Consider the following 115,343-nt stretch of genomic DNA (forward strand, 5'->3'; position numbering starts at 1 on the left):
AATTGCAACAATTTCAAACTCCTTATTTATCTCTTCAGTTCCATCCTTTATAGTTATATTAATTTTATTTCCAACCTTAATCCCCATTTCAGCTGCATATCCTGGATTAGTATAAATTAAACCTTTACCACAATTTAAAATTTCATTATTAACTTCACCATCAATTAAGTTTTCTTCTATTTTTTTAATATAATCCTCATCATATGAACCAATGGTAGTATATTGTTTTTCACCTAAAGCCATATATGATCCTTGAATAGTTTCTTCTGTTGTTATTTCTTTAACTCCATCTAATTCTAATAACTCTTTTCTTAATTTTTCTCCTAAAGGATTATCTACTTGTAATTCTGCTAATGTCATTTCTGAATCATCACTTAATTCAAAATTTGTTAAGTTTAATGTAAAATCCTCATCTCCATGTTGCGTTGCCATTGCTCTTGCATCCATACTAGCCATTATTGTAGACATTGTTATATATAATATTCCACTTAAAGAAAGTGATATTAATGTAATTGCTGTTTTCTTTTTATTTCTTGCAATATTAGCAAATGTTAATCTTTTTAAAGTAACCTCTTCATATCCCTCTCTATTGTTTTTACCATTATTCTCTCCATTATATCTCATTGCCTCAACTGGTGAAACTTTTGATGCTATTTTCATAGGCTTTATTAATGATAAAAATACTGTTAAGTAACATAAAATAAATACTGCTATTATAACTGGTAAATTAAGTCCACCTACACCATACTTACTAAATCCAATAAGTTTAACTATAATAAAATCACTTATTAAATAGCCAATTAATATTCCAACTGGAATTGATATAGTTGCTAATACTAAACCTTCTCTTAGTATAAGATTCTTTATTTGTCTTTTAGTAGCTCCAATAGCTCTAAGTTTTCCATACTCTTGTACTTTATTTATTACTGACACATAAAAAATACTGTAAATAACTAATATACTTGAAAGTATAACTATTAATGCAATTACAATTCCCCCAACTATAATTTCTGGTTCTGGATTCATAGCTTCTATATAATCATCATTCATTCTTACATCATATTCTTGTATTCCAATATCTGCTGCAACTTGTTTAACCTTATCTTTTATTTCAGTTGCAGATAACTTACCATCACCAACTACTCTTATATAAGTACTAAAAGTTATATCATCTGAATACTCCATATTTTTTAAAAACTCTTCTGAAATTATTGAAGTATAATTTTTATTTGCTTTATTAAATTCTGAAGTTTCAATTATACCACTTAATATAAAATCGTAACTTTTAGCTTCTTCATCTTTCCTTGATTCATATTTAAGTGTTAATTTTTCTCCAACCTTTGCCTCAATACCTATAGCTTTTAAAAATCCATCTTGAACTGCTATTTCATTTTCCTTTATAGGCATTTTACCTTCTATAAATTTTACATTTCCCATTTCTGCACTATCTTCATCTGTATAAATAATTGATAAAGTATTTTCATTTTCTTCTGCTACGCCTACTGTTCTAAGAACTCCGAACTTTTCTATATCTATATTATTTTTTATTATATCTAACTCTTTTATAGTTATATTTTTATATGTTGAATGATATGAACCTGCTCTTTCAATAGTTATTTCTTTATTAGCTTTTACCCAATTTAAACAAGTTAACCCTACAGAAGTTAAAAGAATTGTTGTTAGCATTATTGTAAAAGCTATTAAAATACTTTTTGACTTATTATTTTTTAAATTACCCTTTGCTAAGCTTGATAATGTACTCATTAGCTCACCACCTTACCATCTTCAATATTTATAACTCTATCTGCCATTTGAGCTATTCCTTCATCATGAGTGATCATTACAATTGTTTGATTATACTTTTTAGCACTCATTTTTAATAAAGTTAATACTTCTTCTTCAGTTTTAGAATCTAAATTACCTGTTGGCTCATCTGCTAATATTATTGCTGGTTTAGATGCTATTGCTCTTGCAATTGCTACTCTTTGTTGTTGTCCACCTGATAATGTATTAGGCATGCTTTTTTTCTTATTATCTAAACCTAAAGTCTTTAATATATCATTTGTAAATTCAACATCAACTTTTCTTCCATCTAGTCCTATTGGTAATACTATATTTTCCCAAACATTAACTGAAGGTATTAAATTATAGTATTGAAATATAAACCCTATTTTTCTTCTTCTAAATACAGCAAGCTGCTCTTCTTTCATATTTGAAATATCATTGTTATCTATTAAAACTTTACCTGAAGTTGGCCTATCTAAAGCTCCAAGCATATGAAGTAATGTACTTTTTCCTGAACCTGATTTACCTACTATTGCAACAAATTCTCCCTCTTTTATTTTTATATTTGTATTATCAATTGCTTTAACTAAGCTCTCACCTTTTCCATAATGCTTATTTAAATTTATTGTTTCTAATATATTTTTCATTTATAAAACCTCCGTAAATTTCTCCTAATTTCTAATCTATAATTAAAGTATAAAGCTTATCTCTTTCAATAATCTTTCAATAAAACTTACAGTTTTGTAAGTCTTTAAAAAAACTGTCTGCAGAGTTAATCTACTATATAGATTAGCCTTGCAGACAGTTTTATTTTAATTATATATACCTTAATTCAGAAAAACTTTTATTTATTAATTAATTCCAATATTTAGCTGCACCTCGGAGGCGCTTACATTATTTGGTTGTTCCTTATTTTTACATGTACTGTAGTTCCTTTATCTTTTCCACTAACAATTTCAATATTTCCATTATGCATTTCAACAATATATTTAGCTATTGATAATCCTAATCCTGATCCTGGTATGTTTTGATTTCTATGTTTTTCACTTCTATAAAACTTACTAAATACTAATTTTAGCTCATCTTGTGCAATTCCTATACCATTATCTCTACATATAATTTCTAATCCATCACTAATTTTACTAAAGCTAATACTGATCACTCCATCATTATCAGTATACTTTATAGAATTACTAACTATATTATTAATAACTTGTGTAATTTTTTCTTCATCTAAGTTAATTAATAAGTTAGGTATATCACCATTTACTTCAAATCTTCTTCCACTAGAAGCTACATCCATGGAAACCTCTTCTAATAATTCTTCAAAAAACTCTTTAGAATAAACCTCTTTTTTATTAATTGTCATTTGATTTATTTCTGCTTTAGAAAGCTCTAATATATCATCCAAAAGCTTATTTAATACTCTAGATTTTTTTAATATTATTCCTATATATCTCTTTATATCCTTTTCTTCTTTAACTACTCCATCTATTATCCCTTCACAATATCCTGAGATATTTGCAATTGGTGTCTTTAAATCATGAGATATACAGGCTAAAAGTTCTTTTTCTGCCCTTTTAATATTTTCCTCTTTTTCTCTGGCAACTACTAATGAATCTCTCATTGCTTCAAAGTCATGAGAAAATTCTCCTATTTCACCATGATAATCATAGTTAACATATTCTAAATAATTTCCCTTTAAAATTTCCCTAGCAGATTTATGCATTTGCTTTATTGGATTTAATACATCTTTGCTAATGATACTATATATCTTATAAAGTATAAAAATAATTGTACCCAAAATACCAAATGATATAAATCCATAAATTGACTTATAATTAATATCATTTCTAATTGCTAATATATCTTCTTTAGGTATTGTAAATATAACTATATTTTCAATTTTTCCATCTATTATTAAGGATGTAGAATACCTAATTTCATTACTATCCTTTATTTCATACCAACTATCAAAGGAAAGGCTATTTAAAGAAATCTCTTTTTCTTTAATATTTTCTGTTGATTTAATTACTTTTCCATCAAGTGAAATAATAGTATATTTATATAGCTCATTATTATCTTCATGACCATTTAAAATATTATTTAGTTGATTTGAAACTAATATTCTACAACTTTTGTTAATATCATTAAAATAATCTTCTATGTATAAGAACTTTAAGCTAATACATAAAACTACTATTAAAAATATAAGTATTGCTAAAAACTTTATTAATTTGTTTCTTATATAATTATTCATTGCAATACTCCCACTTGTAACCTACACCCCATACAGTTTTAATGGAGTTCTTACCAATATCTCCAAGCTTTGAGCGTAATCTCTTTACATATACTGCAATTGTGTTTTCATCCATAAACTCACTACATCCCCAAATTCCATCATATAGTTGTTCCTTAGTAAATACTTGTCCTGAATGTTTACAAAAATAATCTAAGATTTGAAACTCTTTTGTAGTTAAATCAACTTCTTTATTATTCAGCGTAACCTTGTAACTTTTTGAGTATATTTTCAAATTACCATAATCTATAATATCTTCCTCTATTATCTTATTTTCAACTAAACTAGCCCTTCTTATCTGAGCTTTTATCCTTGCTAATAATTCCATTGGTGAAAATGGCTTAGTTATATAATCATCAGCTCCTACTCCTAATGATAATATCTTGTCCATTTCTCCTGATTTTGCAGATAACATAATTATTGGAACATTTGAACTTTCTCTTATCTTCCTACAAACTGTTATTCCATCTAATTCTGGTAACATTATATCTAATACAACTAATTCAACTTTTTCACTAGTTGCTATATTAAGACCTTTAGCTCCATTTTCTGCAATTACTCCTGTATAACCTTCAATTCTTAAATAATCAGTAATAAGATTTGCTAAATCATTATCATCTTCAACTATTAATATTTTTCCCTTTTCCATTCTCTAATTCCCCTAAATAAATTTTAAGCTCAGCAAAATTATATTTACTGAGCTATTAATTACATTTTAACTTTTATAACATAAAATTACAATATTCTACCAAGACTTTTCTTCTAAAAATTCTTGAACCCTTTCTCTTCTTTCTCTAGCATTTTCTTCAGTATACTTTCCTAAATTTAATTCCCCATCAATTCTACCATCTTTAATATAAAGAATTCTATTTGCTCTTAAAGCTGTTTTAATATCATGAGTTACCATTACTATAGATTGACCTTTATCATTAATTTCACTTAGCATATCTAACACTACTTTTCCTGTAGATGAATTTAACGCACCTGTTGGCTCATCTCCAAATATTACTTTAGGATTATTTATAATAGATCTTGCAATTGCAACTCTTTGTTGCATTCCTCCTGAAACTTCTGATGGATACTTATCTTTATGCTCATATAATTCTAAATCCTTTAATAATTTATTTGCTCTTTCTATAATATCTTTTTTATTTTTTCTATTATAAATTGCTGCATAAGTTACATTTTCAAAAATAGTTAGATCTGGTAGTAAATTTATTCCCTGAAATATGAAACTTATATCTTTATTTCTTATTTCTGCTGCCTTTTCTTCATTTATTTTTGAAATATCTCTTCCAAGTAATTCAACTCTGCCTGATGTAGGATTATCCATAGTGCTTAAAGAATATAGTAATGTTGACTTTCCTGAACCTGAACTTCCCATAATTACTGTAAAGTCACCTTTGTATATCTCCATATTTAAATTTTTTAATACATTATTTCCATTTTTCCCTATAATAAAAGATTTACATAAATCCTCTGTTTTTATTATTACATCTCTCATAATTAATTCTCTCCTATTCCCTAATTAACTCTACTGTTGAAATTTTCTTAATTGATCTGTTACAAACATATAATGTTATCATTATTAATACAAATGTTATTAATACTAATCCACTTGTCATTACTAAATTTAATTTAAATACATCAAACCCCATGGCTAATTGAATAACCTTACTTGATGTTGTAATAGCAACTAATATTCCTATTATTGCTCCTAAAATTGCTAAAATCATTATCCTGTAGTTATTTCTTGCTCTAATATATTTTGAAGTAAATCCTAAACTTTTCATTACTCCATAATTTTTTCTATTATCTAAATTGTTTATTAACAATACATTTACTATATTAAATATTCCAAATACTAATACTCCAACTAATAATACTATTGATATTGGTACTGATATCTCTACAACTTGTGAAGCTGCTTCTTTTAATGGTGAATAAATTTTTTCTACTTTTACTCCATCAAACTTTGCTTTTATATCATTCTTTAAAGCTTCATAATCATCTATATTTTTTAAATTAACAAAAGCTACATTTCCAATTGAATTATCACTTATTACATCACTTGTTAATCTCATAGATTGTCCACCACTCATCATAGAAGCAAAACTTCCAACTATTAAAAATTCTTTTTCTTCATCTCCTACTTTTATTTTTATATAGTCACCTAAATCTAAATTATTATTTTTCATTAAATCTACGCTTAAGGATACTTCATTTTTATTTCTTGGATTTATACCTTTTATTATAGAAAAATCCTCTTCATTAAACTTATTGTACATAGTTGCCATTAATGTTCCACCAACAACTTCATATTTTGAAACATCAAGCCCAACTTTACCTTGATCTACAGTATTCCAAATATAATAATCATCAACTCTACTATCTAAATCAATATACTCTTTAACTTCACTTATTGAATTTTCTATATCACTAGGTGCTGATATAATTAAATCTGAATTTGCAGTTCCAAATATCTTATATAAATTATCGTCTAAACTGCTCATTGAATATGCAATGTTTAAAAAGAATATAGATATATAAAATACTAATATAAAAACTATTAAACTTATAAAATTACTTTTCTTATATTTAAAAATATCATTTATAGCCATACAAAAACTTGAACTATTATTTTTAATTAAAGATTTTTTTAACTTTTCTTTTGAAGATGTTACTCCTATATTAATTGCCTCTACCGGCTTTATTTTATTTATACATCTTAATACTGAATACACAGTTATATATACTATTAAATTAAATATTAAAAAAGTCATTAACATTATTCCTACTGAAATTCCATCAAAGCTGTAAGTACCTATATTTTTAAATGCAATATTACAAATATAAGTAATCATTGGAATTGATATTATTATCCCTATTAAAGATGATATTATTGAAACTAGTCCATATCCATATAAATAAATTCTTCTTATTTTCTTTGATGAATATCCCATTGATTTATAAATTCCTATTGATTTATATTCTCTTAATATATTATTTTTTATATTGGATTTTAAAATTAACATTAACATAATTATCAATATAATTCCTGTTATTAAACCAATTCCCCCAATTATACATGATGTCATTGTTGCTGATACTATAAAAAGACTTTTATCAACTATAGCTCCTCCTATTGGTTCATTTATATACTGAACTAATTCATTTGACATTTTACTAGTATCACCATCACAATTAAATGTAACCATATTTGCTTTTGGTAATGATTCTAGCTTCTCTCTATCTGCTTCATTTACATATACAATTAAAATTCCTATAGCAGTTGATGATTGATTTGAATCATTTACTATTGCTGAAATTTTATACTCTAAACTTTTTCCATCTCCATCAATTATTTTAGCTTTATCGCCAACTTTAATATCTCTAGTATTAGCTGTTGTTGATGAAATCCACATTTCCCCACTTTTAGGAGCTTCTGATTTTTTATCTCCTTCTTTAATTTCTATTTTATTGCTTAACTCCTTTTTATTTTCCATTGGTACAACATAGCTCATTAATGTAGTATTATTTTTATTATTAAAAGTTAAGTTAGTTGAAATTGAAAATATATCATATTTATTATAATTTCTTACTTTATCATCTTTATCTTTATAAAAATTATGAATTTTATTTACCACCGATTCATTAGTTGTAATAGTTAAAATATCTGGTGTACTATCTCCTTCATAATATTTTGTTGCAAAGTTTGCTGATACTACAGTAAGTACTGTACTAACACATATCATAGCAATTGATATTGCAAATATTATCCCTAGTAAAAAATTTTGCATTTTTTTCTTTTTTAATTTAGCTAACCACATGTTTTATTCCTCCTATAATTTATTTTTCATATTCTTTATCTTTAATTTCTCTTGTCTATGTTTTTAATTATAGAAAGTGAATCTTTAATGGTTATTTTCTAATTCTTAATAAATTCTTACATCTTTGTATAAAAAAGATAGGTTCAATTCCTATGCCTATCATCTTACTTGCAATAACTATTTTTATATAAAATAATTCATATTTTTAATTATTTTTTATTAAGTTAAACTTTTTTTTCTCTCTTTATATGGTATATTATATTTAGTAATATTTTTGAAAGGAAGTAATTTTATGTTAATAAAGAGAAATTTTGTTATTTTATTCGCCTCCATTGCTTTTATAATTCTTATTTTTATATGTTGTAGCTCTTCATTTAATAGTTCATCTTCATTATCTGCTATAAAATATAATTTTTCACAAGAAAATGATATTAATACTATAACATTCAAAAAACTAAATGGAACTCAAACTATTATTAAAATATCTAATAAAGATGATGTAACATATACATTATCATATTCTATTAATACAACTAAAGGTAAAATTAAACTATATCTTGTTGATTCAAATGATAATATTATTAGTGAATATGATGATAAATCTCAAGAATTATCAATTAATACTAAATCTAATAGTGATATTTTTGTAAAAATTAGTGCTAAGAATGCAAGTGGAAATATTCAATATCAAATTTCACCTAATGATAATACTGTAACTCTTTCTAAAAGTCTTTTTGATTAGAATATTTTAAGTGGGATATTATTATGTCAAAGAAATTATCTAAAAAAAGCTGAAGATACTATAATAATAGAAAAATAGTTTAATTATTTATTAAAAATAACTATTAGAACATTACAAAATGATTTTTTAAATTTTGTAGCGATATACTCTTTGACTTTAAAAAGATTTGTTTCAGGATTAATTTTGAAAATATACTAGAAGCAGAAATTGATGAGTATCTTGGAAGAGATAAGTATCAACATCAAAGTAACATCGAATCACAAAAAGTAAATTATATAAATAGTTATAGTCAAAAGAACCTAATAAGTTTATTTGTAAATGTCTAGCTCGATATACCAAGATATAGAAAGATTCAATTCGAACCTCATATAATAAAAAATATTACTGGAAATTTTGATTTCCAGTAATATTTTTTTATAAGAAACTATATTACACAAAATTATCTACAGTCTCTATTAACCAATTATTTTCCCTACTAAACTCTTTTTTTCTTATCACTAAGTATTCCATAAAATGATAATGCTATTCCTACTATTCCCAATATTAAAGTTAATGCATGTGGCATTATATTAGTTATATTAAACAATGAAGATATTGTCGAAATAACAATTCCTATTCTTAAAAATATATTTAACTCACTTTTCTTCCTCATACTTCTCTCTCCTTTTATTAACTCTCGTAATTTTATATAACTAATTCTTGATTATATAATACTCTAGAATAATCCTCTTAACTATTACTATAAGTCACTATTACAATTACTTAAGTCATTTTTCAATAAATAAAAGGAGAAAGTACATTTTTTTCTTAAGCATTTTTACTACTTATGCATGAGATAATGTAGGAAACATTATGTTTTCATTATTAAAAATACTTTCATTCTTACTCTTAATATATAGAGCATCATTGTCATCATTTAATAATTCTTTATTATATCCTTCAATATTTATAGGGGTAAACCCTAATCTAATAACCTTAGTTTCTTTACTTATTAATGAATTAATAATTATATTCAAGTCTATTTCTTTATCCATAAATACATCTTGAATAAATAATTCTTCCCCATTATACTCACAAATTGCTATTGCATTATAATTTTCAATATAATAAATATTATCCTTCAAGAAATCTAAGCAATAAAACATAATTAAATTTTTATTCTCTTTAACATAAAGCTTTGAAATTTGAATACTATTACTAATTATATTTTCTAAAAACCCCTTGTCATTATTATCATCAATATTTATTTTTCTAACTTTTTCACTATCTTTTTCTTTATTCTTTTTTATAGAGTATTGGTGTTCATAAACTCTTTCAAATCCAAACTTAGGATAAAAATCTAATACAGTATCATTTGCAAAAAGATATATACAATCACATTTATTTTCCCATTCATGTAAAACTTCTTCCATAAGAAATCTTGATAAACCTTGATTTCTATATTCTTCATCAGTCATTACAGTCCCTATTTGGATATAATTTTTTTCTTCTCCTAAAATATTTATTTTCATAATACTTACTGATACATTAGCCACTAATTTGTCATCATCTAATAATGAATATGGAATATATTCTTTTCCCCAGTAACCAGATTCATACCACCTTCTAAAATTAAACCCATAAGTTTTTTCTGTTAAATTATTAAGTCCTTCCCTTAACCTTTCGTTATCTCTATAATCCTTTACATATATATATTCATCACCATCAATTAATACTTTTTCACTCATTTTAAACCCCTCATTTATTTACTCTTTATTTCCTTATCTAAGTTTTTAACTTCTCTCATCGCTTCTTCATATTTCTTCGCTCTTGCATTTGGATTTCTTCGTAATATATTTATAGAATTTATATAAACCTTATTTTCAGTATTATTAATTTTTAATTCATGTGCTTTTAGTCTTGATAAATACTCTGAAAACTCGGCCTTTAATTTACCTGGCTCATCTATAGCTTTTGATGATAGCTCATCAAATTTATCAACATATCTTGATACCTTTTCAACAAACCCCTTCATTGCTTCTTCTTTTAATTCTAAATTTTTTCTAATAATTACTTCAATAGATTGCTTTCTTGTATTCTTCTTAAGTAGCACTTTTTCTTGCTTAATAGCTACTTTTTTAACTAATTTTTCTTGAATAGATTTTATATCTTCGTTAACAAAAGCTTCTACTATCTCTATTCTCTTCTTTACATTAATAAGAGCATCATTTCTTTCAGTAAACTTAATTAAAAGATTCTTTAAGTCCATAGCTTCATTGAATGATTGTACGCCATCAATTGTAATAAAAACAGTTATAATATATGAAATTATTTCTGATATCCTCTCAGGTATGATTATAACTAAGCTTTCTATATTAGGATTAACAAATCTAACTAAAAGTACAGAAAAAACTCCCCAAGCTAAAGACGATATTAAACAAATGTGTCCATTAATATTAAAAGGATCTTTAGTATAATCCCAGTACCTAACATGAAATAATTTCTCCATTACTACCCCAGTTATATATTCTAATATTGTTGCAGAAATCATTCCTATGATAAATACTAATACAAGATTATTCTCAACTTTTAACGTAGAAATTAATACTACTATAGCCCCTGATCCATAAATAGGTAATAATGGCCCTTTTAAAAATCCTCTATTTACCCACTTATGCTTTTTTAAAGATACATAACATGACTCCCATATCCATCCTATAAAACAATAAAGATAAAATAAAAGAAGCCATTGATGTAAGGTATATATGTGCATTCTCTACCCTCATTTCTTAATAATTACTTTATAGTATATTGGTAAATTTTTTTAAAATAAAAATACCTCAAAAAAAAGTTATCTATAATAAGCTTTCTTCTGAGGTCAATTTAGATATATATTAATAATTATATATTTCCTTATATTTCTTATCTAAGTATTCAATAAAATATTTTGCTTGAAGTTCCTCTCCTGTAATTTTCTTTATTAAGTCACTTGGATCATAAAGATTAGCACATTTATGGACATTTTCCCTTAACCATTCATATACTGAAGATAAATTTCCTGTAGCGATTTTATCGTATATACTAGGAACATCTTTAACCATTTTATTTAACATTTGTGCTCCATAAAGATTTCCTAATGCATAACTTGGAAAATATCCAAATGATCCATCTGACCAATGCATATCTTGAAGCACTCCAACCTTATCACTTGTAGGTTCTACCCCTAAATATTCTTTATATTTTTCATTCCAAACTCTTGGCAAATCACTTACTTGAATTTTATCATTTATAAGTAATTTTTCTATTTCATATCTTATAATTACATGAATACTATAAGTTAATTCATCTGCTTCAGTTCTTATTAATGAAGGTTGTACCTTATTTATTGTATTATAAAATTCTTCTTCACTAACGCACTCAAATTGATTAGGAAATTCCTTTTTAGCTTCTTCATATAAATATCCACAAAATGCTTTATTTCTTCCTATTATATTTTCATAAAATCTTGATTGTGATTCATGAATGGCCATAGATGCTGCAACATTTAATCCAGTCCCTTCTAGTGAGTCAGGTATATTTTGTTCATATATTCCATGTCCACCTTCATGTATTGCTGAAAACATTGCTGATGTAAAATCATTTAAGTAGTAATGATTTGTTATTCTAACATCCTTATTACTCATATCTAAAGTATATGGATGTTCAGTTTCATCCATTCTTCCTGATTTAAAATCAAATCCTATAGTCTTTAAAATTTTAATACAAAATCTTTTTTGATTTTCCTTAGGAAATTCTTTTCCCTCAAAGACATTAGAAATTTCTGTTCCACTATTATTTATCTTTTTTAATATAGTAACAATTCCATCTCTTAACTCATCAAAAACCTTATCTAATTTTTCAACAGTAAGTCCCGGCTCATAATCATCTAGTAAGGCATTATACTTGTTACCTTTATAACCTTTATATTTTATCGATTTCTTTGTAAGTTCTACTATTTTTTCTAAAGCAGGTTTAAATATTTCAAAATTATCTTCATTCTTAGCTTTCTCCCAAGCTAATTGTCCTCTAGATGCTGCTAAAGAAAATTCCTTTACAAATTCTTCAGGGAATATTTTTTCCTTTTCATAATTCTTCTTAAGCTCATGTAACATTCTTTTCTGAACAAAATTTAATTTTTCTTCGTTCTTCTCAAAGAATTTAATAAAATCATGAATTTCTTTTGAAACAGATAAATTATGTGCTTGCATTTGCATGAAAGACATAGTTTCTGCTCTTCCCTCTGCCGCATTTTCTGGTATTCCTGTTGTCATGTCCCAATACATGAGACTTCCTACATTTCTATAATGTTCAATAGTTTTTAAATATGTTGAAAGTTCTTTTAACTTCTTCTCTAATTTATCCAAAAATTTGGCCTCCATTCTAATATTTTCTATTCATTTAATTATATACTTTATTTTTAATTAAATGAATAGTCCATTATTACTAGAAAAAAAATGTAATAACCTCCGGTGTCAATCCATATTTTGGATAGACCCCGGAGGTTGATACATTATTTTACAATTCAATACTATTTAACTCTAAACATTATAGCTTCATATGGTCTTAAACTTAATCTCTCAATTAACGTACTAGAATCCTTATAATTACTTAATAAAATATCAGCATGATTGAAATAACCGTCAAAACTAAAAGTAACTTCCTTATCATAGAAATTACAAACTACTAATATCTTATCCCCATTTAACTCTCTAGTATAAGCAAAGATATTTTTATCTTCAGGACATAATAAAGTATAATCACCATAAATTATAGTATCATTATTTTTTCTTATATCTATTAACTTTCTATAATGATGGAAAACTGAATTTTCATCTTCTAAACATTGCTTTGCATTTATCTCATTATAATTTTCATTTACAGCAATCCAAGGAGTTCCTGTTGTAAATCCAGCATTTTCAGAATTATCCCATTGCATTGGAGTTCTTCCATTATCTCTTCCTTTAGCATAAATAGATTCCATTATTTCTTCATGAGTATATCCCTTAGAAAGTCTATCTTTATACATATTTAAAGATTCAATATCTTTATAATCATCTATATCTTCAAATCTTATATTTGTCATTCCAAGTTCTTCACCTTGATAAATATAAGGAGTTCCTTTCATTCCATGAAGAAGCGTTGCAAACATTTTTGCACTTTCTATTCTATATTCCTTATCATTTCCCCATCTTGAAACTATTCTTGGTAAATCATGATTATTCCAGAAAAGACTGTTCCAGCCTTGTCCTTCAAGCTCTGTTTGCCACTTAGATAAAACTTCCTTTAAAGCAAGTAATTCTAATGGCTTAAGGTCCCATTTTTCTTTTCCTTCAATTTGATCTAATCCTATATGTTCAAATTGGAATACCATACTTAATTCTTTTCTTTCTGGATTTGAATAAAGCTTGGCTACCTCTGGAGTTGCTCCCCATGTTTCCCCTACTGTTAATAAGTCATTTCCTTCTAATGCTGCCTTATTCATTTCTTGTAGATATTCATGTAATTTAGGTCCATTTCCTGTTATCATTTCATCTGGAACTTTACCAATAAGGTCAATAACATCCATTCTAAATCCACCAATACCTTTATCTACCCAGAAATTCATCATCTTATAAACTTCATTTCTAACCTTTTCATTTTCCCAATTTAAATCAGGTTGTTTTTTACTAAATAAATGTAAATAGTATTGACCTGTCGTTTCATCATATTGCCATGCACTACCACTAAAGCATGATCCTAAATCATTTGGTTCATGTCCATCTACTGGATCTCTCCATATATAGTAATCTCTATATTCATTATCTTTAGATTTTTTAGCTTCAATAAACCATTTATGTTCATCAGAAGTATGGTTAACAACTAAATCCATAAGAATCTTAATTCCTCTCTCATTAGCTTCCTTTAAAAGATTATCCATATCTTCCATTGTTCCAAATTCATCCATGATATCACAGTAATCACTTATATCATATCCATTATCATCATTTGGAGATTTATAAACTGGGCTAAGCCAAATAACATCTATCCCAAGCTCTTTTAGATAATCTAACTTTTCCCTAATTCCGTTAATATCACCTATTCCATCACCATTACTATCATTAAAGCTTCTTGGGTATATTTGATATACTACTGAGCTATGCCACCATTGTCTTTCCATATTTGTTACCTCCACATTATAAAAACTCAATTTATCTTTTTATTACAATTAATGATTTATAATGTGATTATACATAATATTATCATTACCTTACTTGCAAAATATAGGCTTTTTTTAACACAATAATGCTATTTTTTATTTTATTTTCTTAATAATGTTAATGCCTCCTAGGAATATCCATTATATGGGTGTTCCCCGGAGGCACTGACATTATATGGATTTTATTAATAATAATAATGTTCCAACTACAATTAAAATTAATCCTAATAATGATTTTTTTGATAATTTTTCTTTTAAAAATATATAAGCAAATAATACAGTTACTAAAATACTAAGCTTATCTATTGGAACAACTATGGAAGCTAGTCCATCTTGTAAAGCCTTATAATAGCAAAGCCATGACGCACCGGTTGCTATTCCAGAGAAAATTAAAAATATTAAACTATTCTTATCAATCTTCTTAACATCACCTTGTTTTTTAGTAGCAAAAACTATAACCCAAGCCATTACAAGTACAACTATTGTTCTAATTGCTGTTCCTAAGTTTGATTCAATATTTTCTATACCAACCTTACCTAATATAGATGTCAATGAGGCAAATAGAGCTGATAATAAAGCATATATTAACCATGCTTTTCCCTTAACTACCTTTTCTACTTCTTCTTTCTTTTGAATCATTAAGTATGTTCCAATAGCTATTCCTATAATTCCAATTACCATATTTATAGTTATCTTTTCATTTAAGAAAATAAAAGCTAAAATCATAGTTAATATTGTACTACTTTTATCAATAGGTACTACTTTATTAACATCTCCTAGTTGTAAAGCCTTAAAATAACATAGCCAAGATCCTCCTGTTGATAAACCTGATAAAATTAAGAATAAAAAAGTTTTTCCATCAATATTTACTATTGTACTTTGTGATCCAATTAAAAATACCATTATCCATGAAAAAATTAAGACTATAATAGTTCTTATAGCTGTAGCTAAATGAGAATCAACGTCTTTTATCCCTACCTTAGCTAAAATAGATGTAATCCCCGCAAAAAATGCAGATCCAAAAGCATAAATCAACCACATATACATTCTCCTTTTGTTTTAATAAGTAAAGAGGTTGCCTTATACAACCTCTTTACTTATTTTACATTATTTATATTATTACATTATAACTTTAATAAATTATTTTATATTATTTTCAACTAATTCTATATTCTTAATGTCTTCAACTCTTAATATCTTTATTTGAGTATCGCCTTTTTTATTAGTATTCCGAAATTTTATCCATTCATTATAAAATACTCCCCTAGTTAAAGGCAACTATTTCCTTTCTCTAGGGGAAATTTTTATTATTCTATATTTTCATTTAATATACTTAAGATATCTTTTTTATTGGTTATTACTCTTGGTATCTTAATTTGACTCTTTGAAACTCCTTTAGATATTAAAAACTTCTTTATATTATCAAAAGTATTTTTTCTGATAACAATAACTCCTATACATGCTAACTTATTACTCTTTCTAAATCTTCCATAAGCTAAATTAGCCTTCTGCAATTCTAAATCAAGAGTCTTTTCCAATAATTTTAACCTACTCTTTGGTAACTCATTATTAAACTCAAAATAAAAAATATATCTTCCTGGTGTTATTGAATTATCCTCTAATGTTGTATAATCAACTAAAGATAAATCAAGCTTACTCATAGTATTACTTATTGCTACTTTTAAGTGCTCTTCTGTAGTTTTTTCAGCATACATATTTAAAACCTGATTTTTCCTATATAAAAACTCTACCTCTGGTGAATTATTATAATAATCAACTACTTTAACAACATCACCTAATCTATATCTATAAAATCCAGCATAACTAGTTATTATAATTTCATATTCCTCTCCTACCTTTAATTCATCTATACAATAAGTCTCTGGATTTTTCTTATTACTTTCTTCTATTGGAATAAATTCATAAAATGCAGTATCAGGAATTATAACATATCTTATTTTCTCTGCATATGGATTAATTCCCATCATTGCTTCAGTTGCTGCATAAGCCGGTGAGTATATAGGCAAAGATTCAGTATAATAATTAACCATATCATCATATATAGAAAAATTAGCTCCTGTTACTGATGCAATATAAATTAATTTAGGCCATATTCTTCTACATATTCCTTCAAACCCTTTAGTAAATTCTAATTCTATTTCATCAGCTCGTCCTGCATTAGGCCTTAAATATTTATTTAGCTTTTTTCTTGTATCTTCATCAATATTTAAATTCCTGTTTATGCTACCTCTCCTAATATCTCTTACTAATAAATCTGCATTGTCTTCTAATACTCTTAATGCATCTAAAACATTAGATATAAAAACGCCACTTATATAAGTTAAATTTTTGTCTTCAAGAGCAAATAACAAATGCAAATATAATGCTGTATTTTTATCTTTAATTTTCATTACTTCATATGGTGAAGTATATATCTTAGGCAATATTAATTTTATAGAATCCATTCCCCCGGATGTAGCAGAACATATAGGTACCCCACCTTGGGAATAAGTTGTCATTACAGTATCTGCTAACATCAATCCTCTCCCATAATTCCATTGTTCCTTAAAATTATTATAAGCAAACCTTTCAAGTAATAATGCCATATACTTACTTCCAACTTCTCTAGACTTTTTAGTTACTGGGACTAATTTTTGCTTACCTGTAGTTCCTGAAGTATGTCCAAAGTATTCAACATCTTCAGTAAACAAAATATTTTTTTCTCCTATTAACATTTCTTCTATATACTTTTCATAAGATGCATAATTGGTAATTGGAACCTTACTTTTATATTCATTTATTGATTTTATAGAGTTAAATTTATATTCTTTACCATACTTACATTTCTTATTTTTATTTAATATCTTAAATAAAACCTGTTCATTTACTTTTTTAGAATTTATCGTATATTGATTAAAATATTTTTCTAGCACTCCTCCTGCTATAATCATACTACAATATACTGCTTTACTTATTATGCTCGTTTTAAAGCACTTCCTATATATTTTTGTCACAATATTATATGATATAAAAAAATATGTGTGTATTCTACATTTAGTTGCATCTTGAATACACACATATTATTTATTTATGTTTATGTTGTAGCCTTTCACCTATAGATGTCAATATACTAGCTAATATTATTGAGATAACAGCAGCTATTAATACTGAAATTTTTGATACACTAAGCTCAATTTTCTCACCTGCAAATGCAAGTTCTGATACAAATAGTGACATTGTAAATCCTATTCCTGCTAAAATTGATACTTCTAAAACATCATACCATGATGTATCCTTAGGCCTTTTAGTTATTCCTATCAAGCTTCCTAAATATCCAAAAAGCATAATTCCAAGTGGTTTTCCTATAACTAATCCTAATATTATTCCTATCATTAATGGATAATCTCTTGTTAAATTTAAACTTCCACCTAAGGCTATTCCTGTATTAGCAAAAGCAAACAAAGGAAGTATTACATAATTAGATAATTCAGTATTTGCTAATATTAAAGCTAATACTGTAGTTGCTAATAATAATATTCCTGGAAAGGCCTCTGAATTTAATATACTTTTTTTATTATTGTTTCCCATAACACTCCTCCTGCTATGAAATTAATCATTTCTATAATAGTAGTATTGTGTAAATCTTAAAATTGTATGTGATTTAAAATATAAAAAATAAAGCACTAAAATCTTTTACGATTTTTAGCGCTTTATTTTTTACCTATATATCAACTTATTCTGATACTTTCTTCTTTAATAATGCTAACATTGCCATTCCTACTACAGAACCTATAACAACTGCAGCTAAGAATCCAAATGGATTTCCTATTACAGGTAATACAAATATTCCACCATGAGGAGCTCTTAATTGACAGTTAAATAACATTGTAAGTGCTCCAGCTGTTGCAGAACCTAATACACATGAAGGTATAACTCTTAATGGATCTGCTGCTGCAAAAGGAATTGCTCCTTCTGTTATAAATGATAATCCCATAATGTAATTTGTAAGTGCTGATTGTCTTTCTCTCTTTGTAAACTTATTTTTAAAGAATGTTGATGCTAAAGCTATTGCAAGTGGTGGAACCATACCACCAGCCATTACTGCTGCCATTACTTCATAGTTACCAGATGCAAGTGATGCTGTACCAAATACGTATGCTGCTTTATTGAAAGGACCACCCATATCAATTGACATCATACCCGCAACAACAATTCCTAATAATACCTTACTTGTTCCACCCATTGAGTTAAGGAAATGTGTAATTGCTTCATTTATTCCACCAAAGAATGGATTTACAAATATCATTATTACACCAATTAATCCAATACCAAAGAAAGGATATAATAATGTTGGTTTTAAACCTTCTAATGCTTGTGGTAATTTATCAAATATCTTCTTTAATCCTAATACTAAGTAACCACCTAGGAATCCTGCAAATAATGCTCCTAAGAATCCTCCACTGATAACTGATACTGAAGAATCAAATGCACTTGCATAAGTTGTTCCTAAATTAGCTAACATACCACCAACAAAACCAACAGCAAGACCTGGTCTATCTGCAATACTCATTGAAATATATCCTGCTAATACAGGTAGCATAAATCCAAATGCAGTTTCACCTATAGTTTTTATTAATGCAGCTATTGGCGTATTTTTACCAAAGTTAGCTGGGTTAATACTGTAATTGTCTAATAAGAATGCTAAAGCTATTAATATACCTCCACCAATAACAAATGGTAACATATGAGATACACCATTCATTAAGTGTTTATATATTTGTCTTCCAAAGCTTTCTCCTTCTTCTGATGATGAACCTTCGCTATCACTTCCACCTGCATGATGGTAAACTGGCGCATCTCCACTAGTAGCTCTATTTAATAATTCTTCTGTTTTATGAATTCCATTTGCAACCTTAGTTTGAATAACTCTTTTTCCTTCAAATCTAGCCATCTCAACCTTTTTATCAGCTGCAACTATTATACACTCCGCATTAGCTATTTCTTCATCAGTTAAAACATTTTTAGCTCCTCCTGAACCATTAGTTTCAACCTTTATTGAAATTCCCATATCTTTAGCTTTATTTTCTAAAGCTTCAGCTGCCATAAATGTATGAGCTATACCTGTTGGACATGCAGTAACGGCTAATACTCTATATCCATTAGATTGTGCCTTTTGAGCTTCTTCTTTATCATTTTCTGCTTTTAATTTATCATTTTCCTTAGAATCTATAAGTGATAAGAATTCATCAACACTTTTAGCATTTATTAATTGTTCTTTAAAATCTGGATCCATTAGCATCATTGATAATCTTGCTAATACATCTAAGTGAAGGTTGTTTTCTCCTTCTGGTGCTGCTATCATAAAGAATAATTTTGCTGGTTCACCATCTAATGAATCATAATCAACTCCATTAGTAAGTACCATTGCACTAAGACCTGCTTCTTTTACTGCACTTGTCTTAGCATGTGGAATTGCTATATTATCACCAATTCCTGTTGTACTTAAGCTTTCTCTTTCTAAAACAGCATTTTTATATGCTGCTTTATCTCTTAATCTTCCTGTAGCATCCATTAAATCAACTAATTTATTTATTGCTGCTTCTTTTGAATCTACTTTAGGATTAAGGGCTATACCATTCTTTTTTAATAAATCAGTAATTTTCACTTTTTCTTCCTCCTTAGTTCTCTATCTTACTTGTTCTAATAATTCATAAACATAATCTTTTGTAGCCAATCCTTCTGAAAATGCTGATGCACTTCCTGTTGCTACACCTAACTTAAATCCATCTTCAATTTTTTCTGAATTTAAATATCCAGCTATAAATCCAGCAACCATTGAATCTCCTGCTCCAACTGAGTTTTTTACTACCCCTTTTGGTACATTACTTGTTGTAACTCCACCATTAGAATCTATTAATACTGCTCCATCTCCAGCCATAGATATAATTACATTTTGTGCTCCCATATCTTTAAGCTTCTTTGCATACTCTATAACTTCTTCTTTACTATTAAGCTTTACCCCAAATAATTCTCCAAGTTCATGATGATTTGGCTTTATTAAAAATGGATTATACTTTAATACTTTTAGTAATGATTCACCAGTTGTATCAACTATAAATTTAACATCTTTCTCTTGAAGTCTTTCCATTATTCTTTCATAAATATCTGTTGGCATTGTTTTTGGAATACTACCTGCTAAAACTAATATATCTCCAGTTGTTAATGTATCTAACTTTGCATAAAGTTTCTCTAATGCTTCTGATGATATATCAGGCCCACCACCATTTATCTCACTTTCAACATCAGCCTTTATTTTTACGTTTATTCTAGACATGCCTTCTTTTAACTTTATGAATTCTGTATCACATCCGAATTCCCTAACTCTTCTTTCTATTTCATCACCAGTAAAACCAGCTATAAATCCAAGTGCTTTGCTTTTAACTCCTAAATTATTTAATACGATTGATACATTAATCCCTTTACCACCAGCATAAACAAATTCATTATTACTTCTATTAACATTTCCTAGATTGAATTCATCCATTTTAACAATATAATCTAAAGCTGGATTAAATGTAATTGTATATATCATTAACTTTCTACCTCCAAAATTTCTGTTTGATGTTTATATCTATTATTCTCTAAATTTGTTGTTATTATTTTAGCATCTTTAATATCTGCAAAAGTTATTGAACTTATTTCATCAAACTTAGATTGATCACATAAAACAAACCTTTTTCTACTTCTATGCAATGCCTCTTCCTTTACCATAGCCTCTTTAACATCAGGTGTTGTAAATCCCCTGTCAATATCAACTCCATTTGTTCCAAAAAAGCCCTTTGTAAAATTATACTTTCTTAAACTATTTACTGTTTCAGCTCCAACTATGGCTTCTGTTGTAAGTTTCAGCTCACCACCTAATATATAAGTTGTACAATTTTTTTTAATAAGTTTTCTTGCATGAACGATTCCATTTGTAACAAATACGGCTTTTGTATTGCTTATAAAATTAATCATAAGCTCTGTAGTTGTTCCTGCATCTATATATACTAAATCATTATCTTCTATTAATGATGCAGCATATTCTGCAATTTTTAACTTTTCATCTATATTTAAAGACTGTCTATTCTCAACAATATCATCAGTTGTATTTATACTTATTTCTTTTAATGATGTAGCTCCTCCATGAACCTTCTTTAATAATCCTGCTTTATCAAGAGCAGTTAAATCTCTTCTAATAGTGGATTCTGAAGTGTTTAAATATTTAACTAAATCATTTAAATAAACTACTGATTCTCTTTCTAACTTTTCTAAAATAAGCTTATGTCTCTCTTCTGATAACATTTACACCACTTCCTTGACTTCATAATACTCTTATTTCAATCATAAGTCAATCATTTTTAATCTTTTTCACGCAAAAACTTTCATTTTCGCTCAAAATCGTTCATTTTTATTCCACCTGTAGATTCTTTTGGAAATAATAGATTTTTTTACACAACAAATAGTTGTAACACCAACTTTTAGTTGCATTTGCAACTATTTTCACAGTATAATGTATTAGGCAGTTCAATACTACTTTTTTTGTATTTATAAACCAACCAGTGACTATCACTTATATTTAAGGAAGGATTTGTTAAAATGAACTCTAACAATGAATATTTAAGTAAATATATCTCCCTTATTCACAGACAAGCAAATGTTTTTTTTACAAAAGAATTTAGCAAGTTTGGATTTGGTAGTGGACAATATATGTTCATGATTCATTTATATAAAAATGATGGAATCAGTCAAGAAGCTTTATCTGAATTAGTAAACATTGATAAAGGTACTACTGCTAAAGCAATAAAAAAGTTAGAAGAATTAGATTTTATAACTCGCTCTAAGGACTCAAATGATAAAAGAATTAATCGAATTTATCTAACTTCTAAATCTATTGATATTAAGAGTGACTTTTTTTCTATTTTAACTAAATGGGAAGCTATGCTTACTAATGAATTAAGTTCTGAGGAAATATCTATTTGCTTAAATATATTAAATAAACTTTCAAAAAATATAACAAATAATGCTTAATTATATAGGAGGACAAAAAATATGAGACATCAAAATCAGTTAGGTGAAGAATCTATTGGAAAATTATTATTAAAATATTCTATTCCAGCAATAATCGGTATGATGGTTAATGCTTTATATAATATTGTAGATAGAATGTTTATTGGACGTATACCAGATGTTGGATCTCTTGCTTTAACAGGAGTTGGAATAACTATGCCTATAATGTCTATTCTTTTAGCATTTGGTATGCTTATTGGAATTGGAACAACTGCAAATATTTCATTAAATCTTGGCCGTGGTAAAAGAGATGATGCTGAGAAACTAATTGGTAGTGCGCTAACATTAAGTTTAATAGTCGGTATTACCATTACAATTATAGGACTTCTTTTCTTAGATCCAATATTAAACATCTTTGGAGCAAGCGAAAATACTTTATTTTATGCTAAACAATATATTACTGTAATTTTAAGCGGATGTACTTTTAATATTCTTTCTTTTGCATTAAATAGTACTGTAAGAGCTGACGGTAATCCTAAACTAGCATCAATAACAATGGTTATTGGATGTGGTACTAATATAGTATTAGACTATTTATTTGTTTTTGTATTAAACATAGGAATTAAAGGGGCAGCCTTTGCAACTGTTATTTCTCAAGCTCTTACATTCTTTATAATACTTTATTACTATACTAAGGGAAATTCTAACTTAAAATTTAAATTTGAAAATTTGAAATTAAAGAAAAATTTAGTTCTGATCACATTTGCTATTGGTATTGCTCCTTTTGCAACTCAAATTGCCAATAGTTTAGTACAAGTTGTTGCTAATAACTCTTTAAAGACCTATGGTAATGATTTATCTATAGGAGCTATGACTATAATAGGATCAATTAACATGGTATTCATGATGCCTATCTTTGGTATTAACCAAGGTTGTCAGCCCATTATTGGATTTAACTATGGTGCTAAAAAATATGATAGAGCTAAAAAGACCTTTGCAATTGCTACTATTGCAGCTACAGTTATTTGTACAATCGGTGGAATTCTAATTCAAGCTTTTCCCGAATTTGCAATAAGCTTATTTAATAATGATCCTAATCTTACTGCTGTTGCTGTAAAAGGGGTTAGAATGTATTTATTAATGATGCCTATAGTTGGAATAAATATTGTTTCAACTAGTTACTTCCAATCAATAGGTAAAGCTAAAATGTCTATGTTTGTTAGTTTACTTAGACAAGTTATATTATTAATTCCATTTACTTTAATACTACCTTTATTTATGGGATTAGATGGAGTTTGGGCTGCAGGTGCTTGTGCCGATTTCTTCTCAATAGTAATAACAATAGTATTAATTTTTAAAGAATTTAAGTGCTTAAATACACTACATCAAGCTGAAATTATTGAAAATGCTTTCTAATTATTAAAAATAAGACTCTACTAGATATCTTTTTCTTATCTAGTGGAGCCCTTACTTTAATATATAGTATTTTATTTATAATATATCCTTTAATGTATATTTAGACATTTCACTTACAAATCCATTTAAAGATTTACAAATAATACCCTTAAGCTTACATTTGTCACTAATCAGAGGACATGTTCCTGCTTCATTCATACATTCAACCAAACTTAAATTTTCTTCTGTTAATAGTAAAACTTTTCCTAAATTAATCTCCTCCGGACTTAATCCCAACTTCAAGCCACCATTTCTTCCCTTAGTTGATATTATATATTCTGTCTTTGCTAATTTATTAATTACCTTCTTTAAATGATGTGTTGATATATCTAATTCTTCAGCCAACTTATCTACTATTGCATTCTCATTAGGATTTTTAGCTAAATATATTAATGCTCTAAATGCATAATCAGTAAACTTTGATAACTGCATAAACAATACTTCCTTTCTTCTAATGTAAAGAAATTATACCATAAATTTAAATGTGTATTTTACTTGCACATTTAAATTGTATATGATATATTAATAACATAGATATAAATAATAATTATTAATTAATAACTTTTATACAAAGGAGATAAATTATGTTAGATCAAAAAACAATAGATATAATAAAGAGTACAGTTCCAGTTTTAAAGGAGCACGGATTAGAAATAACTACTACTTTCTATAAGAATATGTTTGCAAATAATCCTGAAGTAAAGCCATTATTTAATATGGATAAACAAGCTTCAGGGGAACAACCAAAGGCATTAGCTATGACTATATTAGCAGCTGCACAAAATATAGATAACCTTCCAGCAATTTTACCTGTAGTAAAAAAAATCGGAGAAGTACATTGTGATCGTCAAATCACTGAAGGACACTATCCAATAGTTGGTTCAAATTTATTAACTTCAATTAAAGAAGTTCTAGGAGATGCAGCAACTGATGAAGTTATTGAAGCTTGGGGTAAAGCTTATGAGGTTATTGCTAAAATATTTATTAATGTTGAAAAGGAAATTTACGAATCAAGAAAATAATAAAAAAGAGTAGATAGATTTGTTTATTACACAAACCTATCATAAAAAAAATAAGCATAGATGTCTATCACTAAAGTGATTTTCATCTATGCTTATATTGTACAAAATCTATCTACTCTTCTATATATTCTTTTATTTTTTATTTATGAATCTTATTAATTAAATTAATGCTTTTAGTACTTAGTTTCTAACTCTTCTAAAATTAATATATATTTATTCTTTATTTTTTCATTATTAATCTCATAATTTTCACATTCTGTATCTATAAACTTCATCACTTCATAGTCTAAGTTTCTTTCTGCAAATTTATAAATAACTCTATCTTCCTTATCTATATGTCTTGTTAATAAATGTGTATATGAAATTGCATTTGCTATAACATCTAGCTTTGCGTCTTCTTCTCCAGCCTTTACCCTTTCTAAAGCAGTGATTAACTCCCTAACATGTAACCTTCCTAAATCATGCTCTACAAGCATTCCTTGATTAACGGCCTTCTCTGCAGCTTCCCCTAAATATTCTACCATTTTAACAAAAAGTATCTTTTCTTCTTTTTTATGATGATGATTATCTGCATAATTTCTAATAAAATCTATTATCTTATCAAAATCTTCATATACGATCTCTTCACCTTGCAATATTCTAAAACAGCACTTTCTAACTACCTTTAACATTCTTAAAATATACTTATGTTCTTCATTCATTATTTCTATAGCTTTCATACATTTTACTCCTTTTATGCCTTTTTCTAATTGCTTGTAAATTTTCATATAATTTAACATACTAATAATTGCTATTCATTTTGCTAACAAAAGCTTTTATCCATTCACTTCTTAAACTATATTATTAATATACATCAACTTTAACTTTTTCTAAGTAACAATTGTTACAAATAATAAATTAATCTCTATTCACTTCCTATTTATCCTATATTTAAATAAAAAATACTTAAATAATAAATTAATATCATTTAAGTATTTTTATTTGCTCATTTATTATATTTAATATTATTCTGTCAAGCTTTCTGATATAGTTACTAATACTTTACTTTTAACTTTTGCAATTACATTATGCTCTACTCTTGCATCAAATGGCATGAAATCCCCTTTATTTAATTCATATTTTTCACCATTTATAAATTCCATTGACACACTTCCATCATAAACTAAAATACTTGCATATCCATTATGAGTATGGTTAGGCAATCCCTTACCTACATCAAAAACAAAGCAAATAGTTTTAAATTTTTTATTCATAGCTATAATTTCTTTGCCTTCATTAATCTTATCAATATTAGCAACTTTTATAATATCATTATTATTTAAATTCATTTTTTCTCCTTATACATAATATAATTATTCTTCTATATTTATATCAGATGATGATTAATTACTTATTACTACTAATTATATTTTCTTTTATACCTCTTGTTGTAAGCAAGTCTTTAAGTCATCTTCTGGAGTACTTATAGCTCTTAAATCAAAAGTATCAACTAAATATTGAAGTACATTAGGGCTTAAAAATGCTGGAAGTGTTGGACCTAAGAATATTCCTTTTATTCCAAGTGACAATAATGCTAATAAATCAGCTACAGCCTTTTGCTCATACCAAGATATAATTAATGATAATGGTAATCCATTTACATCTGTACCAAAAGCATCTGCAAGTGCTGTTGCAATTCTAACTGCAGAATATGCATCATTACATTGCCCTACATCTAAAAGTCTTGGTAGTCCTGCCACTTCTCCAAACTCTAATTTATTAAATCTGTATTTACCACATGCTAAAGTAAGTATAATACAATCATCTGGTACCATTTTGGCAAATTCAGTATAATAATTTCTTCCTGGTCTTGCTCCATCACAGCCACCAATTAAGAAGAAATGTCTTATCTTACCATCCTTAACTGCATTAACTATTGTTTCTGCATTGCTTAAGGTTGCATGGTGGACAAATCCAACTAATATTTCATGTGGTTCTTGATCTTCTTCATAGCCCCCAAGCTCTAAGGCTTTATTTATTATTTCAGAAAAATCTTTTTTACCATCTTTACCTTTAGCTATATGTTTAACTCCATCCCATCCAACTACACTAGTTGTAAATATTCTATCCTTATATGTTTCTCTTGGTCTCATAAGACAATTTGTAGTCATTAAAATACAACCTGGTATATCATCAAATTCCTTTTGTTGATCTTGCCAAGCACCACCAAAATTACCTACAAGCTGAGAATATTTTTTTAATCCTGGATATCCATGACTTGGTATCATTTCTCCATGAGTATAAATATTTATTCCCTTACCTTCAGTTTGCTCTAATAACATTTCAAGATCTTTTAAATCATGACCTGATACTATAATAAATGGGCCTTTTTTAATATGTACATTTACCTTATGAGGTGATGGATTCTCATAAACTGTAGTATTGGCTTCATCTAATTTCTTCATTACAGCAACACTCATATCTCCAGTTCTCATAGTCCATCTTATCAATTCTTCTACAGATAAATTATCATCGGTTATTGCCTCTAATGCTCTTACATAAAAATTATCGACTTGATCATCATAATACCCAAGTTCTCTTGCTTGATGTCCATATGCACTTATACCATTTAATCCATATAATATTGTTTGTCTTAATGAACGTATATCTGGATCGAGTTCTTGATCATACATTATTCCAGCTTTTTTAGCATCCTTTAACATCTCTGCTTTGCTTTCACTTAAATTATAAGTAGCATGCTCCGTATCATTTTTAATCTTTCCAACTTTTTTTCTCAAAGATTCTTTTATTTTTTGTGACTCTCTTAGCATCTCAACATGTACATCTGCATCAAAGTTTACATTTGTTAATGTTGTAAATAATGAATTTTCAATAAAGCTTACTATACTTTTATCTACATTTTCACCTTTTTCAACTATTTCTTTTGCATAGCAGCTTATACCTTTTATTTGATATATAAGTAAATCTTGAAGTGCTGCTATTTCTGGAGTCTTACCGCATACCCCCATTTTAGTACATCCTTTTCCACAGCTGTTTGTTCACATTGATAACAAAACATAGGATATTCCATTGCCATGTTATTTTCCATGTTAAAACCTCCTTATAATCTTTTAACTTCCCTTATATATTTTTCTAAATTGACCAAAAATATAATTACTTATATAACATATTGGAGGTTTTTTATGAAAATATGCAATTAAGGCTGAGTTTAAATAATTACTAAACTATTCAAACTCAGCCTTTCTTTATAATTGCCCTTTAAGCATTTAGCTTATTCATAACTTCTTCTAACTCTAACCCATGAATGTAACAAGCTTGTTCTAAAGTTTCCATTGTTGCAGATGGACATCCTAAACATCCCATTCCAAATTCACTTAGTATATCAACTGCCTTTGGATTCATTTCTAATATTTCACCGATTGTATTATCCTTATTTATCATAATCAAAATCTCTCCTTTGTATATTATGTAATAACTTTTTCATAATTTTAATTTATTTATTTTAGATTATACACTAAATATTAAATTATATCTGTAACATAAGTTACTATATTTTATCTAAACTTTCTTTTATATTATCCAATAAGCCCATTTTAACATTTATATGCCTTTTTAAGCAATATTGGAGTAACTATAGTTGTAATAATCACCATAATTATTACAGAGGGTAAAAAGTAACTATTCATAATTCCTAATTTCATTCCTTTATTTGCAACAATAAGTGCAACTTCTCCCCTAGATATCATCCCAATTCCTATCTGTATAACTTCACAATTTGAATATCCACATAATTTAGCTCCAAGTCCACAACCAATAACTTTAGTTAACATAGCTACAAATATTAAAACAATGGTCATAATTACAACTGATATACTCATTTTAGGAATGGTCATGTTTATCCCTATACTTGCAAAAAATATAGGTGATAATAACATATAAGACACTATATCAAACCTTTTAGCTATATATTGTGTTTCTCTATTTTTTGATAATACTAACCCTGCAATGAATGCCCCTGTTATATCTGCTACTCCAAAAAAGGCTTCTGCTGAAAATGATAATAATAAACAAATTACAAATGCACCAATAACAAACCTTCTCTTATCAATATCATATTTACTTATCCATTTATCAAAAAATACATATACCAAGTATCCAATAATAAGTGAAAATATAAAAAATCCCATAATTTTTAAAATTACTATCCAAATATTAATTGAACTATCCGCTAGACTACTTACTAGCGTTAAAACTAGAATGCCTAAAATATCATCTATTACAGCAGCGCCTAATATTATATTGGCCGATTTTTCTGACATTTTTCCAAGTTCCTTTAATGTTTCAACCGTTATACTAACTGATGTAGCAGTTAAAATTGTACCTATAAATATATTTTGTAATAATTCACTTACAGTAGTTAAGCTTCCATCATTAAAAATATATGCAACTATAGTTCCACCTATTAATGGAATTATAACTCCTAATAAAGCCACTATAAATGAATGCTTCCCTGTACTTCTTAATCGGCTTATGTCACTTTCTAATCCTGCTGTAAACATCAATACTATTACCCCGAGCTCTGCCATCCTACTTATAAAATCTGTTTCTTGCAATATATTAAGAACTGATGGTCCTAATATTACTCCTGCAAGTAATGCTCCAACAACTTGCGGTAAATTAAATCTTCTTGTCATTAGCCCTAAAAGCTTTGTGCTTAGTAATATTAATGCAATATCTAATAAATATTTATATGACATAATCTCCGCTCCTTTCAGTATAGGAATTTATTTAACTTACTATGTATATAGCATATTTATATATATTTATTTATTAACTTCAAAATTTATACTTCTTTTATAAATAGAAAAACCCTATAGAGTAGACTTTTTTATACTGTCCACTCTATAGGGCAAATCTTAATTTCCTAGTATATCTTTTACAATTTTTAAGTTAATTCAATCTGATACATCCCCTTTTCATTTTACAATATATGTCTGTTCCCCGGAGGTCATACCTTTATTTTACAAATGTTATTTTTACTTTAAATAAATCTCCATCTACACTGATGTTAAAAGTTCCACCTTGAAGTTCAACAAAGCTTTTAGCAATTGCAAGTCCTAATCCAGAACCTTCAGTATTTCTTGATTCATCTCCTCTTATAAATCTTTCTGCTATTGTATCTACATTAAATGTTATTTCTTCTGCAGCCATATTTTTCATTATTATCTCAACATTATTTTTATTTTCAATAATATCAATAAATACTCTTGTATTAGGCATTGCATATTTAGTCATATTAATTACTAAATTTTCAAATACTCTAAATGTACGTTGACTATCTAAAGGTAATATAACTTTTCCTTCTGGCATATTATTTCTAACTGATAAATTTGCTTCTTCAAGTTTATCCTCTAATTCTAATAATGTTTGTTTCATTAAAGATACAACATCAATATTTTCTATATTTAATGCAATATTTCCACTAGTTGCTTTACTCATTTCAAATAAATCTTCTATTAAAACTTGAAGCCTTTGAGACTTTCTATCTAAAGTTTCAATGTATTGTTTACGTTTCTCCTCTGATAGATTTTCATCTTTTAAAAGATCTACATAAGTAATTATTGCTGTTAAAGGAGTTTTTAAATCATGTGATACATTTGATATTAAATCAGTTTTCATTTTTTGACTTTTAATCTCTTCATCAACAGCCTTTTTAAATCCACATTGAATCTTTTCTAAGTCATTCTTAAATCCTTCAAATAACCATAAGTCTTCCTCTATCTTTACATCTAAATTGCCTTCTGCAATTTTACTTGTTGCTTCTCTAAGCTTGCTATATTTTTCACTTATTCTATCAACATATTTTCTTATAACAAAAAATAAAATAATTGAATAAATTATAGCCACAGGAATTCCAAAGAACCAAATAGAAGCTATTATTAACAATATTATTAAGTTTATTATTAATATCTTTATTATTAGTTTATTATTTTTCTCTCTTAAATCAACCTTAGTTACTTCATCTAATATTCCTTTAATAATTCTAATAAAATACATTAATATCATTCCAACTATTGTTCTTCTTTTTATATATTCAATAATTCTAATATTAAACATATATTTAATAACTAATATAAAGAAAAATACTGATGCATAGCTAAATACCCATATTATAAAATTAAATGCCCATATTACTATTTGGGGAATAATTAAATTTGATATCATTTTTGTAAATAACGCTTGGAAATCTCCATTTAAAGTATCGCTTATAAGTCGACCTGATAAAGGACCTAAAGCAGCTATAGCAAATCCAATAATAACTATCCAAATTTCAAATGGAATTTTACTTATTTCCTTAAATAAAACTGCAGATTTAGCCTTTCTAATAGGGAATATTAAAGCTATTAATGCAACAATACTAGCTATTATAAATGCTATACTAGGTCCTATAGTCATATATCCTCTCATATCTGCATTTCGTATTCCCCAACTAATACCATCATATGAAGTTAAAATTTTAGGTATAGCATATACAAATGTAACATTTTTAATTGGATTCATAGTTATATTATAATATCCATTTTCATAATCATTATAATCATTTCTAATAACTGTTAAACTTCTTTCTATATTAGATTTTAGATATTCTTTATCCGCCCCCATACATTCCTTAATATCTATATTTCCATCTGAATCAAAATCAATAATAGCGTAAAATTGATATTCATCTTTATTTACTTCAGATAAATCAATATTATTATTTTCAAATTTCACATTTCCATTTAATTTAGTATTAGTTTTATTATTTGAATTATTATAATACCAATATCTTAAGTTTCCAAACTCCGTAATATTTTTCCAACGCAATACTTTATTATTAAATGCATTCAATCGATTATTTACTTCATTTGCTACATAATTCTCATATTCATCTGAATTTGTAGATAAATTCTTTTTTATGTCTAATAAATATTCACTTGGATTTTCACTTTCCTTAATGGAATCATAATATAATGCATAACTAGACTCTGCTATAGTATTGGCAAATCCATATTCATTAAAATAATCTACCTTTACACTTTTAGCTAATTTATCTATTGTTTTATATGAACTACACATTCCTAAAGCAGCTATAACTATGATTCCTATCATTATTAATGTAGATATAAGCCCTCTACTCTTATATACTTCTTTATTGCTTTTCAATTTTATATCCAACTCCCCACACCACCTTCAAATATTTTGGATTTTTAGGATTAATCTCAATCTTTTCTCTTATCTTTCTTATATGAACCATTATAGTATCAGTATTTATCGCTTGTTCATTCCATACTCTTTCATATATTTCCTCAGCAGCAAATACCCTTCCTGGATTTTTTATAAGTAATGCTAATATTTTAAACTCAATGGGTGTTAGCTTAACTGGCTTTTCATCAACAGTCACTTCTTTAGTATCAAAGTTTAATTCCAATCCACCAACACTATAGATATTTTCTTTAACTTCGGGTTGTTTTACCATATTTAAAAATTTTGAATATCTTCTAAGCTGAGAGTTAACTCTTGCTAATAATTCAAGTGGTCTAAATGGCTTAGTGACATAATCATCTGCTCCTACATTAAGTCCCATTATCTTATCTACTTCTTCTGATTTTGCGGATAACATTATTACAGGAAAATTATGATTTTCTCTAAGTTTCATAACAAAAGTTATACCATCCATTTTAGGCATCATTACATCAACTATTGCTAAATGAATAACTTCTTTTTTTAATACTTCCAAACCTTCTATTCCATTATTTGCTATAAAAACATTATATCCTTGATTTGTTAGATATGCTTCTAGAGCAATTGCTATATCATTTTCATCTTCAACAATTAAAACATTGTATGAGCTCATTTTATCCATTATTGTTTATCCCTCCTTTTTTATTTTACAAACATGTTTACTTACTATATTATCAATAATAATTCTAAAAACTAAACAACAACCATATATAATTCTAAAGATTTTCTAAAAAAATTCCTCAGAAGAAATAAACAAATTTTCTTTCTTCTGAGGAACTATATATCTAACTAAGTTATATACTTTAAAATACTTTCACCTAAAATATATCCTGTTAAAATAAATACACTATTCCATATTAATATTCCAAGAGCTGAATATACTGTATATTTAAAAAAATTCATTTTAAGTACTCCTGCTGGTATTGCAATTATAGTTCTTGCAACTGGAATAAGTCTACTTAAAAATACACCAATATGTCCTTTACTTCTTAAATACTCTAACTTTTCATCTATATACTTCTTTTGCTTTGGAAATTTCTTAGTATATTTGTCTAATAAAAAATTTCCTCCATAAAACCCTAAAAAGTATAAAACCCAACTTCCAATCACTCCAGCAATAACTGATAATATTAGTACAAAAGGAAAATTCATTTCTCCTCTTGATATCCATAATCCTGCTAATGGCATTATTATCCCTGCTGGAAGCCCTGGTAAATTTAAATATTCTAAAAATACAATTATAAATATAAATAATACACCATACTGCGACAAATAATTTAAAATACTATTAGCATCCACATTTTCCCCTCCAATTTTATCCTTTTCCCCCTTATTATAATTCTATAATATATCTAATAAATAAGGAAGATATTATACTAAATCTAAAGAAATTCTTAAAATTTAATATAATAAAAGACTATTACAATTCAATTTGCAATAGTCTTTCTAACCATACCAATTATTAAATTACTTTTTAACTTAAAACTTATTCTACAATTAAAGGCAATTCTACAATGAAAGAGAAAATATATTAGCTAATGACATTCGCACTATTATTTAGTGCGCAATTTAGTTATTTTACACTTTTCACTTCGAACTCTTGGAATCTATACTTTTGACCTGTTGGATTAATCTTCCCCTCTGGAACTTCTTCAATAAACATCTCATAAGGTCTTACAAAAAGTCCACAATCCCCATATAAGGCTCTATAAAGAACCATGGTTTCTTGAGTTTCTGAATGCTTAACAAAGTCTTCAACTAAATATAAATCTCCTTTAAAATGTCTGAAAATCTTTCCCTTAGAATTAGATATATCTCTCATAATTTTTCCTCCGTTAATAATATTTTGTATTTGAAATAAAAGAAACAGTCTGCTATTAACAAACTGCTTCATCTATTATATCATTATTTTCCACTTCAGTATTTACTTCTTCTTCATAAATTAAATACTTTTCATGAACCGTTATAAAGTAATTTCCACAAAGATATAAAGGGTATATTAACCATATCATAGTTATGTTTACATCAAAACTATATTTAGACCAAATCATTAATATAGCAACAAATGAAGAAAGTATTGAAATTCCATTATTAATTATTAATGTTTTAATATCATTTATATTTATAATCTTTAAGTTAATGACAAATAATATTATTGTAAATATTGAGTATAATACTGATTTTAATAAGTTTTCTATATTATAAATATCAACTCCATATTTTTTCATATAAAGTACATATTCAAGCTTTTCCTTGTATTCTTTCCCCATCTTACTCCAAAAATCAAAATCAGACCACTTATTTGGAATCATATCTAACGGAATTGAAATTTTAATGTTTGTAACCTTAAAGAATATAAATACAGAAGCAATAGACATTAAAATATATAGAATCACTAAAACTGGTTTATTTCTTGATTTAAATAAACTAGCTATTATCTTAGTTAAAATCAATACTAAAGCAATAATTGGGAATATTAATGCTATAAACTTAGCTAACATATAATATATATTCCCGCTAATAGCCATTTCATTAATTCCAAACATCATTTTAAAATCTTCGATCTTATTTAATGTTAAATCTGTACCATCTATTGTTAAGCCATCTAAAACCTGTGAAGGATCTTCTGATGCTTGAATCATAATATTAGCTTTAGAACCTTTTAAAATTCCCCTTACAATTAAAGTTCTATCATTATAAACGATCTCTCTACCTACACAGTTACTACTTCCAAACAACTTATAAGATGTATCACTATCTATTAAACATCCCTCTAAATCATCAGTAAATAAGTTTGACCCCTTAACTAATAAATTAGATGAGCCCTTTATAGTTAAAACATCTAAATCACTTGCAGTCTTCCCTAAATCAGGATTATTAGCAGATTGTAATGCTTCTTCCGCCCAGCCTACTATAGCTAACTCTGGATCTGCTTCTTTTATACTCTTAATTATCTCTGTATTATAATTTTCATTTTCAAAATAGAAATTTAAAGTTTTATTTTCACTTCCTATATTATTTGCATAACCTAAAGATATTCCCCAGCACATAATTAAAGCAAATATAAGAATTATTCTAACTATGTGCTTTAAATACCTTATCATTCCGTCTCCAGGCGAACTCTATCGCCATCTTCTACTGCTTTATTGCTATCAATAATTATTTTATCATTTCTTCCTAATACGCCTTCAGTTACCGCTGCATATTCACCATCTCTTTTTTCAACTTTTACATCAACTCTTTTGGCTGTTAACTCTTCACCTAATACAGTTTCTTTTTCAGTAACAACTAATACATAATAATCAGTACCATCACCTTGTCTTAATGCTGCTAAAGGAACACATGTACCATATTTCTTTGATTTACTTGAAACTACAATTTCTCCACTATCATCAATTTCTCCTATTCCTACTGGTAAAACAACTGTTACATTTAAAATATCAGCATTATCTTGATTTCTAGAAATAGAGTCAATAGTTAAATTTTCAATAATACCATAAGTACCTAAATTTAAAGCAACAGTTTGCCCTTGTTTTATTGAGGTTCTATTTTCCTTATCAATTTCTCCAACAAATTTATATCCTTCATTCTTATCTGCAATTGATGCTATAGTATCAGTTGTAACTCCACCATTTTCTGCAACGACACTAGTAACTATCCCTTCTTTTTCTGAAATAATTTTTCCACTAGCATCTAATAAAGGTTGAAGTTTTGCAAGTTCTTTATTATATTCATCAGTTTTAAGAGAGTCCTTTGTATCTTGAAGCGCTCTATCTAAATCTACAGTATCATTTGACTCAACAACAGCTGCATCATACATAGACTTCTTTGATTGATAATCAGAATATAAACTTTCTTCTGTTCCTGGATCCTTTTCTTCATCACTTAACTTTGAATAATTATCTAACGCTTGCTTTGCTGCATTCATTTCATTTAAAGCACTTTGTACAGCTTGCTTTTTTACATTTATAGCCTTATTATAATCTTCTGTAGCACGTGTTAAAGTCTTTTGCTCTTGTGCTATATTTTCTTTAATTTCATTAACCTTTTTCTCTAAGTCTTCAGTATCAAGTTCAACTAAGGTATCTCCAACTTTAATAATTGAACCTTCACTTATATTTACATAATTAATCTTAAGACCTTCAACTACAGAAATTTTTTCTTCTCTATTTTTTACAACTACACCCTTAGCAGTAATTTCATCTACTATTGTTTTAGTCTTTGGCTTATCAACTTTAACTCTTGGTATAGTCATAGAATCTGCTGCCCTAGATAACATTGTACATCCTATCATTAATATTAAAAAAGTAAACAACGCTTTTACAGCTTTTTTCTGTAAAGTATCCTTTCCTTTTTTTATATATTTAAAATTTATAACTTTTTTAATTTTTGCTTTTTTACTCATAAATTATCATTCCTTTACTGCTGATGCTGCAATACCTTGCTCTAAATAGCTTTGTCCTGCGAAAAATACTATTATAGCTGCTATTAATGTTACAGCAGATGCTGTAAATGCTATATCAGCATTTTCTAAAGTAATATTTGGTAAATAAATTGATAATGGCCATAATGTTTTATCTTTTAAAAATGTTAACGGTTGCTCTATTAAGTTCCAATATTCTAAGAATTGTAATACAACTGCAGACATTATTCCTGGCATCCCTAATGGAATACCTATCTTAGCAAAAATAACAAGTTCACTAGCACCATCTACTCTCGCTGATTCAATAATTGACTTTGGTATATTACAGAAAAATCTATACATTATAAATACTGAAAATGTTGAAAATATAGCAGGTAATATTATGCTTCCATGGGTATTAAGAAGATGTAACTTATCTAATACCAAGTAATTTGATAACATTGTAACTTGGAAAGGCATTAACATTACTACTATATAAATGGTAAATAGCACTTTCTTAAAGGGAAACTTATATCTTGCAAATCCCCAAGCTGCTGGAATACCAACTATAAGTTGTCCAGCTACTGATAAAAATACTATTTTTACAGAGTTCCAAAACATTACAAAAAACTCAGGGGTATCAAATAATAATTCAACATATGCCCTTAATGTAGGGTAACTAGGCAATAATCCCCAACTTACATACTCTTTAGACTTTTCAGCAAATATTGGCGCAAGATAAGTATTTAATTCATCTACACTCATAAAAGATCCTGCCAATAAAAATATAACTGGGAAACACATAAATATAGATATTGCAACTAATATAATAAATACTATCCTTTTCTTCATTGTATAAATCACCTCACTCTAATCCTGCTTTTCCCATGTTCTTTGTAATAGCATAATCAATATAAATATTATTATTGCCATAAGTACAGATGCAGCTGCCATTTTACTAAAATCCAATTCTCTAAACCAATTATTAAATAAGTGTTGTAGTAAATACATGCTCTTATCTGGATAATCACCTGCAACTAAATATGCTTCTCTAAATACTTTAAATGAATTAAGAAGGGATAATACTGCTACCGTATATAATGTAGGCTTTAAGCATGGTATTGTTATCTTAGTAAAGCACTGAAAATCACTTGCCCCATCTACCTTAGCTGATTCATATATCTCTTTAGATATAGAATTTAATCCAGCTAACCATAAAATAATATTGTAGCCTAAGTTCTTCCATATATAACTAAATACTAATATCCAAAAAGCCCACCCTGTACTCATCCAATCTTGACCTATCATATTAAACTTATCAAGCATAGCACTTAAAAATCCTTGTTCATGAAAAACAATATTCCATATTAATACTACCGAAGCTATAGGCACTGCCATTGGTATTAAAAATGCCGTTCTTAATACCTTTGATGATTCTGTAAATTTATTTAATACTACAGCTATTATTAATGATGATGATAATAATAATGGTATACATACAAGAACAAATTTTATAGTATTGCTAGCTGCTAGTTTAAAAGCTGAATTATTGAATACTTCAGTATAATTTTGAAATCCTATAAATTCCCTTGAAATTGCACTTTGAAAAGATCTTAAAATTACATCTAAGAAGGGAAGCAGTGTAAATACTGCTACCCCTATTAAACTTGGCAATACAAAATATAAACCAGTATATTTAGTTTTCTTCTTTACTTTTTCTTTTTCAATTTTCTCTGTTTTTGCTTTTCTTATTTCTTTTAATTTGTTTACTTTTAACTCTTCCATATTACTCCGATAAGTATAAATCCAAGTTATCTACAACTGTATTTATAGCATCCTCTAAAGATATTTCACCTTCTGCATATGAAGCAAATTGCTTTGCAACTTCTGTTAATAATTCAATATTTACTGTTGCACCAACATTTAAGCTTTCTATTTCACCTTTTAATCTATTTACATCTTCATCATTAGGGAAAAATTGTGTTATTTCAATTATATTTCCAAACTGATCACTAGATCCCATTGTACCATTAGTATAATGATTTGTTGCTTCATCAAATTCTAATTCATATCCTTCTTCTTTCATTTTTTCTATAGAAAAATTATTTTCAAACTCTTTTGCATTTATACTAAATCCTCCATCAGAATACATTACATTAGAATTAGTATTTATTAATGATGCTATGATTTCCCTAGCTTGCTCTTTATTTTTTCCCTTTGCATTAATTCCAACTATGTTAGATGGAATAAATATATTTTCTTCACCTCTAGTTAAAACCTTATAATCCATTTCAGGTAAATTATTCAAAAGCATAATCATATCCATATAATCATAAGTTCCATCAATTCCACCTAAAGCTAATAATGAATCTTTGTCAAACAAAAATGAAGCTGGAAAAACAGATGGATTTAAATAATGTTGTAAATCATATACTGCATATAACTCCTCATAATCTTCTTCACTATCTGCATCATAAATATACTCTTCATTATCAACACCTATAGAAACCTCTTCATCATATCCTTCTAGTTGAGAATATTTATCTTCCATAGTTGCCATATATGCCTCTTCATTAGCTTGAAGTGCCACATACATTTCATTAGCTTTTTCAAAGAAGTTTCTTAAGGCATCTTCATTTATAGTATTATCTTCATTCAACCAGTCATCTCCATATAAATAATATAATGAATAAACTAAAGACCTTGCATTAAAGTAATCATTAAATATTCTTTTTTCACTTTGTGTAGATAATTTTTTTGTTAACTCAACTAATGAATCTAAATCTGAAACTGAATCAATATCCTCTTTATTTCCTAATAATATTGGATATTTAAATGATGTTGGCATTTGATATATCTTTCCATCATTAGTGTATACATCTGCAATATTCTTGAATATTGTTCCATCCTCTACTAAAGGATTTATAACATCGCTTATATCTTCTAATAATCCTTTTTCAATATATGATTCTGCTGATAAACCATCTAGTATTATTACATCTGGTCCATTTCCAGCCATTATTTCAGTATTCAAAGTTTTAAGTGCATCTGATTGAGTTGTTCCATCATCATAATTTAAGCCAATTTCATATTTAACATAAGTATCTGGATGTTCTTTTGCATATCTTGAAATAGCTTGTCTAATTGAATAATTTTCTAATAATGAATATACTACAAGTTGATTTTCTGGAACTGATGGTATATTTGCATCATAAGCAAAATTAATAATTTCAGATCCTGATCCACCATTAGACCAATTACCAAATACAGTTAAAAATTCGCCATTACTTTTTTCAATAAATGATTGTATATACATTTCTCCATCACCAAAAGATGAAATTGCAGAATCAACTAATTGATTTACCTTTTTACTTTTCATATCATACTCATATAAACCTAAAGTATTATAATAATATATTTTATCCTTACTTCCTGAATTAAGGAAAGTTGGATAGTAATTAGAATTTTCATCTAATGTTGCTTTTTCTAAGGCTTTTAAATTTCCTTTTTCTTTTCCATTAGTAGTATCATATTCTACTATTGAATCAAATTCATATATAAATAATGAATCACCAACTAAGAAAAAGTCATTTATCCATTCTCCTCCTTCATATATATTCTTTTCTTCAAAAGTTTCACCATCAAATTGAACTACTTTTTCATTATTACTACCTGCAGTAAAGAATACGTCTCCATTTGAATTACATTTAAAATTGCTATAACCCATTCCCATTGAGTCATAATCATCATCATTATATATTGAAAGATCTAAATCAATATCAGTTAAATTACCATCTGCATCTACTGTAGCATACTTATATTCAGGTTCTTCATAAATAAATTCATCTCCTACTAATCCATCTTGCTCTTCACCTTCGGCAACCATAGAATCAACAATTACTTCACCTTCACCGACCATAGAATCATTAATTATTCCATCTTCCACTTCTGTAAAAGGCTCTTGAAAATAATAAGATAATAGCATTCTTCCATTACTTAGATATTGTAGATCGCCATATAATTCTTTACCTTCTTCCTTTGGTAACTCTATAGGATTCTCAACCCATGTTTTACCTCCATCTTCAGAGATAAAAGCTACTGGATTACCATCCTCCATTGAATATCCAGTCATACCGATCTTATCCTTGTCCAATAAAGTTAAATTTTGTACGCCAACTCCTTCTGGTACTTCATATCGCTCCTCAACATATCTTCCCATTGAAGATTTTCCTTTACCTTGATTTGAACATCCAACAACGCTTACCATACATGTTGCGGCTAAGGTTATTGAAAGTAATCTTTTAAAACTTATTCCCATATTCCCCTCCATAATATTTAATATTTATAATTTATTTACATCTTATTTCATAATACCATTTATTATAATATTTTTCCACAGAAATACTTTTGTAAATTTCCACAAAATTTTCACAATTTTTTTACAGAAACAAAAAGCTAATAAATTATAAAATAGTATTTTTCTTCACTAATTAGACATATTGTTCACCTAAAAAGTTCCATGTTTTATATTTTTAACTATTTTATATGTAAATTTTACATTATATTCATTAAATTCACATTAATATATTATTAATATTATCTTACAAAATAAAAAAGGAGCTATATAATTCTTAGCTCATCTTAAATACTTATCATTTAATTCATATTTTTTTGATTTTACAATATAATATTAAACTAAAAAAAGTCAGCTATTGCTGACTTTTATATTGCCCACTTTTTGTTTCCTGTAAAGGATACATTCAACCACTTTTTATAATCAATATGCTTAATTGCATCATTTATTTCTTCTCTTACATTATCCATTTGATCTAATGTTTTAAGCTTACTATCTTTATTATAAATAAAATCAATTTCAATTCTAAGTTCACGTCCAACCTTAGATACCCTTGTTATTGATTCTTCAAAATTATACTCTTCTTCAATTTCTTTAACCAATACATAAATATCATCATTTATTTCATCATCTGCTTTTACACATATTACTTCTTTAAAACTTTCTATAAAACTCCTTATAGGTATTCTAATACATAATATAGATACTATTAATGTCATAAATGGATCAACATATGAATTTAAAAAGTTTAATTTAGTATTTTCCAATAACATTGCTATTAAAAAAGCAACTAATACTGCTGCACTTAATGCTGTATCCATAAACCATTGAGTTGATTCAGCCTTGATAAGCTCTGATGACAACTTTTTCTCCTTAATTTTCATATAAAAAGAAATTGCTCCACAACCTATTACTGACACAATTGAATATATAAGTGCTAAACCAATCTCTAAATTATTTCCACCACTAGCTATTGTTTTTACTGCTCCTATTAATGAATATAAACACATAATTGCTATTATTAATGATTTTATTGAAATAACTATTGGTTCTAAAATATGTTTACCAAAAGGAAATTTTTCAAAATCTCTCTTAGCCATATAATTATTAATATAAAGAGATAACATTGATAATATTACACTGATAAATGAGTATAATCCATCGAATATAATCATATCAGAATCTATCGCTCAACCCCATGCAATACCAAATAGTGCAAAGAATAACGCACCTACTACAGATATTTTTAATATTTTATTCTCTAGTTTCATTATTCTCACCTCTATTCTTATTTTTTAAATTTTCTAAACTAGATATTTATATAATATACCAATAAATTAATTTTTGTAATGATTAAAATGCTGAGAAATTGCAACTAATATATCCATTTATCCATATGTAAAATTTTGAAAATAGCTTAAATGTACCTATTTTTATTTAAAATGTACCTATTTAAATATTTTTTTAACATTTTATTTTCAATTTAATGACTTACTAAATATTTATAGCTATTAAATATTGCATTTTTTTATTAGAAAACTTTAACTATATGTTGTTAGAAAATAAGTATATAATATCAAGTGGAACTTATTTTTATAAAGGAGATTATTCACAAATGAAAGAATTATTTGATTTATTTTGGACTTTTTGCAAAATTGGAGCCCTTACCTTTGGTGGCGGCTATGCAATGCTTCCTTTAATACAAAGGGAAATTGTTGAAAATAAAAAGTGGTCGACAGAAAAAGAAATTTTAGATTATTATGCTGTTGGTCAATGTACCCCTGGGGTAATTGCTGTTAACACGGCTACATTTATAGGTTTTAAACTTAAAGGTATTGTTGGAGGAATAGTTGCTACTTTAGGTGTGATTTTTCCATCACTAATCATAATATTAATTATTGCTTCTTTCCTTCAAAGCTTTGCTGATCTGGCTATAGTACAAAGTGCTTTTGCAGGAATAAGAGTTGCTGTAGTTGCCTTAATAATTACTACGGTAATTAAATTATTAAAATCATCTATTAAAGATTATTTAGGAGCTATAATTGCTATCATTACTTTTATAATATCTGCATTCATAGGTTTATCTCCTGTTTACGTAGTAATAGCAGCTGGATTAACTGGATTTATTTCTAAGTCTATAGGAGGTAAAAAGTAATGATATACTTAACTTTATTTTTAGAATTTTTTAAGGTTGGTTTATTTTCTGTTGGTGGTGGACTTTCTACTATTCCATTTTTATATGAACTAGCTGATAAATATAATTGGTTTGATCAAAAAATGTTAATGGATATGATTGCTGTATCACAATCAACTCCTGGTGCTATTGGTGTTAATATGGCCACTTTTGCTGGCTTCCGTGCCTCTGGAATATTAGGTGGAATAATTGCTACATTAGGTTTAGTTACCCCATCTGTCATAGTTATTATTATAATTGCTCATTTCTTAAACAAATTCAAAGAAAGTAGTGCAGTTGAATCAATATTTTATGGCTTAAGACCTGCTGTTGCTGCTCTTATTGCCGCTGCCGGTTATCAAGTATTTAAAGTTTCAATATTAGCTTTAGATAAATTTAATGTTACTCATAAACTGTTAGATTTAATTAATATTAAATCTACTGTGTTATTAATAATACTTATATTTGCTATATCAAAATTCAAAAAGCATCCTATCGTTTATATAGCAAGTGCTGCTATTATAGGAATACTATTTAAATTTTAATAAACAGTGTATTATATATTTTCAGTATTATAATACCAATTATTATTTAAATCATATAATATATTAGTTTTAATATATTAGGTGGTGAATAAATGAAAGCTGATATAGTTTGTGAAGGTGGTGGAGTAAAAGGAATTGCACTCTTAGGCGCAATTTATTATCTAGAAGAACAAGGGTATACCTTTGAAAGATTTGCTGGCACATCAGCTGGTGCTATAGTAACTTCCTTATTAGCAGTAGGATATACAGGAAAAGATCTAAAAAATATGCTTTTGAATCTAGATTTTAAAGACTTTTATGTAAAAAACAAATTAAATTTATTGCCTCTTATAGGCCCAACTGTAAGTCTATTTAAGAATAAAGGGTTATTTTCTGGTAACAACATAGAAGAATACTTAAATAAATTGTATAAAGCTAAAGGGAAAACTAAATTTAAAGATATATCTATAAATGGAATTAGTCCTCTTAAGGTAATTGCTTCTGATATTACAAATAAAAGATTACTTATTCTTCCTGATGATTTAGTAAAATATGATATTGATCCATTAGAATTTAGTATTGCTAAAGCTGTAAGAATGAGTATTAGCATTCCCTTTTATTTTAATCCTGTAATTCTTAAGAATGGTAAAAATTCAAGTTTTATAGTTGACGGTGGATTACTAAGTAACTTTCCAATTTGGCTTTTTGATGTTGAAAACAATCCTCGTTGGCCAACCTTTGGGCTAAAGCTAATTAGTAATAATAATTTAAAAACAGTTAGCCCAAGTAAAAGTAACTTAATAACTTACTCTTGTGATGTAATTGACACTATTCTTACTAAAGATGATGAAGCCTTTTTAAATAACAAAGATTCAGTAAGAACTATAAAAATTAGGACCTATGATGTTGGTACTGTAGACTTTAACATTTCTAAAGATGAATATATAAAACTATTTAATTCTGGCTATGATTGTGCAAAAAATTTTCTTGCTAAATGGAATTTTAAATCTTATATTTCTAGATGTAGAAATATTGATACTTACCATCAAATCTTCGGTTAAATCAATTAACTTCAACTTTAAATAGCGACGTATATAAAAACTTTTAAATACGTTGCTATTATTTTTATATATAATTCACATTATTTTTTCCTAAATCATAAAATATAACTAAAGTATTTTTAGGAGTATTTTATGACCTCAATTATCTTATATAGCCTAGCAATAATTTTGCTAATTGTTTCATTTATAAAAGATAAAGGCAAAACAAAAAAAGCTATTATATTGGGATTGAAATCATTTGAAAATATACTTCCCCAATTTCTTTGCATAATAATAACTGTAGGAATATTACTTTCATTTTTTAATACAGATACAATTTCTAAAATATTAGGTAACAGTTCAGGTTTTTGGGGTATCATACTTGCTGATATTATAGGTTCAATTACAATGATGCCTACTTTCGTTGCTTTTTCACTTGGTAATACATTGCTTTTAAATGGTGCTGGCTATTCACAAGTTGGTGCACTAGTCTCTTCTTTAGTACTAATTGGCCTCATGACATTTCCACTTGAAGCTAAGTATATCGGTAAAAGAGCCGCATTCTTAAGAAATTTAATTGCATTTCTATTTTCAATTATTGTAGGAATTATTCTTGGAAGGATCATGGTGTTTATATGAATACTGTAATAAAAATTTTAAAAAGATATAAATCCTTTTTAATCTCTCTATTTGTACTTATAATATTATCTTTTTTTAGCAAATCTATATTTACTGAAACTATTAATACTGCTGGTTCTAGCATACTACAAATGTTATCTGTTCTTCCTCCTATTATGATTATGTTAGGATTAATGGATTTATGGATTCCACGAGAACAACTAATGAAATATATGGGAAATAAATCAGGAATAATTGGTGTTCTTTTCTCTATGCTAATTGGCTCAGTGGCTGCTGGCCCCATGTATGCCGCCTTTCCTTTTACTGCTGTTTTAATAAAAAAAGGTGCAAAATTTTCAAATATAATTATATTCATGAACTCTTGGTGCTTAATTAAAATCTCAACACTATTATTTGAATTTTCAGCACTTGGTTATAAATTTACTTTAGTTAGATTATTAATAGATATTCCTGGTGTTTTAATAATGAGCTATTTAGTTAATTTATTAATGTCAAAAGATTCTTTAAATGAACTTTATAATAAATATAATTAAAACTTGAACCTCTCTCTACTTTATTTAACAGAGCGAGGTTCAAGTTTTAATTATATATATCTGAAAATTCAATACTACACTTTTCAACTTTTGATTTAGTTAAACTAGTATTTTTTTTATTCTTACTTTGAACTTGTCTTATAGGAAGTCTTATAGTAAACTTACTTCCTTCATTAACTTTGCTCTCCACATATATATCTCCTTGATGCATTTTAACAAGTGACTTTACAAGTGATAAGCCTATTCCGCTCCCATTAAATCTTCTAGTTAATTTATTATCAAGTTGTGCATACCTTTCAAATATTGTATTAAGTTTTTTTTCTGGTATCCCTATACCATTATCTGTTACGGATATATAAATATTTTTATCATCTTTTCCTATATTAACATATATTTTTCCACTATCTTTTGTATACTTAATTGCATTAGATAACAAATTTAGTATTATTCTCTCTATTTTATCTGGATCACATGCAATTATCTCTTCTTCAACTTCAGTATCAAAAATAAGCTCTATCCCCTTATTATTCACATACTCTAAAATAGACATGGTAATATCTTCAACAACACTTACAATATTATAATTACCTAGTTCAATATCATAATATCCATAATCCATTTTACTAATATCAATTATGTTATTAACTAATCTAAGAAGCCTATAGCAATTTTGTCTAATTGAATTCATATATTTATTTAAATTTTCTTCATCAGTTGCTCTGATATTTTTATTTTCTATATTTTTATTTATAACTTGCATAGTTGCTAATATTATGTTTAAAGGTGTTTTAAATTCATGTGATATATTAGAAAAGAATTCATTTTTCATACCTTCCAATTCAATTGCTTTTTCATAAGCGATTTTTTCTTCCTTTATCTTCTTTTTCTCTGTTATATCCCTAGCCATTAAAATATATATCTTATTTTCTTCTATAAACCTACAACTGCATTCAATCCATCTATAATAATTATCTTTACATTTAAATCTAAATTCTAATCCTCTAACTCCCTCATTTATAGATTCGCCTGATATAGCATTTAGAATAATTTTCAAGTCATCTACATGAACAAAATTATGCCATTCATGTTCAAGTAATTCACTTTCACTCCACCCTAATACTTTACTACAACATTTGCTTATCTTTTTAGGTTTACCATCACTCCCTATGATAGCCATAAGGTCTAATGAAATTTCAAAAAAATATTCTAAATCACTTTTCCTATCACCACTTATAGCTAGTTCCATTTTTATACTTCACCCCTTAAAAACTCAACTCCACATCTTTAAATATAAAGTATCAATTCAAAATTATACCATTATTTACATCTTACTATTTTTAAGTTATTTATTCAACCTTTTTTTTCCATAATTTCATAAATTTTTACATTTGTTTTTTAAATATATTAATTTAAAATTATTTCTATTATGTTATTTTTAGATTGAACATTTTAGCTATATTCTCATATTTATTGCATATACATTCTTCCTTATAAAACGTTGGAAACTTTTTATTGTAATTTCCCCATATAGTAAAAGGCTCTTTTACAAAATATATAGTAGAAAATAACACTTCTTGAGTTGTTATCCTAGTTATAAAAGGAATACTTTCTAAAGTTAGATTATAATAAATTCCACCTTCACTATTCTCATATTCAAATTTTTTTATAAATTCTTTATCTTCACAGTTTAAAAGTTCTTTAAAACGCCTCTTCTCATCTTCTTCTAATGTATTATAGTAAAAATCAACATAAGAATTTTCTACTCCATTTAACTTTACTGCTTCTTGCAAAAAACCAATTATACTTTTCTCAAAATCATCAGACTTATCAGATTCTAAAATTTTCTTTTCAAACCTATTAACCCCTTCCGTAATATTATTAAATCTAATACTAACTTTATCCTTAAAGTCATTTTCATTAATTGAAATTAGCATATAATCACTCCTATATTTGAATTTAAGCTGTTTTTTATATTAATAAATTTAATATTTTTCTCGACTACTCTAATTATACAGAAACCGCATCTTAAAAGTATCTCAAATTTTATAATAAAAAAACAGCAGATAGATTAATAAAAATCTCTCTGCTGCCTTCAAGTTAATTTTCATATGTTCGTAATATTCCTTCTGCAATAACCCTTTTTGTAGATCTCATATCCATAGCCTGTTTTTCTATATATCTATGTGCCTCAGCTTCAGTCATATTTAAATATTGTATTAAAATACACTTAGCTCTATCTATCATTCTAATATCTTCAATTTTTTGTAACAACTTATTATTTTCTTTCTTTAATTGGCACATTTTATTATAAGTTGCACTAGCTAATTTTAGTGCGCTCCAAAATATAGTTCTATTCATAGGTTTTGCTATAGTAATTACACCATTACCTTCTACTTTTTCGCTTACCTCATCATATATATCAGCTTTAACAATTAAGATAGCTTGACCTATTCCCGTTGATACTATATTTTTGGCAAACTCCTCCCCAGACTCATCTACTAATGGTGCATTTATAATACATAAATCAAAATCTCGTTCTATTAAAAGCCTTCTAGCTTCTCCACCATTTGTTGCTGTAACAATATCTCCATAGGAGTTTTGAGAGAGCACCTCAGTAAAAAAAGCCATTCCCTTTTTACTGCTCGATACTATTAAAATGTTATCCAATAAATCGCCCCCATTATTATAGCTGTAAGTTAGAAATTATTATTAAAACTCATATAAACTCCCATCTATTTAACTTTAAATTTATAAACTATATTTCCTAACTAAACCATACTTCTTCTAAATATTTTATATATATTCAAAATATTTTCTTTTTATTATTTCTTTATCATCAGCATTTAAATTCTCTCTAAGCTCACTCTCTTTTAATTCAATATATCTATCTAACACTTCTTGTCCTATTATTTCTTTTATGAAATCACTATTTTTAGCAATACTTAATGCCTCTTCAAGACTTTCTGGTAATGTATCTATATTTTTTAGTATTTCATCACTTGCAGTATATAAATTTTCATTTATTGCTTCTGGCAATTTAATTGAATTTTCAATTCCATAAAGTCCAGCTCCTATAATTAAAGAAAAAGCAATATATGGATTTATAGCTGAATCTGGAGATCTTAATTCTATTCTTGTCTTTTCTCCAGTTGCCGCTGGTATTCTAATTAATTGAGATCGATTTTGATGAGACCATGATATATATTTAGGCGCTTCAAATTTTCCAAATCTCTCATATGAATTAACTAAAGGATTTAAAAATGCAGTTATTTCTTTTGCTTTGCTTAGTATTCCTGCTATAAAGCCTTGAACATTTTCTTGCTCCCACTTATTATTATTTTCAAATATATTAGTACCATTTTTTGATAATGATAAATTTATATGAAGTCCATTTCCACTATTATCTGCTATTGGCTTTGGCATAAAAGAAGCAAAAAGACCATTTCTTGCAGCTATAGCCTTTACAACTGATTTGAATGTTATAAAATTATCAGCTGCTGTAAGAGAATCACTATATTTAAAATCTATTTCATTTTGCCCTGGTCCTTGTTCATGGTGAGAACTTTCCGGGCTTATTCCCATTTCCTCTAGGCATAGACATATCTCTCTTCTTATATTTTCACCCTTATCTATAGGTGCTATATCAAAGTATCCACCTTTATCATGAGTTACCATAGTAGGTTCACCTTCTTCATCAGTTTTAAATAAATAAAACTCACATTCAGTTCCTATATAAGGAGTATATCCCTTTGCTATACACTTTTTAATGGTATTTCTTAATATATCTCTACTATCATAAATAAACTTTTCTTTTTCTGGTGTCCTTATATCGCAAAAAAATCTAACAACTCTTCCTTGTTGTGGTCTCCAAGGCAATACGCTCAATGTAGTTGGATCTGGAAATAGTAATAAATCTGATTTAGAAACATCTGCAAATCCTTTAATTACTGATGCATCAAAAGAAACGCCTTCTTTAAAAGCTCTCTCCAATTCATTTGGCATAATTGAAATATTCTTTTGCGTTCCAAAAAGATCACAAAAAGCTAAGCGTATAAACTTAACATCATTTTCTTTAATAAACTGTAATACTTCTCTAACTGCATATGTCATATCTCTTCCCCCTGTTAATTAAAATATATAATATTTTGTAATGTTTTTTTGCATTTGCATTAATAACATAATTCTTATTTTATATATATTCCAATTATATTAAAAATATCTTAATATCTTAAAAAGGCGCTCATCAAATAATTTTTTGAGTCTATAGCTAATCATAAGAACATTTTATCTTATGATTAATCGATACTTCTAAAAAACATTTGATGAACGCCTTTGTTCATTTTTAATATTATACAACACAATTATCTTTTTATCAATATTTAACATTTTAAAGTATTTTTACTTTTTTTAAAAAAACTATTTACATTTTCAAATTTTAGGCATATAATACTTACATAAACAGCAAAGGCGCTGTGGACTATTAAAATGTCCACGGTGCCTTTTTTCATTTTAAGGGGGGTTATTAATTATGAAAGATATACCAAATCTATTTGGAAGTTTAGTTTTTAATGATAGTGTTATGAAGGCAAGATTACCTAAAGAGACTTATAAAGCTTTGAGAAATACTATTCAAGCTGGTAAACATCTTGATTTAGAAGTTGCCAATGTTGTTGCAAATGCAATGAAAGATTGGGCTATAGAAAAAGGGGCAACTCATTATACTCACTGGTTTCAACCTATGACTGGTGTTACTGCTGAAAAACATGATAGCTTTATTTCACCTGATAAAGATGGAAATATAATAATGGAGTTTTCAGGTAAGGAGCTTGTTCAAGGCGAACCTGATGCTTCAAGTTTTCCATCTGGAGGTCTTAGAGCTACCTTTGAAGCTAGAGGATATACAGCTTGGGATCCAACCTCTTATGCATTTATAAAGGATGGAACTTTATGTATACCTACTGCTTTCTGTTCATATAGTGGAGAAGCATTGGATAAGAAAACTCCTGTTTTACGTTCAATGCAAGCTTTAAATAAACAAGCATTACGTATATTAAAGCTTTTTGGAAAAGATGACGTTAAAAAAGTTATAACTACTGTAGGTCCTGAACAAGAATATTTCCTTGTTGATAAAGAAATGTATGAAAAGAGACCTGATTTAGTTTTCTGTGGTAGAACTTTATTTGGTGCAAGACCTCCAAAAGGTCAAGAAATGGAAGATCATTACTTTGGTACTATTAAACCTAGAGTTTCAGCTTATATGAAAGAACTTGAAGAAGAACTTTGGAAGCTTGGTGTACTAGCTAAAACTAAGCATAACGAAGTTGCTCCAGCACAACATGAACTTGCACCTATATTTACTACAACTAATATAGCTACAGATCATAACCAACTTACAATGGAACTTATGAAATCTATTGCTAACAAACATGGTTTAGCATGCTTACTTCATGAAAAGCCATTTGCTGGCGTAAATGGTAGCGGTAAGCATAACAACTGGTCAATTTCTACAGATACAGGAGTCAACCTTTTAGAACCTGGTGATACTCCATCTGAAAATGCACAATTTTTATTATTCTTAGCGGCAGTTATTAAAGCTGTTGATGATTATCAAGATTTACTACGTGTTTCTGTTGCAAGTGCAGGAAATGACCATAGACTAGGTGCTAATGAAGCTCCACCTGCTATAGTTTCTATGTTCCTTGGAGATGAATTAACAGATATAATTACAGCAATAGAAAATGGTACAAACTATATAGATAAAGGTAAGAGTGAAATGGAAATTGGTGTTCGTGTATTACCTAAGTTCTTTAAAGATACTACTGATAGAAATAGGACTTCACCATTTGCCTTTACTGGAAATAAATTTGAGTTTAGAATGCTAGGATCTACATTCTCAATTGCAGGTCCAAATATTGTTTTAAATACCATAGTTGCTGAAGAATTAAGACAATTTGCAGATACTTTAGAAAAGAGTAATAACTTTGATGAAGATTTAAATACTCTTATTAAAAATACAATAAGAGATCATAAGAGAATTATATTTAATGGAAATAACTACTCAGATGATTGGATAGAAGAAGCAGAAAAAAGAGGTCTATTAAATCTAAAAACTACTCCAGATGCTCTTCCTTATTTCATCCATAGTAAAAACATTGAATTATTTACTAAACACCATGTATTCTCTGAAAGCGAATTATATTCAAGATATGAAATTTTAATGGAAAATTACTGTAAAACTATTCATATAGAAGCTTTAACTATGATTGATATGGTTAAAAAATATATAATTCCTTCTGTTTTAAGCTATCAAGGTGAAATTGCAGGAATAGCAAATAGTAAAAAGCAACTTAATCCTACACTTCAATGTGAGTTAGAAGAAAAATTGCTTCATGACTTATCAAGACTAGGCAATTATCTTTATGCAAAACTTGATACTTTAGAAACATCTGTATTAAATGCAAAGAATCATTCTGATTTACTTGAAAGTGCAAAATACTATAGAGAATCAATATTTATCAATATGCAACACTTACGTGGAGTAGTTGATGAACTTGAAACATTAATAGGTAAGGATCACTGGCCTCTTCCTACCTATGGAGAACTTTTATTTAGTGTCAATTAAATAGTCTACTACACAATGGCGTGTACTTTACATTAGAGATTCATACTCTCTAGTAATGTATACGCCTATTGTTTTATAAAAATATAAATTAATAAAGTTATAAGTTTTAAAAGTATATTCGGAATTATAAATAACAATATATTATTAATTTAATTCCTAACTCTTAACTTCTAACTATTTTAAGGGGGTATATTTATGTATTCAGCATTAGACACAATTTGGACATTACTTGGAGCCGCACTAGTATTTTTTATGCAAGCAGGATTTGCAATGGTAGAAACAGGATTTACAAGAGCCAAAAATGCCGGAAATATAATAATGAAAAATTTAATGGATTTTGCCATAGGTACTGTAGTATTTTGGTTTATAGGTTTTGGGCTTATGTTTGCAGGTGATGGCTCTATCATCGGAGGAATAGACCTTTTTATACAAGGTGATTATAGTAGTTCAATTCCAACATTTGCTTTTGTAATATTCCAAACAGTTTTCTGTGCCACTGCTGCTACCATAGTTTCTGGAGCTATGGCAGAAAGAACTAAATTTTCAGCTTATTGCTTGTACAGTTTAATAATTAGTGCCTTTATTTATCCTATTTCTGGTCATTGGATTTGGGGCGGTGGTTTCTTATCTCAAATGGGATTCCATGATTTTGCTGGTTCTACTGCAGTTCATATGGTTGGTGGTATTGCTGCTTTAATTGGTGCTAAAATTCTAGGTCCTCGTATTGGAAAGTATTCCAATGATGGAAGTGCTCATGCTATACCTGGACATAGCTTAACTTTAGGTGCCTTAGGCGTATTTATTCTTTGGTTTGCTTGGTTTGGATTTAATGGTTGTTCTACTGTTTCAATGACAGGTGATGCTTCAATATTATCTGCAAGTACTATTTTTATGACTACTAACATAGCTGCAGCAACATCTACTGTAACAGTTATGATAATAACTTGGCTTAGATATAAAAAACCTGATGTTTCTATGACCTTAAATGGTTCATTAGCAGGCCTTGTCGCTATTACAGCTGGTTGTGATATGGTTAATCCTTTTGGTGCTTTCTTTATAGGCCTTATAGCTGGTATTGCTGTTGTATTTGCTGTTGAATTTATAGAAAAGAAACTTAAAATAGATGATCCTGTTGGTGCAGTCTCTGTACATGGTGTATGTGGCGCCCTTGGTACTATATTAACTGGATTCTTTGCTATTGATGGTGGATTATTTTATGGTGGTGGATTTAAATTCTTAGGCACTCAAATATTTGGTGTTTTATGTGTTATTGCTTGGGTTGCTATTACTATGACTATTATATTCTTAGCAATTAAACACACCGTTGGTCTTCGTGTTTCTACTGAAGAAGAAATTGAAGGTCTTGATAAAAAAGAACATGGCCTTGAAAGTAGTTATGCTGACTTTATGCCTATAACATCACCTTTTGCTAATATGGCATTAGCTGAAGGTTCTGCATCTACTGTACCTGATACTATTCCATCTGATAATACAGATACAATACCAGTAGTTTACAATACATCTAAATCAGATGCTAAATTTACTAAAGTTGTTGTATTAACTAAACAAGATAGATTTGAAAGATTAAAGGTAGCTTTAGATAAACTAGGTATTACTGGTATGACTGTAACTAACGTTTTAGGATATGGCATGCAAAAAGGTTCTACCGATTTCTATAGAGGTGTTCCTTTAGAAGTTACTTTGTTACCTCAACTAAAAGTAGAAATTGTTGTATGTAAGATTCCTGTAGATACATTGGTTAAGGTTATTAAGAAAGCTTTATATACCGGTAAAATTGGTGACGGTAAAATCTTTGTTGAGGATGTAGAAAATGTAATAAAAATTAGAACTAACGAAGAAGGATATGATGCTCTTCAAGATGAAGAATAAAAATAATGCCTGTATCACATAAGATACAGGCATTATTTTTATATAAACACTAATAATATAATAACTTTTCTATCCTTTAAGCTATCTGTACTTATTTTATTAATTTTAATAAATTTTATTCTTTATCTTTTTCATCATCTTCTTCATTTTGTTGCTGTAATTTAACATCTTCATATAATTTATTAAAGGCTTCAAATCTTAGTATATTAGCAAATACACTTATTAAGTATGAATGAGCAACATTTTGATATGCAGCCAAATCGTTATTTTCCCCTCTATAAATATTACTTACATCCTTTATATTTACTCTTCCTGATGCAACTATCCATAGCAATATATATCCTAACAAAACTAGTTTCTGGCTAAATAAGAATGCTTCTTCAGAAGTCTCACCTGTGTTATTTCTATCTTGTGCATCCAATATATCTAAATTAGCAGCATAGATATAATTTGAATAACCAGCTACTAAAAAAGCCACTCCTACCTTCTCCATATTTCCTAAACTAACTTCAACACTTGTAATATATTTATCTATGTTTTCTTTTTCATCATTATCTTTTCCGTCATAGCTCTTACTATTCATTTTAACTCCTAAAAAAGCAATTCATAATATAGTATGAGTTTTAAATTTTATTGGTCAATATTATAAATAAAAGCTTTTTTAGATTAATTATTTTTAAGTAAAATAAAAAAAGAAACTCTTTTGAGTTTCTTTTTTTGGTGGCTTACCGGGGAATCGAACCCCGGACACCTTGATTAAAAGTCAAGTGCTCTACCGACTGAGCTAGTAAACCAAATATGGTGCGTGTTAAGAGATTCGAACTCCTGGCCCACGCCTTAGAAGGGCGTTGCTCTATCCAGCTGAGCTAAACACGCAAAAATGAAAATCTAAATCTTAGATTTAGTTATTTGAATTTTCTCAGCATAGCTGAGTTTCTTATTCAAATAAAATGGAGCGGGTAGTGGGAATCGAACCCACCTTTCCAGCTTGGAAGGCTGGAGTATTACCGATATACGATACCCGCAAATGGTGACCCCTAGGGGAATCGAACCCCTGTTACCACCGTGAAAGGGTGGTGTCTTGACCGCTTGACCAAGGGGCCTTGCGTATGTCTTACTGACTACTTTTTGTATATTACAGTGTTTTTAGACAAAAGTCAACACTATTTTTAAATTTTTTTATGAAATTTTAAAAAAATTTTATGTAAACATTTAATGTTGAGCTATTTTTACAAATTCTTCCTGAGTATCTATATCAACTAACTCAATTCTATTATTAATATTTACTATTTTTAAATCATTTAAATTTCCCTTGATTATTACCTTTCCACCATTATCCCCTTCTAATGATAATAATTCATTAATATATTTTTTTGAAAATATAACTGGATTACCTTTATTATTTCCACACCCAACACAAACTATACCTTTATCTCCTTTAATAAAATTATCTATTACTGAATTTAATGTCTGTATGGATATAAAAGGCTGATCACAAACCATAAACATATATCCATCAGCATTTTTATCAAAATTTATACCTATTTTTATAGAACTAGAAATCCCTAAATTACTATTATTATTCATAACAACATTAATATTAGTATTCAATAAGGCCTCTTTTATCTCTTCATATTGAGTCACGCATATTATTTTATTTATTTTCAAATTAACTACTTTTTCAACTATATACATATATATTGGCTTATTTTTATATATTGCCAATAATTTATTTCCATTAAACCTTTTACTATTTCCTGCAGCTAGAAGTATTAAATTAATCGCCATCACTCATCCCTCTATATCTAAATTGTTCGTTAGGTAAGAGTGAAAAAATGAAATATTTATTTTCCAGAAAACGTGAAATTTTCACCTAGAATTAATATTTCATTTTTTCTTTTTTCACATAACTACTTATAACATTGCACCTTGCAATTTATGTGTTTTGCTACATATTGTATGAGAAGTCATTAACTTTTAAGGTTGTATTCCGGTTCATCAAGTGGAAGAGAAAATATTAATGATATTACCAGAAAGAATATTGTAATTAAGTTTTAGAATTTAATTGTTTTTGGAGGAAAAAGAGCGTTAAGTGAAGCTCTAAATTTTAATTTAGTTAGCTGAACTTACTCCTCTGAACGATAGTGAAGAGTGAGTTTCCTTTTAAAAGGAAGCACCTTCTCCTTACGTCGAATGTGTAAGTTCGATTAACAAAATTAAAATTTTTAATCTCACTTAAGGGAACAAAGTGACTTTCGAAGCTTTAGCTCTTTTTCTAGAAAAAACAATATAAATTCTTAACGCAAATCACATAAATTCTTGGAGGTTATATCATTAATTTTTCAGTTCCATGTGACGAACATTCTTTCTAATCATCCCCATAACTATTTTTTCTGATGTTATCGGTAATGTTCTTATATTAACCTTAGTTGCATTATATACAGCATGAGCTAACGCTGGAGATGGTGTATTAATAACAATCTCTCCTATAGACTTAGCTCCAAATGGTCCTGTTTGTTCAAAGCTTGATTCAAATTCGACTCTAATATTACCAACATCAAGTCTTGTAGGTATCTTATATTGAAGGAATGAATCATTTCTCATCTTTCCTTTTTCAGTATAAGTTATATCTTCATAAAGTGCCATTCCTATACCTTGAGCTATTCCACCTTCTGCCTGAATTCTTGCCAAATTAGGATTAACAACAGTTCCACAGTCTACAACTGCAACATAATCAATTATATCCACTTTACCTGTTAACTTATCCACTTCTGTTTCCACAATTCCTACCATAAATGGTGGAGGTGAAACTTCTGAATAATGTGACTCACTTTCGCTTATAGTTCTAAATCCACCAACTAAAGTGTTATTAGCTATATCAACTAATGTTATTTCTTTCTCATCAATTACTGAAAATACCTTTTTACCATCAAACTCTAAATTTTCAATTGGACAATTTAATGATTTTGCAGCCTCTTCAATAATTCTCTTTCTCATTTTTTCACAAGTTTTAATAACAGCTCCTCCTGTTATATAAGTTGTACTAGATGCATATGAACCTGTATCATATGGACTTTGATCTGTATCAACACCATGCACAATAATATTATCTATATCACAATCTAAACAATCAGCTGCCATTTGTGCTAATATTGTATCACATCCTGTTCCCATATCAGCAGCACCAATCATTAATGTATAGAATCCATCATCATTAAGCTTTATTTCAACTGCAGCTGTATCCACTGATGATATACCTGACCCTTGCATAGCCATAGCTACACCAACAGATCTTACTTTTCCATTTCCCATATCTCTACATGGATATTTATTATCCCAATCAATCATTTCCTTAGCTCTCGATAAACATCTATCTAAAGCACAGCTATTTGCTTGTTCGTTATAATATGCAGGCATTATTTGTCCTTCAGCAACCATATTCATTTCTCTTAACTTAATAGGATCAATATTAAGCTTGTCTGCTAATTCATTTACAGCTGATTCTAATGCAAATAACCCTTGAGTAGCTCCATATCCTCTATAAGCTCCAGCGCCCATAGTATTAGAATAAACAACATCATATTCAAATTTATATGCTTTTGCTCCATTATAAAGAGGCATTGATTTATGTCCAGATAGCCCAACAGTAGTTGGTCCATGATCTCCATATGCTCCAGCATTAGATAAAGTATACATATAAATAGCCTTAATTATACCATTTTCATCTGCACCTAATTTAACTTTAATCTCCATTTCGTGTCTTGGACTACCATTTGTCATACTTTCTTCACGAGTATAAACCATTTTAGCAGGCTTTCCAGTTTTCATTGTAACTATAGCTGGGAATATTTCTGCAACAACACTTTGCTTTGCCCCAAATCCCCCACCTATTCTTGGCTTAATTACCCTTATCTTAGACTTCGGAATATCTAAAGCATTAGCTAATATACGTCTTACATGGAAAGGAACTTGAGTTGCACTTGTTATATTTAACCTTCCATATGTATCAAGCTCAGTAAATGCTCTGAAAGTTTCCATCATAGCTTGGCTATTAGCTTTAGTATGATAAGTTTGTTCTATTATATGAGCACATTTACTTAATTCTTCGTCCACATCACCATAAGTAAAATCGCCTTTTGAGCATATATTTCTATTTTTATCTGCATTAACCCAATCATTTAAAACAACAAAATTTTCTTCTGGATGAACTATAACTTTATTATCTAAAGATTCTCTAAAATCTAAAACTGCTTCTAAAACTTCATATTTAACTTTAATTAAATTTAATGCTTTATTAACAGCCTTTTCATTTTCACCAGCAACTATAGCAACTGGATCTCCAACACATCTAAGTCTTTTATCTAAAATTAATCTATCATATGGACTTGGTTCTGGATAAGATTGTCCTGCAGTTGTAAATCTCTTTTGTGGAACATCCTTATATGTTAATATACATTCTATTCCTGGTACTTTACTTGCTATAGTTGTATTTATATCTTCTATTAAAGCATGTGCATGAGGACTTCTAAGCACTTTAACTATTAAACAATTACTTGGTGCTATATCATCTGTATAAACTGGCTTACCAGTAAGTAATGACATAGCGTCCTTTTTTCTTATCCCCTTATTAACGTATTTCATCTTTAGTCCTCCTTTTTAGCTGCCAAGAAATTTTTAATTGCTCTTAATTGACTCATATAGCCTGTACATCTACAAAGATTACCTGCTAAATAATGTTTAATTTCATCTTCAGTAGGATTCTCCAACTCTTTCTTCATAGCTAATACATTCATCACAAACCCCGGGCTACAGAATCCGCATTGCTCTGCACCTTGGTCTGCCATAAAAGCTCCAAATTCTTCTGCTTCTTCTTTTAACCCTTCAAGAGTAGTTACTTTCTTGCCATTTGCCTTCATCACAAGAGTACTACATGATAAAACAGGCTTTCCATCTAAATGAACAGTACATAACCCACAATTGGCAGTTTCACAACCTCTTTTTACACTTAAAAAGCCTTTACTTCTTACATAATCAATTAATAACGTATCTGCTTCTACATTATCTTGAAAAAGTTTATTATTTATCCATAGTTTAATTTCCATAGCTTCCCCCTGTAATTTCACTTATTGCTCTATTTATAAATACTTTAGCAAGTATTTGTCTATATTCTTTACTTCCTCTCATGTTACCATCAAATTTAACATTTTTCATAACATATTCAACTACTTCATCAACTTCATTTTGAGTTGGAATCTCACTTAAAAGCTCTGCTGCATTTACATTCATAGCCTTTTGTGGTCTAGCTCCAATTACTATATTCCATCTATTATTTAACCTTGATACTGCAACTGCTAAAGTAGGAATATCAGTTGCACTATTTCTATGAGTTAAATATGCAGTTTTTCTATTATCTTTCTTTATTATAATTCTTACTAAAATATCATTATCATAATGCATATCTCTATATTCAGAAAGTGGAATAATTCCTCCATTAAATAGTTCTACATATGTCTCTAATGATAAAAGTGCTGTTAATATATCTGAAAATCCAAATCTTGAATAAACACTTCCACCAATAGTTGCGCAATTTCTAAATTGAACACCCACTATATGTATAACTGATTTTGCTATTATTCCATTAAAATAAGAATTCAAAGATTCATTAGTTTCTAATTGTCTTAATGTGCACATACACCCTATCTTAAAGCATTCTTCATCTTCTTCAATTTTATCTAAACCTAATGCTGATAAATCGATAGCAGTTTGGATATTTCTTCCTCCCATTTTTAGCCAACCTATTCCACCTAATACAACATTATTCTTTTTTTGATTTAATTCATAAGCTTGCTCTAAACTCTCTGCTACTACATAATTTCTAATCGTAAACAACTTTCTTTCCTCCTATAAACATAACAAAGAGGCTATATCCAATCATCCGATATACGCCCTCTTCATAAAAATTTTATGCATTTACTGCTTCAATTTTCTCTTTATCTTTTGGTAATACTAAATTTAATATAGTTGCTATAACGAAGGTCATTATTATACCATTTTGTGCAAATATATTACTAACCCAAGTTGGTAATTCTCCTAAAGCCTCTGGAACATTTCCTATTCCAACACCTATACCTATAGCTAATGCAACTATTAAACTATTTCTACCATCTAATTTTTCTCTAAATAATGACTGTAATCCACTTACAAATATCATAGCAAACATTATAACTGCTGCTCCACCAAGTACTGATTGTGGCATTACTGAAAGTATTGCACTTAATTTTGGAAAAAATCCTGCTAAAATTAAGAATACAGCACCTGTCATAATAACAAATTTATTTACAACTTTAGTTACAGCAACAAGTCCAACATTCTGACTAAATGAAGTATTTGGAGCAACTCCAAATATAGCTGCTATAAAGCTTGAAACACCATCTGCAACAACTCCACCTGATAGCTCTTTGTCAGTTGCTTCTCTATCAAGTCCCCCCACTGCTATTGCAGAAATATCTCCAATTGTTTCTACTGTAGTTGCAATATACATTATTGCCATTGAAATAATTGCATCTAATCTAAATTCGAATCCCATAGCAAATGGTCTAGGTAAACTTATCCATGCAGCTTCTTTTACAGCTGTAAAATCAACCATTCCCATTACTATTGATAATATGTATCCAATTATTATTCCTATTAAAATAGCTGATGTTTTTATAAATCCCTTAGTAAAATTTTGTAATATTATTATTACTAAAATTACTACTGTTCCAACTATCAAATGTTTTGGTGAACCAAAATCACCTGAACCAGATCCACCAGCAAAATATTTAATCCCTACTGGAAGTAATGAAAGTCCTATTGAAATAACAACTAAACTTGTTACTATAGGCGGAAATAATTTTCTTAACGGCTTAATGAAGAATCCTAAAACCATCTCTAACAATGCTCCAACTAACGAAGCTCCCATTATTGCTGAATATCCATAAGTTGTACCTATAGCATTTTGAGTTCCTATAAATCCTGAACTTGTCCCCATAACCACAGGCAATCCACTTCCTACTTTAAAGAATGGATATAATTGAATTAATGTTGCAACACCTGCCACAAACATTGAATTTTGAATTAACATTGATTTTGTTTCTAAAGGAATATCTAAAAGTCCGCATACTATAATTAACGGTGATACATTTCCTAAAAACATTGCTAATACATGTTGAATCCCCAATGGAATAGCTTGTTTTAAAGGTACCCTTCCTTCTAACTCATAAATACTTCCAACTTTCATTACATGTCCCCCCTAAAATAATAAACTTCATACGAATAATATTTGTTTTATTTAATTTAATATACGTGTTTTTATATGATGATTTTATCATATATTTCATATTTTGTGAACATTTTTATTTATATTTTTACATATTTTTCGTATTTTTATTATTATAAGCTTCATACCATACAAAAAAACAAAAAGAAAAGGTAAAATTTCTAAAAACTACTTACCCTTTCCTTTTATAATAAATCATTATAATTTACAATATAATTTTCGTATTTACTCTATATATTCAAAAAGAACTTTTATTGTTCCTCCACATGCCATTCCTAATTTTGCAGCTACTGTATTAGATAAATCATAAGTTTCAATATGTGAACTTTTTTCTTTTATTAATTCTATTGCTTTTTCATATACTGCATTTTCTACACTACCTCCACCAATAGTTCCAGTGAATGTTCCATCCTCCATTACAAGCATTTTTGCATCAATACCTCTTGGTGACGATCCTCTCTTATCTAAAATACTAACTAAAACCTTGCCATCTTTATCACAAACAATCTCTTTTAATATTTCTTCATCAATACTTGATACATTATCATTATTCTTTTCTTGAATAATTTGTGCCATAATACTTACTGCTATTTCAGCAGGAGTCTTAGCACCTATATTAATACCAATTGGAGCATTAACCTTATTTATATCCTCTGTATTATATCCCTTCTCCAATAATTGTCTTATAGAATTGGCCACTTTTGCTTTACTCCCTATCATTCCTAAATATCTAAATTCATTTTTTAATATTTTTTCAACACATTCTTGATCGGCTCTATGACCTCGTGTAACAACAACAAAATACGAATTCTTATTAAAATCTATATTTTCTAATGCATTAGTAAAACTGTCACATATTATATTATCAACCGCTGGAAATCTTTCTTTATTTGCAAACTCTTCCCTATCATCTATAACAGTTGTATTAAAATCTAACATTTTAGCCATACTTGCTAATGATAAAGCTATATGTCCCCCTCCACAAATTATAAGGCTAGGTTTTGATATAAGTTGCTCTATACTAATCTCAATATCATCATTTATTTTTACTATTTTCCCAAACTCATTAAAATTAATTTTATCTATAACTGCTTTGTAAAACTCCATATTTTCTTGTTCTTCAATTATTATTTCGTTATCAACTTTTAATATCTTTTTTCCCAGATGCTTGTCCTTTTTATCTTTAACAATAGTTGCTATATAGATATTTTTATTATTATCTAACTCTTCTTTTACCCTTTTATAAAATTCCCTATTCATATTTTCACCTCTTGTAAATTTTGTATATATTTATATTTTATATAAATTTCAATTTATTTCTATAAAAAATAGTATATTGATTTTTTGCTAAATTAACTTCCCATTTCTCTAACTATAAGTAACTTGTTATTTAAATTAGTCATATAATAATATAGCTTATATCAATTATTCACCTTTAAACAAACATATTCATAAATTAAAATGTATGAAACTTTATATATTATTTCAAGGGAGGTTTACTATGAGAGAATTGTCATTATCATATACAGATGCCAACTCTGGCAATAATGCTAGTACTATAGGTTGGATTAATTTTGGTAATATTTTTTTAAATCCTGGTGAAATCTTGACAGGATTGTATGTAAGACTTTTTGATGGGTCTATCTTATCATTTGATTTGAAAAATGATTCTAATACTGATACTGGATTTGCCTTAAGATCTACTTCAGTTCCAGTAACATCAGATAGTAATTTTGGAGTATTGGGTTATACAAATATTTCTGGAAATATTGCACTAATAAAAACACCTTTACCTACTAGTGTAGAAGGTGAAGACTCCGCTTTATTTACATTATCAAATATATCATATTTAAGTTCTTCCGGTACTCCTATCTCTAGGTTTACATTAAATGTTGTAGATTTATATAATTTAAATTCATCTGAGGATCCAAGCGGGGACTTCCAACAATATATTACTAATGGTACACAATGGAATTTAGTAGAACTAATAGGTAGAGGTCCTGCACCAATTATTGATATTACTAACGAAAGCTCAACCCCAATAACAATATCAACCCTTACAAATGGAATAACTCCATTAGCTGTTGAAGATTCCATAAGTGTAGCTGATATCACATATCCTACTGCCGATACTAGAACACCTATTTTATCAACTGAGTCACCTAGCTTTATTCAATCACATTTTATAGCTACTACAACTAATCCAATTCAAGGTTTTGCAATTGGAATATCAACCCCAAATCCTAATGCAATCTGTCGTTCAAGAGGTGTAAATTTATTTAGATAAAATAGAAGTTTCCCCAAAAGTATGTTGGGGAAACTTCTTTTATATTATATATTTTAATTACTATTCTTAATATAATAGTTAAATATTTGTTCTGCCCTATTTCTATCATAATAATTATCTTTCATAGATTTCTCATCATGAATTGATGCACAATATGGAGTTCTCTTACCTTCCTCTATTTCTTGATAGTATTTTATAACTAATTCCTTTGATTTTTTTTCAAATATTTCATTTTGATATTTATTATCTCTAATTTTAAAACAAGTTATATTATTATTTTTCACTTTACACATATTACTCATAATACATTCACTACACTCTATTTTTTGCTTTTGATCTATTACTATGCTTTTTACAAGTGCCATTTTGTAATTTGTAAATTTATTTATTCTAATAGAATAATCTGAATCACATCTCCCAGTTTCCTCATTAAAATATCCCAATATATCTATTACTTCTGGTCTAATACATAAGCAATTTCCTATTAAGGCATCAATCACTCCTACTTCTACCCCATGTTTATTTAACTTCTTAGAATATATAGAATAATATCTAAGTATACTTGGTTTAACAGTAGATGCAGCCCCAATCTCTGGATATTCATTCATAACCTCCATAAACTTTGTTATCCAATCCGATGTCATCATACAAGTATCACTATCTAAATGAAAAAAGAATTGTTCTTTTTTCCTCTTTGACATAACATAATTTATTGCATATGCACACCCCCTATTTAAATTTAATTTCTTCTTTTCTTTAATTCTTTCATCCTTTAATGTTTTTATAAACTCCCATGTGTCATCAGCTGAGTTACTATCTACAATATATAACTCAAAGTCATCTGTTGTTTTTAATAACGCCGTTAAATTTCTAGCCGTTAGACCTGCTCTGTTCCAACAAATAAAACTTACAATAGGTTTATTCACAGAAAAATCCTCCTATAAAACTCATAAAGTATATTTATCTATAATTAATTTATTTTGTAAATATACATTTTATAATATAAAGCAAAAACAGCTAAATCTTAATTTCAGCTGTTTTTTTAAATTTATACTTCTCCTTTATTTTCATTATAAAGTTCCATTAAAACAATTTCTCTATTATTTAGATTCTTTTCCTTTATTATCTTAAATCCTATCTTTTTATATAAATTCATTGCTTTTATATTATCCTTATAAACTTCAAGTATAATCTTATTTAACCCTAATTTATTAAATCCATATTCACATAAAAGTTTAGTTGCTATAAAAGCAATCCCCTTACATCTACTATTTAAATCGCCTATTAAAAGTCTACCAAATTCCGCAGTACTGTTACTATAATCGATATTGTATAATGCTACAGTTCCTACTGGATTATTCTTATAATTTATTATAAACATTTTATCATTTATATTGCTTTTATATTTATCATACCATCTTATCTGATCTTCCCTTGTGATAATTCTATTATCAATAAAAACTCCCAGGGTACTTGCTGAATTTCTCCATAATCGAATTCTTTCAATATCAGTTTTCTTTATAGGATTTAAATTTACATCATTTTTAATTATATAATCATCATGTATATCTTGTGGATTTAGATCTTCTATATCCTTACTCATAATCACCTCTAACACTATCTTTTATAATTATCTAAATATATAAATATTAATTTTCACATTCTATATATAAATAAAATTAATTAGAATTCTCCTCAAAAAATTTAAAATTCTCCTCTGCTGCTTTCATATCATAATAATTATTTTTTAATGACTCCTTATCATGGATTGAAGCACAATAAATTCCCCTTTTTCCAGATTGTATCTCATGTAAATATTTAGTATGCTTATTCATATAACCTTTAGCAAATTCTCTGTGAGCATATCTTTTTTTATATACACCATAACAGGTGCCATCAGTAATTGTACATTTATCCTTTATTAGGCATTCATCACATGTAATCCTTTGTTGCTGATTTATAGCTATTTCTGGTATAATTGCAATTTTAAAAGGTGTATATGTTACTGTTCTAGCACATATATCTAAATCCGCTCCGTATGTTTCTTCATTAAAATATCCTAACAAATCTAAAAGCTTAGGACTAATACACATACAGCACCCTATTGCAAAATTTGTTTTTACAACTTCAAATCCCTCTCTAACTTCTGGTTTGTATGCTACTTTTTTTTCTTGAAAGTAAGTTTTCCTTTCTGCTGCAGCTATTCCTAATTCATCAAATAATTGAAAGCTTCTCATAAACTTTGATATCCAATCTTTACTTTCAATATATACATCACTGTCCATAGTTATAAAATATTGGTCTTTTTTTCTGTTACTAAGAACATAATTTAATGCATATACAAGTCCTCTATTAACATTAAATCTTTTTTTACATACTATTCTTTCATCATTAAGATCTTGTATAAATTTCCACGTATCATCTACAGAGTTGTTATCAATTATATATAACTCAAAATCATCATTAGTGTTTAGTAAAGCAGTCAAATTTCTAGCATTTAATCCCGCATGATTAAATGTAACAAAACTAACTATTGGAACCATATAAACACTTCCCTTAAACTTATATAATATATTCATATTCATATATACCTTTTATGTTCCAATCCTAAACAATATATATAAACATGTTAATACTTGTAAAATATTCATTATTTTAAGTATAATTTCATAATCTATTATGGTAGTTATTATTTTTCACAAATAGGATGGTGAATTTTTATGAAAATCGGGTTTTCTCAAAATTATGATGGCCCTGGTGGTGCCCGTAGTTGGATTAAGTCTTTTAGTAAATATTGCATTAATAATGGGCATACTGTAAGTTATGGATTTGATGATACAGTAGATGTATTTTGCTCTGTAGCTAATCTTTCTACAATTAAACAGCTTAAGTTATTAAAAGAAAAAAATATAAAAATACTTCAAAGATTGGGTGCTATATATCTTCCTTATAATCATCCAAATCCCATACTAATAAAAAATAAAAATACAGAACTTAAAAACATTACTTCTTTTTCTAATACAATAGTGTATCAAAGTCATTTTTCGAAAGAAACTTTATTTAGAAGTATTTACGATGGAGTTGAGCCAGATGGTGACATTATTTATAACTCTGCTGATTCTAATCTATTTAATCCTATAGGACCTAAACTTCCCCGTTCAAAAGACAAAAAAATAATTCTAGCAGCTGCATATTGGGGAACCCCTCATACTGCAACTCAATCATTAAAGCTCCTATGTGATGTAATTAATCATTATGTGTCTAGAGATGATATTGAATTTTGGGTTCTAGGTAGAGCCTTTGAGAACAATCAAAGAACATTATCTAATTTTAACTTTAGAAATGTTTCCAAACTCGATTTATTAAATCCAATATCTCATAGTGAAATGCCTAACTTATTACGTACTGTAGATATGGTACTACATCTTAAGGCTCATGAAGGTTGTTCTAATATGGTAATAGAAACAATGTTGTCTGGTACTCCTCTTGTTGGTATTAATTCAGGAAGTATACCAGAACTTGTTAAAGATAGTGCTCTATTAGCCAAATGTGATAGCACACTTGAACATTTTCCTAAAGTAGATTTGAATGATTTAATATGTAAAATAGATAAAACCCTTGATAATTTAGACTATTATTCAAATAAAGTTTTAAATGAATCTAAAAGTTTTTCTTATGACTTAACTTATAAATTATATTTAGAAAAACTTATAAACTTGAGTATTCAAAGTTAAAAGGAGGTTTAACTTATGAAAGGTTATTTTTTTTTACTTGATAAAAAAAATTCTACAACTACCTTTTCAGATTTGCTCTTTGCTAAATCGCTTATTAAATTAGGATATAATATTGATATAGTTTATAATTTAGATGAGAAGTTATCTATTTTGAATAACTGCGATGCAGATATAATATTTTTTCAAAAAACTATTCAATGTCCTGCTCATACATCAAAATATATTTCTAAATTAAAAAACAAAGTATTTCTATGTCATATAGATGATGATTTTCAAGATATGAAAAGCATTGAACACATTAATACCTTAAAAATTTCAGACTTAATCTTAGTTGGAACAGAATTGCACAAAAAATCACTTCAAAGCTATGTTTCTACTCCTATTGAAACTATTTCTTGTTTATTAGATGATAAAAATTATCCTTATACTTCACCAAGAGAAAACTTAACTCCCGTGCCAATAATAAGTTGGCAACAAAGTTGTGCTGATGCTTACGTAAATGATTTATTATCAATTTCCTCTTCTCTAATTAAATTACATGAAAAATATAATTATACTTTAAATTTATACGGTTGGCATATGGGAATTGATTATCCTGATTTAAGCAAACCAGTAAGAGAAACCTTTCCATGGGCAAATTTAATTCCATATGAACCAATGGAGAAATATTTGATAAATATTGTGCCTAAAATCAGTAAGTCTGATATTTTTATATTACCTTATATCAATATTCCTGACCGTATTGGTAAAAGTGGTTTTTCACTTAAAAGAATTATGCTTTTAGGAATTCCTGTAGTTGCTTCATGCACTGATCATAATAAAAGCATTATTAATGATGGAATAGATGGCTTTTTAGCTTCATCTGAAACTGAATGGTATAATAAAATAGAAGCCCTTATTTTAGATAAAAATTTAAGATTTAACTTTTCTAAATTAGCAAACTTAAAAATGAACACTGACTATAATGAAGATATTATAATAGATAAATTTATTAATAACGTAAAAAAATATTTTAATAAATTTAATAATAAATAGTAAGAATTTTAAATAACTTAACTCTAAAATATTAATCAAAAAATATAACTAGAAAATATATTTCTAGTTATATTTTTTTATGCAATTTTTTCGATAAATTTACAATTTATATAACAAAGATAAATTATTATGAATATTATAATAATGAATATAAGGAGGACCTTTTTATGGATTTATATGAATTATTAAAATTGAAAAAAGAAAAGTTATCAGTCATAGGACTTGGATACGTTGGAATAGGTCTTGCTATTGCCTTTTCTAAAAAATTAGATACTATTGGCTTTGATATAAATAAAAATAAAATAGATAAATATTTAAATGGAATTGACCCTACAAATGAAGTTGGAAGTGATGAGTTAAAAAAAACAACTCTCAAATTTTCTAGTGATCCATCTTCACTTAAAGATGCAAAATTCCATATAATAGCTGTTCCAACGCCTATAAATAAGGATTGTACCCCTGATATTACACCTATTATAAAAGCTTCTGAAACAGTAGGTAGATTTTTAACACCTAATTCAATAGTAGTGTATGAATCTACTGTATATCCAGGATTAACTGAGGAAATATGTATTCCAATTTTAGAAAAAATGTCCGGATTAACTTGTGGAAAAGATTTTAAGGTAGGATATTCTCCTGAACGTATTAATCCTGGCGATAAAGTTCATACCTTACAAAAAACAGTAAAAATAGTTTCTGGAATTGATTCTCAAACCTTAGATATAATAGCTAAAGTATATGAATTAATAATAGAGGCTGGTGTCTATAAAGCTGAAAGTATTAAAATTGCTGAAGCAGCAAAAGTTATTGAAAATTCACAGAGAGATATTAACATTGCTTTTATAAATGAATTATCTTTAATTTTTGATAAAATGAATTTAGATACCTTAGATGTATTAAAAGCCGCATCAACTAAGTGGAATTTTTTAAATTTTTCTCCCGGTCTTGTTGGTGGTCATTGCATTGGTGTTGACCCTTATTATCTAACTTATAAAGCAAAACTGCTTGAATATAATTCACAAGTAATTTTAGCTGGAAGAACTATAAATGACAGTATGGGAAAATATATTGCCGAAAAAACAATAAAATATTTAATAGAAGCTGGTGCCTCAATCAAAAATAGTAATGTAGCTATATTGGGGATTACCTTTAAAGAAAATTGTCCCGATATCCGTAATTCAAAAGTTTTTGATATTATTAAAGAACTTAAAGAATATGGTATTAATATATTAATTACAGATCCAATAGCTTCTAAAGATGATGTACTAAAAGAATACAACTTAAATCTTATTGATATAAAAAATATTAAAAACGTAGATGCTGTAATAATTGCAGTTTCTCACGATTTTTACAAAACCCTATCGTTTGATTTTTTTAATAATATTTTTAATCCTAACACAACTCACGTACTAATTGACGTAAAAGGTATTTTAAATAAAAATAAAGCTAAAGATTTAGGTTATTTATATTGGAGGTTATAAAATGGGATATGAAAATATAAAGTTCCCACCTAACACAAGATTTTTAGTCACAGGCGGAGCAGGTTTCATAGGCTCTAATTTAGTAGAAGCACTTCTAAATAAAAATTGTTTTGTACGAGTCTTAGACAACTTTTCAACTGGTAAGCAAAAAAATATAGAACCATTTTTAAAAAACAAAAACTTTCAATTTATTAAAGGTGATATAAGAGATTTTAATGTATGCAATACTGCTTGTTACAATATAGATTATATTCTTCATGAAGCAGCCCTTGGCTCTGTTCCAAAGTCTATTAAATTTCCACAACTTTACGAAGATGTTAATATAAATGGAACTCTTAATATCTTTGTAGCAGCTCGTGATAATAATGTAAAAAAAGTAGTATATGCTTCATCATCTTCAGTTTATGGTGATAACTACTCACTACCTAAAAAAGAAGATTTTATAGGTATGCCTCTTTCACCATATGCTCTAACTAAAAGAGTTAATGAATTATATTCTTCTCTCTTTAGCTCAATTTATAATTTACAAACTATCGGACTAAGATATTTTAATGTATTTGGTAAAAATCAAGATCCAGATTCCCAATATTCTGCTGTAATCCCTAAATTCATTAAATCATTTCTTAATGGGATTACACCAACAATAAATGGAGATGGACATTATTCACGGGATTTTACCTATGTTGAAAATATAATAGAAGCTAATCTTAAAGCTTGTATTTCAGATGAAAGCTTATCTGGAGAAGTTTTTAATATAGGTTGTGGTGATACTATAACTTTAAATAAACTTTATTCTATATTAGCTTCTTCATTAAACTTTAATTTACCACCTATATATGGACCTACTAGGCCTGGAGATATTCCTCATAGTAATGCTGATATTAGTAAGGCAAAAAAACTTTTAGGTTATTCCCCTAGTTACTCCTTTGAAGATGGTATTAAATTAACTTTAAATTGGTATAAAAAAAATCTCTATATTTAGAGATTTTTTTTAGTTTTATTTACTATATAATATTACTTTTTCACAAATATATTTAACATCATCTTTAGTTAGTCTTAAATGAAGTGGCAATGAAATTATTCTTTCACTCATATATTTTGAATATGGGCAACATCCATTTTCACAAGGATATATATTATACTCTGTATTATCCCTATAATGAACCCCTGGAAAAATTTCATTTTCATTTAATTTAGTAATTAATTCATCTCTATTATTAACTGATATAATATAAAGATGTCTACTACTTTCACATCCCTTTGTAATAGGTACTCTTTCTATTTTCTTTTCACTTTTATCAAAGTATTCATCATACCACATTGCTACTTGTCTACGATATCTATTATCTTCATCTAAATACTTCAATTGAACAAGAGCAATCGCTGCCATAATAGAATTACCATTATATTTATATCCTAAATAATTCACTTCATATTTCCACTTATAATTTCCCTTATCCCTTGTATAAGTATCTTTATCAATACCTAACCAACTAAGCTTCCTTACTAGTTCATCATCTTCCTTTTTCTTAAAACAAATTATTCCTGAATCTGCAGTAGGTAAATTTTTTACTGCTTGAAAAGAATAACATACTGCATCAGCTTCTTTTCCTACTATTTCTCCATCTAATCTTGTACCAGCCATATGTGCTGCATCTAATATAAGCTTTAAATTGTACTTTTCACAAAGTTTTACTATTTCTTTATATCTTCCTACATTTCCGCCTAATCCTACAAACATAATAGCTCTTGTTTTCTCGGTAATTTTTTTCTCAACATCCCTTGGATCTAAACATAGATATTCGTCTACATCAGCAAATACTACCTTCAAGTTTTCATACATAATAGCATGATTAGTTGATACAAATGTTAATGGTGTAGAAATAATTTCATCTCCATCATTCCATTTATTTTGTATTTTAAAAACCTTAACTGCCAAATGAAGAGCTGCTGTATCAGAATTTAGAAAATGAGCATTGTTTAGCCCTGTATATGCTTTCCACTTTTCTTCAAATTCAACTGTTTTATATCCTATCCCTGTCCATCCCTTTTCAAGACATTCTTTAATTTCAGCTAGACATTCATCTATTCTAAAGGTAGGAACAAATAATTGTATTGCCATATCTACTCCTTATTTTTATTCATTCGAAATATTAAATTATAAAATATTACATTTAATATCATTTTATGCTAATATTTTTTATATAGTTCCCAATAATCAAAAAAACTCCGTCCTAAAATATAGGACGAAGTATATCTATAAATAGTTATATATCTTTATTATAAATTTATTTATCTAAAACATATCCATAAGCTCTTACTTTACCATCTTCCTTTTCAAGATAAACACCTTGAATTTCTGGAGCAAACCCTGGGAATTTATTAATTCCCTCTTCTAAAATAGAGAAATACTTTTGAGCTACAGTATTCCATCTCTCACCCGGTACTACACAAAATACTCCTGGTGGATAAGGAAGCGCTCCTTCTAATGCAATTTCTCCAACTATATCACTTAGAGGAACTAACTTAGCATTATTTCTCTTAAGCTCAACATTAGCTTCATTAGGATTCATAACATACTCTGGAAGTGAGTCTCTTCTAAATAGTAACTTTTGATAAGTCTTTGCATCATTTTTCTTATAGAAGTCATGCATTTCTTGGCATAATCTTCTTATTGTATAACCTTTATAGCGTTCTTCATATTTAGCATAAAGCTTAGGTAAAACTTCACTTAATGGAGCATCCTCATTTATAAGATTTTCAAATCTTACTAAGTGATCTACAAGACCTTTCATTTTTGAAGTGCTTTCTGCTGGTGTTAGTAAGAATAATATTGAATTTAAATCACTCTTCTCTGGTACAACTCTATGATCTCTTAAATAATTTGCTAAAATAGTTGCCGGTATACCGAAATCTTCATATTCACCAGTTTCTACATTTATACCTGGAGTTGTTAACATAAATTTATTAGGATCTACAAAATATTGATTTTCTCCATATCCTTCAAATGAATGCCACTTTTCTCCTGGATAGAACTTAAAGAATTCTATATTATTTGCTATTTCTTCTGTAGGATAGTCCTGCCATGGCTTTCCGTTAACTACAGGAGGAATAAATGGTTTTAATAATTCACATCTTTCTAAAACATCTTTTCTTGCTTCAATTCCAACTTTTATACAATCTGCCCAAAGCTTTCTTCCAGCTTCCCCATCTTGCATTCTTGCATTAACATCTAAGGCTGCAAATAAAGGATAAAATGGACTTGTTGATGCATATAGCATATACGCATTGTTAAATCTCTTATGATCTACATAGCGCTTTTGCCCTCTAAGGTGACTATCTTTCTTATGAATTTGAGATGTTTGTGAAAATCCTGCTTGTTGTTTATGTATAGATTGCGTAACTAATATTCCAGGATCCTCAGGTTTTAAATCTAATAATAATGGTGAACAATCTCTCATCATTGGTATAAATTGCTCATATCCAACCCATGCTGAATCAAATAAAATATAATCGCAAAGATGACCTATTTTATCAACTACTTGCCTTGCATTATATATAGTTCCATCATAAGTCCCAAGTTGAATAACAGCTAATCTAAATGGTCTCTTTTCTCTTGCCTTTTTACTATCAACTTTAGATGCCTCACTCCTTAAATAATCTTCATTAAAACAATGAGCATCTATTCCACCGATAAACCCAAATGGATTACGTGAAGTTTCTAAATATACTGGTTTTCCAGCTGATGAAACTAAAGCTGAATTATATATTGATTTATGATTATTTCTATCAAATAAAACTAAATCTCCAGGAGAAACTATAGCATTTATAACTACAGAATTAGATGTACTTGTTCCATTCATTACAAAGTATGTCTTATCTGCATTATATACCTTTGCTGCATAAGCTTGAGCTGACATTGCAGGACCCTCATGTATTAATAAATCTCCTAAATCAACATCTGCATTACATATATCTGATTTAAATATGTTTTCCCCAAAGAATTCATACATAGCTCTTCCTGCTGGATGTTTAACAAAATATTGCCCACCTTGATGGCCTGGACATGCAAACTGTAAATTACCTCTTCTTGAATATTCACTTAAAACATCAAAGAATGGTGGTAACATTTCTTCTTCATATTTATCAGCAGCCTTATTTAACTCTTTGCTAAACTCCTCTTCATTTAATTCATTAATATGTATTATCTTATGTACCTTATTTTTAATTTCATCATTAATCTCATCAGTTTCTGCTAAAACAAATATTGATATTCCAAACCTTGTGTCGTATATATCATTTATACTTTCTATATCACTTTCATTAACTACAGCTGCAGCTACATCAGTATAATCTGTTGTACCAACTTCTATAGTTTCTCTATCTGTAAAAAAGTAGTTTCTAGTTCTTTCGGTACAAGCAATCTTTAATGATTTCATGCCTATTCCCCCAATCTTTTTAGTTTATATATTTATAATTTACATAACTTTAAAAATATATTATAAATATATTTTATTAATTAACATCATAATTATATAGTCAGCATATTTTAAAGTAAATGATATAAGAATAATATAGTAAAAAAAGTTCATATTAATTCTATAAAAACATTACCTTTATAAATAAAAATAGATAGGTGATTTCTTAAACTACTCCTGTAAATTATAAAAGGATAGTTAAAATCATCTATCTATTTTATATTAATTATTCACATATTGTCTTTTTATCTTTTTAGATGTTGTCTTATCAAATTCAGTGTCTCTTATACTAACTTTACTAATTCTTTTGTAGCTTGGTAATTCAGAATTATATACATCAATAATATTTTGAATTTCCTCTTCAATATTTTTAACTTTTCTTTTACTTAAATAATCGTAATCTGGAAATATTTCAGCTTTAATCACATTTTTATCTTCACTAACAACTATTTCTTTTACCATTCTATTAATTGCCAATCCATTTTCAAGTTCTTCAGGAGATACATTTTCGCCGTTAGATAAAATTATAAGATTTTTTCTTCTACCAGTTATATATAGATAATTATCTTCATCTATATACCCCAAATCTCCTGTTTTTAGATATCCATTAACTAATGTTTCTTCTGTCTCCTTAGGCATTTTATAATATCCCATCATAACACTAGGACCTTTAATGCAAATTTCACCATCTACAACTTTAACTTCACAACTGGATATTAATTGTCCTACAGATTCTCTCCTTACTTTTCCTGGTAAATTTGTACTTATTACCGGTGAACACTCTGTCATACCATAACCTTGTATTATATCTATTCCAAATTCCTTAAATCCATCAATATACTTTGGATTTAAATATGCTCCTCCACTATAAATAGTTCTTAAATTTCCTCCTAAGACCTCTTTTGCAACAAGCTTTTTAGGTAATATTGCACTTCCATCTATTAGTTTATTGTATAATCCCTCTATTACCATAGGTACAAGACACATAACTTCTGGCTTAAATAGTTTTAAATTTTTAGAGAATCTTATTACTGAATCATTTATACAAATGCAAAGACCACAGTGTATTCCCTTTAAAATATCCATTGTAAAACAAAAAACATGATTTATAGGTAATACTGTCATAGAAACTGTTCCTGGCTTAAGCTTCATATCAAAAGCAGTTGCATTATCAGTAAGGTTTTTATGATTAAGCATTACACCTTTACTTTTTCCTGTAGTTCCTGACGTAAATAGTATTGTACAAAGCTTTTCATTATCAATATCTACTTCAAAGTTTCCTCTGTTAGCAGCCATTAATTCATTTAATGATAAAGTAAAATCAGTATGAAGTTTTTCTGACATTGAAATTATATACTTTACTTTAGGACACTTTTCTTTAATCACATTAGCTACATCAACACTATTATTATCATATATCAATATTTCAGAATCCGATCTTTCTATAAGCTCACATACATCATTTACTGGCAACTTATCATCTATAGGAACAATTACTCCTCCTGAGTTTACAACTCCAAAATAACTAACAATCCAGGCATAAGAAGTAGATCCTATTATTGCTACATGCTTACCTAACATATTTAAGGATTTTAATCCGTTGCTTACTGTTTCACTATCATTTTTTAAATCGTTATAGCTTCTTGTTTCTACTTGATTTTTACTTATTTTATATTTAAATGCTACACTATCACCATAATTTTCGGCTGCATAATTAATTATGTCTTTCATATTTTTAATATTATTCATAATTATCCTCCCAAGCTACAGATATTATATATTCTTTATCATCTATCTTTATTTTTTCTTGGTTAAAACTAAATCCATTTAAATTACAACTTATATTTTCTTCTCTTTTATTATTACTTAGAATCTTATCATTTATATAAAACTCTATATTTTTCATTCCATAAGATAAGCCAAATCCCTTAACCTTTAATAAAGCTTCTTTTAACGTCCATATTCTAAAAAAATACTCTTCTTTATTATTTAAAGATAGTAATTTTAATAATTCTAATTCTGTTAATGATTTTTTCACTACAAACTTATTAACTTGTTTTATATCTTCAATATCTATACCGACATTTCTTTTACTTATTATGCAAACCACGATATTATTGCAATGACTAATACTAAAATAAAAAGGACTATTTTCTAAATAAGGCTTTCCATTTAAGCCATATTTATATTTCAAGTCCTCTTTCTTAAAATGAAATTTTTCTATTAAGTTTTCTTCTAATAAACTGAATGCAGCATCATGAAGTTCTTTATTCTGCTCAGATTTTGAGATATTTTTATCTATGGAAATTTTTTTATATAAGTACATTTTCTTCAGTAAAATTACTTATATAATCTAATAAATCTGCAATTGAAACAAGTTTAAGTACTTCTTTTTCATCCACTTCTAAATCAAATTCTTCTTCTATTTCACCAATAATACTCATAAGCTCATAAGAATTTAATCCTAAATCTTCAGCTAATCTTGTTTCTAATGTAACTTCCTCCAAGTTTGTATCTATATATTTACTTAATATTTCTTTTATCTTATCAAATACCATAATACCCCCTAAGATTAAACACTTTCTATTATTTCCCCAACACTCTTATATGGATTATTAATACCTTCAAACAATATTTTACAGATATAATAATACATATACTCTAATTTCTCTGGTGTAACTTTTCCTGTTTTATACTCAAAATTAAAACTTAATCCATTATCATTAGCTCTATGCATTACTGTCAAATACAATGTATGAGCACAAACACCATTTGAATACCACTTAGTTTTATAATCAATATTGCTGAAATCTATAGTTTGTCCTGACTTCAGTTTTGTATCTTTCATAGTTAATGGTTGATATGTTAAACTAAATGGCTCATAAGTTTGCCCAGGTTGATTATTATAAAATTCAGTTCTATATGTTAAATAATCAACAGGATTAAAATCAGCGTGACGGAATAAATTATTTTGAGCTTCCCTTATTTTTTCTATACCATCCATAAAAGTTTCATTTTTATTAACAATAGTTCTACAAGGGAAGCAATGAATTCTTGTACCTCCACTTCTTTTTTCAGATATTGTAGCTCTTCTTGCAATTGCACTCATTATTGAAACATCATCTTGATAATTAAACTTTTGAAGGTATGTTCTAAGCCCCATAATTAGTAAACATACCATAGGAACTTTATTTTTTTCACAGAACTCTAATAATCTATGTGATGGATACTCCTCTAAATTAAATACTGTAATATTAGCATCAACATTATTACTAACATTAGTAACATTTCTTATATTATCATTGCCTCTTTTACGCCTTTCTTCTAATAATCTTTCTATTCCATTAATATCATTATAAATAGGTTCTGATTCCTCAATTAAGTTTTTAAAAAATTGTATATCTCTTTCCTTAGCTTTTGAATTTGCTTCATACTCTAAATCTTTTTCTAACTGCTTTATATATGAATACATTTCTTTTGGATACTCTACGCCTTCATATCTCTTATTACAGTAAATTTCAATTATATCTCTGAAAAATACTATTATAGATTGTGCATCCATAGTCATATGATCAACTAATAAATAAATACCTTTATAGTTATCTGGCGTAACAATCATTACTACTCTATTTAATGGTGAATCTTCTCTATCAAAAGGGGTTTCCGTCCATTCTCTCATTTTAGCTTCAGCATCTTCCATTCTCCAATTAGAGAAATCAAAAAACTCAATATCCCTTTCTTCTCGCTCTGCTACATATTGCATTACATTACCTTCTAAATCTGTAACAAGTCTAAGTCGCATAGATTCACATCTTGAATAAGCTTCATATATTGATTCTTTTAAAATTCTAAAGTCAATATCTTCTTTTATAGTTAAACTTGTACCTATATTTAAAACTTGCTTTTTAGGACAATATTTTAACGTATAAAAGTGTAATTTTTGAGCTGCTGTTAATGGATATAATTTCTTATTATTAACTTCCTTAAACATTAATTTTCACTTCCTTATCAGATAGATATCTTTTTATAAAATCATCAACTTTTCTTTCATACTGTTGTTTCTCCTTATAGTAAGATTCGGCATGACCTGCTCCCTTTACTATAAATATGGCCTTTGGCGATGCACAATTTTCATATATTCTTTCACTCATACTACAAGGAACAAATGTATCATTATCTCCATGTATTAACAATATTGGTACTTTTGCCTTCCTTACTTCTTCAGCTGCATTGCATTGATCTAAACTATATCCAGCTAACCTTTTAGTCATTCTGCTGGCTATATTAATAATAGGAAATGGTGGCATATGATACATACTTTTTAATACTTCACTAAATACTTCTGCTGGTGAGGTAAATGCACAATCTGAAATTATGCCTTTTACATTAGTAGGAAGTTCTAATCCTGATGCCATTAATACTGTAGCTCCTCCCATAGATGTTCCATGTAATAATATTTCACAGTCATCACCTAATAAAGAAATGACATATTCAATCCATCTCATAAGGTCATTTCTATCTAAGCATCCAAACCCAATATATTTACCTTCACTTTCTCCATGTGCCCTAGCATCTATCATGAGAATATTAAAATCTCTCTCTAAATAAAATCTAGATATTGCAGCATAATCACTTATCCCAGCAGTGCTTGAATATCCATGCAAACAAATAACTATCTTTTTAGAATTTTCTTTAGGAAATAATATACCATGTAATTTTAAGTTATCATCAGACTTTATATAAACATCATTATGCTCTTGATTGATAAGCCAATCCTTCTTCTTCTTAATTTCAGGAATATATTTAACCCAGTCTGTCCCTGACATCTTTTTAGTTCTTTCAACATCAGCCTTGTTCCTTATTAAAGTTCTTTTTAACAAATATGATGCTATTGTTACTTCTGCTGCTGCAAAACATAATATTCCACCAATTATTAATTTTTTACTCAATTTACACCTCTCAATTAGTGAAATTTTGGCCAAAATTTACTTATATTTTTTATTAATTTGAAACATATTTTCATCATCTAATATATCTGCTACGGCATAATCATATTGCCTTAATTTTTGAGTTGCCATTTCTAAACTATTTATTGTATCTTTAATCTTCTTTTTTATATACTCTCTATATTTGCACATTAACTCTCTTCTTTCAGCTATAGTTTCATCACCCTTTAAATACAAAGCGATATATTCCTTTATATTCGAAATTGGCATATCAATATCTCTAAGATTTATAAGCATTCTTATCCATTCTAAATCTTCTTCTGTATATCTTCTTACCCCATTTTCATCTTTTCTAACAAATGGTGTTAATCCTTCTTTGTCATAATATCTAAGAGTGTATATTGAAATATTAAGTTTTTTAGATGCATCTTTTATTAAATATTCCATTTTATCCCTCCTGTAAATTTATTATAAATGCTAGAGTACACTCTATGTCAAACATGATATTATTACATAGTTTTCCAATAAATTTATTAATTTTATATATTTCCTCGGAAATATATATATTTTTTTATTATATTATGTCATTTAAACCTTTACTTTTATTTCCAATTTTTTTTATGTTTAATATATATTTTTTGCTTTATATTATTTTTGTAAAATTAACCTCATGACTATTCAAATTAATCAACATTTTCTGGTACATATATTGAATTAGTTTATTTTTAATTTATAAAAGTAGTATAATATAGATAAAATTGCCAAAATAAATACAACTATTATTCCAAATCTAAAAGAAGGAGTGAACATAACATGCTTCAAATTCAGAAAATATATAAAAAATACGTTACTGGCGATTTAGAACAAACTGCTCTAGATGGAGTCTCTTTAAATCTAAGAGATAATGAATTCGTTGCAATCTTAGGTCCTAGTGGCTCAGGAAAAACAACATTATTAAACGTCATTGGAGGGCTCGACCGTTATGACAGCGGTGATCTAATTATCAATGGAATTTCTACTAAAAAATATAAAGATAGAGATTGGGATTCTTATAGAAATCATACTATCGGATTTGTATTTCAAAGCTATAACCTAATTCCCCATCAAACTGTTCTTTCAAATGTTGAGTTAGCTTTAACTATTTCTGGTATATCCAAGTCAGAAAGAAAAAGACGAGCAACAGAAGCTCTAGAAAAAGTAGGTCTTGGAAAACAACTTCATAAAAAACCTAATCAAATGTCTGGTGGTCAAATGCAACGTGTTGCTATTGCAAGAGCATTAGTAAATGATCCAGAAATATTATTAGCTGATGAACCAACTGGAGCACTTGATAGTGAAACTAGTATTCAAGTTATGGATTTATTAAAAGAAGTAGCTAAAGACAGATTAGTTGTTATGGTAACTCATAATCCTGAATTAGCAGAACAATATGCTAATCGTATTGTTAGAGTAAAAGATGGACATATTATAGATGATTCTAATCCTTATGAAGTAGATACCAAAAATATGGCTCCACCTAAACATGAAAATATGGGTAAAGCTTCAATGTCATTACTAACTTCATTATCTCTAAGCTTTAACAATTTAAAAACAAAGAAGGGAAGAACTCTTTTAACTTCATTTGCAGGATCAATAGGTATTATTGGAATTGCCTTAATTTTGTCCCTTAGTAATGGAGTTAATACTTATATTGATAATATTCAAAAAGAGACTATGACATCATATCCAATATCTATTGAGGCTGAAACAATTGACCTTAGTAGTATAATGTCTTCAGGTGGACCTACAGCTGGACAAACTAACGATGCTAATCACGATTTAGATGCAATTTATTCAAATGGATCAGGCCTTGAAATGGCATCTACTATGACAAGTAGTTTTACTGAAAATAATTTAACTGCATTTAAAAAATATTTAGATAATCCTGATAGTGAAATAAATAAATATGTAGGTGAAAATGGTATAATATACTCTTATAATACAAAATTTGGTGTTTATACAAAAGATCCAGATGGGACTTTTGTAAATACAGATGGAAGCACACTAACAGATAAAAATAGTTCTATAAGTACAATGATGGGAATGTCTAATATGTCTCCAATGTCAAACATGTCTGGACTTCCTGGAATGACATCAAGTTCAAGCAACTTTAGTGAATTACTTCCTGGTAAAGATGGTGAATCAGTAAGTGAAGCCGTTAAGGAAAGCTATGACTTGCTATATGGTAGTTGGCCTACTGATTATGATGAAGTTATACTTGCATTAGATGCTAACAATGAAATTTCTAGTACTACACTTTATCAATTAGGTATTTTGCCAAGCTCTGAATATAAGGAGTTAATTAATAAAATAGAAAACGGTGAAGAAATTAAACTAGAAAGTAAAAGCTGGAATTATGAAGATATATGTAATAAAGAATTCTATATGATTCCTGAATGCAATACTTATATAGCAAATGGCGATGGTACATTTAAATCTATAAAAGAAGATACAGCTGAAATGGAAAAATTAATGAATAACGCTATAAAATTAAAAATAACAGGTGTTGTTCGTCCACAAGAAAATGCTAAAAATGCCTCAATTTCTACTGCACTAGGATATACAAGAGCACTTACTAATTATATTATCCAATATACAGATGATAGTGAAGTTGTTAAAGCTCAAAAAGAAAATCCAACTATTAATGTATTAAATGGTATGGAATTTTCTCCATCTACTGATGATGAAAAAATAGCAGATGCAAAGAAATATTTAGGAAGTCTTGGAGTTTCTGATAAAGCAAGTCTCTTTAAGACAATGATGTACTCTATGCAAACTACAAATGACGGAATGTCAAATATGGACAATCCATCAATGCAAGCTGGAACACCAGATATATCAACTATGAGTGAAGAACAACTTGCTGCTATGTTAGATGAATATCTAAAATCACCAGATAATGATACATTACTTAAAATTTATGATGCATATATTTCTACAGGAACTTATGATGATAATATGACTACTTTTGGTGTAGTAAGCTTAGATGCCCCTTCTTCTATTAACATATATACAGATAGCTTCGAAAACAAAGAATCTATTTCTGATTGTATTGAAGATTATAATTCAACTGCAAGTGAAGAAGATCAAATTAGCTATACAGATTATATTGGAATACTATTATCTTCTGTTACTACAATAATTAATGTTATATCATATGTACTAATTGCATTTGTAGCAGTTTCCCTTGTTGTTTCTTCTATTATGATTGGAATTATTACATTCATATCTGTAATGGAGCGTACTAAAGAAATTGGTATTTTACGTGCTATTGGTGCATCAAAACATAATATATCTCAAGTATTTAATGCTGAAACATTTATTATTGGACTTTGCTCTGGATTATTAGGGGTTGGAATTTCATTGTTATTATTAATTCCTATAAATTCTATTATTCATTCATTATTAGGTATGGATACTGTTAATGCTTCATTACCTATATCTAGTGCAATAATATTAATTATACTTAGCATGATTCTTACTATTATTGGTGGATTTATACCATCAAAGAAGGCTGCTAAAAAAGATCCTGTTACAGCACTTAGAACAGAATAATTTTTAAAATATAATTTCAAATATCATTAATAAAATAAGCGATATCAAAGTATCATTCGATATCGCTTATTTTCATTTTATATTATTTATTATCAGTTTTCTTTTGAAAATCTTCATTATCAATTATAAAACGCTCATGTATTCCTTCACCAATTTTTCCACGTTCATCGAATGCTTCAACTTTGAATACAAGTCTTCTTCTATCTACTTCAATTAACTCACTTTTTGCAGTTACTTCCATCCCTATAGGTGTACTAGATAAATGTTTTACATTCATAACTGTTCCAACGCTACCTTTTCCATCTTCTAATTCACTTTGAACACTTTTATAAGCAGCTTCTTCCATAAGTGCAACCATAGAAGGTGTTGCATATACATTTAACTCTCCACTTCTTAAAGTCTTTGCAATATTATTTTCATTTACAGTATCCTTAGCTTCACCACTTATTCCTATATTAATCATTTTATTTCCTCCTACTGCTGTAAAATAACTTAACTGTTAAACTTAAGTAACATCATATATACTCTCTATTATATCATTACTTAAAATATGTAAATATAATAAATATCCTCTATATTAAGTCTTATTTTAAAAGTTTTTGTATTCATTTGTTTTAACTAATTTCATGATTTTTTTCCATATTAAGAAGTTTTTCTTTTACATCTAATCCTCCTGCATAGCCAACTAATTTTCCATTAACTCCAATTACCCTATGGCAAGGAATTATAATCATAATGGGATTTTTATTATTGGCCATTCCAACTGCTCTTGATGCTTTTTCATTCCCAATTAATTTTGCAATTTCTCCATAACTTCTTGTTTCTCCATATGGAATTTCCCTCAAAACATTCCACACCATTTTTTGAAATTCAGTTCCTTCTGGTTCTAATGGTAAATCAAAAGAATTACGTTTTCCTTCTAAATACTCTTTAATTTCTTTAATAGCCTTTTTCATTAATGCTGTTTCTTCTTTTATTTCTACTTCTTTTTCTAAATCCTTATTTACAAAATATAATCTAGTGATTGCCACACCATTTTCCTCTATAGCAATTTCTCCGATCTTCGTATTATAATAGAATGTATTTTTCATCTTTTCTCCTTAAATATTAATAAAAAATTTTATTATGTTACTTCTATTTTACAAGAAAATCCTCAGTAATATTACTTTGTAATTTTATTAATAAAATATTTAAGGAACCACAAGATTAACTTGCAGTTCCTATTAATTTATTATTTTTTTATTAATCTAACAACCCTCTCAAGCAGTAGGCTGCCTCCAATCATCTCTCGTTTCACTCGGATTCTTGGGCATCCCTTGCATGGATGGAAGTAAGGACTTACTACATTCATTTCAAAGGAACACCTTTCTCCGTTACACTCCGAAATGCGAGCTAAAATTCTAAGCTCGCTCTGCGTTTCCCTTGAGTTTACTAAGAATTTTATGCCTTCGTAAGCCTAACAACTGTCTCAGCATGTGGAGTATTTGGGAACATATCCTTAACCGTGCTCTTATCAACTTTATAGCCATGAGCCAATAACACATCTAAGTTTTCAACCATTGTCTTAGGATTACATGAAACATAGATTATTTCAGGTGCATTAAATCTAATTACATAATCTAAAGCCTTTGGAGAAACACCACTTCTTGGTGGATCTAAGATGATTATATCTGGTTTATCCTTAACTTTCTTAATAGTTTCAGCAACATCTCCAGCTATAAACTCACAGTTATTTAATCCGTTAAGCTTAGCATTTTCTTTTGCTGCTTCAACAGCTTCTTCAATAAGTTCAAGTCCAACAACCTTCTTGGCATTAGGTGCAGCTATTTGACCAATTGTACCAGTTCCACAATAAAGGTCAAATACAACTTTATTTTCACCATCTCCCATAAAATCTCTAACTAAGCTATAAAGAGATTCTGCGCCCTTAGAGTTAGTTTGGAAGAATGAAAATGGTGATATTTTAAATTTAAGTCCAAGTAAAGTTTCAACTATGTAATCTCTACCAAATAATACATTTACCTTTTCAGGTACAACTGCATCAGATAAAGAATTATTTTCAGTATGTAGTATAGATACTAATTCGCCCTTATAATTTTGAGCTTTAAGTAATTCAGTATATTCTGTTAAATCAAAATCAATTTGAGTTGTAGTTACTAAGTTAACCATAAGCTCACCAGTATTAGTAGCTTTTCTAATAACTAAATGTCTTAAATAACCTTCTCTTCTCATTACTCTATAATATGGTAATCCAGTTTTTCTAAAGTAATCTACAGTTGTCTTAAGAACAGTTCTAAAATCTTCATCAACTATCATACAGCTATCAACAGTTAATACACCAAAAGACTTTCCTTTCATGTGCATTCCTAAAGTAAGTTCTCCACCTTTTTCTAAATCTCCAAAAGTGAACTCCATTTTATTTCTATATTCCCAGCAATTTTCACTGCCTTTTACTCCAAGGTACATTCCCATAGGTAAGTCCTTTTCTTCAAAAAGATCACAAATTTCATCACTTAATAATTCTAATTGCTTTTCATAAGTTAAATTTTGAGAGCTACATCCTCCACATACTCCAAAATGAGGACATGGTGCTTCTATTTCATATCCAGCTTTTTCAATAACCTCTACAAGCTTAGCTTCTGCATATCCTTCTCTATTTTTCTTAACTGTAGCTTTTACTGTTTGCCCAGGGAAAGCACCCTTTACATAAATCTTCTTTCCCTCACACTCCGAAACCCCTGTTGACGGAAATTTTATACTGTTTATTTTTAATGTTAATTGACTTCCTCTTTTCATCTTACGCTCCAATCTAAAAAATTAATTATTTATTATATTTAAAAAATCATAACTTTTAACTTCTAACTATTAGTATTATACATTAAAACAAAAATAAAAACACCTCTATAAATTATTATAAAGGTGTCTTATAAAGTTATCTAAAGATGAATTTTTTTCCTAAAGTCTTTCCATGTAAAAGTTCTTGTAAAATTGGATAGTATAGTATATTACTTATTACATAAATAATCATAAATACTTCTTCTCTTAAAGCTACTCTATATCCAAAAACTCTTAAAACTAAATCAAATATTCCAAATACTATTAATGCTAAACCTATAGCAAATATTTGATCTAATATTCCACTTAAAATAACTTTTGTATAGTGAAGAAATTTACCATCAGCCTTTATTTCTTCATCCCTTATAAATTCTCTAGCTTCTGCTGCCTTCTCCTCAGCTAAATATACTTCTGCCTCCTCTAAAACATCTGGTGATATGAAATAATCATCATTGTTTTCAGATGGATTAGCTTCGTTTCCTAGCTTTTCTTCATTGTTATCTACCATTTCTACCTCCATAGAATTTATATTTATATAATTAAAGCTTATTATTTACTTAAAGTTATATACTCTACTTTCTAATTTATAAAGTAAAAAGTCTTCTGTAATTGTTATTGTCTCTTTTAAACCATCAACATTATTTGTTATAGTTTCTATACCCTCACCTGTACCATTTTTAATTGCATCATATATTTGTTTATCTAATTCAGTATAATCTCTTTCATAATCACCAGTAAATGCTTGTGAAAAAGCTGATAATGATAAGTTTTCAAATTCAAATTTTCCTGCTTCTAATATAGTCTTTTTATCTAATTTATATCCTAATTTCATTTCTAATTTTCCATTAGCTAAATCTGAACCATATTGTTTAAAACCGAAATATAAACTTTCTAATCTTTCAGCGTCTGGAATATCAAAATATACATAAGTATCATTAACTGATTCGCCATTCTCTTCTTTTATTTCTTCTTCTGTAATATCATAATCTAATGAATATCCTTTAGCTGTTGATTCTACACTTGCTAATGACTTTTCATATAACTCTTTAACTTCTTCTCTAGTATAATCTTCTGACCATTTTCCTGGAAGTATATCTACATTTTCAACTGCTGTCTTTTGATTATTCTCTGTTGTCTTTCCCTCATCGTTGTTACTTGAGCACCCTACTGCACTAATAGCTAACATTGCAACTAATGCTAAAGATATTGCCTTCTTCTTCATGTTCTTACCCCCTACACTATTATTTAACTTAATAATATGTTTTCCTAAATCTTATTAATTATAACATTAATCTCCTCTATTTTAAAAGCATTTGGTAACATATTTATGTAAAATTCACATTATAAGCTACAACTTAATACTATCCTTTATTTTTTCAAAGGTCTTTTCTCCTATTCCATCAACATTCTTTAATTCCTCAATAGATTTGAATCCATTATTTTTTTCTCTATATGAAATTATAGAATTAGCTTTTACTTCTCCTATTCCAGGAATTTCTTTTAACTTACTTAAATCAGAGTCATTTATACTGATCTTTCCATCATCACTTTCTTCATTTATTTCTTTATCTTCCGTTGCATATTCCTCTTCTATATTAAGATCATTTATATTTCTAATTATTATTAATTCGTGATTTTTTATTTCTTTAGCTCTATTTATATTTGAAATATCTGCCTCTTGTGTTAACCCTCCTGCTGCTTCAATTAAATCTTTAATTATACTTCCTTCATTTAAAGTATAAACATCTGGATTCATTACTTCCCCTTTAATTTCAACTACTATTGTATTATTAGAAACTGTTTCTAAATTAGTATCCGCTACCTTATTTTCAATAGTCAGATTATTATTTTCTTCCCGAAAATTTTGTAAATAATCTGTATTCATATTTTCTTCCTCAGTACTAATACTATCTTCATCTATAAAAATATTTTGCATATATTCATCTTTAAAAACATTATTTCTATTCTTTCCATATGTTAATAATGATACACTTACTGCTATAAATAAGAATATCATTATTCCTATTACTTTTTTATTTTTTAATTTTTTCATTATATTACCTCCTTATATACTTAATTATAATTATTAACATAAATTCCACATCTAAACTTTTATAATCAATTTATCTATAGAATTCTTCTTATTTTTTTGCTAAACTTATAACGTACAAAATATAACTTAAGGGAGAAATTTATGAAAAATTTATTATGCAAAACCTTTGCTTTAGTGTTTTTACTTACAAGCATACTAACTAATTTAACAACAATAAGCTCTTTTGCACTGCCTAATTTATATTCTGAAGGTGTTTACCTTATGGATGCAACTACAGGAAAAGTACTTTACGAAAAAAATTCCAACGTCCAATATATGCCTGCTTCAACTACTAAAGTAATGACAGCAATACTTGCATTAGAAAATTGCAAATTAGATGAAAAAGTAACTATAGGAGAAAATCCACCATTAGCAGATGGGTCTGCAATTGGACTTGCTCAAGGCGAAGTTTATACAATGGAAGAATTACTTTTAGGATTACTTCTTGAATCTGGAAACGATTGTGCTGAAGCTATTGCTGAACATATATCTGGTTCAAATGAAGAATTTGCAAAATTAATGAATAAAAAAGCTATAGAACTTGGTGCAACTAATACTAATTTTAAAAATCCAAGTGGATTAACTGAAGAAGGTCACTTAACTACAGCTCATGACTTAGCTTTAATAATGGCATATGCATCTCAAAATGAAGATTTTGTTAGAATAGCTAGAACTCCATCTTATTTTTATGAAACTCATCCATTTTCAGATGGCAGTGAAAAGTGGGCAACTAATAAAAATCCTCTACTTAAAGAAAATTCAAACTACAAATATCAATATGCTTATTGTGGTAAAACTGGCTATACTGTAGCTGCAAATCATTCATATACAGCTGTAGCTAAAAAAGATAATCAAACTATAGTTGGTGCATTCTTAAATGCAACTGATAAAGATGGCTTATATACAAGTGTAGGTCAATTATTTGATTGGGGATTTGAAAACTTTAAAACAGAAAAGGTTATTTCTAAAGGTGATAAATTAGATGATTATTCTCTAGATAATTCTACATCTATCCCTTTATTATCAACTGAAGACTTTTATTATACTTTTAATCTAAGTGAAGGTGAAAATATAACTAATCCTAACATATCTGTGGAATATGATAATAAAGATTTGACAACTACCTCAATTAAAGAAGGCGATATTTTATTTGATGCTTCTCTTTTAATTAATGGTAATAAAGTCTCTGATATTAAATTAGCTAGTGGTGTAGATAGAGAATATACAACTGAAGTTATGGTAAAGAACACCATAAAAAAAATTACTTCAAGTAAATATTTTATTTTAGGAATAATTGCTATTGTTATTATAATTATATTATTTTTAATACTAATATCAGTAATACGTAATAAAAGACGTAGAAAAAAATTTTTAGCAAGACGTTCTTATATAAGAAATAAACATAATTTTTAATTAAGAATTATGAGTTAGAAATAATCTACTTTTAGTAAGGTTATCTCTAACTCTTTTATTTTAACCTCTTAACTTTTCTAGTAGTTCTTTTATGTCATTTGGTAATTCAGCTCTTAATTCAAGTGGTTTTTTAGTTCTTGGTGATTTAAAATTCAAACCGTATGCATGAAGTGCTTGCCTTGGCATAATTTCAGAATCTGATTCATCTCCATATAAAGTATCTCCATAAATCGGATGACCTAATGAAGATAAATGTACTCTAATTTGATGTGTTCTACCTGTTTCTAGTAAACATTCCACTAAATCTGCATCTTTTAATCTTTCAATAACTTTATAGTGAGTAATACTTCTTTGTCCTCTTTCATCTACAACTCTTTTCATATTTCCTTCAAGTTCTGGTCTATATATTGGTTTATCTATTGTTCCTTCCATTTGTTCCATATGACCATGAACTAAAGCTAGATATCTTTTGTCTATTTCATTTTGTTGCATATTATTAGACAATTCCATATGAGCATACTGATTTTTAGCTATTATTATCAAGCCTGACGTATCCATATCAAGCCTACTAACTAATCTTACTATACAATCTTGATTAGTTTCTTTAAAATAATACAATAGTGCATTTGCTAATGTCCCTGATTGATACCTTTTAGTTGGGTGAACCACCATATTAGGTCCCTTGTTTACAACTATAATTTCACTATCTTCATAAACTATATCTATATCTATTTTTTCTGGCTCAATATTTTGACTTTCTTTTTTATTTAAATTAATTACTATATTATCATTTTCTTTTAAAATATAATTCATTCTTACAGGAGTATTATTTACTGATATTCTTTTATCCATAGCAGCTCCTCTTATAAGTCTTGATGATAATCCCATCTCTTCTTTTAGGTATTCTCTTATCTTTCTTCCTTCAAAGCTTTTTTCTACGCTTTTTTCTAAAGTACTCATACTTTTATCCTCCCTTAAATAATTAAGAGTTAAGAATTAAGAATTAAGAATTGCTGCTTAAACTGCTAATTACAATTTGTAACATATTATTTTTAAAGTCCATATAGACCTTAAATAAAACTCTTAACTCTACATTCTTAACTCTAAACTAAAAATGTATTTTATTCAAACTCTAAATAATCTTCACCAATTATTATTATTGCATCATAATCTTCATATTCTGAGTCTTTATTCTTTGAAAGATTTTTAATTCCTGTATCATCACTTAATAATTTTTTTAAGTCCTTATTATTTGATAATATACTTGATTTCTTACTTTTATCAAAATTTCCAGTACTTATATTAGCATATCCTAATTTCTCTAGTTCTGTTTTTAAATTTCCTGCTAAACCATTTACTCTAGTTGCATTTAAAACCATAATAGAAGAGTTCTTTTTTGCCTCACTATTATCTGCCTCACTAGTAATCTTTAATGATTCTATTAAGCTTTGATTATATGAAGGATCTGCAACTAAAAAATCTTGTCCATATATTTTTTCGTTATATCCTTGTAATGTATTCATAGATATTCCTGAATTGCTTATCATCTTCAATCCATACTTTATCATATCTGTACCTGACATATTAGTTACTACATTTTCTTTTATAGACTTTAAAATATCTGGAACCTGAGTAATTATCATAGGATTAGTACATTTCTCAATTACTGCAGATATAAACTTTTGTTGATTTTTAATTCTTCCTAAGTCTCCATCTGCAAGACCTGTACCATCATTATTCTTTCTCCATCTAAAGAACTCTTCTGCTTTTTGTCCATCCAATAATACTGTTTCGCCTTTATTAAAATGTATATGTAAATCTTGAGCATCATCATCATAATACATATCTCTATCTATATACATTTCTACTCCACCAACAGCATCAATTAAATTTCTAAATGCAGCATAATCAATCTCTACAAGATAATTAACTGTTATATCTAATAGGCTCTCAACTTGTTCTATAACTTCTTGCTCTCCACCTAAAACATAAGCAGCATTTATCTTCCAGTACGGAATATAATTTCCGTTACCATCATGTGCATTTTCAACCTCAATTAAAGTATCTCTTGGAATTGAAACTACTTTTATATTATCAGTACGCGGATTATAATTTAACAACATCATAGTATCAGTTCTTCTAGCAGAAGTATTTGAAGCATTCTCTGCATCTCCTATATCCATACCTAATAATAATATATTTACAGTTTCATTTGCTTTTGGCTTAACTCCAGCTATTACATCACTATTATTCAGAGATGTAATAAAAGAAAATAAATATATTCCACATAGTGATATTAATATTACTATTGTTAAAAATGCAGCCGTAATGGCTCTTTTTATAACTGTAGATTTTTTCTCTTTTCTTCTTAATCTCTTTTTTATCTCTAATTTTTCTCTAGGGCTTAACTCCCTATTATTCTTTTTATTAGAGACTCTTCTACTATTATTTCCTCTGTTATACTTTTCACCTGACATTGTCCCGTCCCTCACCTTATATATACTAAAAAAATTAATAATTATTAAAATCTATTTAGTCTTAGTATTATATACTAAATAATTTCTTGCTTTAACAGAGTTTATATCTACTGCACAACCTTGAGTTAATAAATATATAGTTGTATGAGTTAATGCCTTTAGCATAGCTAAGTCTAAATCCTTATAAGCTACTTCTCTAATTTCATCTACACCATCAAATCTTCTAGAAGGCTCTATTAAGTCCGCTAGGTATATTATCTTTTCAAGATTAGTCATATTTTCTTTACCTGTAGTATGCCATCTCATAGCATTTAAAATTTCTTCATCTTCTATTCCAAAAACTTTTCTAGCTATTACAGGTGCAATTATAGAATGCCATAATTCTTGTGTATTTTCTTCATCAATTGATAAAATAATATTCTCATCATCTATTACTTTTCTCAATTCTTCATTGCTCATATTTTTTGCAACATCATGACAAAGTGCTGCTATTTCAGCTTTATTTTTATCTTCTCCATAAATTTCGGCAAGCTTAATAGCAGTATTAACAACACCTAAAGTATGCCCATACCTAGATGGTTTTAAATTATTCTTTAAATAATCCTTTATTTCCTCTAATCCCCACATTTTAATCTCCCCTATATAAATTATTATCTTTTATATATTCCAATACTTCCTTAGGCATAAAGAAATCTACTCTTTTTCCATCTATCATTCTCTCTCTAATCATAGATGAAGAAATATCCAAATTAATTACATCTAATAAAACTATATTAGATTTATATTTATCTTGTAATTTTTTCTTTTGCTCTTCAAGAGTTTCTTTTGTGTATTCTCCTCTATTAAAAGCTACAAATGTACAATTACTTAATACTAATTCCGGATTTTTCCACTTTTCTATATCCATTAAAGAATCAGCTCCAGCAATGAAGAAAACTTCAACATCTTCTTCATTGCCTTTTAAATATTTTAAGGTTTCATAAGTGTAACTATATCCCTGCTTTTGTATTTCATAATCACTAATTTCAAAGCCTGAATAATTTTTTATAGCCATTTTAACCATATCATATCTATAATTAGAATCTATTACTGGACTTTCTTTTTTATGTGGTGGATTTCCTGCAACCATAAATATAACTTTATCTAAATTTAAAGTTTCTTTAGCTTCATATGCAATATATAAATGTGCTAAATGTATGGGGTTAAATGTTCCACCCATCATACCATATCGTTTCATAATTATTTATTTTTTCCTTGAGGTAATTCTATTTTAGGTTTCTTTTCAGATTTCTTGTATAATACAATTTTACTTCCTATAGCCTGAACTCCTTCACATCCTATAAGCTTACATATTTCATCTGAAACCTCTCTAGCTGCTAATCCGCTATTTTCTAAAACTTTTATTTTTATAAGTTCTCTAGCTTCTAGAGCTTCTTCTAATTGTCTTAAAAATGTTTCTTCAACACCATTTTTACCTATTTGGAATATTGGTGTCATTGTATTTGCAAGCCCTCTTAAATAAGCTCTTTGTTTTCCTGTTATCATGTACCTTACTCCTCCTATAATATGTACTCGAACTCGAAGTCATTTAATCTAACCATGTCTCCGTCTTGTACACCCATCTCTCTAATTTGTTGTAATACTCCCTTGTTATTAAGTACCTTGTGGAAGTATCTTAATGAATCTGCATCATGGATGTTTACAGATGCAAGTAATCTATCAACAAATGATCCTGTAACAACATATGTGTTATATTCTTCGCCTTCTTCAACGTTAATTTCATACGTAAATCTCTTTTCTTCTTCAACGTATCTTTCTTCTTCTGGTATTTCTAATTCCATTACTGGAATTTCTGTTAACATCTTACCTGCTTCTTTAATAACCTCATCAACACCAGCTTTAGTTGCTGCTGACATCTTAAATACTTTATCGAATCCTAATTCGTTAACTTTCTTCTTAAAATCTTCAAATACTTCTTCATCATAAAGCATATCTGCTTTGTTAGCTACAACGATTTGTGGTCTATCCCAAAGCTTTACAGAGTATTTTTTAAGCTCTTCGTTTATCTTAACAAAATCTTCGAAAGCATCTCTTCCTTCAACTCCTGATATATCAACAACATGTATTAATAATCTAGTTCTTTCTATATGTCTTAAGAAATCAAGACCTAATCCTACACCTTCTGCTGCCCCTTCAATTATTCCTGGAATATCAGCCATAACAAATGAATTAATTCCTTCTGCTTTAACAACTCCTAAATTTGGTTTTAAAGTTGTAAAGTGATAGTTTGCTATTTTAGGTTTAGCTGCTGTAACTGTTGATAATAAAGTTGACTTTCCTACATTAGGGAATCCAACTAATCCAACGTCTGCAAGTAATTTTAATTCAAGCATTAAAGTTCTTTCTTCTGCTGGCATACCTGGTTCTGCAAAATGTGGCGCCTGTCTTGTTGGCGTACAGAACTTACAATTTCCTTTACCACCTTTACCACCTCTAGCAATAACATATGTGTCATCCTTATGAGAAAGGTCAGCAATAACTTTATTACTTTCAAAATCTCTAATAATAGTTCCCATTGGAACTCTTATGTATAAATCTTCTCCATCTTTACCATAACATTTAGAACCTGAACCATTTCCTCCAGATTCAGCTATAAATTTTTTCTTATATTTGAAGTCTAAAAGTGTTGTTAATCCAGTATCTACTGTAAATATAACACTACCACCTTTTCCTCCATCTCCACCATCTGGACCTCCTAGTGGAACGTACTTTTCTCTTCTAAATGTAACAGCACCATTTCCACCGGCACCTGATCTAACTAATATCTTGGCTCTATCTATAAACATAGTTACTATCCTCCTTGTAACTTCTTAATGTTAAACGTAACAATTCATCTTTATTATTCCATAACATATATATTTTATAATAGTATATATAAAAAAGATATTTATTACAAGAATAAAAGCACCCTTACGGGTGCTTTTACCTATATAAAATATAATTATTCAGCTATTTCTTCAACGCTTACTGGGTAAACAGAAACTCTTTTCTTGTCTCTTCCCATTCTTTCGAATTTTACGATTCCGTCTTCCTTAGCAAATAAAGTGTCATCTCCACCCTTACCAACGTTTAGACCTGGGTGAATCTTAGTTCCTCTTTGTCTGTAAAGGATGTTTCCAGCTAAAACGAATTCTCCGTCTGCAGCCTTAGCACCTAATCTCTTAGATTCAGAATCTCTACCATTCTTTGAACTACCTACCCCTTTCTTGTGGGCAAATAATTGAAGGTTCATCATTAACATACTCATTACACCTCCTCGAATTTTATTTTTATATATTTATTCCGTCTATTTTTACCAAAACTAGCTTCAAGGGACATCATTAAACTTTCTAAACTTTTTTCAAAGGTTAAAAGCAATACTTGCCCTCTCTCAATATCTTCTTTTTTAAGATTAGTTAAATCTAAGGATAAAAATCCATCATTTATTTCATACCTTATTGGGAGTTTTAAAACTTCCTGCATGCCTATTACAGCACTTTGAGACAACACTGAAACACTATTACAGATCATATCATATGCATCACCTGTAGTACTTTCAATTTCCTCTCTTGATAAAGCATGACCTTCTATCTTAAATCCGACAGATATATGTTTTTGCTTAAATATAATAACCTTAATCATAACTTAAAATTAAGCTTCGATCTTTTCGATTACTAATTTAGTGTAAGGTTGTCTGTGACCAGTCTTCTTTCTGTAGTCCTTCTTTGGCTTATACTTGAAAACTGTGATTTTCTTAGCTTTTCCTTGAGCTGCTACCTTAGCAACAACTTTAGCTCCAGCAACTACTGGTGCACCAACTGTTAAAGTTTCTCCGTTAGAAACAGCTAAAACCTCTGTTAATTCTACTGTTGATTCAACTTCAGCGTTTAATTTTTCAACGTATATTACGTCTCCTTCTTGAACTCTGTATTGTTTTCCTCCAGTTAATACTACTGCGTACATTAAAACACCTCCTCTTAAACGGTCTCGCCAATGTAGGTACAAAGATTTAACTTTGTTTTTATTAAAACCCGTTATGTGCGGTTTACATATGACATTTTATCATATAAAAATACATTTTGTAAAGAAATTTATTATACTTTTTCAATTGTTTTTATCTTGTACTTTTGGTAATTCTCTTTTTGATTAGAGAATATAAGAGGTTCAACCTTATACCCCTCTATATCATCAACAAAATTCAAATAAATTTCTTTATCTAATCCATCAATATTTTTCAAAAATTTAAATAAATCTCCCTTTATATCCTCTTCATAATTTTTATCTATTTCAACATAAAAATCATTTATAGAGTTCTCATTTGAACATTTTATAATTTCATTTCTAATAAGAGTCTCTATATAAGATATCCTTAAAAGGAATCCATTACTTTTACACTTTCTACAAGGCTCTTCTAAATATTCATAAATAGATTTACCTCTTCTCTTTCTACTTATTTGGATTAAATCAAGCTCTGTAAAAGGAAAAATTTTAACATTTCCCTTATCCGCTTCTAAAGCCTTTTTAAGTTCTTTAAATACTGGTATTTTTTGTTTTTCATCTCTAATATCAATGAAATCAACAACTATTATTCCACTTAAATTCCTTAATCTAATTTGTCTTCCAACTTCTCTTGCAGCTTCTAAGTTAGTTTGCATTATAGTTTTATTAAAATCTCTGCCTTTTGTGTTTTTTCCACTATTAACATCTATTACATACATAGCCTCTGTTTTGTCTATTACAATATATCCACCACAAGGTATATTAACCTTTTTATGTCTTAATTTAATTATTTCTTTTTCTATACCACTATAATCAAATAAAGTTCTTGTACCTTCATATAGTTTAAACTCAACATTACTCTGATTATTAATTAGATTCTTTATCATTTCTAGAAATTCTAAATTGTCTACAACAATTTTAGTTTTTCTATTATCAAGTTCCTCAAAAAATCTTGTAATTAAACTGTTTGATTTAATCTTCCCTATATTCTTAGAGTATTTAAGCTTTCTTTCCATTTCATCTTTTTTATTTAAAAGATAATTTAGCTCTTCATTTAACTCTTCATCCGTTGCATTTTCAGCATCTGTTCTAAACACAATACCAATGCCTCTAATTGGATTTATAAGAGTAGTTAATCTTCTCTTTTGCTCTACATCAGAAATTCGTTTTGATAAAGTTATTCCCTCATCTCCTACTGTTAAAACAATAAATTTACCTAGTATGGTCACTTTATTACTAACTTTAGCACCTTTGTTACCTAAAGGCTCCTTTAAGACTTCCACTAATAACTCTTGACCTTTTTTTATCCCAACTCTTTTTAACTCTTCACTATAATACATATAAGCTTCTTTTTCTAAACCTATATCTAAAAATACAGAATTAATTCCTGGAATTATGTTCTTAACTCTAGCTTTATAAACTTCTCCAATTTGTGGATTAATGGAGTCCTCTTCTACGAGGCACTCCATTAATTGATCCTGTTCTTTTACGGCAATTCTAATTAAGTTTTCTCTTTTTTCAATGAAAATTTCTCTCATATTAAAACTACCTTAAATCCCCTTATATAAAGGAACATATTTATTATTTTTTAATATATACATTTCTTCTCTCTTTATATTTACAAAAGAGTCCATATTAACTTCTGATATTTTACCTTTTAAGTATGTTACTAAAAGGTCCGCAGAAAGATTCTCTCTACTTCCAGTTGCTATTAGAGTATTTAAAACTAATTCATTGTCTTTTACCCAATACTTAAATTCTTTAACAAAAGGCTTTATATCAGTAAGTTTTTCACCTTTTTTAGTTTTCTTAACTATTTCCCATTTACTTTCATTTAGAGTCTTCATCATTTCTTCTTCAACTTTAGAAGTTCCATTAAGTTTTACCTTAATTATATATCTAGCTCCATCTAAAAGTGCCATAGCTTGTGGTAATCTCTTAACATTTTCTACTATTTTAACAGGGATTGCATGTAAAAATTTAATTGTCGGAGGAGCACTTTCGTTTAATTTTTCTATAACTTCTCCTACTCCAAGAGATTTTGTTAAAACTAAATCTAAATATTCACCATCAGAGTAAACTCCAACTGAAAGTGGTTGTGCTATTGATAAAGACATATGAGGATTAAACCCCTTTGAATATTCAACTGGTAATCCTGATCTTTTTATTATTCTTTGAATAGTTCTCATTAAATCTAAGTGACCAATAAATTTAATATTCTCGCCTTTAGTAAATTTAATTACGTATCGCACCTTCAAAACACTTCCCTTCTTTAAAGTTTACGTTTATTCCACATCCTGTACAACCTTCTAAACAATTCTTAGTAAGCTCTGCTTTTTTAGCCTTTTCATTTTCTCTTTCAAGATACTTTCTATTAACTCCAATATCTATGAAATCCCATGGAAGTATTTCTTCATAACTTCTATCTCTATATACATAGAAATCTGGATCTAAATTACATTCAGACATAGCTTCATTCCATATATCCATATTGAAGTATTCTGACCAACCATCAAATTTAGCACCTTTTTCAAATGCTTTCATTAAAACATCACAAGTTCTTCTATCACCTCTTGCAAATACAGCTTCCATAAATGAAGTTTCTTGCTCATGATAGTTATAAACTATGCTTCTTGATTTTATAGCACCTCTAACAGCTTTGATTCTTTCATCAACTATTTCTGGTCTTGCCATTGGAGCCCATTGGAATGGAGTAAATGGCTTTGGAACTAATATAGATGTACTTACTGTAATCTTTAATCCTTTATTTCTAACATTCTTCGGAATTCCAAAATAAACATCAGCCATTTTTTCTGCTAATTCACCAATTCCTGCTGCATCCTCTGTTGTTTCATAAGGTAATCCTAATATGAAGTATAATTTAATAGTACTCCACCCTGATTCAAAAGCACTCTTAGCAGCTTCTAAAATTCTTTCCTCAGTTAACCCCTTATTTATTATGTCTCTCATTCTTTGAGAACCAGCTTCAGGAGCAAAAGTTAATCCAGTTTTTCTAACTTTTTGAATTTCTTTAATTAGATCTACTGAAAAAGCATCAACTCTTATTGATGGAAGGGCTATACCTACTTTATCTCCTTCATGCTCTAAAATTAAACTAGATATTAAATTTTGAATATTAGAGTAGTCACAAATACTTAAAGAAGCTAATGACACTTCATTATATCCAGTGGCTTTAAGCGCCTTCCTAGCTTGTTCTAATAAAGTATTTGTAGTCTTTTCTCTAACAGGTCTATAAATCATTCCTGCTTGACAGAATCTACAACCATTAGTACATCCTCTAGCTGTTTCTAATACAACTCTATCATGAACTATTTCAGTATAAGGAACTATCATTTCATCTGGGAATGCTACTGAATCAAAGTTATTAACTATTCTCTTTTTAACTTTAGCTGGAACATCTTCATATTTAGGCTTAAATTCTTTTATAGTTCCGTCATCATTGTATGTAACATCATAAAGACTTGGAACATAAATTCCACCTATCTTTGATATTTCTCTTAGGAATTCCTTTTTATTAACTTTTCCATTAGCTTTATGTCTTGCATAAACCTCTAAAACATCATTCATCATTTCTTCACCTTCACCAATTTCGAAGAAATCTACGATATCATATAAAGGCTCTGGATTATATGCACAAGGTCCTCCTGCCATAATTATTGGCTCATCTTCGCCTCTTTCACTTGATCTTATAGTTATCCCTGACATATCAAGCATATTTAATATATTTGTATAACTCATTTCATATTGAAGAGTAAATCCTAACATATCAAATTTATCTAATGAAGTTTTAGTTTCTAAAGAAAATAACTTTATATCATTTTCTCTCATTAATGCTTCCATATCTGGCCATGGTGTAAATACTCTTTCACAATATGTATCTTTTCTTTCATTTATAGTATGATATAAAATTCTTGTTCCTAAGTGAGACATCCCCACTTCATATACATCAGGAAAACAAAATGCAAATCTTATATTAACATCTTCTGGATTTTTTATAACTTGATTTAATTCTCCACCTACATATCTAGATGGCTTTTCTACTTTACATAAAATATCATCAGTTATTCTATTCATAAGCACCCTCCTCTAATTTAGTGATAAGTGACAAGTGACAAGTTCTGAGTTTAGGAAAAAATTCAGCTTAAGCTGAATTTTTAAAATTATATTTTAGAAACTCCAATTGGAGTTTCATCCTTAACTTGAAACTTGCCACTTGCAACTTGTCATAATTATCTTTACTATTCTAGCATACTAATCATAAAAAAGTAAACTAATTCTAAGCCTTGTCCCTTCTATAAAAATATTCCTCCAATGTAATATTTCCATAAAGTTTTAATGCTTCTATAAGCTCATCCTCGTGCATTATAAACAAAAGCCTTAAATCATCATCTAGGACATAAAAAGAATTAAATCTATTTTTATCTATAATTGCCATAACATTAGCTAAACCTAATTTGTAATATACTGATATACTCTTATTTTCAATATACTTATTTCTTAATAGCTTATTTCTTTTTACAAATATATTTCCCATTAATATATACATAGCTGACTTTTTTTCACTTTTAGTTATTAAATAAATTATTATGGCTGCAATAATTAGACTAATATTTATACCTTTATTATATATAAATATAACTAAAGAAATAGTAATTAGTCCTATTGCTATCATATAACTAATCTTAGAAATTATATCAGTAACCTCTTTATACAATATTTTTCCCGATAATATAATTTCTAATATCCTTGAACCATCTAAAGGATATGCTGGAAGAATATTAAAAAATAATAAATTTAAATTAATATTAATTATTTTATCTACTATGCTATTATTAATTATTAAACCAACAAAAAAAAATATGCATGCAATGGCTAGATTCATACATGGTCCCGCTAAATATATTTGAATTTTTTCCTTCTTAGATAATTCATCAATATTTATAAACTGTGCACTTGTACCATATATATGAATTTTAAAATTATTGAATTTACAGCCATTCCTTTTAGCTACAATTATATGAGATATTTCATGAAGAAATATGCTTATAAATGCTAAAATAATTGATTTGTTTAAACTAAGAAGTATAAAAAATAATATAATTTCAGCTAAAACACTTTTTTCCATCTATCCATTTACAGCTCCTTTATAGACTCACATTATATTAATAACCACCTTTCTCACAGGATTTCTTACTTTTAAAAATCAACTTTTCCTCCATTTAAGCTTGTTTTTATGTAATTATTTATCTTATTTAATATCTCTGAAAAATCAAAGGATTCAATTTTTTCATTTTCAATACTATAGGTAGTATCATTTATTACTGCTTTTACATTTTTATAAGAATCCTGTTCACTTGGAGAATATTTTAAATAAAAAGCTGCCATAAACATAAAGATAACAACAACTAGTTGATAAATAAAAACATTAGCCATACTTGAAAAGAACTCTTCCTTTGGTTTCTTTTTTATTCCACTTCCATATACATCTTCAAAGGAATTACTTCTATAAACTGGCGATGTCCTTTTTGCTGAATTTTTATTTTGTAATTCTTGATAGTATCTTTTATATTGGTAATTATAACTACTCATTATTTCCTCCTAAAAAATTGCTTATTAGATTATATTTTTATAATTAAAAAAATATGCAATATATTGCATTTGCAATATATTGCATATTTTACTTATTTAAAAATTCAATTTTTTTCTTCTCATCCCTATATTAAGAACTAACCCTAATGAAAGAATAGTTGTTGCTAAAGAACTTCCTCCATAGCTAACTAATGGTAATGTTATTCCTGTAATAGGCATTAAACCTATAGTCATTCCAATATTTTGCCACATTGCAAACAAGAAATATGCAATCATTCCTGTTGTCAATATAGTTCCAAATAAATCCTTTGCTGTCCGTGCTATATTAATCATTCTTGATATAAGTATCCCATATAAAATTAATAAACAAATAGCTCCAAAAGTCCCCCATTGTTGACATATTTGACTAAAAATAAAGTCTGTTTGTATTTCTGGAACATATTGAGATGCATATCCACCTGTTCCATCATTAGCTAATGTATTAAGAGTTCCAAAGAATCCCCCAGATCCAATAGCTATCAGAGACTGTCTTAAATGATATCCCGAGCCTGATGTATCAGTTTCAGGATTCCTAAATGATGTTATTCTTCTTTTTTGATAATCTTGTATTAATCCTGAATTCCATACTAATACAATTCCTACTACTAAAGCTCCTAGACCACCTATTATTATTCTTTTATCTAGTCCACCTATAAAGAAAACACCTAAAACCATAAAGAACAATACCATTGTCATTCCCATATCTGGTTGAATTACTATAAGTCCTGCTGGTATTATAGCATAAAAAGTTAGTACAAAGAAATTTTTAAAATTATTTATTTCTCCATCCATGTCTTCTAGTTTTTTACCCATCATCATAACAGTTGCAATCTTTGCTAATTCAGCTGGCTGAAATGATAGTGGTCCTAATCTTATCCATCCTTGGGCACCATTAATAGTTGAACCTATTATTAAAACTAAAACCAACAACGCAATTGATGTCCAATAAAATATTGGTGTAAATGCTTTGATTATTGAATAATCTATTGCTAATACAAAATACAACAATAATATTGATGCTACAAAAAATACTGATTGCTTTATTGGAAATACCATTCCACCTGTAGATGCTTTTTTAGCAAGATATATATTAACTATACCGAATATCGTTATCAATACTATAGATATGAACATCCATATATCTACTTTTTTTAGATTTTTTAAATTCAGTTTAAACTTTGATAAAGGTATCATAATTTTACCTCCTTGAATTTATACCTACTTATTATATCCTATTTCATACTTTTTCTCCATAAATAATTATATTACTACATATAAAATTCATAAACTCTTAAGAATTACTAACTTTTTAATTCATATTTTATATATATATCAAGCTACTTATACTCAACTTAAACTTATTTAAATAATCTATTTTACTATATCCCTATATTCTTTATATAACATTTTTTAATATTAACTTAAATTAAAAGAGACTGTTATTATTTTTAACAGCCTCCCTATCTTATCTATTCCTTATATTTTTTATTGGAATATTGGCAATTAATGCTGGTGAACCTTCTCCTTCAATATCATCACTTCTATTTAATGATATTTCTACATCATTAGCATCAATTTCTATATACTTAGAAATAACCTCTAGTATTTCTTTTCTTATTTTATCTAAAGTTTCAGGAGCTAAATCACCTCTATCATGAATAAGTATTAACTTTAATCTATCTTTAGCAACTTCCTTTGGTGTAGTTTTGTTAGAAAATACCCTTAATAAATCCATACCGCCTTTATCCCCCTAGTTTTTTTTGAAAATCTTTCTTATAGCTGAAAAGAATCCCGTAGATTCTGCTCCTAGTTTCATTAAAGGTACCTCTTCCCCTATAATTCTTTTAGCTATATTTCTAAATGCTTGACCTGAAAGGGCTTTTTCATCTAACACTATAGGTTCTCCCTTATTAGTTGAAACAGTTATACTTCTATCATCAGGTACAACTCCTAATAATTTGACAGATAAAGTTTCTATGATATCTGATACGTCAAGCATATCGCCTCTTTTTGTCATTTCATAATTTAATCTGTTAACTATAACAGTATGATCTTCTAAACCTTTTGCATCTAATTTCCCTATTACTCTATCAGCATCTCTAACTGAAGTAATTTCTGGATTAACCACTACTATAGCCTTATCTGCACCAACAACAGAATTTTCAAATCCTTGTTCAATTCCAGCTGGTGAATCAATTAACACATAGTCAAATTCCTCTTTAAGCTTATTAACTAAATCAAACATATCCTGTGCTCTTATATCATCTTTATCCTTTGTTTGAGCTGTTGGTAGTAAACAAAGATTAGTATATCTCTTATCCTTTATTAATGCTTGTTTTAATCTACACCTATTTTCAATTACATCTATTATTGTATAAACTATTCTATTTTCTAATCCCATTAGTACATCAAGATTTCTTAATCCAGTGTCTCCATCAACTACCACAACCTTTTTTCCTAATGCTGCTAATGCAGTTCCTAAATTTGCCGTTGTTGTAGTCTTTCCAACTCCACCCTTTCCTGATGTAACAACAATCGAAATTCCCATGTAAATCCCTCCACTTTAGTAAATATATTTATTTGGTAAATATGGTTCTACTACTATATAACCATCCTTTATTTTGGCAACCTCTGGATAAGATGGCTTTAATCCATCATCTGGTGATATAGTTAATATATCTGAAATCTGCATTAATTCAGGTTGCATAAAAAATGCAGCTATTATGGATTTCTTATTTCCTCCAGTACCAGCTCGAACATGTCCTTTAATACTTCCAAGAACTATAATATTACCTCCTGCAGAAACTTCGGCTCCACTATTAATATCACCTATTATAATAATATTCCCAGGGTAATCAATAGACTGCCCCCCTCTTATTGTTTTCTTGATAAATTTAGTTTTTCCTTCATTAACTCCATTAAAAAATTTAATTGAATTATTTTCTTTAACTTTATTAATATCATCAAAAATACAATCTTTTATATCTATCTTTTGAAATAATTCTTCTTTTAATCTAATTATTTCAGAGTTATCAATATGTTTAAGATTAGATGTTATTTTTAATATAGAATTTTTATAAAAACCTTTATTTTTTAATAGACTAGATATTAATACTTCTAACATATCATCAAAGCTTATAAATTTCTCCATATCTATTATAACATTTACTCCATCTTTATTGCCTTTTATCTGTATTCTTTCATCCTTCATTGGTTATCCTCCACCAATTAAAAACTCAATTTACTTTTAATTATATCATATAACTACAATTAAAAACATAATCTGATTAAAAGTATTGTAATTTTTCTACAAAATAGCACTTATTTTACTAAATATATGCATTACTAATTGTAATTTAACTCTAATTTTAAGTAAAGCTATAAGAACTTTTTCATTAAAAAAATAAGAGAAGTCATTATTAAACCTCTCTTATTTTCAATATATTTATTCACTTTATTGTTCTTGTTGAACATGTTGATCCTGATTATTTTGCTCCTGTTTAACATCTTGCTCTTGATGTTCATTTTCTTCTAATGCTTCTTGATTGTTATCTGCTGGTGATCCTAAAACATACTTTTGGAATGTTTCTGAAGTTGCTGCATAATTAGGATTAATAGCTAATAATTCATCCTTAAAGAATGCTTCATATATTCCCTTATGAACATAAGCACTATTTGCTCCTCTGTTTCCATCGTAAATAGTTGAGAATATAGCAATCTGAGGATTATCCATTGGCGCAAAGCTTATATAATTTGCATAAGCCTTTCTTCCTTGGAATTCATATTGTTCTGATGTTCCAAAGTCAGCAGTTCCTGTCTTACCACAGACTGCAATAGGGAAGTTAGCAAATAATGCATAATTAGTTGCATTAGATGGTGATGTATTAACTCTTCTCATCCCCTCTTTAATAGCCTGTAATATATCTGCATCAATAGGATTACTTTCTATAACTTCTGGATTAAACTCTTGAATAACCTCACCTGTCGGCGACGTTACTTTATCCACAATAGAAACCTTATAACGAGTACCACCATTTGCTAATGTAGCAACATAGTTAGCCATTTGCAATGGAGTAAATGCATTCATACTTTGCCCGATGGCATCTTGCACTAAATTTATCGGAGATTTTATTTCTGATGTTTGATTTGTTACAGTAAAGTATGCAATTGCATTTGCCACTGTTATTGCCTGAGAATCCACATCTACTTTTTTATTGTTAGCAGCTTCATAATTAGCAACATTCTCTTTATATTTATCTGATATATCCATTATCTTCTTTACAGTATTAAGTATACTTTGAGCGTATTCATCTTGACTAGAAATTTGCTCTTCTGTTCCTACCTTAAGTAATGTCTCTTTTATATTATCTTTTAAACTAGTTTTTAATGCTTTTAACTCATCTGAATCAGTACTTATATCACTAATATCAAATGGCACAAATGAATATCCATAATATACTCCCTCTTCAAGGGCTGGAACTAAACTATATTTTGCATTTGAAGCTAATGTTCTTCTCCATGATACAAAATTATATGTTTGGCCAAAATTCTCATATATTTGAATTCCTGTAGATGCTGTTTTACCTTGTTCTGCTCCTAATCCAAACTTCCATGCATAACGAGCTATAGAGTTAAGCGCATCTATATCGGCACCATTTTTTATATATAATCTAATAGCTGTTTCATAAAAGAAATAGTTAGATGATACTTCAAGTGCTTTTCTTACATCAGTGATTCCATGACCTATCTTTTGGAAATTTTCAAGTACCTGCTTTCCTGTATATTCACTACTCCAAACCCCAACATCATTAACAGTATCATTTTCAGTTATAGCACCATCAGTTAAACCAGCAACTGCTGTTAATGGTTTAAATGTAGATCCTGGTGGAACTAGCCCTTGTGTTGCATAATTAAACATAGCTCTTGGATATAAATCATACTTATCTTCTCTAGCTCCTGTAGTTTCATTTACAGGAAAGAGCTCATCTAGTGTTCCCTTAGCATTACTATTTTGAATATGTTGTGTACCAAATGATTCGTAATCTGGATTAAAATATTCATTATATTTCTCTGTAGTTAATTCACTAGGAATTGCAAAATCATTAGGATCAAAATCTGGATAACTTGCCATAGCAATAACTCTTGCAGTATTTACCTCCACAGCTACAACAGCACCTCTTGTTGCACTTGTTAATCCTTCTGATTGCAATTTAATAATTTGATCTTTTAATGCTTCTTGAGCAGCATATTGTACATCTTTGTTAATTGTTAAATGTACATTATTTCCTGGATAAGACTCTAACTTAAATAGTTCTTCTGTAGTTCTTCCTTGAGAGTTTACCTTTACCGTAGTCCCACCTTTTATTCCCTTTAATTGTTCTTCAAAAGCTGACTCTATTCCAGATACACCAATTAAATCTGTAGATGTATCATATCCTCTTAATTCATAACTTTCTTGTTGAGAGCTACTTATTGATGATACATATCCTACAACTGACGATGCTAAAGTACTATATGGATAGTATCTAACAGGCTTTAAACTAACATTTATTCCAGGCAAATCCGTTAATTGTTGATATACAATAAAAGCAGTATCTCTATTTATATTACTTGCTATTGTTATATTAGAATACCCACTAAAGCTTCCCATTTTTATAGCATCTTTGATGACAATATATCTTCTTATTTGCTGTATAGGATATTCTTTTAATAGATCATCTAATATTTCCTTTCCAGTTGAATTCTTATACTTTTTAGCTAATTCAGTTGCTTGTTCTGAAGTATAGTTTTCTGGTAATAATAACTTATACAAATCATATGATTTTACAAGATAATAAAAAGTATCCTCTGCAGATATTTCCATAAGTGCATCATTAACTTCATTTATCTCTTTATCTGTATAGTCGCCCTCTTTATTTTTAAACTTCTCTTCTTCTATATCTTCATTTAATCCTCTATCTCTTTTAAATCTTATTTCAAGAGCTCTTCTGCTAGATTCATTATCAGTTTTAAAATCAAAATATATATTTCCATTATCATCAACTTTAAGTGCTAAATCATCTTGAAAACTTTCACCATTATCTTCTAATATTTTAAAAACCTTATCCATAGTCTTATAAAATGCTTTAGTTGAATCTACAGTTTCCATATAAGTTAAAGTATAAGTTTGCTTGTTAGTTGCTATAACATTTCCTTCACTATCATATATATTTCCTCTTGGAGCTTCTTCTGAAATAAATTTAGTAGAACTTACATCAGCTTTTTCTTTATAATCATCATATTTGTATACTTGAAGATATAATAGTTTGGCAACAATAGTTCCCATCATTATAAACATAATTATATACAAAACAGAATATCTGGAATTTTCTTTATTTTTTTTAGGTTTATTAACTATCATTTAAACCTCCATGTATTTCTATCTAGATATTTATCTAAAGTTTTTAAAATCAAAGTATAGAAAAGCATCATACAAATAGCATTTAATACACACGAGATTAATGCCACAGGTATATTAATCGTTTGAGAAAATAGCTTAAATATAATTACTACTCCTAAAACTTTCAATATTGAAACACCTAAAGCTGTCAAAGCTGGCACTAGTCTATTTTCCTTAAATATACTTTCCCCTATTTTTGCACATAAAAAACATAAAAGCATATTTAAAAATAAATTTACCCCGAAACCCGCAAAGAAAAATATGTCTTGTAAAAATCCGCTTACTATTCCTATAAAAATAGCCTCTTCTTTGCCTCTTATAATTGAATAAGCCATGGCAAATATAAATAATAAACTTGGAAAAGATCCTTTTATTGAGTAATAAGGCAATAAAGTATTATCAATGATTAATAAAATTATTAATATAATTATTAAATATAATCTCTTCATACTTCTACTCCCCAATATTAATTTCTTCTTTTGGAACTACAACAAATAATTCCTCAAGTTTATTAAAATCTACATATGGCTTAACAATAGCCTTCTTCATAATTCCAACACTATCCACTTCTACTGAAACTACTTCCCCAATCCTAATTTCTTGTGGATACATTCCTCCAAGTCCAGAAGTTAAAATTATATCTCCTTCTTTTATTTCAGAATCAATTGGAATATTTGATAAGATCGTTAAATTCTTATTTTTGCTATCTGTAACTCCTTGCAATATGCCTGTTGTCTCTCTAGTACTTTCTACCATAGAAGCTACTGCAATATTTTCATTTAATATAGTTTGAACTATTGAATAACTACTTTCGGATTTTGTAACTTTTCCAACCAATCCTGCTGGAGTTATTACTACCATGTCCTTTTTTACTCCATCATTAGTTCCTTTATCAATTATATATCCATTTGAAATATTTCCTCCACTATATCCAACTATATTACACCCTAAATAATTATAGTTTTGGTGAGCTTCAGAATAATTAAACATTTCTCTTAATCTTGTATTTTCATCTTTCATTCTATTATATTCAATTAACTGATTTTCTAATTCTGCATTTTTTGCTGCAAGTTCTTTATTTTCTTGCTTCACTTTTGAAAAATTAATAAAAAAATCAAAAGATTCCTTTAGCTTATCGTTTGCATTATAAATTATCTTTTGTAATGGACTAATAACACTACCTACACCACTAGATATAATATTTGAATTATTTTTTAAACTGAAAATAATTATGCCTAAAAAGGCAACTGACAGTACCACTATAGTTACTGCCAGTTTGTTTTTAAAAGGTTTCATTATTGACCTCTTTGAGTCTTGCTTAATTCATCAAAATTCTCTAGTGCTTTTCCTGCTCCTAAAACAACACAATCTAATGGTGTCTCAGCAATATGAACAGGCATGTTTGTTTCGTGGTTTATTAATTTGTCTAGCCCCTTTAGTAAAGCTCCGCCTCCAGCTAACATTATTCCTTTTTCCATTATATCAGCTGATAATTCTGGTGGTGTCTTTTCTAATGTAGTTTTTATTGATTCAATAATTGAATATACCGGCTCTTTTAATGCTTCTCTTATTTGATCTTCTGTTATTGTAACTATCTTTGGAAGACCTGTTATCATATCTCTTCCTTTAATATCCATAGAAGCATTTTCGTCATCTATCTTATATGCTGATCCTAATTCCATTTTTATTTGTTCAGCTGTTCTCTCACCAATCATTAAACTAAACTCTTTTTTAACATATGCTATTATCGCTTGGTCTAACTCATCTCCAGCAACTCTTAATGACTTACTAGTTACTATTCCTCCTAATGAAATAATAGCTACTTCAGTAGTTCCTCCACCAATATCAACTATCATGCTTCCTGTAGGTTCTCCAACTGGAAGTCCTGCTCCAATAGCAGCTGCCATTGGTTCTTCCATTAAAACAACATCTCTTGCTCCAGCGAATTTTGCTGCTTCTTCAATAGCTCTTCTTTCTACTTCTGTTACTCCTGATGGATAACATACTATTATTCTTGGACTAGTAAATGCGCTCTTACTTGTTACCTTTTCTATTAGTTTTTTAAGCATAGTTTGTGCAACATCAAAATCTGCTATAACTCCATCTTTAAGAGGTCTTATTGCAACTATATTCCCTGGTGTTCTACCTATCATTAATTTCGCTTCTTGACCAACTGCTAGAGGCTTTCTTGTATTACTATTTATTGCTACAACTGAAGGCTCACTTAACACTATTCCTTTGCCTTTAACAAAAACAAGCGTGTTAGCTGTTCCTAAATCTATTCCCATATCTTTATTACTACTGAAAAATCCCATATGAATTCCCCTTTCAATTATATAATTCCTTTTTCCTTTAAACTAACATATTTATTATTACCAATTATAATATGATCTAACAATTCAATCCCCATAATTTTTCCACATTCCTTTAATCTAAGAGTTATATTAATATCTTCTTTACTTGGATTAGGATCTCCTGATGGGTGGTTGTGACAAACTATTATACTTGCACTTCCCCTCTGAATTGCCTCTTTAAAAACTTCTCTTGGATGAACTATAGATGAGTTCAATGTTCCTTTAAATACATCCTTAGTTCCTATTACAACGTTCTTAGTATTCAATAGTATTAATTTAAATACTTCTTGTTTGAAATTGCTCATTTCATTAATTAATAATGTTGAAACATCTCTAGGCGACGAAATCTTAAAGCTTTCTCTTTGAGATCTTAAAGTTCTAAACCTATTGAATAACTCCATCATAGCAATTATCTGACAAGCCTTTACTTTCTTAATACCTTTAATTTTACTTGCTTCTTCAAAACTTACATTTAAAAGCCCGTCTAAACCATCTAGCTCAATTAGTAACCTTTTACTTAAAGCTATGACGTTTTCTCCTTTTGTACCTGTTCTTAATAATATAGCTAATAACTCTTCGTTACTTAAACTTTCTACTCCAAACTGAAGTAATTTTTCAACTGGTCTTTCGTTTAATGGTATATCATTTACCCTTATATTTCCTGCCATAAGCACTCCTTTTAAGTAATAATATCCATCCCCCAAATTATAAAATTTCTTTTATCATTTTGTTTAGTAAGTTTAATGGTAATCCAACCACATTATAGTAACATCCATTTATCCTTTTAACAAAAACTCCACCGAAGCCTTGTATTCCGTAGGCACCAGCCTTATCTAAACATTCTTCAGTGTCTATGTACTTCCATATTTCCTCATCTGAAAGCTCTGAAAAATAAACCTCTGTATACAGACATTCACTTTTTATTGCTTTTGTAGTATTATTAATAACTGTAACTCCAGAATATACTCTATGCACATTATTACTTAGCGCCTTAAGCATTCTAAAAGCATCGTTTTTATCTTTTGGTTTTCCAAGAACTTTATTATTTATAACAACTATAGTATCAGCTCCTATTATTATAGAATCTTTACTACAATTTAATGCTACTGACTTAGCTTTCCCTTCAGATAATGTTTTAACATACTTTTCTATGTCATTATTAACTTGTACTGAATCTTCATCAAAATCACTAACTCTAACTTCAAAATCTCTTACTATCCTAGATAATAACTCTTTTCTACGCTCTGAAGCAGATGCCAATATAAACTTCAAAATATCACATCCTACAGTCATTTATTAAATATTATTCCCAATTTAACGTTAGTCTTACACCTGACTTTAAAATTTAATTTAAAACACAATAAAAAAGAGGTAAATTCTTGTCACCTATCTTTATTTCTAATATAGTTTATCACTTAATAGATATTCAAACAAGCATTTTCCTCTTTTTATATATGAATTTTTTGTAGAATATTATATAAATTTTCTTTATTTTTAAGTGTATTTTTTTTACATTTATTGATATATATTTATGCTTTTTTTCTATTTATTAAAGTTTAATAAAACTTTATATAAATATTGCATTTCATTAGAAACATTTTCCTTACTTATTTCAGTTCCTAATTCATTAATATGTTTTTTTAAGTCAGATAAAACTTCATATTTATCTCCCTCTTTTATATCATCTAATTTTCCAACCCATTCTTTAAAATCCGTGGTGTCTACTGATTTTACATCATCTTTAAATGCAGTATTCAATATTTCTAAATATCCATTATATATACCAGCTATTTGACTTTCAACAGTATTGCTACTATTAAGATTAAAGTCAACTTTAACACACTCAATTCCACTTGCCATTAATTTATCAATAATAGATTGACCTTCTTCTGTTGTATAAACTCCTGCTAAAACTTTAAATTTATCTGCATCATTATATATAAAAGCTCCATACCCACTTGATATTTTATTAAATGCTTCTTTTGCATTATCTTCTTGTGCAAAATACCCACATTGAATGGCCATAAAACTAGTATTAATAGTTTCTTGACTAACTTCAGAAGATTGATTATTATTTTCCACTTCAGCATTTACTGGAGTATCTGCATTTCCCTCTGAACCTTCATTACTTACAATTTCAGAATTATCCGTCTGCACTTGTTTACTTTTATTATTAGCATCTGCTGTACTTGCATTATTTAATGGTAAAAAATGAATTATAACATTTGCAAGCAACACTCCAACTATTATTACAAATACACTCATTCCAATAAAAGATAGAATAAATTTTAAAATATCATTATTTTTCTTTTTCTTATAGTTATATCTTGTATACCTCACTTTCTCATCCTCCCCAATCATTAACTTATTATGTTTTTACTTATTACATTACAATATATTCATTAATACCTACTTATATACATAATAAAAACAACTTTTCCTTTTAACAAAAAAAAACGAGACCTAACGGTCTCCGTTTTTTACTAACTATTTAATTTCCTTAAGTATTGCTTTTAAATATTCATAGCAATTTTTTACTGATGAAATACTCATATGCTCATCAGGAGTATGAACATCATAAAGGTTTGGTCCAAAACTTATCATATCAAGATTACCTAACTTCTCATTAAATAACCCACACTCAACACCTGCATGAATTGCTACTATCTTTGCTTCTTTTCCATAAAGATCTTTATGAACCTTTTGGCAAACTTCTCTTATTTTTGAATTAGGATTATATTCCCATGCTGGATAATCTGATGTAGTTGTGAATTCTCCTCCTAAAAGTTCAACTATAGTTTTACTTCTTAAAACTATTTCTTCTTTTAATGATGGTACAGAACTTCTTATTGCTGAGTCAAATTCCACTGTCGTATCATTAGTAGTTAAAACACCTAAGTTAGTTGAGCTTTCTACTAATCCATCTATTTCTACACTTTTTGAATTTATTCCATTTGGATATAAGTATAATAAATTTAAAACTTTACTAGTGCATTCATCTGTAAATTCTCTTTCTACACTATCAGTAGCTACTGAACCTTCTATTTTTAATCCTGGATCTTGAGTTCTTAATTCATTACCTATAATATCATTCCAATTTTTTATTACATTTATAACTGTATTTTCATCACTAGCATTAATAGATATAATAGCTTCAGCTTCCCTTGGAATTGCATTGTTCTTAGAACCACCATTTAAATTAACAAGATTAAACTTAACTTCTCTTGATAATCCTTTAAGAACTCTACCTAGAATTTTATTTGAATTTCCTCTTTCTTTAATTATATCCATACCAGAGTGACCACCTTTAAGTCCTGATATATTTATTTTTACTAGTTTTTTATCTTTAATATCTTGTTTTTCTATATTAATAGTTGCTGTACTTCTTATTCCACCAGCACAACTTACTAAAAGATATCCTTCTTCTTCATTGTCTAAGTTTATTAATATCTTACCATCAATATGTTCTTTATTGATAGCCATTGCTCCAGACATTCCTGTTTCTTCATCTGTAGTAATTAATACTTCTATTGGCGGATGTGGAATATCTTTTGAAGCTAATATTGCCATAGCATAAGCAACTGCAATACCATTATCACCTCCTAATGTTGTATCTGTTGCATATATATAATCATCTACTATTCTTAATTTTAATGGATCCTTTTCAAAGTCATGTTCTACACCATTATTTTTTTCACAAACCATATCCATATGACCTTGAATAATAACAGTTGGAGCATTTTCATACCCTTTAGTTCCTGGTTTTTTAATAATAACATTTAATGCTTTATCTTGAATTGATTCAAGACCTAGGCTCTTACCGAAATTTAATAAATAATCACTTATTCCCTTCTCATTGCCTGATCCTCTTGGAATATTTGAAATCGCTTCAAAATACTCGAAAACCTCTTTCGGTTCTAAATTTTGTAAAATTTTCATATTTAAGTCTCCTCGCTGTTTAATTATGTTAAAATAATTATATATCAATTAGTATATCATATCTATTATAGCAGTTAAATTTATTACCCTATAATTTTTATTTTAATTAAAGTGAGGTGGTTTTATGCAAAAGACTAAAATGATTTTTACAATTAGACCTGCAAGCCATAATGAAACAATGCTGCCTCATTTGTTAGAAAAGCATTCGATATTATTGAAATAAGAACTTTATTAAATTCTCATTCAGCAAAAACAATGTCTAAAATAGCTAAAGAAACCGAGGCGCACCTAGATTATATACAAAAATATAAAAAGTAATGATATTATCACTATAATAATATCATTACTTTTTTATTTACTAAGTTATTTTTTAATTA

The 115,343-nt window shown here is 28.1% G+C and carries 105 protein-coding genes, 4 tRNA genes and 1 pseudogene (2 of these 110 cut by a window edge); 18 read left to right on the plus strand and 92 right to left on the minus strand.

Annotated elements, in window-relative coordinates:
* From I2E98_RS01530 to I2E98_RS01555, 6 genes are all read right to left on the minus strand, one after another.
* Positions 1-1,764, minus strand: partial view of an FtsX-like permease family protein gene (locus tag I2E98_RS01530; RefSeq protein WP_195467217.1) — the 5' portion only. 618 nt of this gene lie to the left of the window's left edge; only the first 1,764 of its 2,382 coding nucleotides appear in the window; it begins with the start codon at positions 1,762-1,764; the stop codon falls past the left edge of the window.
* On the minus strand, positions 1,764-2,432 hold the full coding sequence (locus tag I2E98_RS01535; RefSeq protein ID WP_195467218.1) for an ABC transporter ATP-binding protein: 669 nt from the start codon (positions 2,430-2,432) through the stop codon (positions 1,764-1,766). The genes I2E98_RS01530 and I2E98_RS01535 overlap by 1 nt, the downstream gene beginning before the upstream one ends.
* Positions 2,433-2,674: 242 nt before the next feature.
* Positions 2,675-4,045 carry a HAMP domain-containing sensor histidine kinase gene (locus tag I2E98_RS01540; RefSeq protein ID WP_195467219.1) on the minus strand — a complete coding sequence of 457 codons (1,371 nt, stop codon included), beginning with the start codon at positions 4,043-4,045 and terminating at the stop codon, positions 2,675-2,677.
* On the minus strand, positions 4,038-4,733 hold the full coding sequence (locus tag I2E98_RS01545) for a response regulator transcription factor (RefSeq protein ID WP_195467220.1): 696 nt from the start codon (positions 4,731-4,733) through the stop codon (positions 4,038-4,040). The genes I2E98_RS01540 and I2E98_RS01545 overlap by 8 nt, the downstream gene beginning before the upstream one ends.
* 96 nt (positions 4,734-4,829) lie before the next feature.
* Positions 4,830-5,588 carry an ABC transporter ATP-binding protein gene (locus I2E98_RS01550; RefSeq protein ID WP_195467221.1) on the minus strand — a complete coding sequence of 253 codons (759 nt, stop codon included), beginning with the start codon at positions 5,586-5,588 and terminating at the stop codon, positions 4,830-4,832.
* A gap of 13 nt (positions 5,589-5,601) precedes the next feature.
* Entirely contained in the window at positions 5,602-7,914 is a 2,313-nt protein-coding gene (locus tag I2E98_RS01555; protein WP_195467222.1) for an FtsX-like permease family protein, read from the minus strand.
* Positions 7,915-8,206: 292 nt separating this feature from the next.
* Between I2E98_RS01555 and I2E98_RS01560 the strand changes: the two genes are divergently transcribed.
* The gene (locus I2E98_RS01560; protein WP_195467223.1) at positions 8,207-8,656 is read left to right on the plus strand and encodes a hypothetical protein; all 450 of its coding nucleotides are present in this window, start codon (positions 8,207-8,209) and stop codon (positions 8,654-8,656) included.
* A 475-nt stretch (positions 8,657-9,131) separates the two neighbouring features.
* On the opposite strand, the gene I2E98_RS01565 is transcribed toward I2E98_RS01560, so the two are convergent.
* The 11 genes from I2E98_RS01565 to I2E98_RS01615 all read right to left on the minus strand — a co-directional run bounded on the left by I2E98_RS01565 (position 9,132) and on the right by I2E98_RS01615 (position 22,214).
* Positions 9,132-9,308, minus strand: a complete 177-nt coding sequence (locus tag I2E98_RS01565) for a hypothetical protein (RefSeq protein ID WP_195467224.1) — start codon at positions 9,306-9,308, stop codon at positions 9,132-9,134.
* A gap of 172 nt (positions 9,309-9,480) precedes the next feature.
* Positions 9,481-10,383: a GNAT family N-acetyltransferase gene (locus I2E98_RS01570; RefSeq protein ID WP_195467225.1), complete on the minus strand. Its 903-nt coding sequence runs from the start codon at positions 10,381-10,383 to the stop codon at positions 9,481-9,483.
* A 14-nt stretch (positions 10,384-10,397) separates the two neighbouring features.
* On the minus strand, positions 10,398-11,408 hold the full coding sequence (locus I2E98_RS01575; RefSeq protein ID WP_195467226.1) for a putative ABC transporter permease: 1,011 nt from the start codon (positions 11,406-11,408) through the stop codon (positions 10,398-10,400).
* Between the two features lie 121 nt (positions 11,409-11,529).
* Complete coding sequence (locus I2E98_RS01580; RefSeq protein WP_347708006.1) at positions 11,530-13,038, minus strand: carboxypeptidase M32; 1,509 nt, start codon at positions 13,036-13,038, stop codon at positions 11,530-11,532.
* Between the two features lie 164 nt (positions 13,039-13,202).
* Positions 13,203-14,831 (minus strand): alpha-glucosidase, encoded by a 1,629-nt coding sequence (locus I2E98_RS01585; protein ID WP_195467228.1) that lies wholly within the window; start codon positions 14,829-14,831, stop codon positions 13,203-13,205.
* A 210-nt stretch (positions 14,832-15,041) separates the two neighbouring features.
* Positions 15,042-15,911, minus strand: a complete 870-nt coding sequence (locus I2E98_RS01590) for an EamA family transporter (protein ID WP_195467229.1) — start codon at positions 15,909-15,911, stop codon at positions 15,042-15,044.
* Between the two features lie 266 nt (positions 15,912-16,177).
* Positions 16,178-17,821 (minus strand): GH3 auxin-responsive promoter family protein, encoded by a 1,644-nt coding sequence (locus tag I2E98_RS01595; RefSeq protein ID WP_195467230.1) that lies wholly within the window; start codon positions 17,819-17,821, stop codon positions 16,178-16,180.
* A gap of 133 nt (positions 17,822-17,954) precedes the next feature.
* The gene (locus I2E98_RS01600; RefSeq protein WP_243250899.1) at positions 17,955-18,458 is read right to left on the minus strand and encodes a Na+/H+ antiporter NhaA; all 504 of its coding nucleotides are present in this window, start codon (positions 18,456-18,458) and stop codon (positions 17,955-17,957) included.
* A gap of 145 nt (positions 18,459-18,603) precedes the next feature.
* Positions 18,604-20,535 (minus strand): fructose-specific PTS transporter subunit EIIC, encoded by a 1,932-nt coding sequence (locus I2E98_RS01605; RefSeq protein ID WP_195467231.1) that lies wholly within the window; start codon positions 20,533-20,535, stop codon positions 18,604-18,606.
* Between the two features lie 21 nt (positions 20,536-20,556).
* Positions 20,557-21,462 (minus strand): 1-phosphofructokinase, encoded by a 906-nt coding sequence (gene pfkB, locus I2E98_RS01610; RefSeq protein WP_195467232.1) that lies wholly within the window; start codon positions 21,460-21,462, stop codon positions 20,557-20,559.
* Positions 21,462-22,214 carry a DeoR/GlpR family DNA-binding transcription regulator gene (locus tag I2E98_RS01615; RefSeq protein WP_195467233.1) on the minus strand — a complete coding sequence of 251 codons (753 nt, stop codon included), beginning with the start codon at positions 22,212-22,214 and terminating at the stop codon, positions 21,462-21,464. Before I2E98_RS01615 ends, pfkB begins: the two co-directional genes overlap by 1 nt.
* A gap of 294 nt (positions 22,215-22,508) precedes the next feature.
* Between I2E98_RS01615 and I2E98_RS01620 the strand changes: the two genes are divergently transcribed.
* Both I2E98_RS01620 and I2E98_RS01625 read left to right on the plus strand, forming a co-directional pair.
* Positions 22,509-22,940, plus strand: a complete 432-nt coding sequence (locus tag I2E98_RS01620; RefSeq protein ID WP_195467234.1) for a MarR family winged helix-turn-helix transcriptional regulator — start codon at positions 22,509-22,511, stop codon at positions 22,938-22,940.
* Between the two features lie 21 nt (positions 22,941-22,961).
* Positions 22,962-24,335, plus strand: coding sequence for an MATE family efflux transporter (locus I2E98_RS01625; RefSeq protein WP_195467235.1), 1,374 nt, complete (start codon positions 22,962-22,964; stop codon positions 24,333-24,335).
* Positions 24,336-24,410: 75 nt separating this feature from the next.
* On the opposite strand, the gene I2E98_RS01630 is transcribed toward I2E98_RS01625, so the two are convergent.
* Complete coding sequence (locus tag I2E98_RS01630) at positions 24,411-24,806, minus strand: Rrf2 family transcriptional regulator (RefSeq protein ID WP_195467236.1); 396 nt, start codon at positions 24,804-24,806, stop codon at positions 24,411-24,413.
* A gap of 152 nt (positions 24,807-24,958) precedes the next feature.
* Between I2E98_RS01630 and I2E98_RS01635 the strand changes: the two genes are divergently transcribed.
* Entirely contained in the window at positions 24,959-25,396 is a 438-nt protein-coding gene (locus I2E98_RS01635; protein WP_195467237.1) for a globin domain-containing protein, read from the plus strand.
* Positions 25,397-25,569: 173 nt separating this feature from the next.
* Here the strand turns inward: I2E98_RS01635 and I2E98_RS01640 are convergent, their stop codons facing one another.
* The 15 genes and pseudogenes from I2E98_RS01640 to I2E98_RS01710 all read right to left on the minus strand — a co-directional run bounded on the left by I2E98_RS01640 (position 25,570) and on the right by I2E98_RS01710 (position 42,611).
* Positions 25,570-26,115 (minus strand): hemerythrin domain-containing protein, encoded by a 546-nt coding sequence (locus I2E98_RS01640; RefSeq protein WP_195467238.1) that lies wholly within the window; start codon positions 26,113-26,115, stop codon positions 25,570-25,572.
* A 285-nt stretch (positions 26,116-26,400) separates the two neighbouring features.
* Entirely contained in the window at positions 26,401-26,724 is a 324-nt protein-coding gene (locus I2E98_RS01645; RefSeq protein ID WP_195467239.1) for a cupin domain-containing protein, read from the minus strand.
* An 87-nt stretch (positions 26,725-26,811) separates the two neighbouring features.
* Positions 26,812-28,484: pseudogene (gene hcp, locus I2E98_RS01650) on the minus strand (hydroxylamine reductase).
* A 170-nt stretch (positions 28,485-28,654) separates the two neighbouring features.
* A complete protein-coding gene (locus I2E98_RS01655; protein ID WP_195467240.1) occupies positions 28,655-28,837 on the minus strand; it encodes a DUF1858 domain-containing protein in 183 nt (60 codons plus the stop codon).
* 152 nt (positions 28,838-28,989) lie between these two features.
* Complete coding sequence (locus tag I2E98_RS01660) at positions 28,990-30,156, minus strand: cation:proton antiporter (RefSeq protein WP_347708007.1); 1,167 nt, start codon at positions 30,154-30,156, stop codon at positions 28,990-28,992.
* A gap of 256 nt (positions 30,157-30,412) precedes the next feature.
* Positions 30,413-32,614, minus strand: coding sequence for a sensor histidine kinase (locus I2E98_RS01665; RefSeq protein ID WP_195467242.1), 2,202 nt, complete (start codon positions 32,612-32,614; stop codon positions 30,413-30,415).
* The gene (locus I2E98_RS01670) at positions 32,589-33,293 is read right to left on the minus strand and encodes a response regulator transcription factor (RefSeq protein WP_195467385.1); all 705 of its coding nucleotides are present in this window, start codon (positions 33,291-33,293) and stop codon (positions 32,589-32,591) included. The genes I2E98_RS01665 and I2E98_RS01670 overlap by 26 nt, the downstream gene beginning before the upstream one ends.
* Positions 33,294-33,469: 176 nt before the next feature.
* A complete protein-coding gene (locus tag I2E98_RS01675; protein ID WP_195467243.1) occupies positions 33,470-33,979 on the minus strand; it encodes a DedA family protein in 510 nt (169 codons plus the stop codon).
* A gap of 274 nt (positions 33,980-34,253) precedes the next feature.
* Positions 34,254-34,505 carry a DUF1653 domain-containing protein gene (locus I2E98_RS01680; protein ID WP_195467386.1) on the minus strand — a complete coding sequence of 84 codons (252 nt, stop codon included), beginning with the start codon at positions 34,503-34,505 and terminating at the stop codon, positions 34,254-34,256.
* A 52-nt stretch (positions 34,506-34,557) separates the two neighbouring features.
* Positions 34,558-35,784, minus strand: a complete 1,227-nt coding sequence (locus I2E98_RS01685) for an ABC transporter permease (RefSeq protein ID WP_195467244.1) — start codon at positions 35,782-35,784, stop codon at positions 34,558-34,560.
* Positions 35,781-37,085: a biotin/lipoyl-binding protein gene (locus I2E98_RS01690; RefSeq protein ID WP_195467245.1), complete on the minus strand. Its 1,305-nt coding sequence runs from the start codon at positions 37,083-37,085 to the stop codon at positions 35,781-35,783. The genes I2E98_RS01685 and I2E98_RS01690 overlap by 4 nt, the downstream gene beginning before the upstream one ends.
* Positions 37,086-37,091: 6 nt before the next feature.
* A complete protein-coding gene (locus tag I2E98_RS01695; RefSeq protein WP_195467246.1) occupies positions 37,092-37,934 on the minus strand; it encodes a carbohydrate ABC transporter permease in 843 nt (280 codons plus the stop codon).
* A gap of 18 nt (positions 37,935-37,952) precedes the next feature.
* Positions 37,953-38,867: a sugar ABC transporter permease gene (locus tag I2E98_RS01700; protein ID WP_195467247.1), complete on the minus strand. Its 915-nt coding sequence runs from the start codon at positions 38,865-38,867 to the stop codon at positions 37,953-37,955.
* A 1-nt stretch (position 38,868) separates the two neighbouring features.
* Complete coding sequence (locus tag I2E98_RS01705; RefSeq protein ID WP_195467248.1) at positions 38,869-41,400, minus strand: extracellular solute-binding protein; 2,532 nt, start codon at positions 41,398-41,400, stop codon at positions 38,869-38,871.
* Positions 41,401-41,804: 404 nt separating this feature from the next.
* Complete coding sequence (locus I2E98_RS01710; protein WP_195467249.1) at positions 41,805-42,611, minus strand: cation transporter; 807 nt, start codon at positions 42,609-42,611, stop codon at positions 41,805-41,807.
* A gap of 440 nt (positions 42,612-43,051) precedes the next feature.
* Between I2E98_RS01710 and I2E98_RS01715 the strand changes: the two genes are divergently transcribed.
* The 5 genes from I2E98_RS01715 to I2E98_RS01735 all read left to right on the plus strand — a co-directional run bounded on the left by I2E98_RS01715 (position 43,052) and on the right by I2E98_RS01735 (position 46,345).
* Positions 43,052-43,591 (plus strand): chromate transporter, encoded by a 540-nt coding sequence (locus I2E98_RS01715; RefSeq protein WP_195467250.1) that lies wholly within the window; start codon positions 43,052-43,054, stop codon positions 43,589-43,591.
* Positions 43,591-44,154, plus strand: coding sequence for a chromate transporter (locus I2E98_RS01720; RefSeq protein ID WP_195467251.1), 564 nt, complete (start codon positions 43,591-43,593; stop codon positions 44,152-44,154). Before I2E98_RS01715 ends, I2E98_RS01720 begins: the two co-directional genes overlap by 1 nt.
* A gap of 92 nt (positions 44,155-44,246) precedes the next feature.
* Positions 44,247-45,194 (plus strand): patatin-like phospholipase family protein, encoded by a 948-nt coding sequence (locus I2E98_RS01725; RefSeq protein ID WP_195467252.1) that lies wholly within the window; start codon positions 44,247-44,249, stop codon positions 45,192-45,194.
* Positions 45,195-45,326: 132 nt separating this feature from the next.
* Positions 45,327-45,812: a permease gene (locus tag I2E98_RS01730; protein WP_195467253.1), complete on the plus strand. Its 486-nt coding sequence runs from the start codon at positions 45,327-45,329 to the stop codon at positions 45,810-45,812.
* Positions 45,809-46,345, plus strand: coding sequence for a permease (locus tag I2E98_RS01735; RefSeq protein WP_195467254.1), 537 nt, complete (start codon positions 45,809-45,811; stop codon positions 46,343-46,345). Before I2E98_RS01730 ends, I2E98_RS01735 begins: the two co-directional genes overlap by 4 nt.
* A gap of 46 nt (positions 46,346-46,391) precedes the next feature.
* On the opposite strand, the gene I2E98_RS01740 is transcribed toward I2E98_RS01735, so the two are convergent.
* From I2E98_RS01740 to I2E98_RS01755, 4 genes are all read right to left on the minus strand, one after another.
* Positions 46,392-47,591 carry a PAS domain-containing sensor histidine kinase gene (locus tag I2E98_RS01740; protein WP_195467255.1) on the minus strand — a complete coding sequence of 400 codons (1,200 nt, stop codon included), beginning with the start codon at positions 47,589-47,591 and terminating at the stop codon, positions 46,392-46,394.
* A 178-nt stretch (positions 47,592-47,769) separates the two neighbouring features.
* On the minus strand, positions 47,770-48,279 hold the full coding sequence (locus I2E98_RS01745) for a succinate dehydrogenase assembly factor 2 (RefSeq protein WP_195467256.1): 510 nt from the start codon (positions 48,277-48,279) through the stop codon (positions 47,770-47,772).
* Between the two features lie 163 nt (positions 48,280-48,442).
* A complete protein-coding gene (locus tag I2E98_RS01750; RefSeq protein ID WP_195467257.1) occupies positions 48,443-49,012 on the minus strand; it encodes an ANTAR domain-containing protein in 570 nt (189 codons plus the stop codon).
* Between the two features lie 126 nt (positions 49,013-49,138).
* Positions 49,139-50,455, minus strand: a complete 1,317-nt coding sequence (locus I2E98_RS01755; RefSeq protein ID WP_195467258.1) for a glutamine synthetase family protein — start codon at positions 50,453-50,455, stop codon at positions 49,139-49,141.
* 418 nt (positions 50,456-50,873) lie between these two features.
* Here I2E98_RS01755 and I2E98_RS01760 point away from each other — a divergent pair, with 418 nt between their 5' ends.
* Together I2E98_RS01760 and I2E98_RS01765 are read left to right on the plus strand one after the other, a co-directional pair.
* A complete protein-coding gene (locus I2E98_RS01760) occupies positions 50,874-52,967 on the plus strand; it encodes a glutamine synthetase III (RefSeq protein ID WP_195467259.1) in 2,094 nt (697 codons plus the stop codon).
* A 195-nt stretch (positions 52,968-53,162) separates the two neighbouring features.
* Positions 53,163-54,857: an ammonium transporter gene (locus tag I2E98_RS01765; protein ID WP_195467260.1), complete on the plus strand. Its 1,695-nt coding sequence runs from the start codon at positions 53,163-53,165 to the stop codon at positions 54,855-54,857.
* A 115-nt stretch (positions 54,858-54,972) separates the two neighbouring features.
* On the opposite strand, the gene I2E98_RS01770 is transcribed toward I2E98_RS01765, so the two are convergent.
* The 11 genes from I2E98_RS01770 to I2E98_RS01820 form a co-directional block, all read right to left on the minus strand.
* Positions 54,973-55,440: a hypothetical protein gene (locus I2E98_RS01770; protein ID WP_195467261.1), complete on the minus strand. Its 468-nt coding sequence runs from the start codon at positions 55,438-55,440 to the stop codon at positions 54,973-54,975.
* A 135-nt stretch (positions 55,441-55,575) separates the two neighbouring features.
* Positions 55,576-55,651 (minus strand) — tRNA-Lys (locus tag I2E98_RS01775).
* Positions 55,652-55,656: 5 nt separating this feature from the next.
* Positions 55,657-55,733, minus strand: a tRNA-Arg gene (locus I2E98_RS01780).
* A gap of 75 nt (positions 55,734-55,808) precedes the next feature.
* Positions 55,809-55,882: transfer RNA gene (locus I2E98_RS01785), tRNA-Gly, on the minus strand.
* Positions 55,883-55,885: 3 nt separating this feature from the next.
* Positions 55,886-55,960 (minus strand) — tRNA-Glu (locus tag I2E98_RS01790).
* A 109-nt stretch (positions 55,961-56,069) separates the two neighbouring features.
* Entirely contained in the window at positions 56,070-56,645 is a 576-nt protein-coding gene (locus I2E98_RS01795) for a nucleotidyltransferase family protein (protein ID WP_195467262.1), read from the minus strand.
* A 546-nt stretch (positions 56,646-57,191) separates the two neighbouring features.
* The gene (locus I2E98_RS01800) at positions 57,192-59,498 is read right to left on the minus strand and encodes a molybdopterin cofactor-binding domain-containing protein (RefSeq protein WP_195467263.1); all 2,307 of its coding nucleotides are present in this window, start codon (positions 59,496-59,498) and stop codon (positions 57,192-57,194) included.
* Between the two features lie 2 nt (positions 59,499-59,500).
* A complete protein-coding gene (locus tag I2E98_RS01805; protein ID WP_195467264.1) occupies positions 59,501-59,959 on the minus strand; it encodes a (2Fe-2S)-binding protein in 459 nt (152 codons plus the stop codon).
* Entirely contained in the window at positions 59,949-60,746 is a 798-nt protein-coding gene (locus I2E98_RS01810) for an FAD binding domain-containing protein (RefSeq protein WP_195467265.1), read from the minus strand. Before I2E98_RS01810 ends, I2E98_RS01805 begins: the two co-directional genes overlap by 11 nt.
* Before the next feature lie 73 nt (positions 60,747-60,819).
* The gene (locus I2E98_RS01815) at positions 60,820-62,136 is read right to left on the minus strand and encodes a nucleobase:cation symporter-2 family protein (protein WP_195467266.1); all 1,317 of its coding nucleotides are present in this window, start codon (positions 62,134-62,136) and stop codon (positions 60,820-60,822) included.
* Between the two features lie 264 nt (positions 62,137-62,400).
* On the minus strand, positions 62,401-63,435 hold the full coding sequence (locus I2E98_RS01820; RefSeq protein WP_195467267.1) for an XdhC/CoxI family protein: 1,035 nt from the start codon (positions 63,433-63,435) through the stop codon (positions 62,401-62,403).
* A gap of 241 nt (positions 63,436-63,676) precedes the next feature.
* On the opposite strand from I2E98_RS01820, the gene I2E98_RS01825 reads away from it, so the two are divergent.
* Complete coding sequence (locus tag I2E98_RS01825) at positions 63,677-64,462, plus strand: hypothetical protein (protein ID WP_195467268.1); 786 nt, start codon at positions 63,677-63,679, stop codon at positions 64,460-64,462.
* A 53-nt stretch (positions 64,463-64,515) separates the two neighbouring features.
* Here I2E98_RS01825 and I2E98_RS01830 read toward each other — a convergent pair whose 3' ends face one another.
* From I2E98_RS01830 to I2E98_RS01840, 3 genes are all read right to left on the minus strand, one after another.
* A complete protein-coding gene (locus I2E98_RS01830) occupies positions 64,516-65,388 on the minus strand; it encodes a glycosyltransferase family A protein (protein WP_195467269.1) in 873 nt (290 codons plus the stop codon).
* A 122-nt stretch (positions 65,389-65,510) separates the two neighbouring features.
* Positions 65,511-66,065: a GNAT family N-acetyltransferase gene (locus tag I2E98_RS01835; protein WP_195467270.1), complete on the minus strand. Its 555-nt coding sequence runs from the start codon at positions 66,063-66,065 to the stop codon at positions 65,511-65,513.
* Positions 66,066-66,141: 76 nt separating this feature from the next.
* Positions 66,142-67,005, minus strand: a complete 864-nt coding sequence (locus I2E98_RS01840) for a glycosyltransferase (protein ID WP_195467271.1) — start codon at positions 67,003-67,005, stop codon at positions 66,142-66,144.
* A 177-nt stretch (positions 67,006-67,182) separates the two neighbouring features.
* Between I2E98_RS01840 and I2E98_RS01845 the strand changes: the two genes are divergently transcribed.
* From I2E98_RS01845 to I2E98_RS01860, 4 genes are all read left to right on the plus strand, one after another.
* Positions 67,183-68,196: a glycosyltransferase gene (locus tag I2E98_RS01845; protein ID WP_195467272.1), complete on the plus strand. Its 1,014-nt coding sequence runs from the start codon at positions 67,183-67,185 to the stop codon at positions 68,194-68,196.
* Between the two features lie 15 nt (positions 68,197-68,211).
* Positions 68,212-69,231 (plus strand): hypothetical protein, encoded by a 1,020-nt coding sequence (locus I2E98_RS01850; protein ID WP_195467273.1) that lies wholly within the window; start codon positions 68,212-68,214, stop codon positions 69,229-69,231.
* 167 nt (positions 69,232-69,398) lie between these two features.
* Positions 69,399-70,712, plus strand: coding sequence for a nucleotide sugar dehydrogenase (locus I2E98_RS01855; protein WP_195467274.1), 1,314 nt, complete (start codon positions 69,399-69,401; stop codon positions 70,710-70,712).
* Position 70,713: 1 nt separating this feature from the next.
* The gene (locus I2E98_RS01860) at positions 70,714-71,694 is read left to right on the plus strand and encodes an SDR family oxidoreductase (protein ID WP_195467275.1); all 981 of its coding nucleotides are present in this window, start codon (positions 70,714-70,716) and stop codon (positions 71,692-71,694) included.
* 15 nt (positions 71,695-71,709) lie between these two features.
* Here the strand turns inward: I2E98_RS01860 and I2E98_RS01865 are convergent, their stop codons facing one another.
* The 8 genes from I2E98_RS01865 to I2E98_RS01900 all read right to left on the minus strand — a co-directional run bounded on the left by I2E98_RS01865 (position 71,710) and on the right by I2E98_RS01900 (position 80,583).
* On the minus strand, positions 71,710-72,834 hold the full coding sequence (locus I2E98_RS01865; protein ID WP_195467276.1) for a DegT/DnrJ/EryC1/StrS family aminotransferase: 1,125 nt from the start codon (positions 72,832-72,834) through the stop codon (positions 71,710-71,712).
* 166 nt (positions 72,835-73,000) lie between these two features.
* Positions 73,001-75,151, minus strand: a complete 2,151-nt coding sequence (gene speC / locus I2E98_RS01870; RefSeq protein ID WP_195467277.1) for an ornithine decarboxylase — start codon at positions 75,149-75,151, stop codon at positions 73,001-73,003.
* 261 nt (positions 75,152-75,412) lie between these two features.
* Positions 75,413-76,939 carry an AMP-binding protein gene (locus I2E98_RS01875; RefSeq protein ID WP_195467278.1) on the minus strand — a complete coding sequence of 509 codons (1,527 nt, stop codon included), beginning with the start codon at positions 76,937-76,939 and terminating at the stop codon, positions 75,413-75,415.
* Positions 76,932-77,516: a 4'-phosphopantetheinyl transferase superfamily protein gene (locus tag I2E98_RS01880; RefSeq protein ID WP_195467279.1), complete on the minus strand. Its 585-nt coding sequence runs from the start codon at positions 77,514-77,516 to the stop codon at positions 76,932-76,934. Before I2E98_RS01880 ends, I2E98_RS01875 begins: the two co-directional genes overlap by 8 nt.
* Positions 77,503-77,748 carry a phosphopantetheine-binding protein gene (locus tag I2E98_RS01885; protein ID WP_195467280.1) on the minus strand — a complete coding sequence of 82 codons (246 nt, stop codon included), beginning with the start codon at positions 77,746-77,748 and terminating at the stop codon, positions 77,503-77,505. Before I2E98_RS01885 ends, I2E98_RS01880 begins: the two co-directional genes overlap by 14 nt.
* 14 nt (positions 77,749-77,762) lie before the next feature.
* Positions 77,763-79,181 carry a condensation domain-containing protein gene (locus tag I2E98_RS01890; RefSeq protein ID WP_195467281.1) on the minus strand — a complete coding sequence of 473 codons (1,419 nt, stop codon included), beginning with the start codon at positions 79,179-79,181 and terminating at the stop codon, positions 77,763-77,765.
* Positions 79,174-80,139 (minus strand): alpha/beta hydrolase, encoded by a 966-nt coding sequence (locus I2E98_RS01895; RefSeq protein ID WP_243250901.1) that lies wholly within the window; start codon positions 80,137-80,139, stop codon positions 79,174-79,176. Before I2E98_RS01895 ends, I2E98_RS01890 begins: the two co-directional genes overlap by 8 nt.
* Positions 80,140-80,175: 36 nt before the next feature.
* Positions 80,176-80,583: a MerR family transcriptional regulator gene (locus I2E98_RS01900; protein WP_195467282.1), complete on the minus strand. Its 408-nt coding sequence runs from the start codon at positions 80,581-80,583 to the stop codon at positions 80,176-80,178.
* 366 nt (positions 80,584-80,949) lie between these two features.
* Between I2E98_RS01900 and I2E98_RS01905 the strand changes: the two genes are divergently transcribed.
* Complete coding sequence (locus I2E98_RS01905) at positions 80,950-83,730, plus strand: ABC transporter ATP-binding protein/permease (RefSeq protein ID WP_195467283.1); 2,781 nt, start codon at positions 80,950-80,952, stop codon at positions 83,728-83,730.
* Positions 83,731-83,812: 82 nt separating this feature from the next.
* Here I2E98_RS01905 and I2E98_RS01910 read toward each other — a convergent pair whose 3' ends face one another.
* The 6 genes from I2E98_RS01910 to I2E98_RS01935 form a co-directional block, all read right to left on the minus strand.
* Complete coding sequence (locus I2E98_RS01910) at positions 83,813-84,193, minus strand: thioesterase family protein (protein WP_195467284.1); 381 nt, start codon at positions 84,191-84,193, stop codon at positions 83,813-83,815.
* A 151-nt stretch (positions 84,194-84,344) separates the two neighbouring features.
* Entirely contained in the window at positions 84,345-84,821 is a 477-nt protein-coding gene (locus I2E98_RS01915; protein ID WP_195467285.1) for a methylated-DNA--[protein]-cysteine S-methyltransferase, read from the minus strand.
* 349 nt (positions 84,822-85,170) lie between these two features.
* The gene (rlmD, locus tag I2E98_RS01920; protein WP_195467286.1) at positions 85,171-86,526 is read right to left on the minus strand and encodes a 23S rRNA (uracil(1939)-C(5))-methyltransferase RlmD; all 1,356 of its coding nucleotides are present in this window, start codon (positions 86,524-86,526) and stop codon (positions 85,171-85,173) included.
* A 136-nt stretch (positions 86,527-86,662) separates the two neighbouring features.
* The gene (locus I2E98_RS01925) at positions 86,663-87,073 is read right to left on the minus strand and encodes a hypothetical protein (protein ID WP_195467287.1); all 411 of its coding nucleotides are present in this window, start codon (positions 87,071-87,073) and stop codon (positions 86,663-86,665) included.
* A gap of 45 nt (positions 87,074-87,118) precedes the next feature.
* Positions 87,119-87,787: a hypothetical protein gene (locus I2E98_RS01930; RefSeq protein ID WP_195467288.1), complete on the minus strand. Its 669-nt coding sequence runs from the start codon at positions 87,785-87,787 to the stop codon at positions 87,119-87,121.
* Positions 87,788-87,913: 126 nt separating this feature from the next.
* Complete coding sequence (locus I2E98_RS01935) at positions 87,914-88,618, minus strand: helix-hairpin-helix domain-containing protein (RefSeq protein WP_195467289.1); 705 nt, start codon at positions 88,616-88,618, stop codon at positions 87,914-87,916.
* A 141-nt stretch (positions 88,619-88,759) separates the two neighbouring features.
* Here I2E98_RS01935 and I2E98_RS01940 point away from each other — a divergent pair, with 141 nt between their 5' ends.
* Complete coding sequence (locus tag I2E98_RS01940) at positions 88,760-90,070, plus strand: D-alanyl-D-alanine carboxypeptidase family protein (RefSeq protein ID WP_195467290.1); 1,311 nt, start codon at positions 88,760-88,762, stop codon at positions 90,068-90,070.
* 60 nt (positions 90,071-90,130) lie between these two features.
* Here I2E98_RS01940 and I2E98_RS01945 read toward each other — a convergent pair whose 3' ends face one another.
* The 27 genes from I2E98_RS01945 to rpsA form a co-directional block, all read right to left on the minus strand.
* A complete protein-coding gene (locus I2E98_RS01945; protein WP_195467291.1) occupies positions 90,131-91,030 on the minus strand; it encodes an RluA family pseudouridine synthase in 900 nt (299 codons plus the stop codon).
* 161 nt (positions 91,031-91,191) lie between these two features.
* Positions 91,192-92,547, minus strand: coding sequence for an LCP family protein (locus I2E98_RS01950; protein ID WP_195467292.1), 1,356 nt, complete (start codon positions 92,545-92,547; stop codon positions 91,192-91,194).
* Between the two features lie 51 nt (positions 92,548-92,598).
* Positions 92,599-93,174 carry a bis(5'-nucleosyl)-tetraphosphatase (symmetrical) YqeK gene (gene yqeK, locus I2E98_RS01955; protein ID WP_195467293.1) on the minus strand — a complete coding sequence of 192 codons (576 nt, stop codon included), beginning with the start codon at positions 93,172-93,174 and terminating at the stop codon, positions 92,599-92,601.
* 1 nt (position 93,175) lies between these two features.
* Positions 93,176-93,784, minus strand: coding sequence for a nicotinate-nucleotide adenylyltransferase (gene nadD, locus I2E98_RS01960; protein WP_195467294.1), 609 nt, complete (start codon positions 93,782-93,784; stop codon positions 93,176-93,178).
* A gap of 2 nt (positions 93,785-93,786) precedes the next feature.
* Positions 93,787-94,092 (minus strand): ribosome assembly RNA-binding protein YhbY, encoded by a 306-nt coding sequence (yhbY, locus tag I2E98_RS01965; RefSeq protein ID WP_195467295.1) that lies wholly within the window; start codon positions 94,090-94,092, stop codon positions 93,787-93,789.
* Between the two features lie 14 nt (positions 94,093-94,106).
* Positions 94,107-95,393, minus strand: a complete 1,287-nt coding sequence (gene obgE, locus I2E98_RS01970) for a GTPase ObgE (protein WP_195467296.1) — start codon at positions 95,391-95,393, stop codon at positions 94,107-94,109.
* A gap of 155 nt (positions 95,394-95,548) precedes the next feature.
* The gene (gene rpmA, locus I2E98_RS01975; RefSeq protein ID WP_195467388.1) at positions 95,549-95,848 is read right to left on the minus strand and encodes a 50S ribosomal protein L27; all 300 of its coding nucleotides are present in this window, start codon (positions 95,846-95,848) and stop codon (positions 95,549-95,551) included.
* A 5-nt stretch (positions 95,849-95,853) separates the two neighbouring features.
* Complete coding sequence (locus tag I2E98_RS01980) at positions 95,854-96,228, minus strand: ribosomal-processing cysteine protease Prp (protein ID WP_195467297.1); 375 nt, start codon at positions 96,226-96,228, stop codon at positions 95,854-95,856.
* Positions 96,229-96,237: 9 nt separating this feature from the next.
* Positions 96,238-96,549: a 50S ribosomal protein L21 gene (gene rplU / locus I2E98_RS01985; protein WP_133014022.1), complete on the minus strand. Its 312-nt coding sequence runs from the start codon at positions 96,547-96,549 to the stop codon at positions 96,238-96,240.
* A 131-nt stretch (positions 96,550-96,680) separates the two neighbouring features.
* On the minus strand, positions 96,681-98,123 hold the full coding sequence (locus I2E98_RS01990) for a ribonuclease E/G (RefSeq protein WP_195467298.1): 1,443 nt from the start codon (positions 98,121-98,123) through the stop codon (positions 96,681-96,683).
* Positions 98,124-98,135: 12 nt separating this feature from the next.
* Positions 98,136-98,837, minus strand: coding sequence for a TIGR03936 family radical SAM-associated protein (locus I2E98_RS01995; protein ID WP_195467389.1), 702 nt, complete (start codon positions 98,835-98,837; stop codon positions 98,136-98,138).
* On the minus strand, positions 98,821-100,680 hold the full coding sequence (locus tag I2E98_RS02000) for a TIGR03960 family B12-binding radical SAM protein (protein WP_195467299.1): 1,860 nt from the start codon (positions 100,678-100,680) through the stop codon (positions 98,821-98,823). The genes I2E98_RS01995 and I2E98_RS02000 overlap by 17 nt, the downstream gene beginning before the upstream one ends.
* A 202-nt stretch (positions 100,681-100,882) precedes the next feature.
* Positions 100,883-101,731 (minus strand): site-2 protease family protein, encoded by an 849-nt coding sequence (locus I2E98_RS02005; protein WP_195467300.1) that lies wholly within the window; start codon positions 101,729-101,731, stop codon positions 100,883-100,885.
* Positions 101,732-101,802: 71 nt separating this feature from the next.
* Entirely contained in the window at positions 101,803-102,195 is a 393-nt protein-coding gene (locus tag I2E98_RS02010; RefSeq protein ID WP_195467301.1) for a hypothetical protein, read from the minus strand.
* A 96-nt stretch (positions 102,196-102,291) separates the two neighbouring features.
* Positions 102,292-103,428, minus strand: coding sequence for a rod shape-determining protein RodA (gene rodA / locus I2E98_RS02015; RefSeq protein WP_195467302.1), 1,137 nt, complete (start codon positions 103,426-103,428; stop codon positions 102,292-102,294).
* Between the two features lie 271 nt (positions 103,429-103,699).
* Positions 103,700-103,969, minus strand: coding sequence for a cell division topological specificity factor MinE (gene minE / locus I2E98_RS02020; protein WP_195467303.1), 270 nt, complete (start codon positions 103,967-103,969; stop codon positions 103,700-103,702).
* A gap of 15 nt (positions 103,970-103,984) precedes the next feature.
* Positions 103,985-104,782, minus strand: a complete 798-nt coding sequence (gene minD / locus I2E98_RS02025) for a septum site-determining protein MinD (protein WP_195467304.1) — start codon at positions 104,780-104,782, stop codon at positions 103,985-103,987.
* Between the two features lie 15 nt (positions 104,783-104,797).
* Positions 104,798-105,445: a septum site-determining protein MinC gene (gene minC / locus I2E98_RS02030; protein WP_195467305.1), complete on the minus strand. Its 648-nt coding sequence runs from the start codon at positions 105,443-105,445 to the stop codon at positions 104,798-104,800.
* A 243-nt stretch (positions 105,446-105,688) separates the two neighbouring features.
* A complete protein-coding gene (locus I2E98_RS02035) occupies positions 105,689-108,634 on the minus strand; it encodes a penicillin-binding transpeptidase domain-containing protein (RefSeq protein WP_195467306.1) in 2,946 nt (981 codons plus the stop codon).
* Positions 108,631-109,122: a rod shape-determining protein MreD gene (mreD, locus tag I2E98_RS02040; protein ID WP_195467307.1), complete on the minus strand. Its 492-nt coding sequence runs from the start codon at positions 109,120-109,122 to the stop codon at positions 108,631-108,633. The genes I2E98_RS02035 and mreD overlap by 4 nt, the downstream gene beginning before the upstream one ends.
* Before the next feature lie 4 nt (positions 109,123-109,126).
* Positions 109,127-109,969, minus strand: coding sequence for a rod shape-determining protein MreC (mreC, locus tag I2E98_RS02045; protein WP_195467308.1), 843 nt, complete (start codon positions 109,967-109,969; stop codon positions 109,127-109,129).
* Positions 109,969-110,988 (minus strand): rod shape-determining protein, encoded by a 1,020-nt coding sequence (locus I2E98_RS02050; protein WP_133014034.1) that lies wholly within the window; start codon positions 110,986-110,988, stop codon positions 109,969-109,971. Before I2E98_RS02050 ends, mreC begins: the two co-directional genes overlap by 1 nt.
* A gap of 17 nt (positions 110,989-111,005) precedes the next feature.
* Positions 111,006-111,695 carry a DNA repair protein RadC gene (gene radC, locus I2E98_RS02055; protein WP_195467309.1) on the minus strand — a complete coding sequence of 230 codons (690 nt, stop codon included), beginning with the start codon at positions 111,693-111,695 and terminating at the stop codon, positions 111,006-111,008.
* Between the two features lie 37 nt (positions 111,696-111,732).
* Positions 111,733-112,299, minus strand: a complete 567-nt coding sequence (locus I2E98_RS02060; protein ID WP_195467310.1) for a Maf-like protein — start codon at positions 112,297-112,299, stop codon at positions 111,733-111,735.
* 270 nt (positions 112,300-112,569) lie between these two features.
* Entirely contained in the window at positions 112,570-113,367 is a 798-nt protein-coding gene (locus I2E98_RS02065; RefSeq protein WP_195467311.1) for an SPOR domain-containing protein, read from the minus strand.
* 147 nt (positions 113,368-113,514) lie between these two features.
* Positions 113,515-114,966 carry an aminoacyl-histidine dipeptidase gene (locus I2E98_RS02070; RefSeq protein WP_195467312.1) on the minus strand — a complete coding sequence of 484 codons (1,452 nt, stop codon included), beginning with the start codon at positions 114,964-114,966 and terminating at the stop codon, positions 113,515-113,517.
* 374 nt (positions 114,967-115,340) lie between these two features.
* Positions 115,341-115,343: the end of a 30S ribosomal protein S1 gene (rpsA, locus tag I2E98_RS02075; protein ID WP_195467313.1), read on the minus strand. The gene runs 1,143 nt beyond the window's last position; only the last 3 of its 1,146 coding nucleotides appear in the window; its start codon lies beyond the right edge, outside the window; it ends in the stop codon at positions 115,341-115,343.

The organism is Clostridium sp. D43t1_170807_H7, assembly GCF_015555905.1.
Lineage (GTDB): Bacteria > Bacillota > Clostridia > Clostridiales > Clostridiaceae > Clostridium.

Excerpts from the sequence above, each read along its gene's own strand:
- I2E98_RS01800 (WP_195467263.1), bottom strand. The coding sequence starts at position 59,498 with ATGAAATACGTTAATAAGGGGATAAGAAAAAAGGACGCTATGTCATTA.
- I2E98_RS01980 (WP_195467297.1), bottom strand. The coding sequence starts at position 96,228 with ATGATTAAGGTTATTATATTTAAGCAAAAACATATATCTGTCGGATTT.
- I2E98_RS01855 (WP_195467274.1), top strand. The coding sequence starts at position 69,399 with ATGGATTTATATGAATTATTAAAATTGAAAAAAGAAAAGTTATCAGTC.
- minE (WP_195467303.1), bottom strand. The coding sequence starts at position 103,969 with ATGGATTTATTAAGGGTATTTTCTAACAAAACTACACCAAAGGAAGTT.
- I2E98_RS01890 (WP_195467281.1), bottom strand. The coding sequence starts at position 79,181 with ATGTTTAAGGAAGTTAATAATAAGAAATTATATCCATTAACAGCAGCT.
- I2E98_RS02005 (WP_195467300.1), bottom strand. The coding sequence starts at position 101,731 with ATGGAAAAAAGTGTTTTAGCTGAAATTATATTATTTTTTATACTTCTT.
- I2E98_RS01705 (WP_195467248.1), bottom strand. The coding sequence starts at position 41,400 with ATGGGAATAAGTTTTAAAAGATTACTTTCAATAACCTTAGCCGCAACA.
- I2E98_RS01875 (WP_195467278.1), bottom strand. The coding sequence starts at position 76,939 with ATGAATAATATTAAAAATATGAAAGACATAATTAATTATGCAGCCGAA.
- rpmA (WP_195467388.1), bottom strand. The coding sequence starts at position 95,848 with ATGTTAATGATGAACCTTCAATTATTTGCCCACAAGAAAGGGGTAGGT.
- I2E98_RS01990 (WP_195467298.1), bottom strand. The coding sequence starts at position 98,123 with ATGAGAGAAATTTTCATTGAAAAAAGAGAAAACTTAATTAGAATTGCC.
- I2E98_RS01535 (WP_195467218.1), bottom strand. The coding sequence starts at position 2,432 with ATGAAAAATATATTAGAAACAATAAATTTAAATAAGCATTATGGAAAA.
- I2E98_RS01950 (WP_195467292.1), bottom strand. The coding sequence starts at position 92,547 with ATGTCAGGTGAAAAGTATAACAGAGGAAATAATAGTAGAAGAGTCTCT.
- I2E98_RS01910 (WP_195467284.1), bottom strand. The coding sequence starts at position 84,193 with ATGATTAATATAGGAATAAGTGGTGAAGCTAAGGATACTGTAAATGAA.
- rodA (WP_195467302.1), bottom strand. The coding sequence starts at position 103,428 with ATGATACCTTTATCAAAGTTTAAACTGAATTTAAAAAATCTAAAAAAA.
- I2E98_RS01570 (WP_195467225.1), bottom strand. The coding sequence starts at position 10,383 with ATGAGTGAAAAAGTATTAATTGATGGTGATGAATATATATATGTAAAG.
- I2E98_RS01915 (WP_195467285.1), bottom strand. The coding sequence starts at position 84,821 with ATGAAAAATACATTCTATTATAATACGAAGATCGGAGAAATTGCTATA.
- I2E98_RS01885 (WP_195467280.1), bottom strand. The coding sequence starts at position 77,748 with ATGGTATTTGATAAGATAAAAGAAATATTAAGTAAATATATAGATACA.
- I2E98_RS01620 (WP_195467234.1), top strand. The coding sequence starts at position 22,509 with ATGAACTCTAACAATGAATATTTAAGTAAATATATCTCCCTTATTCAC.
- nadD (WP_195467294.1), bottom strand. The coding sequence starts at position 93,784 with ATGAAACGATATGGTATGATGGGTGGAACATTTAACCCCATACATTTA.
- I2E98_RS01670 (WP_195467385.1), bottom strand. The coding sequence starts at position 33,293 with ATGAGCTCATACAATGTTTTAATTGTTGAAGATGAAAATGATATAGCA.
- I2E98_RS02070 (WP_195467312.1), bottom strand. The coding sequence starts at position 114,966 with ATGAAAATTTTACAAAATTTAGAACCGAAAGAGGTTTTCGAGTATTTT.
- I2E98_RS02010 (WP_195467301.1), bottom strand. The coding sequence starts at position 102,195 with ATGAGTAGTTATAATTACCAATATAAAAGATACTATCAAGAATTACAA.
- pfkB (WP_195467232.1), bottom strand. The coding sequence starts at position 21,462 with ATGATATATACAATTACATTTAATCCAGCTTTAGATTATATTGTTAAA.
- I2E98_RS01880 (WP_195467279.1), bottom strand. The coding sequence starts at position 77,516 with ATGTACTTATATAAAAAAATTTCCATAGATAAAAATATCTCAAAATCT.
- I2E98_RS01770 (WP_195467261.1), bottom strand. The coding sequence starts at position 55,440 with ATGAATAGTAAGAGCTATGACGGAAAAGATAATGATGAAAAAGAAAAC.
- I2E98_RS01945 (WP_195467291.1), bottom strand. The coding sequence starts at position 91,030 with ATGAGTACTTTAGAAAAAAGCGTAGAAAAAAGCTTTGAAGGAAGAAAG.
- obgE (WP_195467296.1), bottom strand. The coding sequence starts at position 95,393 with ATGTTTATAGATAGAGCCAAGATATTAGTTAGATCAGGTGCCGGTGGA.
- I2E98_RS01635 (WP_195467237.1), top strand. The coding sequence starts at position 24,959 with ATGTTAGATCAAAAAACAATAGATATAATAAAGAGTACAGTTCCAGTT.
- radC (WP_195467309.1), bottom strand. The coding sequence starts at position 111,695 with ATGGCAGGAAATATAAGGGTAAATGATATACCATTAAACGAAAGACCA.
- yhbY (WP_195467295.1), bottom strand. The coding sequence starts at position 94,092 with ATGATAACAGGAAAACAAAGAGCTTATTTAAGAGGGCTTGCAAATACA.
- I2E98_RS01835 (WP_195467270.1), bottom strand. The coding sequence starts at position 66,065 with ATGAGTAAGGATATAGAAGATCTAAATCCACAAGATATACATGATGAT.
- I2E98_RS01815 (WP_195467266.1), bottom strand. The coding sequence starts at position 62,136 with ATGAAAGTTGGAAGTATTTATGAGTTAGAAGGAAGGGTACCTTTAAAA.
- I2E98_RS01575 (WP_195467226.1), bottom strand. The coding sequence starts at position 11,408 with ATGCACATATATACCTTACATCAATGGCTTCTTTTATTTTATCTTTAT.
- minC (WP_195467305.1), bottom strand. The coding sequence starts at position 105,445 with ATGAAGGATGAAAGAATACAGATAAAAGGCAATAAAGATGGAGTAAAT.
- I2E98_RS02050 (WP_133014034.1), bottom strand. The coding sequence starts at position 110,988 with ATGGGATTTTTCAGTAGTAATAAAGATATGGGAATAGATTTAGGAACA.
- I2E98_RS01845 (WP_195467272.1), top strand. The coding sequence starts at position 67,183 with ATGAAAATCGGGTTTTCTCAAAATTATGATGGCCCTGGTGGTGCCCGT.
- I2E98_RS01745 (WP_195467256.1), bottom strand. The coding sequence starts at position 48,279 with ATGCTAATTTCAATTAATGAAAATGACTTTAAGGATAAAGTTAGTATT.
- I2E98_RS01940 (WP_195467290.1), top strand. The coding sequence starts at position 88,760 with ATGAAAAATTTATTATGCAAAACCTTTGCTTTAGTGTTTTTACTTACA.
- I2E98_RS01755 (WP_195467258.1), bottom strand. The coding sequence starts at position 50,455 with ATGACATATGCAGTTAGAGAAGTATTACAGTTTATTAAAGAAAATGAT.
- mreD (WP_195467307.1), bottom strand. The coding sequence starts at position 109,122 with ATGAAGAGATTATATTTAATAATTATATTAATAATTTTATTAATCATT.
- I2E98_RS01715 (WP_195467250.1), top strand. The coding sequence starts at position 43,052 with ATGAAAGAATTATTTGATTTATTTTGGACTTTTTGCAAAATTGGAGCC.
- I2E98_RS01550 (WP_195467221.1), bottom strand. The coding sequence starts at position 5,588 with ATGAGAGATGTAATAATAAAAACAGAGGATTTATGTAAATCTTTTATT.
- I2E98_RS01865 (WP_195467276.1), bottom strand. The coding sequence starts at position 72,834 with ATGGCAATACAATTATTTGTTCCTACCTTTAGAATAGATGAATGTCTA.
- I2E98_RS01700 (WP_195467247.1), bottom strand. The coding sequence starts at position 38,867 with ATGGAAGAGTTAAAAGTAAACAAATTAAAAGAAATAAGAAAAGCAAAA.
- I2E98_RS02000 (WP_195467299.1), bottom strand. The coding sequence starts at position 100,680 with ATGAATAGAATAACTGATGATATTTTATGTAAAGTAGAAAAGCCATCT.
- I2E98_RS01900 (WP_195467282.1), bottom strand. The coding sequence starts at position 80,583 with ATGGAATATTTAATAAAAGATGCATCTAAAAAACTTAATATTTCAATA.
- I2E98_RS01595 (WP_195467230.1), bottom strand. The coding sequence starts at position 17,821 with ATGATTATAGCAGGAGGAGTGCTAGAAAAATATTTTAATCAATATACG.
- I2E98_RS01695 (WP_195467246.1), bottom strand. The coding sequence starts at position 37,934 with ATGAAGAAAAGGATAGTATTTATTATATTAGTTGCAATATCTATATTT.
- I2E98_RS01545 (WP_195467220.1), bottom strand. The coding sequence starts at position 4,733 with ATGGAAAAGGGAAAAATATTAATAGTTGAAGATGATAATGATTTAGCA.
- I2E98_RS01930 (WP_195467288.1), bottom strand. The coding sequence starts at position 87,787 with ATGAAGAAGAAGGCAATATCTTTAGCATTAGTTGCAATGTTAGCTATT.
- I2E98_RS01645 (WP_195467239.1), bottom strand. The coding sequence starts at position 26,724 with ATGAATTTAAATAATAATGATATTATAAAAGTTGCTAATATTGATAAG.
- I2E98_RS01640 (WP_195467238.1), bottom strand. The coding sequence starts at position 26,115 with ATGAAAGCTATAGAAATAATGAATGAAGAACATAAGTATATTTTAAGA.
- I2E98_RS01540 (WP_195467219.1), bottom strand. The coding sequence starts at position 4,045 with ATGAATAATTATATAAGAAACAAATTAATAAAGTTTTTAGCAATACTT.
- I2E98_RS01655 (WP_195467240.1), bottom strand. The coding sequence starts at position 28,837 with ATGATAAATAAGGATAATACAATCGGTGAAATATTAGAAATGAATCCA.
- mreC (WP_195467308.1), bottom strand. The coding sequence starts at position 109,969 with ATGAAACCTTTTAAAAACAAACTGGCAGTAACTATAGTGGTACTGTCA.
- I2E98_RS01905 (WP_195467283.1), top strand. The coding sequence starts at position 80,950 with ATGCTTCAAATTCAGAAAATATATAAAAAATACGTTACTGGCGATTTA.
- I2E98_RS01590 (WP_195467229.1), bottom strand. The coding sequence starts at position 15,911 with ATGTGGTTGATTTATGCTTTTGGATCTGCATTTTTTGCGGGGATTACA.
- rplU (WP_133014022.1), bottom strand. The coding sequence starts at position 96,549 with ATGTACGCAGTAGTATTAACTGGAGGAAAACAATACAGAGTTCAAGAA.
- I2E98_RS01740 (WP_195467255.1), bottom strand. The coding sequence starts at position 47,591 with ATGGAACTAGCTATAAGTGGTGATAGGAAAAGTGATTTAGAATATTTT.
- I2E98_RS01735 (WP_195467254.1), top strand. The coding sequence starts at position 45,809 with ATGAATACTGTAATAAAAATTTTAAAAAGATATAAATCCTTTTTAATC.
- yqeK (WP_195467293.1), bottom strand. The coding sequence starts at position 93,174 with ATGTGGGGATTAGAGGAAATAAAGGATTATTTAAAGAATAATTTAAAA.
- I2E98_RS01585 (WP_195467228.1), bottom strand. The coding sequence starts at position 14,831 with ATGGAAAGACAATGGTGGCATAGCTCAGTAGTATATCAAATATACCCA.
- I2E98_RS01805 (WP_195467264.1), bottom strand. The coding sequence starts at position 59,959 with ATGGAAATTAAACTATGGATAAATAATAAACTTTTTCAAGATAATGTA.
- I2E98_RS01925 (WP_195467287.1), bottom strand. The coding sequence starts at position 87,073 with ATGGTAGATAACAATGAAGAAAAGCTAGGAAACGAAGCTAATCCATCT.
- I2E98_RS01565 (WP_195467224.1), bottom strand. The coding sequence starts at position 9,308 with ATGAGGAAGAAAAGTGAGTTAAATATATTTTTAAGAATAGGAATTGTT.
- I2E98_RS01850 (WP_195467273.1), top strand. The coding sequence starts at position 68,212 with ATGAAAGGTTATTTTTTTTTACTTGATAAAAAAAATTCTACAACTACC.
- rlmD (WP_195467286.1), bottom strand. The coding sequence starts at position 86,526 with ATGAAAAGAGGAAGTCAATTAACATTAAAAATAAACAGTATAAAATTT.
- I2E98_RS01725 (WP_195467252.1), top strand. The coding sequence starts at position 44,247 with ATGAAAGCTGATATAGTTTGTGAAGGTGGTGGAGTAAAAGGAATTGCA.
- I2E98_RS01860 (WP_195467275.1), top strand. The coding sequence starts at position 70,714 with ATGGGATATGAAAATATAAAGTTCCCACCTAACACAAGATTTTTAGTC.
- I2E98_RS01840 (WP_195467271.1), bottom strand. The coding sequence starts at position 67,005 with ATGGTTCCAATAGTTAGTTTTGTTACATTTAATCATGCGGGATTAAAT.
- I2E98_RS01795 (WP_195467262.1), bottom strand. The coding sequence starts at position 56,645 with ATGGCGATTAATTTAATACTTCTAGCTGCAGGAAATAGTAAAAGGTTT.
- I2E98_RS01615 (WP_195467233.1), bottom strand. The coding sequence starts at position 22,214 with ATGTTATCAGAAGAGAGACATAAGCTTATTTTAGAAAAGTTAGAAAGA.
- I2E98_RS01555 (WP_195467222.1), bottom strand. The coding sequence starts at position 7,914 with ATGTGGTTAGCTAAATTAAAAAAGAAAAAAATGCAAAATTTTTTACTA.
- I2E98_RS01625 (WP_195467235.1), top strand. The coding sequence starts at position 22,962 with ATGAGACATCAAAATCAGTTAGGTGAAGAATCTATTGGAAAATTATTA.
- I2E98_RS01560 (WP_195467223.1), top strand. The coding sequence starts at position 8,207 with ATGTTAATAAAGAGAAATTTTGTTATTTTATTCGCCTCCATTGCTTTT.
- I2E98_RS02035 (WP_195467306.1), bottom strand. The coding sequence starts at position 108,634 with ATGATAGTTAATAAACCTAAAAAAAATAAAGAAAATTCCAGATATTCT.
- minD (WP_195467304.1), bottom strand. The coding sequence starts at position 104,782 with ATGGGAATTTCGATTGTTGTTACATCAGGAAAGGGTGGAGTTGGAAAG.
- I2E98_RS01720 (WP_195467251.1), top strand. The coding sequence starts at position 43,591 with ATGATATACTTAACTTTATTTTTAGAATTTTTTAAGGTTGGTTTATTT.
- I2E98_RS01820 (WP_195467267.1), bottom strand. The coding sequence starts at position 63,435 with ATGAATAGGGAATTTTATAAAAGGGTAAAAGAAGAGTTAGATAATAAT.
- I2E98_RS01765 (WP_195467260.1), top strand. The coding sequence starts at position 53,163 with ATGTATTCAGCATTAGACACAATTTGGACATTACTTGGAGCCGCACTA.
- I2E98_RS01710 (WP_195467249.1), bottom strand. The coding sequence starts at position 42,611 with ATGATTATATTCGATGGATTATACTCATTTATCAGTGTAATATTATCA.
- I2E98_RS01935 (WP_195467289.1), bottom strand. The coding sequence starts at position 88,618 with ATGAAAAAATTAAAAAATAAAAAAGTAATAGGAATAATGATATTCTTA.
- I2E98_RS01685 (WP_195467244.1), bottom strand. The coding sequence starts at position 35,784 with ATGATAAGGTATTTAAAGCACATAGTTAGAATAATTCTTATATTTGCT.
- I2E98_RS01690 (WP_195467245.1), bottom strand. The coding sequence starts at position 37,085 with ATGAGTAAAAAAGCAAAAATTAAAAAAGTTATAAATTTTAAATATATA.
- I2E98_RS01730 (WP_195467253.1), top strand. The coding sequence starts at position 45,327 with ATGACCTCAATTATCTTATATAGCCTAGCAATAATTTTGCTAATTGTT.
- I2E98_RS01825 (WP_195467268.1), top strand. The coding sequence starts at position 63,677 with ATGAGAGAATTGTCATTATCATATACAGATGCCAACTCTGGCAATAAT.
- speC (WP_195467277.1), bottom strand. The coding sequence starts at position 75,151 with ATGAAATCATTAAAGATTGCTTGTACCGAAAGAACTAGAAACTACTTT.
- I2E98_RS01630 (WP_195467236.1), bottom strand. The coding sequence starts at position 24,806 with ATGCAGTTATCAAAGTTTACTGATTATGCATTTAGAGCATTAATATAT.
- I2E98_RS01760 (WP_195467259.1), top strand. The coding sequence starts at position 50,874 with ATGAAAGATATACCAAATCTATTTGGAAGTTTAGTTTTTAATGATAGT.
- I2E98_RS01600 (WP_243250899.1), bottom strand. The coding sequence starts at position 18,458 with ATGGGAAACAATAATAAAAAAAGTATATTAAATTCAGAGGCCTTTCCA.